Genomic DNA, 91,911 nt, shown 5'->3' with positions numbered 1-91,911 from the left:
CGGTGCTGGCCCTGGCCGGGGTCACCATGTTCTTCTTCCGGATCCCCTTCGCCGACTTCGTGGTGCTGTCGCCCGACCTGGCCTTCCTCGTGACCGTGCTGTGGGTGGTCGGGATGGCCAACGCCGTGAACCTCATCGACGGCCTCGACGGCCTGGCCGCCGGCGTGGTGGGCATCGCCGCCTTCGCCCTGTTCATCTACGCCAACCGGCTCTCGGGAGCGGGGCTGCTCGAGCCCGAGAACATGGCCTCGCTGATCATGGTCATCACCTGTGGGGTGTGCGTGGGCTTCCTCCCCCACAACTTCTCGCCCGCCAAGGTGTTCATGGGCGATGGCGGCGCCCTGCTGCTGGGCCTGCTCATGGCGGCGGCCACCATCTCGGTCGGGGGACGCACCGCCGACCAGTTCAGCGGGCAGACCTACTTCTTCTTCGCCCCCTTGTTCATCCCGTTCTTCATCCTGGGCGTGCCCATCGCCGACACCGGGTTCGCCATCCTGCGCCGGGCGGTCAGCCGGGCATCGGTCGCCGAGGCCGACAAGGCCCACCTCCACCACCGCCTCATGGAGATGGGTCACGGACCCCGCCGGTCGGTACTGATCCTGTGGGCCTGGACGGCCGTGTTGTCCGGGGTCGTGCTCGTCCCCACCTTCACCAACCAGGGCAACGCCATCGTGCCCTTCCTCGTGGCCGGCCTGGGCGTGCTCCTCTACACGTTCTTCCATCCCATGGTGCGCCAGTCCCCTCGGGCGGGCGTGTTCGACCAGGAGGCACCGTGGGTTCCGCCGCCTGCCGACCGCCCCCATCGCCGGCCCGTGGTGGGCCGCCACCCCGCCACTCCGGCGTCGCCGAACGGGACGTCGGAAGCCCGACACTTGCGGCCCCCGCGTGCTGTCCCGTAAGTTGCGCCCAGATTCACACCGCCGACGGCGGATGGCGTCTTGCGACGGCATCGACGCGGGCAGGCTCAAGGGGCACAGGTTGGAGCAGTGCGAGAACGAAGGTAAGCGCAGACAGGGCTCCGACGCGTCCCGCTGGAGGCGCGCCCTCAACCCCGCTGAGCTGGCCGAGCGCCAGGATCTCTACAACGGTTTCGGCAACGGGCTGGCCCTGGGCTTCGAGCTGGCCGTCACCCCCGCCGTCTTCGGGGCCATCGGCTACGGCCTCGACCGCTGGCTGGGGCTGCTCCCCGTGCTGACCATAGTGTTCGTGCTCCTCGCCGTGGCCGGGCTCTCGGTGCGCCAGTTCGCGGCCTACACGGTTCGGATGAAGCTGCACGAGACCGAAGGGCCTTGGTCGCCCGACTGGGCCGGACGGCCCGCCGCCGCTCCCACAGCCGCTCCCACCGCCTTCGGCCGCACCGCCTCGGCCCCCCCGGTCGTCGGCATCGGCGGCCCCGCCGGCCGTCAACGCCGGCGACACGCCCGTCAGCAGGTGGCGTCGTGACGGCCCCCAGCCCGCTCGAGCCCCAGGTGCGCACCTCGCTGGCCGCTCCTCCGGGTACGCCCGACGTGGAGCGCCGGGTGGCCAACGACATGATCCGCCGGTCCCTGCCCGCGGTGCCCGTCATGGTGGCCATCGCCGCCGTGTTCTGGGGTCTCGGCGGCGCTTTGTCGGCCGGCTACGCCATCGCCCTCGTCCTCGGGAACTTCGCCCTGTCCGCCGCCCTGCTCGGGTGGTCGGCCCGCATCGGCATCGGCATGCTCGTCACCGTGGCTATGGCCGGTTTCGTGGTCCGCCTGGCGCTGATCACCGCCGCCGTGCTGCTTGTGAAGGGCCAGTGGTGGGTCGAGCTCGTGCCCCTCGGCTTCACCATCGTGATCACCCATCTGGGGCTGCTCGTCTGGGAGGCTCGCCACGTGTCCATGTCCCTCGCCTTTCCGGGGCTCAAGCCGGTGAAAGGATGATCGTGCCCTTCCTCGGCACCCTCGCGTTCCCGCCCATCGAGGAGCTGGTCGACTGGAAGGCGGTGGCCTTCAAGGGCACGCCTCTTGCCATCAACAAGCCCGTCCTTTTGATGATCCTGGCGGTGATCATCGTCTTCGCCCTGTTCACCGTGGCCGGGCGGCGGGCCAAGACCGAGGCGGGACTGGTGCCGGCGGGCAGCCAGAACATCGTGGAGATGGGCGTCGAGTTCGTGCGCAACGACATCATCCTGCAGACCATGGGGCCCGAGGGGCTGGGCTGGACGTCGTTCCTGGTCACCATGTTCTTCTTCATCTTTGTGACCAACATCTTCGAGGTCATCCCGTTCATCCAGTTCCCGGTGAACGCCCGGATGGCCCTGCCTCTGGTGATGGCCCTCATGGTGTGGGCCATGTTCAACTGGGTCGGCATCAAGAGCCAGGGCCTGGGCGGCTACTTCAAGTCGATGCTCATCCCGCCCGGGGTGCCCGCCGGCCTGCTGATCCTGGTCGTTCCCATCGAGTTCATCTCCACCATCATCGTGCGGCCGTTCTCACTGGCCGTCCGGCTCTTCGCCAACATGCTGGCCGGCCACCTGCTCCTGGTGACCTTCGCGGTGCTGTCCGCCGCCCTGTTCACCAAGACCTTCCTCGCGGTGATCCTGCCGCTGCCCTTCGTGATGCTGATCCTGCTCACCGCCTTCGAGATCCTCGTGGCCGGTCTGCAGGCCTTCATCTTCACCATCCTCACCGCCGTCTACGTCGGCGGTGCCATGCACCCCGAACACTGATGTCCAGTCCGTTCGAACACCGGAAATGCGCACGGGCCACCGGCTCGCGCGAAAGCTAGGAGGAGTAGTGCTCGGAATTCTTGCCCAGGCAGCACAGGGACCGGCCGCTGACGAGGTCCTCAAAGGACTCGGCGCTGTCGGCGCCGGTATCGGCTACGGCGCCGCCGCCATCGGCCCCGGAATCGGCATCGGCATCGTGGTGGGCAACGCCCTCACCGCCATGGCCCGTCAACCCGAAGCCGCCGGCATGGTGCGCACCACCATGTTCCTCGGCATCGCCTTCACCGAAGCCTTGGCCCTGATCGGGTTCGTGGTCTTCATCCTGTTGAAGTTCACCTAGGAGGCGGCCGTGAACTTCGCCTTCATCCTCGCCCAGGCGGCCGAGAAGAAGAAGACCACCAACCCCATCCTGCCGTCGGGCAACGAGATGGTCTGGGCCGTGCTGTCGTTCCTCGTCCTCTTCGTCCTGATCGCCAAGTTCGGCTATCCGGCCATCAAGAAGGGCATGGATGCCAGGGCGGCCAAGATCAAGTCCAGCCTCGACGAGGCCGAGAGCACCCGCTCGGAGGCCCAGGAGATCCTCGACGACTACCGCCGCCAGCTGGCCGACGCCAAGAGCGAGGGGGCCCGCATCATCGAGGAGGCCCGTCAGGCCGCCGACAAGCTCCGACAGGACCTCAAGCGCCAGGCCGAGGCCGAGGTCGCCGACATCAAGTCCCGGGCCCAGGAGGACATCTCCGCCCAGGTCGAGCGGGCCAAGGCCGACCTGCAGTCGCGGGTCGCGACCCTGTCGGTCGACCTGGCCGAGAAGGTCGTCGAGCGCAGCCTCGACCGCCAGACCAACCTGGCCCTGATCGAGAACTTCATCCGCCAGACCGAGGCGGCGAATTGACCGACGCTCTCGTTGACGGCTACGCCACGGCCATCTTCGAGGTGGCCCGGGCCGAGGGCGTCCTCGACGAGGTCGAGGACCAGCTCTTCCGCTTCGCGCGCGTGCTCGACAGTTCCAACGAGCTGCGCACGACCATCACCGACGATGCCCTGCCGCCCGAGCGGCGCCAGGGCATTGTCGAAGACCTCCTCGGGGGCCGGGCCCTGCCCCTCACGTCCACACTCGGGGCTTTCGTGGTCGGCGCCGGCCGGGCCCGCGAGCTGCCCGCCATCATCGACCTGGTGGTCGAGCGGGCCGCCGCCGCCCGCCGCCAGGTCGTGGCCGAAGTGCGCTCCTCCATTCCCCTCGACGACGACCAGCGCCGCAGGCTGGCCCACGCCCTGTCCTCCAACCTGGGCAAGCAGGTGGAGGTCAAGGTGGTCGTCGACCCGGCCGTCCTCGGTGGCCTGTCCGCCAAGGTGGGCGACACCGTGATCGACGGCACCGTCCGCCACCGCCTCGAACTGCTGCGCGAGAGCCTGTAGCCCCCGCCAGGGAGACCCATGACCGACCAGATGACCATTTCGTCCGACGACATCGCCGCGGTCCTCCGCAAGCGCCTTGAGGGCTTCTCCCCCAGCCTCGAGAAGCAGCAGGTCGGTCGCATCACCGAGGTCGGTGACGGCATCGCCCGCATCTCGGGCCTGCCCAACACCGCCGTCAACGAACTGCTCGAGTTCGAGGGTGGCACGTTGGGCCTGGCCCTCAACCTCGACGAGGGCTCCATCGGCGCCGTGGTCCTCGGCAGCGTCGAGCACATCGCGGAGGGCCAGTCGGCCACCGCCACCGGACGCATCCTGTCGGTGCCCGTGGGCGACGCCCTGCTCGGCCGGGTCGTCGACTCCCTCGGCCAGCCCATCGACGGCAGGGGCCCCATCAACACCTCCGAGAGCCGTCGCCTCGAGGTGCAGGCCCCCGGCATCATCCAGCGCCAGCCGGTGAAACAGCCCCTCCAGACGGGCATCAAGTCGATCGACGCCATGACGCCCATCGGCCGTGGCCAGCGCGAGCTGATCATCGGCGACCGCAAGACGGGCAAGACGGCGGTGGCCGTCGACACCATCATCAACCAGAAGGGCCAGGGGGTGAAGTGCATCTACGTCGCCATCGGCCAGAAGGGCTCCACCGTGGCCGAGGTGGTGGCCACCCTCGAAGAGGCCGGGGCCATGGACTACACCGTCGTGGTCAGCGCTCCCGCCGCCGACCCCGCCCCCTTCAAGTACCTGGCGCCCTACTCGGGCTCGGCCATGGGCACCCACTGGATGGAGAACGGCGAGCACGCCCTCATCGTCTACGACGACCTGTCAAAGCAGGCCGAGGCCTACCGCCAGCTCTCCCTGCTCCTTCGCCGGCCCCCGGGCCGTGAGGCCTACCCGGGCGACGTGTTCTACCTCCACAGCCGCCTGCTCGAGCGGGCGGCCAAGCTCAGCGACGACCGTGGCGCAGGCTCCCTCACCGCCCTGCCGGTGATCGAGACCAAGGCGGGCGACGTGTCGGCCTACATCCCCACCAACGTGATCTCCATCACCGACGGCCAGATCTATCTGGAGGCGGATCTTTTCAACTCGGGCCAGCGGCCCGCAATCTCCGTCGGCCTCTCAGTCTCCCGGGTGGGCGGGGACGCGCAGATCCGGTCCATGAACAAGGTGGCAGGTCAGATGAAGTCGGACCTGGCGCAGTTCCGCGAGCTGGCCGCTTTCTCCCAGTTCGCCTCTGACCTGGACGCCAACACGCGGCGCCAGCTGGACCGAGGCCAGCGGCTCACGCAGCTGCTGGTCCAGAAGCAGTTTGAGCCGGTTCATACGGGCGTTCAGGTGTGCATCATCTACGCGGGCACCCGGGGCTTCCTGGACAAGGTGCCAGTGGACAAGGTTCGCGAGTGGAAGAACGGTTTCAGCCGCTTCCTCCTCGCAGAGCGAAAGACGTTTGTCGACAGCATCGAGACCGATAGGAAGTGGGATGAGGACGTCGAGGCCAAGGTCAAGGAAACCATCGATGCCTTCAACCGTCAGTCAGGTGTGGAAGCCTAGTTGTCTAAAGCAGTGACGACTCCCTAATGGCCTCGCTACGCGACATCCGACGTCGCATCAAGAGCCGTCAGAACATGCAGAAGATCACCAAGGCACTGCAGGTGGTCTCGGCAACCAAGCTGCGGCGCGCCCAGCAAGCTGTCGAGCGGACGCGCCCCTACGCGGCCAAGATGCTGGAGGTCCTGCAGACGACTACAGAGCACGCAAGCGAGTACCGCCATCCGTTCTTGGACCGGCGCGAAGGCGACAACCGGCTTTACATAGTCATCACTTCAGACCGGGGCCTGGCAGGCGGGCTCAATTCCAACGTAATGCGCGCCGTCAACCGACACCTGCGCGAGAACACCGCCGGCGATGCCAGCTTCGTCACCATCGGGCGCAAGGGCCGCGACCTTCTGCTCCGGATGCGCCGGCACGTGGTGGCGGAGGTGAGCGGGCTACCGGATCGAGCGCCTATCGGGGAGGTGCTGCCGGCCGTCAGCGCCGCACTGGACGAGTACCGGCAGGGCAACGTCGATCAGATCTATCTCGTCTATTCGCGCTTCGCCTCCACCATGCGGCAGGAGCCGACCGTGCGCCGCCTTGTCACCGTCGAGCTGCCGGAGCGCGAGGCGCGAGAGGGGGAACAGCACCGACTGAGCGGGGACTACATCTATGAGCCCGATCCGGAGTCGGTCCTGGACGCACTCCTGCCCCGATATGTGGAAACCCAGGTTTACCAAGCTCTCCTGGAGAACCAGGCGAGCGAGCACGCGGCTCGCATGGTAGCCATGCAGAGCGCCACCAATGCAGCAGGCGATCTGATCAAATCCCTGACTCTCACCGCCAACAAGGTGCGTCAGGCGACCATCACCGCCGAGCTGATGGACATCGTGGGCGGTGCGGAAGCGCTACGCGCCGCGACCGCGTAACTAAGAGGAGGCATACATTGGCGCAGACGGTAGAACAGCACCAGGAGGCGACTCACTCGCAGGCGACCGGCAAGGTCAGCCAGGTCATCGGCGCTGTGGTGGACGCCGAGTTCCCGGCCGGCGAGCTGCCTCAGCTGCTGGATGCGGTCATTGTGGAGCGCGAGGACGGCGGCCAGGTGGTGATGGAGGTGCAGCAGGAGCTGGGTGACAACGCTGTGCGCTGTATTGCCATGGACTCCTCCGACGGCATCCGCCGGGGCGATAAGGTCAGGGCCACAGGCAGTGCCATCTCAGTACCCGTCGGCGTCGAGACGCTCGGTCGAATGTTCAACGTGATCGGCGAACCGATCGACGGCAAGCCCACGCCGGAGGGCATGGCGCTCTGGCCGATCCACCGAGCAGCGCCCTCGCTCGCGGAGCAGCGGACCGAGGTCGACATCCTGGAGACGGGGATCAAGGTCATCGATCTCATGTGCACCTTCACCAAGGGCTCCAAGATCGGCCTCTTCGGCGGTGCCGGCGTGGGCAAGACGGTGATTGTGCAGGAGCTGATCCGCAACATCGCTCACGAGCACCAGGGTCGCTCAGTTTTTGCCGGCGTGGGCGAGCGCACGCGCGAGGGCGCCGACATGTACGAAGAGATGCGCGAGGCCGAGGTGCTGGACAAGACCACGCTGGTCTTCGGTCAGATGAACGAGCCTCCAGGCGCTCGGGCCCGCATAGCGCTGACCGGCCTGACCATGGCCGAGTTCTTCCGTGACGAGGAGGGCGCCGACGTCCTCATGTTCATCGACAACATCTTCCGCTACATGCTGGCGGGCTCGGAGGTTTCAGCGCTCCTGGGCAGGATGCCCTCCGCCGTCGGTTACCAGCCCACGCTGGCGACAGAGATGGGCGCCCTACAGGAGCGCATCACCAGCACCGACAAGGGCTCGATCACCTCGGTGCAGGCGATTTACGTGCCGGCCGACGACATGACCGACCCCGCCATCCAGACCACCTTTGCTCACCTCGGTGCGGTGGTCAGCCTGGATCGCGCCTTGACGGAGATCGGGATCTATCCTGCCGTGTCGCCGCTCGACTCGACCAGCCGTTTCCTTGACCCGCTGGTGGTGGGTCAGGAACACTACGACGCGGCTCAGGGCGTGAAGCGCACTATGCAGCGCTACAAGGAGCTGCAGGACATCATCGCAATTCTGGGCATGGAGGAACTCTCCGAGGACGACAAGCTGACAGTGGCCCGCGCCCGCAAGACCCAGCGCTTCCTCTCCCAGCCTTTCTTCGTCGCGCAGCGCTTCACAGGTCGGGAGGGCCGCTTCGTGCCTGTCAAGGAGACTGTGCGTGGCTTCAACGAGATCTTGGAGGGGAAGCATGACGACCTCCCCGAACAGGCCTTCTATCTCGTCGGCACCATCGACGAGGCACGCGAGCAGGCCGAGCGCCTGAGCCAGGCAAGCTAGTGTCCCGCGCCAGGACCGTAGTGTCCGGGACTCTGGCGTGCCAGTAGAGCTGCGAGTCGTCAGCATCGAGCGCTCCCTCTTCGAGGGCGAGGTGGACGGCGAGGGCCGGCCGTTCCTCGTCTGCCAGGGAGCCGAGGGTGAACTTGGCATCATGCCTCGGCACTCGCCGTTGCTGACCTCACTGCGCCCCGGCGAGCTTCGGATCCGCAACGGGGGGGAGGAGACCTCGCTGTTCGTCGGAGGCGGCTTTCTCGAGGTGCTGCCCGACCGCGTGACGGTTCTCGCCGATGAGGCTGAGCGGACCGACGAGATCGACGAGCAGAAGGCTGAAGAAGCCCGGCGCCGGGCGCAGGAGCGTTTGCAGACCCAGGGTCAGCTCAGCCCGGAAGAGGAGTCGAACATCGCTCTGATCCTGGAGGTGGCCGAAGCCCGCCTGCGTTTGGCCAGGTCTCGCAGCCAGCGGGGCTGAGGCGGGCCGATCCCTGGTGTGATGGGATGGTGGCTGCCCAGCTTCTGATCACCGGCGGTCGCCGCCTGCGCGGGCGCGTGCAGGTGGCCGGCTCCAAGAACGCAGCCCTCGCCATCATGGCGGCGGCGCTGCTCACTCCTGAGCCACTCCACCTGCGCAATGTGCCGCGGATTCTCGACACGGCGCTGATGGCGGAGATCGTGCAGGCAGTGGGTGGCCGTTCGACGCTTGACGGTGAGGGACGCATCACCCTCCAGGCCACGCAGGTCACCGATCGAGTCCCCGCCCAGATGGCGCAGCGGATGCGCGCGTCCATAGTGCTGCTGGGCCCCCTGCTGGCGCGAACGGGCGAGGCACACCTCACGCGGCCGGGAGGAGACCAGATCGGCGCCCGCCGCGTGGAGCAGCACCTGCGCGGATTCCGGGCGATGGGAGCCCGGGTCGAGGAAACTGAGCACGAGATAATCGCCCGCAGCGAGGGCCGGCTCAAGGGAGCGCGGGTCGTGTTGGACCTGCCCACAGTCACGGGCACCGAGAGCCTGGTGATGGCTGCAACTCTCGCCGAAGGTCGCACGGAGATTTTCAACGCGGCTCGCGAACCCCACGTCCAAGACCTCTGCCGCCTGCTCAACAAGATGGGCGCCGACGTGCGGGGCGCCGGCACCGACCAGATAGTGATCTACGGCGGCCGGCGGATGCGAGGGACTGAGCATCAGGTAGTCCCGGACTACCTGGAGGCGGGTACGTATGCCATCGCCGCCGCCGCCGCAGGCGGGGATGTGACCATCGATGAATGCCCGAACGAGGATCTGGAGCAGACGCTGCTCAAGCTGGAGGAGGTGGGCGTTCAGCTCGAGCAGCGCAATCGGACGCTGCGGGTTCGGCGCGACCCGGCCCAGGCGCTGCGGGCCGTCGACATGGGCACGTGGGTCCATCCCGGCTTTCCAACCGACCTCCAGGCTCAGTACATGGCGCTCATGACGCAGGCGCAGGGAAGCTGTGTCATCTCCGAGTACATCTTTGAAAACCGCTTTCAACACGCCACCGAGTTGAACCGCATGGGCGCCAGCATCGAGATCCACGGCCGGGATGCGCTCGTGACGGGGCCGCGCCAACTGCAGGGGGCGACGGTGGGGGTCTCCGACATCCGCTCGGGGGCGGCGCTGGTCATCGCCGCCCTGTGCGCTCAGGGTGTCAGCGCCATCGAGCAGGCCTGGCACCTGGACAGGGGCTATGAGGACCTGGTGGAGAAGTTCGTAGCGCTGGGCGCCGACTTGGAGCGGCGGCCGGCAGCGGTCCCAGCCGCCAGTCAAGGCGTCGAGCCAGTATGAGTCCCGGTTAGGATGCTTGGCCGCCGCCTGGGCTTGCAGGTCAGCCCGGACCGGGTGCGGGTCTGGCTGGACGGTACAGGCCTGGTGCTCGATCAACCGGGCGTCGCGCTCTTCGAGCGCCGGACAGGGGCGCTGTTGGGCTTGGGCGAGGAGCCCGCCGAGGGCTCAATCGAGGCGCAGGTTCTGGGCGGCGGCTGGACCCAGCCGGAGCTGATCACGCTCAGCCTCGTGGTCGAACACGTGCTGGATCGCTTCGTCGGTCTCCGCTGGCCCTTCCGCCCGGCCTTGGGCATCTGCCTGCAGGGTCAGCTACCTGCAGCCGCCGCTGTGCGGATAAGTGGAGCTGCGGTGGCAGCCGGCGCTGGCCAGTGCTGGCTGGTCGATGGCCCCTTAGCGGCGGCCGTTGGGGTCGGTCTGCAGCTGGGCAGAGGCGATCTGGAGACGGTGATCCACGTGCACGGGAGGGGCGCCGAGGTAGCTGTACTGGACGGCGCCGCGCAGTTGGGGGCTGCTGCCTGGCAGACCGGCAGGCCGGTGGGAAAGAGCCCGACCCGGCAGCTGGCGACCATGCTCCAGGAAGTCCACTCCGGCCTGACTGACAGGCAGACCCAGCAGGCCCGCGAGCGGGGATTTCATCTGGCTGGCGACCTGTGGCGGTGGCCGCACCTCGCAGCCGAGTTGTCCGGCTGGACGGCACTGCCCGTGCGCGTTCCGCCAGAGCCGCTCACCTGCGCCGTCCGAGGGGCAGCCGGGCTGCCCGACGCCCTGCCCCCCCTGATGCGCTCCCGGTCATTCATTTGAGTAGGCTGCAGGTGGTGCGCTCAGCCGTTCTCACAAGGCGACACTAGCCATGCTTCCCCAAGTCTGGCGGCTGCGGGCGGCCGCAGCGCTGGCGCTGGTCCTCGTCCTGGCCGTCGTGGCTTCCGGCCGAATGAGTCTTTTCGCACGCTGGCAGGGTGGGCAAACCAACCGGGTCGCCGCCCAGCACCCCAGCACTTCGGTGAGCTTGCCTGCGACTTTGCCCAGCGCGCCGCCGGGCGGTAAGCCAGCCGCCTCTGAGATCGTCGAGCCAGGCCGTTCCCAGCTGCATGTGCCCGTCCTCATGTACCACTACATCCGCGTGCCCAGGGAACCGCCCCGGACGGTGGGCTACGACCTCTCAGTTACGCCTGATGACTTTCGGGCCCAGATGGACTGGCTGGCGCAGAACGGCTATCGCCCCGTGACATTGAGGGATGTCAGCGCCTATCTTGCCAACCTCGGCACCCTGCCCGCCCGGTCCGTCGTGCTCACGTTCGATGACGGCTACGCCGACTTCTATTCGACAGCGTGGCCGGTGTTACGGGAACACCACTTCACCGCTGTCGCCTATCTTGTGAGCGGCTTCTTGGGCAGGCCTGGCTACGTCACCGCAGAGCAGGTGGCTGAGCTCGACCGCGCAGGCGTCGAGGTCGGGGCCCACACGGTGACCCATGTGGACTTGACAATCGTCGCGGCTGCCGACCTCGTTCATGAGCTGGTGGACGGCAAGGCCTCGTTGGAGCACATAGTCAACCACCCGGTGCTGGACTTCAGCTACCCCTCGGGTCGTCACAATCCCGCAGTGGAAAAGGCTGTCCAGGCAGCCGGCTTCGACACCGCCACGACCACCGAGCAAGGGGCAGCCGAGAGCGCGGCCAGCCGCTTTGCCTGGCCCAGGGTAAGGGTCGAGGGGCAAGAGCCGCTGACCCGCTTCGCGCAGAATCTGGGGCCGCTCGACCCCACAGTGCAGGCGTCCTCGCCCACTGGCTAGCTTTCGAGTAAAGCGATTGGCCGGACGGGCGAGCCAGTGGCTCCCACCAGCTTCAGCGGCAGGCAGACGAACGTGAAGCTCCTGACGCCGGCAGCGGCCAGCTCCTCCAGGTAGAGGTTCTCCAAGATGTGAATGCCGTGCTGCACCAGCAGGATCGTGTGGCCCGGCAGCGTGCCGTACGCCGGATCGGGTTCGAGCCAGTCCCAAGCCAGGTTGTCGGCGCCGACTGCTCGCGGTCGAAGCTCGGCCAGCCAGCTGGACACGGCCGGCGCCATCCCGGGACCGCGAAGGTAGCGCTGAGGCTCCTGCCAATTCGCTCCGTTGGCAGTGCGGATCAGCACCACGTCGCCAGGCGCAGGCTCGACAGTTTGCTCTGAGGCCGCCCGGCGCACCCTCTCGAGCGAGATCCAGCCGGGCTCGGCCACCAAACCCAGGTCGATGAGCCAGCCCCGAGTCAGGATCGGGGCCATCGCTTCCGCGCCAAGCAGCGAGAAGCCAAAGCTGCCCTGCGCGGCGACCGCATCCGCGCCGCCATGCAGGCGTCCGTCCCAGGCCTGGTGGCAGAGGGCGTCGATATGCGTTCCCGAGTGCTCGCTCGCGGTCATCACCCCTGACGCGGAGGTGCGCCGCTCGGGGCCCGGCGCGTGGCGCCGATGAAGCAGGTAGGAGTAGCCGGGTGGCTGGTGGGAGGGGTGGATGGGAGCCTCCTTTCGCCGGGGCTGCTCTAGATCGAACAGGCGCCGATTGGCCTGAGTCCCGATCCACCGACCCACCGCGGAGCCTTGGCGCCCAGGCGCACCAGCTGGCGCCCCGGACTTCTGCGGTCCTCGCTCACGCACCTTTGGGTGCGCTCCCTCCGGTCCTCGGCGCCGAATCACCACCTGGCGCGCCTGGACCCCAATTCTCTCGCGGCGGACCGGTGAATCGGGACTCAGGCGAGCTCACAGTTCTGGTCGATGCTACGGCCGACTGCTCATGCATCAGTGGAAAGCTTCCATTGCGCAGGCGCCGCCAGCGGCTTGGATGCCGGCGCCCGCGTGCATCCGCTGGCGATGATATAGCTGTGGAATCCAAGCGCGTACTCGGAATCCGAGTCGACTGCGTGGACATGGCTGAAGCGCTGGCAGTCGTCGAGCGCCTGATCGAGGCTCGGGGGCCCGTGGGGCTCGTGGCGACAGCCAACCCCGAGTTCATCATGCGCGCCCGCCGCGATCCGGCATTCCGCCAGGTGCTGGAGCGCTCAGCCCTGTGCGTGCCAGACGGCATAGGGCTGGTCTGGGCTCTGCGCCGCCAGGGCGCCGACAAGCAGGAGCGCGTGGCAGGCAGCGACCTGGTGCCGGCGCTGGCTGAGCTTTGTGCGCGGCGCGGCTGGCGGCCTTTCTTGCTGGGCGCGCTGCCCGGCGTCGGGGCAGAGGCAGCGAGACGGCTGCAGCAGCGCTATCCGAGGCTGCAGGTGGCAGGCGTGCACGCCGGCTCGCCGCTCCCGGCGGACGACTTGGAAAGCCTGCGGCGCATCGAGATGGCGCAGCCAGACGTCCTGCTGGTCGGCTACGGGCATCCTCGCCAGGAGCTTTGGGTGGAGCGCAATCGAGAAAGGCTGCGAGTGCCGGTGGCCATCGGCGTGGGCGGCACTTTCGACTTTCTCGCCGGCCGCGTTAGGCGGGCGCCCGAACCTGTACGCAGGGTGCACCTGGAGTGGTTCTGGCGACTGCTGCTCCAGCCCTGGCGCATCCGCCGTATGTGGGTTCTACCGGTGTTTGCGCTGGCGGTGGCGCGGAGGCAGCAAGCCTGAGCGGTCAGGCCCCGGATCTCAGCGTGGTGGTCCCCTGCTTCAATGAGATGCGACGGCTGCCCGCTTCGGTGGCAGGGGTCTCTCGGTGGCTTCTGGAGCGCGGCCGGCCTTTCGAGGTCATCCTCGTCGACGATGGCAGCTCCGACGGTACCGGCGCATTGCTGCGACGCTTGGCTGGCGACTATCCGCAGGTCCGAGTCAAGACCCTGCCGCGCAATCGGGGCAAAGGTCGGGCGTCGGCCGAGGGCGTTCATTTCAGCCGAGGCACTCTGGTGCTGCTCTTCGATGCCGATGCCTCGATGCCCATCGAGGAGCTGTCGAAGTTAGAACGAGCGATCGCCGATGGCGCCGATATCGCTATCGCTTCCCGCGCTGTGCCGGGCGCCCGGGAGATCGACCAGCCCTTCCACCGCCGGCTGCTGGGGAAAGCGTTCAACCGCCTGGTGCGGGTGACGCTTCTGCCCGGCCTGCGTGACACGCAGTGCGGTTTCAAGCTCTTCCGGGGCGAGACCGCCCGGCAACTCTTCAGTCAGCTGGAGATCGATCGCTTTGCTTTCGATATCGAGATCCTGCTCCGCGCTCGGCGCTCCCGCTACCGCGTGACCGAGGTAGGGGTGCGCTGGCTGAACTCCGACGCCAGCAGCGTTTCCCCCCTGCGCGACGGCGGCCGGATGCTCTGGGACCTGGCGCGGCTGAGACTGGGCAGCGTCGGCCGGAGCTGAGCCAGCGCCCGGCCAGGCGGGAAGAGGCCGACTGCCTCTGCCGGTGGCTTCAGTAGGCTTGCCAAGCGTGAGTCAGGAGCCGAAGCCCAAGCTGGTCGACTACTGGCTGCTGGCGCTTCTCACTCTGCTTGCCCTGGCGCTCATCTGGTACACGCTGGGCGGCCAGATCGTCCAGACGCTTCGCGGCACCGCCGAAGCGCTCCAGCTCTAGCTGAGAAACGCCAGCGCGGCCTCCTTGAAGGCCCGGGCAGGTACTGAGCTCATGTGGTCGCGGCCCTGCAGCTCGACATAGCTGGCATTGGGTATCAGGGCAGCGATTGACTCGGCCTCAGCCGCTAGGGGATCGCGATCACCTGCGACGAGCAGAGCCTTTACGGCTATGCGGCGCAGAGCGACCTCCTGGAGCGGTGGCTGGTCGCCCAGGATGCAGCAGGCCAGAGCCTCGAGATCATTCACCGGCCGGGCCGAAGCGAATGAGAAGAAGGAGACTGCCACCGGGTCGGTGACCGCGCCATCCCCCCGAAAGCGGCGGGCGATCAGCCGAGCGCGCTCAAAGTCGTCCGAGCTATTCAACCCCCCGAGAACCGCCCGGCGGACGCGCTCGGGAAAGCGCTGCAGCAGCTCCAACCCGATGCGCGCGCCCATCGAGTAGCCGAGGTAGTCGGCCGCCTGGAGGCCGAGCTCGTCCAGCAGACGCGTCACATCCGCCGCCATCTCCGGGCGACTGTACGCGGCCGGGTCATGCGGTTTCGCCGAAGCGCCATGACCGCGGCTGTCAAGGCCTATCACGTGGAAGCCGGCGCCGGTCAGTGTCTCCTGCCAGCGAGTGCCTCTCCAGTTGAGCGAGTAGTCGCTGCAGAAGCCATGGCCCAGCACTATGGGTCTGCCGTCGGCTGGTCCTGCGAGCGCGTAGTGAAGCCGGACTCCGGCGGAGATAAATTCAGGCACTGAGGTCGCAGTAGCTTAGGCGAGATGGCGCGAACTGAGCAGATTCTCCGGCTTCGGCACGTGCCGTCCGGGCGCGTCCTGGCGGAGCGCCTGCTGGTGCCGCGCACGTTTGTGGGGCGCGGCCTGGGCCTGATGTTCAGGCCCGCTCTCCCCGCCGGGCAGGGGATGTGGATCCAGCCCTGCAATGGCATCCACATGTTCGGCGTCCGCTTTCCGCTCGATGCCATCTTCCTCGATCGAGCCCAGCGCTTGGTGTCGGCCCGTGGCGGCCTTAGGCCCTGGCGCGTCGTGCCCTTCGTGGCGGGCAGCCGCAGCGTGGTCGAGCTGCCTGCCGGCTCACTTTCCGGCTTGCCCCTGGAGCGAGGCGAGCAATTCAGCATCGAACCCGTCTGAGGCGAGGTCTGCCGCCCAGTCAGCAAGACCTGCGCGTCGCTGAGCTGTCGATCGCTCTGAGTGGGCGCCCTGCCTCCGCTCGAGTGCGGCCGATCTTCACCGCCTCGGCTGACAAGGCGGGCTCGGACGTGGCAGCGTCGTCGACATGGCAGGTTGGAGTCGCCTGCTCGACTGGCTGCTGCCGCCCCGCTGTGGCGGCTGCGGCGCGGTGGGTGCCTGGCTGTGCGCCGGCTGCAGGGACCGCGTGCGCCGACTGGAGGAGCCCCTCTGCCGTCGCTGCGGCCGGGAGCTGGAGCATGCAGGCATCAGCTGCGGCTGCCGGGCGCGCCTGCGCTGCCTGTCGCGCCTGCGCTCTGTCGCCGCCTACGAGGGGCCGTTGGAGCGGGCCATTCACCGTTTCAAGTACGCCGGCTGGCAGGCGCTGTCACCCGCGCTGGCCGGGTTGCTGGCCGAAGCGGTTGGCCGCGAGGTTGGGGTACGCCCCGAGACGCAGCTTGTACCGGTGCCGCTGCATCCGCGTCGGCTCCGCCAGCGCGGCTACAACCAGGCGGAATTGCTGGTCGGCGAGCTTCGGCACCGGCTGCGGCTGCCGCGGCCTGCCGGCCGGCTGATCCGGGTGCGGGATACGCCGCCGCAGGTCGGTCTGGACAGGCTGCGCCGGCGCGGCAACGTCGATGGCGCATTCCAATGGCAGGGACCGCGCCTGGCCGGGGCTGCGATTCTGCTCGTGGATGATGTGGCCACCACCGGGGCGACACTGGAGAGCTGTGCAGCCGCGCTGAAGGCGGGCGGCGCCGGTCAGGTGACGGCCGTCACGTTGGCGCGGGTGGATGTCTGAAGTTCAGTTCGGCTTGGGCCACGAGGGCCATGGGTATCATCCCTTCAGTGAAGGTCGCGGTCCCCGGCCGGACCAGGGCCTCGAGCGCGGTCCGGAGCCAGCCCCCAGCAGCTCAGCTCCGCCTGCCTAGATGCCTGCCGAGCCCGAGGTGGGCAGCCTGATGAGGCTCTTCGGTGGTGTCTTCAACCCGAATGAGCGGGAAATCCGCCACCACCTGCGCACAGCTGAGCGGATTGGTGAGATCGAAGACGAGCTGAAGCCGCTCAGCGACGCCGAGCTCAAGGCCCGGGCCGAGCTGCTGCGGAGCCGCGCTCAGGATGAGTCCCTGGAAGATCTTCTGGAGGAGTCCTTCGCCCTGACCAGGGTGCTCGCTCAGCGCACCATCGGCATGCGACACTTCGACGTCCAGATCGTGGGCGGCATCGTTCTCCACCACGGCAAGATCGCGGAGATGAAGACAGGTGAAGGCAAGACGCTGGTGGCCACGCTGCCGCTGGCTCTGAACGCCCTTTCCGGGGAAGGCGTTCATCTGGTCACCGCCAACGACTACCTGGCCCGGCGCGACGCGGGCTGGATGGCGCCTGTCTATCACGGCATGGGTCTCAGCACAGGCGTCATCGTCGGCGACCCGCACCAGCCCAACGGGTCCTTCGTGTACGACCCTGACTACGCGGATCCGGACCACTCGGATCCGCGACTGCGCCACCTCCGGCCTTCCGGCCGGCAGGAGGCCTACCGCTGCGACATCACATACGGCACCAACAACCAGTTCGGGTTCGATTATCTCCGCGACAACATGGCTACCGATCTGAGCCAGCGGGTTCAGCGCAAGCTCCACTACGGCATAGTGGACGAGGTCGACTCAATCCTGATCGACGAGGCTCGGACGCCTCTCATCATCTCGGCCCCCGCCGCCGAATCGACCGACAAGTATTACCAGTACGCGCGCTATGCGGCCAAGCTGGAAAAAGACGTCGACTACATAGTCGAGCTCAAGTACAAGTCAGCCTCGCTGACCGAAGAGGGCATCGCCAAAATTCAGCGCCTGACCGGAATCAAGAACATTTACGACCTGGAGCAGGCAGTCGAAGCCCACCAGCTCAACCAGGCGTTGAAAGCGAAGGCTCTCTATCACCGGGAGGACCACTACCTCGTTTTGAACGGGGAGGTGGTGATAGTGGACGAGTTCACCGGCCGGACGATGCCAGGGCGGCGTTGGTCAGACGGGCTGCACCAGGCGGTGGAGGCCAAGGAGGGCCTCAAAGTCCAGCAGGAGATGCGCACGCTCGCGACGATCACTTTGCAGAATTACTTCCGGCTCTACGACAAGCTTGCCGGGATGACGGGCACCGCAATCACTGAGGCGGAGGAATTCGACAAGATCTACCGGCTCACAGTCGTGGAGATCCCCACCAACCGGCCCCTCATCAGGCTTGACGAGGCGGACGTCATCTATCGCGACGAGGACTCCAAGTTCGCCGCAGTCATCGATGAGATTGTGGAGATGAATGAATTGGGCCGGCCGGTGCTGGTGGGCACGGTCTCCGTCGACAAATCAGAGCGGCTCGCCCGCCTGCTGCAGAAGAAGGGCGTCAAGCACAACGTCCTCAACGCCAAGCAGCACGAGCGTGAGGCGAGCATCGTGGCCGAGGCCGGCCAGCAGAGGGCTGTCACGATCGCCACCAACATGGCGGGTCGCGGCACCGACATAGTGCTCGGCGACGGCGTGCAAGCGTTGGGCGGACTGCATATCGTCGGCACCGAGCGGCATGAGAGCCGGCGCATCGACAACCAGCTGCGCGGCCGAGCCGGACGGCAGGGCGACCCGGGCTCGACGCGCTTCTTTATCTCCCTGGACGACCAGCTGATGCAGGTCTTCGGGCCGGCGGCCGACCGCATAGGCAGGTTGATGGACAGGCTCGAGGGAGACCGCATCGAACACGGCTGGGTGACCAGCTCCATCGAGCGCGCTCAACGGCGCGTGGAGGGCATGAACTTCGACGCTCGCAAGCACGTCGTCGAATACGACGACGTGATGAACACGCAGCGGGAGCTGATCTACGCCGAGCGCGAGAAGGTACTGAGCGGCATCGATACCCGGGCCAACATCCTCGACTACCTGCGCGAGGTCATCGACAGGGGCGTGGAGGCGAACTGCACGGGGCGGCATCCCGACCGTTGGGATCTGGAGGAGCTGCTGCGCTACCTGTCTCACTACATGCCGATCGCACCTGAAACGGAGCTTCCCGACGAGGCTCTGAACTCGGGCAAGGACGGTCTCGCCAACTACCTCTACGACGCGGCGCTGGCTGTTTACGAGCAGAAGGAAGCAGAACTGGGCGATCCGGAAGTAGTGCGGCAGGTGGAGCGCTTCGTAATGCTGCGAACCATCGACACCAAGTGGGTTGACTTCCTGACCACCATGGAGCATTTCCGGGAGGGGATCAGCCTCCAGGCCTACGCCCAGAAGGACCCCCTCGTCGAGTTCAAGAACGAAGCGCTGAAGATGTTCAACGAGCTGACCCTTTCGATTCAGGGCGACGTCGTCGCCAGCATGTTTCGCGTGCAGTTGGAGCCCGAGAGGCCGCCACCACAGGTCGCGGCGCCGGAACGGCGATCAACCAGCAACGGCTCCGAACGAAAGGTTCCCGTCGGCGCCGCGGTCGGTGCCGTCGCCGACGACGGCGTCACAACCGGTGGCACACCCGCCGGCAACGTCAAAGTCGGCCGCAACGAGCCCTGCTGGTGCGGCTCGGGCAAGAAGTACAAACGCTGTCATGGCCGCTGATCGCACGCCCGCGGAGCAACTTCGGCGCATCCTCGAGCTCAAGGAGCATCTTTGACCTGCCGGAAAAGCGGCGCCGATCTGAGGAGCTCGAGGCCAAGCTGACCGAGCCCGGCATCTGGGAGGATTCCCAGGCTGCCGGGGGGATTGCCCGAGAAGCTCGCGAGCTGCGCGACGAAGTCACGGTCTGGGAACAGCTGCAGCGACGAGCCGAGGACTTGGAGGAGCTGGCGCAGCTCGCCGGTCAGGACGAAGAGCTGGCGGAGCAGGTGAAAGTCGACAGCCTGGCTGTCGATCAGGAGCTGCAGCAGTTGGAGTTGGAGGTGCTCTTCGCCGATCCCTACGCCAGGCACAACGCCGTGCTCAGCATCTCGGCCGGCCAGGGCGGCGTTGACGCTCAGGACTGGGTTGAGATCTTAATGCGCATGTACATGAAGTGGGCGCAGCCGCCGGCCCAGGAGCGGTCAACCCTGCGGCCGGGATGCGAGGTGGAGGTGATCGACACGGCGGCTGGGGAAGAGGCAGGGCTGAAGGGGGCCACCCTGGTTCTCCGCGGCCGCCGAGCGTACGGCCTGCTGCGCGCCGAGCACGGTGTACATCGCCTGGTCCGCATCTCGCCTTTCGACCAGAATCACCGCCGACACACCTCGTTCGCCCTGGTGGAGGTCATGCCCGAGCTGGCCGAGGGGGAAGAGGCGCAGGTGGAGATCAATCCCGAGGACCTTCGGGTCGACACCTATCGCTCGACCGGGGCCGGTGGCCAGCACGTCAACAAGACCGACTCGGCAGTGCGGCTGACGCATCTCCCGACTGGGATAGTGGTCTCCTGCCAGAACGAGCGCTCCCAGCTGAAGAATCGTGAGCTGGCCATGAAGGTCCTCCGGGCGCGGATCTTCCAGCGTCAGCAGGAGGAGGCTGCCAAGAAGCGGGACGAACTGCGCGGGGACGTGATGCCTGCCGAGTTCGGCAGCCAGATTCGCAATTACGTGCTGCAGCCGTACACAATGGTCAAGGACGTGCGGACGGGCGTTGAGGTCGGCAACGCCCAGGCTGTTCTGGACGGTCAACTCGAGCCCTTCCTGGAGGGCTGGCTTCGCTGGCGGCTAGCCGAAGGCTAGCGCGGTACGCCGTCGCGGAGGCGGCCGGGGCACTTTCGCGGGTGGGCTGCAATTTGACCGGGCCTCTTTTCCGGGTCTATACTGCTCAAAGTCGGTAGCACCGCTTAGCGGCTGGCAGTTCCTTCACAGTCACACCATTTGTCGCAGCACCCATGATCCTAGCTCCACGCTTCAATTCCAGGCCGGTCATCAGCTTGCAGCACGTCTGGAAGCGATATCCCAACGGCACGCTGGCGCTGCGCGACATCTCGCTGGAAGTCCCCGCGGGCGAGTTTCTGTTTCTAGTCGGTCCCTCCGGCGCCGGCAAGTCCACACTCGTTCGCCTGCTGATCCGAGAGGAGAAGCCCAGCAAGGGCAAGATCTTCATCAACGGTTTGGAGTTGGGTCGCATGAAGCGCTGGCGCCTGCCCCACTTTCGGCGCCAGGTGGGCCTGGTCTTCCAGGATTACAAGCTGCTGCCGCGGCTCACTGTCTACGAAAACGTGGCCTTTGCACTTCGTGTTCTGGGCGAGTCGAGTCGCGTGGTCTCCGCTCGGGTCAGCGAGGCCCTGGCGACCGTGGGCCTCGAAGATAAGCGGCGCAAGTATCCCAGCGAACTCTCCGGTGGCGAACAGCAGCGGGTCGCCATCGCCCGCGCTCTGGTGCATGCGCCGCGGCTCATCCTGGCGGACGAGCCGACCGGAAACCTGGATCCCGCCACCGCCTGGGAGATCATGCAATTGTTCCTGCGCATCAACGCTGGCGGGGCGACAGTGGTGATGGCCACTCACAATCGGGAGATAGTTGACATGCTCCGGCGGCGGGTGATCGCCATCGACGGCGGCCAGGTCGTCAGAGACGACCGATCAGGGAGGTACCATGAGGTTCTTCCGGCAGCTGCTGTTCACCTCTAACAGCGGCTGGCAGAGCTTCTGGCGCAACGGCGGCGTCACTGTTGCCGCTGTGCTTTCGATAATGCTCATCCTGCTGCTGGGTGGGACGAGCCTGCTGCTCGGCCATGCGCTGAGCCAGGTGCTGGAAGGCTACAAGCAGCGCGTGAGCGTCATCAGCGTAAGTGTCGCGGACGGAACTCCCCTGGCGTCAGTCAGCGATTTCATGGCGGAACTGCGGGAGCGCCCGGAAGTGACCAACGTCCGCTTCGTCAGCAAGGACGAGGAGCTGCGCCGGTTTGCCAGCGATCCTCGCAACCAGCAGCTGCTGCAGCAGCTGGATAGCAATCCCGTGCCGGCCAAGATCGAGGTTTCGGTCCGGCACCTTTCTGACGTGAGCACTATCGACGGCCTGGCCCGAAGCTGGCGCGGCGCCGATCGGACCAACCCCACCGATTATCAGGGCGACTTCATAGCCAACATGGTGAGGCTCTCCAACTATTTGACAATCGCCGGCCTCGGACTTTTCGCAGTGCTCCTGCTGATTTCCGTGGTGATAGTGATGAACACCATTCGCACGGCTGTCTATCATCGCCGGCGGGAGATCGAGGTGATGAAGCTGGTCGGAGCCACCGAGTGGTTCGTCCGCCGGCCTTTCCTGATCGAGGGCTGGCTGACGGGAATGATCGCCGCGGCGCTGGCGGTGGCGGTTCTCCTCGCCATCTACAGGCCCTTTGTCGCGCGCTTCCAGCAGGATTTGTTTTTCCTGCCGCTCGCCTACGACCCCAGCTTCGTGGTCCCGCTGGGGTTGGAGATGCTGGCGTTGGGCAGCGGGTTGGGACTGGTCGGGAGCTTCATCAGCGTCCGCCGCTTCGTGAGACTCTGAGCAGCTGGTGCGCGCTCTCCTGCTGCTGCTTCTGCTGGTCCCCTTGCTGCCCACAGCCTTGGTGCCAAAAACCGTGCTGGCGGATTGCGACCCCAACGATCCGATCTGCCAGCAGATCAAACAGAACGATCAGCACAAGAAGGATGTCGAGGCACTGCTCCAACAGCTCCAGCAGAGCGTGGCTGACGCTCAGGAGAAGGAGCGCGTGGCGCAGGAGCTGATCAAGCAGCTCTCGGGGCAGATCGAGCAGCAGAAGAAGGCGATCGCCGACACCAGCCTCAAGCTGGCCAGGACCGAACGGGATTTGCGCTACACGGGGGCTGACATCACCCGCCGCGACCAGCAGATAACGCTGAAGCAGCAGCTGCTGGATCAGCGGGCCCGGGAGCTCACGAAGCACGGGGAGCTCAACTACGTGGAGGTGCTGGTGACCTCGCGGAGTTTCACCGACATGGTCGATAGGGTGGCCATCATGCAGCAGATCATCGATTCCGACCAGAGACAGGTGAAGAGCCTCAAGGCGGACAAGGAGCAGGTGCGACAGCTGGAAAGCCAGCAGCAGGGCCGCCGCCAGGAGCAGGCTGCGCTCCTGAATCAGCAGAAGGACCAGAAGGCCGCGCTTGACAAGTCCCTGGCCGATCAGCAGTCGGTGCTGACGTATGAGCAATCACTGGAGGCCCAGTACCAGCAGCAGGCGGCAGTCCAGAGCGCCGAGAACGAGCGCACGGCTCAGAAGGCGATAGAACTGCAAGCTCAATACGCCGCCGAACTCGAGCGGCTACGCCAGGAGGCCGCCCAGCGGGCCGCGGCCGGTGGCGGTGGTGGCAACACCGGCGGGGGTGGGGCGGGCCGGCTGGGCTGGCCGGAACAGGGTTACATCACCCAGGGCTTCGGCTGCAGCGACCTGCTCGGCGAGCCCTACGATCCCAACTGCCCCAGCCGCCACTTCCACCAGGGAATCGACATCGGAGCGGCCTGGGGAACGCCCGTCGGCGCTGCGGACATGGGCATAGTGAGCGATGTGGTGACTGGGTGCAGCGAAGGCTTCTGGAGCTGCGGCGGCGGCTATGGCAACCACGTGATCATCACGCACGCCGGTGGCTTCACCACGTACTACGCGCACCTCTCAGCGGTCAACGTCAGTGTCGGCCAGCACGTCAACCGGGGCGACATCATAGGCAACGAGGGCTCGACCGGCTACTCGACTGGCGCTCACCTCCACTTTGGCGTGCTGTACAACGGGAGCTGGGTGAACCCGCAGGCATATCTCGCGTGACGCACAGGAAGTAGGGCAGAACGCTCAGAATCCTTCGACGGCTCAGCTTCGGCTGGTGGCGCCAGGCTATGGCCGGGCTGGTCCTGATACTACTGTCGTTCACGGGCGGCGTCTGGGCGGATCAGAACTTCCCCGACATAGTTCCGGTCCTCCCCGGCCAGTCGGGTTCGGGGCAGTTCGACCAGGCCAGCGTCAACCAGGCACAGCGGCTCCTGCGCACCCAGTACTACAACGACAAGCTTGACTCGGGCAGTTTGAGCCAGGGCAGCATCAGAGGCATGGTGCAGGCCCTGGGCGATCCCTACAGCGCCTATCTGGACCCTGCCCAGTACCGCCAGCAGCAGGACAGCTACTCAGGCCGCCACGCGGGGCTCATCGGCATCTACGTTGACTACCAGGGTGGCTATCCGGTCATCACTGGGCTGCTGCCGGCTTCGCCGGCGCTGAAAGCCGGCCTCAAGACAGGAGACGTGATCCTGGCCATCGACGGCAAACCGGCTTTGAACTTGAAGCCGGAGGAGTCCTCCGCCCTCATCAGAGGCCAGGTGGGGACCCAGGTGGTCCTTCACCTCCGGCGGGGCAGCGGCGAACTGGATGTGACTGTGGAGCGGCAGGACTTCCAGAGTCCGAGCGTTGAGGCAGCTTCGCTGCCGGGCTCGGTGCTGTATCTGCGGGTATATCAGTTCGGAGATCGCACTCGGGACGAATTCGACAGCCAACTGGCAGCAGGCCTGCCGGCGGCTCACAGCGTGGTGCTTGATCTACGAGAGAACGGGGGCGGACTGGTCAGCGCCGCGGTGGCGATGGTGAGCCGTTTCGTCGATCGGGGAGAGGTATTCGAAGAGCGCGGAAGGAACGGCAGCGTCCAGCGGACCGACGTCGACGGTAACCACCCGGCAGCCGGGGTTCGCCTCTTCGTGCTGGTCAATGAGGACAGCGCGTCCGCCTCGGAGATAGTGTCGGGTTCCCTCCAGGCTCACCACCGCGGCGCCCTGGTCGGAGCCAAGACCTTCGGTAAGGGTTCGGTTCAAGTCGACTACAGGCTCCAGAACGGCGGGGACCTCCACCTGACAATAGCGCGCTGGTATCTGCCTGACGGCCGATCCATCGACAAGAGTGGACTGCAGCCTGACGTCGCAGTGCCGCTGGCCAAGAAGTCGGCCATGTTCGACGTATTGCAGCCAGAGCGAGGTCACGCCGACGACGCGCAGCTGAACCAAGCTCTGCAGCTGGCGGCCTCTCCGTAGACTCTGCGGTCAGGCCTCGGGGCGGTTAGCTCAGCTGGTCAGAGCGCCTCGTTTACACCGAGGAGGTCGGGAGTTCGAACCTCTCACCGCCCACGCCCGGAGCTGGATGATCCGGGTGATCAGGTCCACCGCCGGCGTCCTGGACACGACTTCCTGGAACCGAAGTTCCTTGCCTCACTCCTCCTTTTGCACCACCTTTTCCTTCCGCCCACGAAGTCATCGACCTCGTGGTCAGTTCCAGGACACTAGAATGGTCCGCCGTGCCGAGATAGCTCAGCTTGGTAGAGCACTTGACTGAAAATCAAGGTGTCCCCAGTTCAAATCTGGGTCTCGGCACCATCCCCCGTCCTCGTGCCTCAGGCCGGTGCGGTCGGGCTCGGTTGACCGCCGCGTAGAGTCGGACGCACATGGCTGATCAGCGCAGGTGGGACGAGGAGGACGAGGCATGATCGAGGTGCAGGGAGTTGACGTCAGGGGCCCCATTGAAGGGCGCCACGCCGAGATCCTGACGCCGGAGGCGCTGGAGTTCTTGGCAGGGCTGCACAGGCGCTTCGATGGCCGGCGGCACGAGCTCCTGGCCTCGCGGCGGGAGCGGGAGAGCCAGCTGGCGGGCGGCGTCCGGCCGGATTTCTTGCCGGAGACAAGGCATATCCGCGACGGCGACTGGAAGACTGCGCCGCCACCTCGCGACCTGCAGGACCGGCGCGTCGAGATCACAGGGCCCGTTGAGCGGAAGATGCTGATCAACGCTCTCAACTCCGGCGCCCGGGTTTTCATGGCCGACTTTGAGGACGCCAACTCACCGACGTGGCAGAACAACCTCGACGGCCAGGTGAACCTGATCGAGGCCATCGAGGGCAGCATCGAGCTGCGGACGCCAGAGGGCAAGGAATACAAGCTGAAGCCGAACCCTGCCTACCTCTTGGTACGCGCGCGGGGCTGGCATTTACCCGAGAAGCATCTCTTGGTCGACGGCGGCCAGATCGCCGGCGGTCTGATGGACTTCGGGCTGTACACGTTTCACAACGCCGAGAGGCGGCGCCGCAAGGGCCTCAGCACCTGCTTCTACCTGCCCAAGCTGGAAAGCCACCGGGAGGCCCGGCTCTGGAACGACGTCTTCACGCATGCCGAGGAAACGCTGGGCCTTGAGCGAGGCACCATCCGGGCCACAGTCCTGATCGAGACGATCCTCGCCGCCTACGAGATGGATGAGATCCTTTACGAACTCCGGGAGCACTCCATCGGGCTGAACGCGGGCCGTTGGGACTACATCTTCAGCGTCATCAAGAAGTTCCGGGACCGCTCCGACATGGTGCTGCCAGACCGGGCCCAGGTCACCATGACGGTTCCCTTCATGCGTGCCTACACCGAGCTCCTGGTGAGCACTTGCCACCGACGCGGCACCTTTGCCATGGGCGGCATGGCGGCTTTCATCCCCAGCCGCAAGGACGCCGAGGTAAACCGCGTGGCCTTGGAGAAGGTGCGCGAAGACAAGGTGCGGGAGGCAGAGGCCGGCTTCGATGGGACCTGGGTGGCCCACCCGGACCTCGTTCAGGCCGCCACGGAGTGCTTCGACGAGGTGTTGGGCAAACGGCCCAACCAGATCGACAAGTTGCGCGATGACGTTCAGGTGAAACCGGCTGAACTGCTCAATCTCGCGATCGGCGGTGGGGCCATCACCGAGGCGGGACTCCGCCTCAATGTCAGCGTCGGCATCCAGTACATCGAGTCCTGGCTGCGCGGCAACGGAGCGGCAGCCATCAACAATCTGATGGAGGACGCGGCCACCGCCGAGATTTCACGCTCTCAGGTCTGGCAGTGGGTGCGGCACGGCGTCCGCCTGGAAGATGGGCGGCCGGTGACCAAGGAACTGGTAGGTGAGATCGCCGACCAGGAACTGGAGAAGCTGCGGCAGAGCTACGGCGAGAGCTACTCGTCAGGCCGCTTCAACGACGCTCGCAGAGTTTTCGACCAGGTCGCCCTGGCCGACGACTTCGTCGACTTCCTGACGCTGCCCGCCTACGAACTTCTGGACTGAGCGCCGGCGGCGTCCGCAAGGCGCTTACCCGACAGCAAGGAGGCTGCCTCTAGCGGGGCGGTTTACCGGGCAGCCGGCGCCATTGCCGGGGCCCGACCCCTCCGTTCGGGTTGCCGGGAATGAAGGGCACTGAGCCTTCCTTGACCAGGCACAGATCCTTGCGCACGACTGTGCGTTCCCCGCTCGAATGCTCCACCACAACCGTTCGTTCCAGCACTGCCCGAACATGCACGCTCTCCTCGTTGACGACGGCGTTAAAGCCGGGGCCGACTTCAAAATTCTCCGGCGGAACGACGTTCAAGAGCGGAATCAGTTCAACGGTGCTGCTCATGCGGGACCTCCGGCTACCCAAAAAAGAACGCCGGTCCGTCCGGACCGGCGCTGGCTGAGTGTACCAAAAGCCCTCTGCAACTCAGTTCTACACTTCGCCTTTCAGGCTGCGCTTTTCCCCGCGGCACGATTCCGCCGTGCGGCTTCGCGGCCCCGCTTCGCAGCGTGACGAGCCGCCAGGACGCCAAAGCGCAAGCGCTTGGGATCAACCAGGCAGCGATGCCGGTTGACCAGCAACTTCGGCTCTCCGGGGGCGGGCTCGATAACGGCTGTCCGCTCCAGAACAGCGGTGACCCAGACCTCTCGTCCGTCCACCTGGGCGGGAAAGTCCGGCAGGATCTCGATATCGGTCTCGGTGGCTACTGAATCGAGCGGTACAAGCTCCATCTTCTCTGACTTCGACATGACATGGATGATATCACATTTGGCCTCTACCCAAACTATGAATAGGCAGATTCAAAGCAGGGTTGGGATCAGCTCCAGCGTCTCGCGGCGCGCCGCAACAGACCGCGCTCGTGCGCAGTGTAAGTGACCGCGACCAGCACTATCAGCAGCAATGCGAGTGGCACCAGCTGCGCCGGAAGGAGGCGAAAGAGCAGCACGACCCGGCGCCCTAGCAGCCTACCGAGCAGGAGAAAGATAGTCGCCCAGGCCAGGGACGACACCAGGACTGACAGCACGAAGGTCACCGGCGGGACTTCCACGATGCCGGCAAACGCCGAGAGCACTATGCGCAGGCCGGGAATGTGCCGGCCCAAGATGATCGCCCATGGGCCCCAGCGTGAGAAGGCCTTCTCCGCCCGATCCAGCCGGTCAGCATCCATTCCCAGGAGCTTGAACACCCGCAGGATGAAAGGCCGACCGAAGCGTCGGCTCAGCTGATAGAGGCAGAAGCTGCCGGTCACGGCGCCGGTGACCACCGCCAGAAAGGCAAGCGGGAAGGCCATGTTTCCTGTCGTCGTCAAATAGCCGCCCCAGGCTATGGCGACGTCGCCTGGCACCGGCAGCGGGATGCCCAGTTCCTCCGCGAAGACCACTAGGTAGAGGCCGACCGCCGTGTGCTCGTTGATGAAGTGGAGAACCGCTCGCTGGAGGGGCCGGAAGGTGCCGGGCATCTGCAGCCAGCGAGGCAAGTTCCACGCCATCACGAGCAGCGCCGCAGACAGCGACGCTAGAGGTTGGCTGAGCATGTTGCCGCGATCATAAAAGTGGGGCGCCTGTGCGCCAACGGTGTGAAGACGCTGTGTAAACAGGCTACCGGTCTCTAAGCACCGCCAGCGGTTCTGGAGATGACGTCAGCTGCCCTGCGACCGGCTCGGGCAGTGTGTCGGGGGCTGACCAGTGGAGTGAAACCCCGAACTCCGCTGCAAAGAACGGCGCGTAGCCGCAGGCGGCTTCCTGAACGGAAAGTCGGGGGCCGCGAAGCTCGAGCACCGAGGTGGCGCGCTTGCCGCTCAAGCCACAGGGCACTATGCCTGCGTTGAACGTATTGAGATCGCTGGTCAGATTGAGGGCGAAGCCATGGCTGATCACCCGCTGATTCAGCTTCACGCCGATGGCTGCGACCTTGCCCGGGCTCGGCAGCGCCGACCCCCGCGACCAAACGCCTGTGAGACCCCTGCCGCCGGGTTCTGACGCAATGCCGAGGCTCGCCAAATACGCCATCAGGCTCCGCTCCAGCCCACGGATGTGGCGCAGAATGTCGCTTCCCAGACCCGGCAGGTTCAGGATGGGATAGCCGACCAGTTGGCCGGGCCCATGGTAGGTGGCGTCGCCGCCACGGTCGCTCCAGACCACCTCGACTCCGCGCCTGGCGCACTCCTCTGCGGTCCAGAGCAAGGTTGAGCCGTCGCCCCGCCGGCCGATCGTGAAGACAGCCGGATGCTCGAGCAGCAGCAGGGTGTCAGGCTCCCGGCCGGCCTTGACTCCCTCGACTAGGGCGCGCTGGAGGTTCCAGGCGCCCCGGTAGGGGACGCTACCCAGCCAGCAGGCTCTTACGACGGGCTGGGATCTGCTCATCAGCGTGATAGGAAGATCGCACGAGGGCTCCTGATTCCACGTGCTCGAAGCCCAGGGCAAGTGCCTCCTCTTTCAGCTCCAGGAACTCTCTCGGCTCGTAGTAGCGGACCACCGCTGCGTGCTTGGGAGTTGGTCGCAGATACTGTCCGACTGTCAGCACGTCGATGTCGTGGGCCCGCATATCGCGGAAAACCTGGAGCAGCTCCTCCTTCTCCTCACCCAAGCCCACCATGACGCCCGACTTGGTGACCAGGTCGGGCTGGAGCCGCTTCACAGTCTGGAGGAGCTGGAGGCTGCGTTCGTAGACGGCCTTGGGACGAATCCTGGCGTAGAGGCGCGGCACGGTCTCGGTGTTGTGGTTGAAGATCTCAGGCCGCGCCTGCGCGACGACTCGGATCGCCTCAGGCTCGCCCTGAAAGTCGGGGGTCAGGACCTCGATCGACGTCTGTGGACTGAGGCGGCGGACCGCCCGGATGGTTCGTGCGAACGTATCCGCACCGCCGTCGCGCAGATCATCCCGATCGACAGAGGTGATGACCGCGTGGCGCAGCCCCAGCTGAGCTATCGATTCGGCCACGCGCACGGGCTCGCCAAGATCGAACTCGGCGGGCCGGCCGGAGGTGACTGCGCAGAAGCGACACGCTCGGGTACACGTGTCCCCCAGGATCATGAAGGTGGCGCTGCGCCGGTTCCAGCAGTCGAAGATGTTCGGGCAGCGGGCCTCCTCGCAGACAGTGTGCAATCGCTTGTCCTTGACCAGCTGCTTCAGCTGCTTGTAGTTCTCACCCTCATGGACGCGCACGCGCAGCCAGTCGGGGAGTCGCCGCGCCGGTTGAATGGTCTCCGTCATTGGTCCTCAGTCAACTAGATACGGATTGCCGCGGGCGTCCAGCCCTCCAGCCTGGACTTGATCAGGCCCAGGAAATCGCCGGCGAGCTTGCCGTCGATGACCCGGTGATCGAACGAGAGGCACATGTTCATCATGTGCCGCACGGCGATGCCCTCGCCGATGATCACCGGCCGCTTCACTATCGACTCGGTGGTCAGGATGGCCGCCTGCGGTTGATTCAGGATTGGCTGGCTCGCCACCGAGCCGGTCGGGCCTGTGTTGTTCAAGGTGAAAGTGCCGCCCTGCACGTCCTCGGGCCGGAGCTGCCGGCTGCGCGCCCGCTGGACGAGATCGCCCGCAGCCCGAGCGAGATCGCTGAACCCCAGGCGGTCGGCGTTGTGGATGACGGGGACGATCAGGCCGTCAGGGATGGCGACCGCCAGCCCGACGTTGATGTACCGCTTGAGGAGAATCCCGTCATCGGTCCAGCTGGAGTTGAGGAGCGGAAATTCGTGAAGAGCGTCGCCCAGCACCTGGATCACGAAGGGGAGGTAGGTGAGAGGGGTCCCGTTGCGCTGGGCGAAGCCCGACTTCTCCGCCTCGCGGTAGCGGACCAGCTCAGTCATGTCGATCTCCTGCAAGGTCCAGGCGTGGGGACTGGTGGCGAGGCTGCGGGTCATATGCTCAGCGATCGAGCGGCGCATGGCGCTGATTCGGACCAGCTCCTCGGGGGCCTCGCCCGCGGCTGCCGGAGTGCCGGCCTCTGGCGGCGCGGGCTGGAGAGGCTCGGTTCGGGCGGCTGGAGCCTGGGGCTCGGCCGCCGTGGGTCCGGTTGAGGTGGGCTCCCCTGCCTGCTTCGCGACGTGGGCGAGCACATCGTCCCGAGTTACCCGGCCGCCCAGGCCGCTGCCTTGGATAAAGCTCGGATCGAGCCGATGCTCCTCCGCCAGGCGGCGCACCGCTGGGCTGAATCGGGCCCGAGCGACGCCGTCACTGTCCGCGGGGGCCGCTGTGGGCGTGGCGGCGGCGGCTGCGCCAGACGGGCCGCCTGCGCTTTCGACCACTGTCGCCTCCGCTGTGGCTTGGGCGGCAGCCGTGCTGAGGTCAGCATCCCGCGGCTGCTGTGGCTGCGCTTGTTCGGCGGCGACCTGTGCTTCGGGCGCGGCGCCGGCGACTTCCATCTGGGCCAGCACAGTGCCTATGGGGACAGTCGTGCCCTCTCTCACAGCTATCTGAACGAGGCGGCCCTCGAAGGGGGAGGGGATCTCGGCGTTGACCTTGTCAGTGACCACTTCCACCAGCGGCTCATCCCGCTTGATGTAGTCGCCCTCCTGTTTGAGCCACTTGTCGACTGTGCCCTCGGTCACAGACTCGCCGAGCTGCGGCATCTTGATCGGCGTGTCGGCCAACTGAAATTCCTCCAAAAGCTGTCCAGAGTGGAGGCGACGACCAGAATCGAACTGGTGATGGAGGTTTTGCAGACCTCTGCCTTACCACTTGGCTACGTCGCCGGCCAGCAGGGGATTCTACCGTCCGCTATATCCGCCAGGGAGGCAGGCGGCCGCTCGTGTGAACTCGCCTGGACCCGCGCAGATCGTCGGCTCTGATCTCCCTCAGTGAGGCAGCTCCTGCTCTCCCATTTGGAAGTGATGCCCGATCTCGTGCTCCAGCGTGCGCCGGACCTGCGTCTCCAGCTCCTGCCAGCTCTCGGCGAAGTGCTCGTGCGTGTCCTTGAACAGTGTGATGCGCGGGGGCAGGTTAGTCTCGGCCAGCACTCCGGCGCCCTCGTACAGCCCGAAGAGGCGCAGGCCGGAATCGTCAGCCACCAGGAAGTGGATATCCTCCAGGTACGGCTGAAATTCGGCCGGGATCGCTTCGATCGCCTGCATCACCGCCGCTTCGAAGCGCTCCCTGCTGACCGGGAACATCTGAGGAGAAGAATGGGGCAAAGCCTGACTGCTGAGACCGCGGGCGCACAGCGGGTGGTGATCGTGGGGGCCGGCACGATGGGCTCGCAGATAGCGCTGCAGACCGCCTACAGCGGTCGCTACGCGGTGACCCTGGTGGACAGCGTGCCCGAACAGCTCGAGCGGGCCCGAGCTCAATCTCAGAAGCTCTCCGCTCGTTCCGTGGACAAGGGCAGGCTCAGTCAGGAGGGGGCCGACCGGGCGCTGGCCGCTCTCGAGTTCTCAGCGGATCTGGGGCCGGTGGAGCAGGCGCAGTTCGTGATCGAGGCAATCATCGAGGACCTCGGCGCCAAGCAAGACCTCTGGCGTCAGCTGGGCGAGCGAGCAGCCCGAGACGCGCTCCTGGCAACCAATTCCAGCACCATCGCGATCTCGCGCTTGGCCTCGGAGGTCGCCACTCCCGAGCGGTGCTGCAACCTCCACTTTTTTCACCCCGTCACTGTCATGCAGCTGTGCGAGGTCGTCAAGGGACCTGTCACCAGCGATGAGACCATCCGGCGCGCCATGGAATTCGTGCGCTCGATCGACCGGGTGCCAGTGCTGATCAACAAGGAGGTGCACGGCTTCATAGTCAATCGCATCCTCTTCGCCGCCGCCGAGGAAGCCATGAATCTTCTCGAGGGCGGCTATGCGAGCGTGGAGGACATCGACACGGCCGTCAAGAAGGGCTTGAACTGGCCGATGGGTCCTTTCGAGCTGCTCGACTTCAGTGGCCTGGACGTCTTCTATGGCGGGCTGGAGGACCGGGCGCGGCTGGAGGGCGGCCCGGGCGCGCCGAAGATCCTGAAGGACAAGGTGGAGCGGCGAGAATTGGGCCGCAAGACGGGCCGTGGCTTCTACGATTACGACCAGTAGTGGACTGTTTACGGTCCACCGGCACACGCGGGTGTGGCGGAACCGGTAGACGCGCAGCTCTTAAAAAGCCGTGCCTGAAAAGGCGTGTGGGTTCGATCCCCACCACCCGCACAATGGGCAGCGCCCGGCGTTGGCGTGACCGCCCTAACATCTACAAAGGATGCGCGAGCGATACGAGGAAGAGCCCGAGCCGGACCAGGAGCCTGACGCCGCCGGACCCGCCCTCAGCCTGCCAGTGCCCACGGTTACGGACGGGGAGGGCGGCCGGAACTGGCATTACAGGACCGATCTGCTGACGCCGGCTGAGATGATCGACGGCGAGACCCTGGTGGCGAAGCTCGCTGCGGCAGCCGAGGACAGCTGGGAGCTGGCAGGTGTCTATCCGGCAGGCGAGCGGCACGTCCTGCTCCTGCGCAAGCCCAGGAAGGTGGAGCGAGAAGCGCGGCGCGTGGGCTTCGCCCCGCCCGGGCGCTGAGGCAGGCTATCTCGGCCGATCGCGCCCGAGGTGGGCGGCCGGCTGCCGGAGACAGCCGTCCGATCGGAGTCTTCGACTCAGGCGTGGGTGGTCTCACGGTGCTGCGGGCCATCCAGGAGCGGCTGCCGCTGGAGAGCACCATCTACGTGGGCGACCTGCAGCACTTTCCCTATGGGCCGCGCTACCAGGAAGAGGTGAAGCAGTTCGCCTTCGAGATCATCCGCCACCTGCAGCAGGCCCAGGTCAAGCTGATTGTGATCGCCTGCAACACAGCCACAGCGGCGGCGCTGAACCAGGCCCGGGAGGTGTTCGATGTGCCGCTGGTGGGCGTGATCAGCCCTGGCGCGCAGGCTGCGGTTCAGGCCACCCGCAAGGGGCTGGTGGGCGTGATCTCGACCGAGGGCACACGACTGTCGCAGGAGTACCTGCACGCCATCAAGGAGCTGGACCCGATGGTCGGCGTCTATCAGAAGGCGTGCCCGGAGCTGGTTCAGATAGTCGAGGAGGGCGACGCTGAAAGCGGGCGCGCAGAAGAGGCGTTGCGGCGCGATCTGGCCCCGTTTGTGGATCTCGGCGCCGACGTGCTCGTGCTCGGTTGTACTCACTACCCCCTCCTGCGCCCAGCCATCCAGGCTGTCTATCCCGGCGCCTTCGCGCTCGTCGACTCGGCCGAGACGACCGCCGCCATGGTCGAGCGGCGCCTGGACCACGCCCGCATGCGAGCGCTGCCTGGCACCGGTCAGCCGGTGCACGAGCTGCGGGTTACGGCTGTGCCTCGACGCTTCCACGAGGTGGGGGAGATACTTTTCGGGCGGCCGGTGCCGCCGGTGAAGGAGATTCGCCTCGACCAGTCGTCCCGGGCTCGGGACCCCACGCCTGGCATCATTGGAGGCCGTGACAAAGCAACGCCGCACCCCGGCGCCTGAGGCGGCGCCCGAGGAGCCGCCCCTGCCCATGCGGGCGCCCGCTGCCCTGGCGATCGCGCTGGTGGTCATCGCCCTCACGGTCGCGGCCGGTGTCGGGCTCAACTGGGCAGCGCAGGTGAAGCCGCCGGCCGAATTCGCCAGCTGCCATCTGGCCACGCAGCTGGCGCCGGGCCGGTTTGCGGGGCCGCCCGCCATGTGCATTGACGCCAGGAAGGACTATTCGGCAGTCATCTCGACCAGCAAGGGCGACATCCAGCTGACCTTCAGCAAGTCGGCGCCGATCACCGTCAACAACTTCATAATTCTGGCCGTCAACGGCTACTTCAACGGGCAGCACTTCTTTGCTGTCCAGGACTGGATAGTCCAGGCGGGAGATCCCCAGGCCAACGGTTCTGGCGGCCCTGGCTACACGCTGCCGCCCGAACCCCTGGGCAAGGATGAGCACCTGACGCCGGGCGCCATGGGCATGGCTCGCTTTCCCGATGGGAGTCTGAGCGGCTCCCAATTCTTCATTCTCCGCGGACCCTGGCCGGGCAGCGAGCCGACGACCGTCTACAACCGATTCGCCACTGTGTCCGGTGCGGGCCTTTCAGTCGTATCACAGCTGGATGCGTCCGACCGAATCACCCAGATCAAGATCCAATCCTCACAGCCGAAGAAGGCCTGAGGCACTCGTATAATCGCATGGAGGTTACTTAGATGCCCTTTGGGATCCACCCTGGCTTTCTCCTCGTCCTGCTCATCATCGTGCTGGTCGTCTTTGGCCCCGGGAAGCTGGGCGACATAGGTGGTGCCGTCGGCCGCGGCATGCGCGAGTTCCGCAAGGAATCCGAGAAGATGATGAACGACGTCAAGACGGAGCCTGCCGCCGAGACACCACCAGTCGCTCCGGCTGCCCCCGTTCAAGCGGTGGCTTCGACGCCCGCCGCCCCGACCACCGTGACCCCGCCGGTCACACCAGAGCCCGCCAAGACCGAAACCGAGAAGTCGGCTTAGTCAGCGTCTGATGGCGCTACTGTCGCGTAGCGCTTCGTCGCGCCCGAAGACTGCGGATGAAACCCGCATGTCGATCATCTCCCACCTGGAGGACCTGCGCCGGGCGCTGATCATCTCGATCATCGGCTGGGTCGCGCTGACTCTGGTGGCCTTCTTCTTCTCGGGCCAGGCCTTCCAGTTCCTCGTCCAGCGCTCGGGCGTGCATCAGGTCTACTTCACGGCGCCCACGGATCCCTTCACGCTGAAGCTCAAGATCTCCCTCTACATGGGCATAGTCGTCGCCTCACCGCTGATCTTCCAGCAGCTGTGGTGGTTTGTCAGCCCGGGGCTTCATCTGAAGGAGAAGCGGCTGATTCTGCCGCTGATCATCGCGACCACCTTCTTCTTCCTGCTCGGAGTTGGCTTCGCCCTCTTCGCGCTGCCGCTAATCATTCACGTGCTGTTTGGCTTCTCTTTCGTGGGCCTGGCGCCGCTCATCACAGCCAGTGAACTGCTCAGCTTCATCCTCGGCATCGTGATCGCCTTCGGCGTCGTTTTCGAGCTGCCCGTAGTCCTCTACACGCTGGGCCTCCTGCGCATCATCAGCTCCCGCTGGCTGTGGAAGCACAGGGCCTACTGGCTCGTCGCGCTGGGGTTGATCGCCAATGTCATGACGCCCGGCGCTGACCCCTTCACCCCGCTGATCGTGTTCGTGCCCCTGGCGATCTTCTGGCTGGGCACCACGCTGCTGCTGCGGCTGACCGGGAGGTAGGAAACATGGCCCGACCTGACGGACGTGAGCGCGCCGATCAGCTGCGGCCCTTCAAGATCGAGCTGGGCGTCAACGCGCACGCTGAAGGCTCGGCCCTGGTCGAGACCGGCAGGACGCGTGTCTGGGTGACGGCCAGCGTGGAGGAGCGGGTGCCGTTCCACCGCCGGGGCACCGGCAGGGGCTGGGTCACCGCGGAGTACTCGATGCTGCCCCGAGCTACGCACGACCGGGGCCAGCGGGAGGCCAGCCAGGGCCGGATCGGCGGCCGCACTCACGAGATCCAGCGGCTGATCGGGCGCTCCCTCCGCACTGTGGTGGACATGAAGGCGCTGGGCGAGCGGACCATCACGCTTGACTGCGACGTGCTGCAGGCTGATGGCGGCACCAGGACGGCGGCCATCACAGGCGCGTTCTGCGCGCTGTATCAGGCCATCAAGCGCATGCAGGCAGCCAAGCTGCTCAGTCACAACCCGATCCGCAACTACGTCGCGGCCGTCAGCGTCGGCATCATCGATGGTGAGCCCCGTCTGGATCTTGACTACGCCGAGGACTTCCTGGCCCACACCGACATGAACGTGGTCATGCTCGACGACGGGCGGTTCATCGAGCTCCAGGCCACCGCCGAGAAGGAGCCGCTGGCCAAGACCGAGCTCGACGCGCTGGTGGCACTCGCGCAGAGCGGGATCCGCGAGCTGATAGTGCAACAAAAGCGGGCGATCGCGACCCTGGGCTAGACCGGGCTGACGGTTCTCTTCCTGGCCACTGGGAACGCGGGCAAGCTGGGCGAGTTCCAGGAGCTGCTGCTCGGCACCGGGCTGACGCTTGAGGCGGTCGACACCAGAGTGCCCGAGACTGGCGACAGCTACGGGGCCAACGCCGCGCTCAAAGCTGAAGCGGCCACCAGGTCCCGGGCCGGCCCGGCCCTGGGCGACGACAGCGGTCTGGAGGTCGCGGCGCTGGGCGGTTATCCCGGCCTGCTCTCGGCGCGGATCGCGCCGACTCAAGCTGAACGCGAGGCGCTGTTATTGGAGCGCCTGCGCCACCACCCGCGGCCCTGGCGGGCGCGCTTCGTGTGCCTGCTCGCCCTGTCGGTGCCCGGCCGCCAGACACTCTCGTTCAGCGGCGAGGCGGCCGGCGAGATCCGGGAGCCGGCCGGCAGAGGCCACGGCTTCGGTTACGACCCGGTTTTCTGGCCTTCCGGCAGCCGGCTCTCCTTGGCTGAGTTGCCGCCGATCGAGAAGCACAGACTCAGCCACCGCGGCGCAGCGGTGCGGGCGCTGCTTGCCAGCGGCGCGCTGGCGACCCTGGGTCGGCCCTCAGAGCGCGGCGAGAGCCGCCGCTAGGTCGGGCCGCTCACCGGCGTGCTGGTTGGGCCTCCGGTAGACCACCTCGCCGCCGCGCGCCACAACTATCACGCCTCCCTGCTGCCAGGGGTCCCCCTGGACTGAGGTCTGACGATGACCGCGCAAGGTCGAGCGGGCGCCGGCGAGCAGGCTCCCGAGCGAGAGTGTGGCTCCGATGCCGCGCTTCAGGCCGGCGGCGCTGAAGGTGCTGAGCGAAGGATCGGTGTAGACGGGGATCCCCGGCACCTTGTCCTCCTGGAATCTGGCTGCGAACTTGACAGACCCGTTCCCGACAAAGATGAGCTGAGCGCCCTTGGCCTCGATTTGAGGCAGCTTGCCGCGCAACTGCGCGGCTGTCTCGAGACAGTGGGTTCAACCGAAGTGGCGGAGGAAGACGACCAGCAGCGGTCTCTCGGCGGCCAGCGTCAGCAGGTCGACTGACTGTCCCTCGGTGTCGAGCACGTTCAGGGCAGTCGCTTGGGCCATTGCGGTTGAGACTAGGCAAAGAGCAGCAACGCCCGGCAGGTTCGAATTGGCCTAGGACCCTGGAAGTGAATCAGCTTTTGCGCTTGAGCCTGCGCCAGCCGCCGGCGCGGTTGTTGGCAATGATGTGCTTGAGGATGGCGGTCAGCGCGGGTGCGTTGATCGCTTCGCCTTGGCGGACAGCCACTGTTCGGGCGGTCTGGTTGTCGTGACCGGCTGTGATGATTCCTTCGGGATCAGGGACCATCGCCCCGTCGTAAAGGAACACGTTCACATGGTCTTTCGCCGCCAGCAGCGCGCAGATGTTGCCCTGCAGGACGAAGTAGGGACGGTTGGTGCGCTTGATCGTCTCAGTGACCTCTCGGTCGGCGGTGTGGGCTAAAGTGCGCACCTCGCGGCAGATCGCCTGCTGCCAATCGGGTAGGCCGTCGATGTAGGCATCCACGCCGGGGTGAAAGGACTGTGTCAACAGGAGGCCCCCAGCTCGGTGACCTTGCGCGCTGCCACTGGTTTCGGCCCGACGCCGGGCGCTTCCTCTAGCGGCCTCGTCCGCGATACCAGAAGCCGCCCCCGCCGAGAACTAAGACGATGACGACGATGACGATGATCAGGGTGGTCGTATCCATGGCTGGGACTATAACGCGCGTCGCCGGCTCGCCGGGTATCGGTCGGTATGACGAAGGCACGCCCAGAGTCCTGCCCTGCGTCGGCTGCCACACCAGCCGCTCCAGGACTCCAAGCTTCCCCGCCTCCTCTTGCTGCCCGTCCCCTCTGTATCGTTCGCTATCGTCCACTTCGCCGTGTCCTGCTCAGCCAGCGATGCCGGGCAGGCAACGCTTCGCAGCGCGGTTTCGGGAGCAGGCATGGCAGCTGGGCTCAAAGACACGGGCGGTAGCGCAGTCTGGCAGCGCGCCTGCTTTGGGAGCAGGAGATCGCGAGTTCGAATCTCGCCCGCCCGACCACCTCACCCAGTTGCCAGCCGTTAGAGTCGGATGCATGTCGGCGCGGCTCCTGAATGACCTCGACAGCTACCTCAAGGCCCACCTAGACGGTTGGGTAGAGGAGCTGGTCGAGCTCTGCCGGCTGCCCAGCGTCTCCGCCCGGCACGAGGGCATAGAAGAGTGCGCCGCGCACGTCTGCCGGTTGCTCCAAAGGCGCGGGCTGGCTGCCGAGGTGCTGCCAACAGACGGTCATCCCGTGGTGGTCGGCGAGCTGGCGGCGGGCCGAGGCAAGACCATGCTCTTCTACAACCACTACGACGTCCAGCCGCCTGAACCGCTTGACCTCTGGCAAAGCCCTCCATTTGAGCCGGACCTGAGAGACGGCCGTCTCTACGCGCGTGGCGCCAAGGACGACAAGGGCGAGCTGATGGCCCGGCTGGCGGCGGTCGACGCCCTGCAGGCGGTCACCGGCGGCCTTCCCTGCAACGTTCGCTGGCTGGCCGAGGGCGAGGAGGAGGTGGGCAGTCCCCATCTGCCGCCGTTTGTCGAGCGGCATTGGGAGAGGCTGCGCTGCGACGGCGCCATCTGGGAAGAGGGTGGCGTCGATCCCGAGGGCCGGCCGCTCGTGACCCTCGGCACTCGCGGCCTGCTCTACGTGGAGCTGAGCGTCAGGGCCAGCGGCCGGGACGGCCACTCTGGAGAGGCAAACCTCATCCCCAATGCGGCCTGGCGTCTGACCTGGGCGCTCAGCACCTTGAAGGGCCAGGACGAGCGCATCAAGATCCCGGGCTTCTACGATGGCGTCCCAGAACCAACTCCTCGCCAGCTGGCGATGCTGGCCGAATTACCCAGCCCTGAGCGCGGACTGCTGGCCACCTACGAGCTGGACTCGCTGCTGCTCGGCCGGACGGGAGCTGAAGTGCTGGCGGCCCGATTCCAACCGACCTGCAACATCGCCGGCGTAACAGCCGGCTTCCAGGGGGAAGGAGCCAAGACAGTCATCCCGGCGCTGGCAAGCGCCAAGCTCGACTTCCGGCTCGTACCCAGCCAGGACCCCGCTGCCGTCGCGGGCCAGCTGCGTGCCCACCTGGACGCGGAGGGCTTCCCCGACGTCAACCTGCGAGTGATCGGCTGCGAGCCGGGCGCCTTCATCGACCCTGACGACCCGCTGGTCAGGCTGGCGGCAGAGACCGGCGCCGAGGTCTACGGTCGGCCGGCCCAGCTGGTGCCCCTGTCCGGCGGCACCACCCCCATGTTTCTCTTCGCGGGCCGCGGAGTGCCGATTGTGGCGCCGGGCGTCGGCTACGGCGCCAGCAACCTCGCCCACAGTCCCAATGAGAGCGTGCGGCTGGAGGACATCCGGCAGGCCGCCCGGCACGTCGCCCGGCTGCTTCTCCGTTTCGGCGAGGTTTAGAGGTCAAGCAAAGCGAGCTCGCTGAAGCGGCCCGGGCTGTCCTGCGCGGGAACGACGCGGGCGCCTGGACGCGACCGTCGCCGGATCAGTACCCCCATCAGTGGAACTGGGACTCCGCGTTCATCAGCCTGGGTTGGGCCACGTTCGACTGGCCGCGCGCCTGCCAGGAGCTGGAAAGCATGCTGGCCGCCCAATGGTGGGACGGCATGGTGCCCCACGTTCACTACGATCCCCGCCACCTGGCCGAGTACTTTCCCGGCCCTGACCGCTGGCCTCGGGCGCAGCAGCACGTCCGCAACCCCGGCCAGCTGACCAGCGGCATCAGCAACCCGCCAGTTCTGATCACTTCCGCTTGGCTGATCGGTCTGCGCCAATCCGATCAGCGCCTCCGCCACGCGTTCTGGCGGCGGGTGCGGCCGGCCCTGGCCAAGTACGTCGAGTACTGGGGCTCCGCCCGACGTCGGCCAGGCCATCTTCTGCCTGTCATGGTCCACCCCTGGGAGAGCGGCTGGGACAACTCACCCCGTTGGGACGCGCTCAGGCTGTCAGGCCTGAAACCGCGGCAGCCCTACTTTCGACTGGACAACCGTTTCGTCAGGGCCAGCGAGCGACCGACTGACAGCGATTACGACGCGTATCTGGCCCTGGTCGAGAAGCTGGAAGACGCTGACTTCGAGCTTGAGCGCTACAGGTCGGACTCACCCTTCTGCGTCCACGACGTCCTGCTGGACGCCGCTTGGTACGGAGCGGCAAATGACCTGAACTCCATCTGCGCGTCACTCGCCGACCCGCCCGCTGTGAGCGGTGAACGCCTGGCCGAATTTGCCGCGGCGTTTGAGGCGAGCCACTGGGACGAGGCGGCCCAGCTGTACTTCGACTGGGACTGCCGCCGCGAGGAGCGGATCAGGACGCCCTCAGCTGCCGGGGTGGCCGCTCTGGCGGGTGGCGTCGCCAAGCCCCAGCGTGGGCGGGCCGCCTGGCGCCGCTACGCGGAACTCTGCCGAGGCGCCCTCGCGGTCTGTACAGTGCCGCCGGCAGACCCCAACTTCGAGCCAGAGCGCTACTGGCGGGGGCCGGTCTGGCTCAATGTGAACTGGCTCGCCGCTCGTGGGCTCGCTCAGGTAGGTCTGGCGGGTGAGGCGCGCGCACTGGTGAGCCAGAGCCTGGCCCTGGTCCAGGAGCACGGCTTGGCCGAGTGCTTCGACCCCTTCGACGGCAGCCCGCTGGGAGCGGGCGGTTTCTCCTGGAGCGCCGCCCTCGCCTTGGATTGGCTGGAAGGTTAGGCCAATAAAAAGGGGAAGCCCGCCTTTTGGGGGGACGGGCTTCCCGGCTGGGGTGGGGAAGATGTCGCTTTTGGGGTCCTCGCTTAGAGGATGCTACAAATGGTAGCACAACCCGCAGCAGAACACAACATGTGACGGCCTGCCCCATTCAGTGGCCAAGGATCCGGGCCAGGTCATAGCTCACAGGCTCCTCCAGCTGGTCATATCCGCAGGTGCGAGGATCCCTGTCGGGGCGCCAGCGCCGGAACTGAGCCGTGTGGCGGAAGCGCGTGCCCTCCATGTGGTCGTAGGCGACTTCGCAGACCAACTCCGGCCGCAGCGCCACCCAGGAGAGATCCTTCTTCGCGTTCCAACGCGACTGAGCTCCCGGGAGCCGGCCGCCCTGGTGCGCTTCGGCACGTGCCCATTCCGCCCAGGGGTGACCGTCCAGGTCCTCCTGCCGGTAAGGCTCGAGCTCCCTGACCAGCTCCCGCCGGCGGTGGAGGGGAAAGGAGGCGGAAACCCCCACGTGCTGCAACTGGTTCGCCGCGTTGTACAGTCCGAGCAGCAGCGAGCCGACCACGCCGTCGTTCTTGTGCCAGCGGAAGCCCGCCACCACGCAATCTGCAGTGCGATCGTGCTTGGTCTTGAACATCGCACGCTGGTCGGGTCGGTAGGGCAGATCCAGCGGCTTGGCGACTATGCCGTCCAGTCCGGCGCCCTCGAACTGCTCGAACCAGTCTCTGGCGACATCCAGGTCCAGCGTTGCTGGAGTAACGTGCACCATCGATTCTCTCGTCAGTGCTTGCTCCAACAATAGCCGCCTCTGGCGGAACGGCTCGGCCATGAGAGATCTCTGATCCAACGCCAGTAGATCGAAGGCGACGAGCGAGGCGGGGGTTTCGGCGGCGAGCAGACGCACGCGCGAGTCAGCCGGGTGGATGCGGTTCAAGAGGGCGTCGAAGTCCAGCTTTTCCCCCCGCACTATGACTATCTCCCCGTCGACGACGCACCGGGGGGGCACGCTGTCTTTCAGCGCTGCCACCAGCTCGGGGAAGTAGCGGGTGATGGGGCGCTCGTTGCGGCTGCCCAGCTCTACCTCGTCCCCGTCCCGAAAGACAATGCAGCGGAAGCCGTCCCACTTGGGCTCGTAATGAAGGCCGGGCGGTATCTCAGGCACCGATTTGGCCAGCATCGGCTTCAGAGGCGGCATTACAGGCAGTTTCATGGGTGCTTCCATGATGCCGCCACGCGTGCTCGTCCTGAGGGCGGCGGATGGCCCATAGTCGAGAGCATGGTTGAAAGCGACATTCCGCTGAACGAGGCGGACCTGGGCCAGGACCCGCTTCCGGCCTTCAACCGCTGGTACGCCGAGGCCGAGGCCGCCGGTGAGCTCCAGCCCAACGCCATGGCGCTGGCCACAGCCGGCGAGAGCGGCGCGCCCGCGGTTCGATTCGTGCTGCTGCACACGGCTGACAGCCGCGGCTTTAGCTTTTTCAGCAACTACGAGAGCGCGAAGGCGTCTGATCTGGCCATCAACGCCCGGGCGGCGCTGGCGTTGTGGTGGCCGCGACTCCACCGGCAGGTGCGCGTCACCGGTTCCGTCGAGCGGACGAGCCGGGCGGAGTCGGAGGAATACTGGGTCGGGCGACCGTATGGGAGCCGCATCTCAGCCGCCATCTCGCGACAGAGTCAGGTGATCGGCGGCCGAGTCGAGCTGGAGGAGGAAATGCGGCGGCTGGAGGCGCTTCAGCCCGATGCGCCTCCCCTGCCGGATCGATGGGGTGGTTACTGGCTGCGGCCTGAGAGCATCGAATTCTGGCAGGGGCGGCGCAATCGCCTTCACGACCGCCTGCTGTATCGCCGCCGGCAAGCCGGCTGGCAGATCGAACGGTTGGCGCCGTAGGGCGCCCCGGCCATCGAGCCCTAAGTCCCTTTGGACACCAACCGATCGGGGGGCTGGGCGCCGGCCGGTGGCCACGACCCCGCCAGCGGCACATGTGGACTTGGCGCCACCCCGGGTGGTACCCTTAACAGGTTCATCGCCGCGCAGCCACGCGCGCATCCGCTCCCACTCGAGCCAGAGCGCGTGAAGGGAACAGTCTAGCGACTAACGCGGTTGAAACAGGAAGTCAAAGAATATGGCACAGATCAACCCGGAGACCGCAGCCGCAGAGCTTTCCCGCGAACAGTTGGAAGGTTTGACGACCAGTCTGGACCGCGCGAAGCAGGAACCGCCTGAGGAGGTCGAGAGCGCAGCCCTGGACGACGCGGTCCGCGCCTACTTCCAGGAGATCGGTCGGGTCAAGCTGCTCACCGCCAGCGACGAGGTGGAGCTGGCGAAGGGCATCGAGGCTGGCAGCAGCGAATGCCGCCAGAAGATGATTCAGGCGAACCTGCGCCTCGTCGTCTCAGTGGCCAAGAAGTACGTGGGGCGGGGGTTGCCTCTGCTCGATCTCATCCAGGAGGGAAATCTGGGGCTGATGCGCGCAGTCGAAAAGTTCGACTACCGCCGGGGCTTCAAGTTCTCCACCTATGCCACCTGGTGGATCCGCCAGGCGATCCAGCGGGCTGTCTTCGACGATGCCAGGACGATTCGGATCCCAACTCATAACGCCGAGCTGATCGGCAAGCTCGTGCGTGTTCAGGACAGGCTTCGTCAGGAGCTCGGCCGCCAGCCCACCTCAGCTGAACTTGGTCTCGAGATGGGCCTGGATCCGGGCAAGGTGGAGTGGCTGTTCGAGATCGCGCAGGAGCCCGTGTCGCTGGAGACGCCGCTGGGCGAGGAGGGCGAAACCGAATTGGGCGACCTGCTCGCCGACCACCGGGCCGAGTCCCCGGCCGCGGCGGCCGCGGCCAGCGCCCGCAAGGGCGACATCGAGGCGGCGCTGGAGTCGTTGATGCCTCGACAGCGCAGGGTTCTGCAATTGCGCTTCGGGCTGGGTGACGATCAGCCGCGCACCATCGAGGAGGTGGCCAAGCGGATGGGGGTCAGCCGGGAAGAGGTGCGCCGGCTGGAGCGCGGCGCTCTCGAGTGCCTGCGCGAGAGCGGCCGAGCCGAGCTTCTCCGCGACCATCTGGCGCCGCCGGCGGCCTAGCCACAGCCGGGAATCTGGTCGGCGGTTCATCCGACCGTGCCCCAGGGTCGACCCAGGGACGGCCGTGGCGGCCGCCCCTCGTGTTCACTGAGCTGAGATCAGCTGCATCCGGTCGTCGAGCCGCAGTTCAGGCACTTGTAGCAGCTTCCGCTGCGCACAGTGATGGAGCCACAGTCGGCGCAGGAGGGAGCGTCTGCATTCACTACAAAGGTGACGTTGCTGGTGCTGCCCCCGTTTGTCTTCGCCACGAGCTTCAGCTCAGCGTTGGCCGGCGTCTCGATCTCGAGTGAGACGGGCTGCCGGCGCACTATGCCAACCGCGTCCTGATCCTCGGCGTTGAGAAAGCGGGTCGCCAGCCAGCGGAAGATGTAGTCGATGATCGACTTGGCGATCGGGATCTCCGGGTTCTTGGTGAACCCGTTAGGTTCGAAGCGCATGTGCGAGAACTTGTTGATCATGACAGGCATCGGCACGCCGTACTGAAGCGCCACGGACGTCTGCGTGGCAAAGGCGTCCATCATGCCGGAGATCGTTGAGCCCTCCTTGGCCATCGTGATGAACACCTCGCCCGGCGCCCCGTCCTCGTATATGCCGACTGTGATGTAGCCCTCGTGGCCGGCGACGTCAAACTTGTGAGTCAGGGACTGGCGCTCATCGGGAAGCCGGCGTCGAATCGGCCGGGCCTCCGCCGGAACCTTGGCCTTGCCGTCCTGGTTCTGGCTCGACGTCGACAGTGGTTGGGAGCGCTTGCAGCCGTCGCGATAGATGGCTATGCACTTGAGACCGAGCTTCCACGACTGGAGGTAGACATCGGCGATGTCCTCTGCGCTCGCAGAATGGGGCAGGTTGACGGTTTTGGATTGCGAACCGGAGATGAAGGGCTGGACCGCCGCCATCATCCTGACGTGACCCATGGGCTTGATCGACCGCTGGCCATTCAGCGGCTTGAAGGCGCAGTCGAACACCTTGAGGTGCTGGTCGGCTAGTTCCGGCGCGCCCTCGATGGTGTCGTGCTCGTCGATGTACTCCACTATGGCCTTGGTCTGAGCCGCGTCGTAGCCAAGCTTGCGCAGGGCCTCCGGCACAGTACCGTTGACGATCTTCAGCATCCCGCCGCCGACCAAGCGCTTGTACTTGACGAGAGCCAGATCGGGCTCGATGCCTGTGGTGTCGCAGTCCATCATCAGCCCGATCGTCCCGGTCGGGGCCAGCACTGTGGCCTGGGCGTTGCGATAGCCGTGCCTCTCACCCAGCTTCACCGCCTCATCCCAGGCCGCTCGGGCAGCCTCAACGGGGACGCCGGCCGCGCCTGCGGCGTTGAGCGAGTACGCGGCTCCCCGATGCTGGTTCATGACGCGCAGCATCTCGTTTCGGTTGTCTTGGAAGTCAGCAAAGGGTCCCTTCACCTCGGCCATGCGCGCTGACTGCGCGTAGGCGCGGCCTGTCATGATGCCCGTGATGGCGCTGGCGTAGCGGCGGCCTTCGTCGGAGTCGTAGGCGAGACCCATCGACATCAGCAGCGCGCCGAGGTTGGCGTAGCCCAGGCCGAGCGGCCGCAGGCGCTCCGAGTTGGCAGCGATCGCCGGAGTGGGGTAGCTGGCGTAGGAAACGATGATCTCCTGGGCCAGAAAGCAGATGTCGATGGCCTTCTCGAACCGTTGGGAATTGAAAGTCCCATCCTCGCTCTGGAACTTCATGAGGTTGAGCGAGAGCAGGTTGCAGGCCGTGTCGTCCAGGAAAACGAACTCTGAGCAGGGGTTGGTGGCGTTGATCCGGCCGCTGTTGGGCACGCAGTTCCACTGCTGGATGGTGGTGTCAAACTGCAGCCCCGGATCTCCGCAGATCCACGCGGCTTCAGCCGTTTCCCGCCAGAGGTCGCGGGCCCTGTGCTTCTCGAGCGGACGGCCGTCGGTGACTGCCTTGGTCTCCCACTCGGTGTCGTTCTCGACGGCCTCCATGAACTCGTCAGTGAGCCTGAGCGAGTGGTTGGCGTTCTGAAACTGCACCGAGTCATAGGCGCCGCCCGGAACGTTGAAACCGGCCTCGTAGCCGGCGTCGATCAAGGCCCAGGCCTTCTTCTCCTCGTCTGCCTTGCAGGCGATGAACTCTCTGACATCAGGATGGTCACCGTTGAGGATGACCATCTTGGCCGCCCGGCGGGTGGTGCCGCCCGACTTGATCGAGCCGGCAAAGCTGTCATACCCGCGCATGAACGAGACGGGACCCGAGGCAGTGCCACCCCCAGCCAGCCGCTCCTTGGAGGAGCGCAGAACTGACAGGTTGGTCCCGGTGCCCGAGCCGAACTTGAACAGCATGCCCTCGGTTTTGACCAGTTCGAGGATCGACTCCATGGTGTCCTGGACGGAGTTTATGAAGCAGGCGGAGCCCTGCTGTGAGCGGTTGGGCACGCCCAGGTTGAACCAGACGGGGCTGTTGAATGAGGCGTGCTGAGTTGCGAGGAGCCAGCGCAGCTCCTCCTCCCAGTTTGTGGCATCCTGCTCGCTTCTGAAGTACTCTCCCCGCCGGCCCCACTCGCCGAGCGTGTTGACCACCCGGTCGATGAGCTGCCTCACACTGGTCTCGCGCTCGGGGCTGCCCTGATGACCCCTGAAGTACTTCTGAGCCACAACGTTGAGCGCCAGCTGCGACCAGGAGCGGGGGACCTCGACCTCCTCCTGCTCGAAGATCGTCACTCCCTTCTCACTGGTGATCGCGGCGGTCCGCCGCTCCCACTCGATCAGGTCGTACGCATGGGTTTCGGCGGGCGTGAAGTATCTGCCAAACTTGAGGCCTCCGGGAGCTACGTGCGGTTCTTGGTGAGATGCTGCGACGTCGGCTGCGTTCTTCGCCATTCCTACTTCAGGAGCCTCCAAACACCCTCGCCGGGTTCACCGGCCGGGGAGAAAAGGCCCCGGAGCATGCCCGCCAAGAAATGCCCCAGGGCCACCGAAACAGAACTCCTCCTAGGATACGGCTGTCACTGCCAAATGTCAACATCTTGCGGTCACCTGTGCGGTCAGCCCCAAGATCATGGCGTGGACAACCTGTGGAAGGGGTGTGGCTAGACCTGTGGACGAGTGCCTTGAGTTGGGCAAAAGCGTCCAGGTTTTCGCGCCTCGTTCAGAGGCGCCGGGAGGAGCCTGCCTGCCGCCAGAGTCCCACGGCGTCGGAGATGTCGGCTGTCAACTCGTAGATCCTGGCGGCGCTGCGGTCGGCGCCCAGGCTGGGTATCGGGAAGGCTACTTCGGCTTGCTCCCGGAGGCCACCCCAACCCACCTCGGCAGCTTCGCAGATGGCGTCCAGCAAGCAGGCGGCCAGGTCCACCTGATTCAACGGCTCGACCAGGGATGAGGGCCTCTGGAAGGCGAAGCCGAGCTGGCTGCGCAGGGTTTGGATTCCCCAAAGCTGATCTGCGTAAGTCAGACTGCTCAGTTCGGACAGGAGGCTGCGAAGCTCTTTCAGTGCGCGAAGAAAGTGGAGTGGCGGGAGGGGAGTTTGGGGATGAGAGCGCGCAGCCTCCATGACCACCGATGCTGGCAGTTCGCCGCGGACAGTCAACGGACGATTGGGCCCGACTGGGCAGGCACGGCTTGAGCCAGCGACGGCGAGCTGTCTGCAGCGCACGCAAAGATAAAGGGCCCACAACAGTCAAAAGAATCCGGCGTCAAAGCCGCAGCAATTGGGCCCTTCGGCGAAAGTACTCCTCCCGAAGAGCCGCGCGCTGCCGCCTAACCAGTCGCTGGCCGCCCACTGCTTCCCGGCCAGAAGGCGCGCTGCCGGAGCCGGCCGTGTCACGATGAGAGCGATGAGCGAACCCCCTCGATTTGGACTCAAGTTGGCCCCCATGAACTGCAGCGTCCAAGAGCAGCGCGAAGTGTGGCGCGTCGCCGATCAGGGCGGCTTTGACCATCTCTGGACCTTCGATCACCTAAACCCCATCACCGGTGAGCTGGCCGGAGTGGCCTGGGACGGGTGGACTCTGCTCCCGGCCATGGCAGAGTTCACCAGTCGGGTGCGGATTGGCTGCATGGTGACCGGCAACACTTACCGTCATCCCGGCCAGCTGGCGAAGATGGCGACCACCGTCGACCACCTCTCCGGCGGCCGCCTCGAATTCGGCTTGGGCGCCGCGTGGGCGGAGGTCGAGCACACGATGTTGGGCCTGGAGTTTCCCCCGGTGGGAGAGCGCATTCGTCGGCTGGGCGAGGCCTGCACAGTCGTAAAGCAGCTGTGGAGCGGGAGTCCCGTCAGCCATGACGGGCCTGCCTATCACCTGCGCGAGGCGGTGCAGAACCCGCCCCCGCTGCAGCGCCCGCACCCCCCGATCTGGATCGGCGGAAGCGGCGAGAAGAAGACGCTGCGGGTGGTGGCCGAGCACGCCGACTGCTGGAACGCAGTTGGCCCCGATGTCGACGAATGCAGGCGGAAGTCCGAAGTCCTTGATCGGCACTGCGAGAGCATCGGTCGGGATCCTGACGCCATCCGGCGAACAGTGCAGATCCGCACTGAAGGGAACGACCTCAATGACACAATCCGGCTCTGCGAGAGTTTTGGGGCCGCCGGCTTTGTGGACGTCATCCTCTATGTCTCGCCGCCCGATCCAGTCCGCCAGGCCGAGCAGCTGGCCAACGAGCTGCTTCCCCGCTTCCACTGACGCCCCGAGCGTTTTGTGCAGCCAGTACAGACTCCGCGACATCCGTCAACCCAGTTTTCTGCCGAGCTCGGCCAAGGTCAGCGGGGGAGCGCTTCCAGGTGAAGCTGCGGCTCATCGGGCAGGGCCGCCACCGCGCGCAGCGAGATCGTTTCGGGGTTGGCCTCCACGCTGACCGACCCCTCCGCTGAGGAAGCTTGGAGCGCTGGGTCGACGTCGAGGTGCTCGGTGGCCTGGATCGACTGCACTGAGGCCCTAATCCGAGAGGAGATCTGTCTGCCCTCGGCGAACGTGTTGCTGAGCAGGGTGACAGCGCGCTGGAGCCGGTTCTCCAGCTCGCCGTCCAGCAGGTCGAGCTGGCGTTCGACGTTAATGAGGCACGCCTGCAGGTTGTCCATGTCAACCGTCCTCGAGAACTGCAGGTGCATCTGGTACAGCGCCAGGAGATAGGGAAGGGCCATGGAGTACCCGACCACCAGCACATGCATCTGATGAGCTTCGGCGAACGCCCCCCGGCAGACGCTGTACGCGCCGTCGGGCACCGCGGCGAGCGCAAACGGGGTGGTGCCGGAGGGGTCGATGTACTGACCGATTTCCCGCACGCGCCTCACCACGTCCTTCTCGATCCGGTCGCAGAGCTCGCTGCGTCGGGCCGGCAAGAGATCCGGCTGGGAGAGCTCCTCCAACGAGGAGCGGGAAGTCCACTTGGAGTCGATCGGCATCAGCTTGCCGCCGGGCATGCGAAACCCGAACTCGCAGACTTTGCCCTTGATCCGGAAGTTGCGGACGATCATCTCCGGCGGCAGGTGCTCAAAGGCCGCCTCCAGGATGTTCTCACCCGCGGCCCCGCGCGAGGAGCCACCCGCGATCACCGCCTCCAACCGGCGCAGGCTCTGGCGCGCTTCGTCCTGCATCTGGTGACGGGCCACCACCGCCGACCTCATCCCCTCCAGGAGTTGAGCGGCTTCGCCCAGCCGGGCGCGAAGCTCGTCGCTGGCTCGATCCTGAGTCTGGCTGCCGAGCTGAAGCTGGCTGCGGAGCTCGCTCAGCTCGGCCGTCTGAGCTTCGCTCCGCCGGGCCAGATCGGCGGCCTCGGATTCACTGCGCCGGTTCAGACTGCTGAGCACGAGATAGACCATGGTCACGCCCACCACGAGGGACACCAGCAGCAGTGCGAACAACAGTTCGGAGAACGACATGTGGCCAGTCTAGCTCAGCGGTGAGGCAAACGCAACCATTAACATGGCCCTCCGTGGGTGAGCCGAAGCCTGAGCGGATACCTCTGGAGGAGGTCTACATGCGGATGGCCGAGGAGCTCGCCAAGCGTTCCACCTGTGCCCGCCTGCAGGTCGGATCAGTCGTCACCACGCGCGATCTCACGCAGGTGCTCGGCATCGGTTACAACGGCAATGCGCGCGGACTGCCCAACTCCTGCGACGGGCCCGATCCAGGCCGCTGCGGCTGCCTCCACTCGGAGACGAACGCTCTCATCAAGGCCGGCGCGCAGGAGCCAAATAAGACGATGTTCATCACAGCTTCGCCCTGCGTGATGTGCGCCAAGATGATCATCAACTGCAACGTCGGCCGCGTCTACTACCGCGCCGCTTACCGTGACGTGAGCGGTCTCAGGACGCTGGCCGCCGGCGGGGTAGAGACCATCCTGTATGACCGCTGGGGCTCGCTCTGGCGGTAGTGGGCTCAGCTGAAGACCGGCTGCGCATCGTCGAGGACGTCATAGCCGGGGCCATCGGGGCGAGGCCGGAGCACCGGTCTGATCGGCGCCGGCTCTGACAGGTGTCTCAGTCGTGCGATCAGCGCAGTCGCATCGCTCGCGCCCTCGATCGCCTCCAGGATCCGCCGCGTGGCGTGGACCAGTGTCGGTCCGCCTTCGTCAAGCGCCTCGCTCACGCTGAGCCAGACGCAGTCGACCACCTCACCAGCGGCCGGCAGGACCTGCTGGCGGCCAGGCCGCCTGGCCAGGTAGAAGCGGGTGTCGAAGCGGCGGCGCATCGGCTCGGGCGTGATCCAGCGAGTGAGCAGCGTGAGCCGATCGAAGGCTGGTCGCAGACCCATCTCAGCCAGCGCCGCGAAGAACTCGAGGCCGCGGCCTAGTGCCTCGCCAACCGCCCGGCTCTCGCGGTCGGACGCCAAACGGCCGCCGTGCCCGCGCGCGAATAGGATGCCCACCTCTTCAAAAGTCTCCCGGATGGCTGCTGCCCGGTACGGATCGCTCCACCGCTCATCCTCCCGCTGGACGCTGCCGCCGGGAAAGACGTAGGCGTCCGGCGCGAATTCGGCGCCGCCGGGCCGCTGCATCATGAGCACCCGCCACGGGCGTCGGCGGCCGTCGATCACAAGCAGCGAAGCCGACGGCCGCGGCACCACCGGCGGCCCCTCCTGCAGCAGCCCGGCCAGGCCAGCCCTATCGCTGCCTGTCACGCGTGGCTGGACGTGTGCTGCACACTGGCGCTGGACGTCAGCACCGTGCACGGCGGGAAAGCCGGATTCATCAGGCCGAGTCTAGGTTCAGGTGACCGGATCTCGCTCCGCCCGCTGATGGGCTCTAGACTCGGGCAACGGCCTCGCCCTTACCGGCGGATGTGGGTTGACCGTTACAGGCAACTAGCATGTTCCAGTGGATCTGGGCTTGGCGGGACGGACCGCCCTCGTCACCGCAGCCACTCGGGGCATCGGCCTTGCCATCGCCCGCAGCCTGGCCGCGGAGGGGGCGCGGGTTGTCATCGCTGCGCGCACCAAAGAGGATGTCCAGCGGATCGCAGCTGAGCTTCACGGCCGCGGGGCGGCCGCCGACCTGACCGGCGAGGAGGGCTGTCGCGCCGCCGTGGAGGCTTGCCGGGGCCGAATCGACATCCTGGTCAACAACCTGGGCCTCCGCGCCGGCTCCAGCTGGGCGGACACCGGCGTGGCCCAGTTCGAACAGGGGATGGCCGGCAACCTCTACCCGGCGGCCCGGCTCTCGCTGCTCGCCCTCCCCTTGATGCGGCAACGGGGCTGGGGCCGGATAGTGGTCATCTCCTCAGTCTTCGGCCGCGAGTCTGGTGGGGCGCCAGCCTACAACGCCACCAAGGCGGCGGAGATCAGCTTGACGACCTCGCTCGCCCGCCAGGTCGGACGTCATGGCATCACTGTGAATGCTGTCGCGCCCGGCTCCATCCTCTTCCAGGGCGGCTCCTGGTGGCGCCGACGGGAGGCAGACCCGGCCGCGGTCGCGGCCTTCGTCGAGCGTGAGCTGCCTCTCGGCCGCTTCGGTACGGCGGAGGAGGTCGCTGATGCCGTGACGTTTCTCTGTTCGGAGCGAGCCGCGCTGATCAACGGCGCCTGCCTGCCTGTCGACGGCGGTCAGTCGCGCAGCAACATCTAGCCGCCACTAGAGTCTGGTTTGTGGCACACCCCACCCGACCCGAGCTGAAGGGCACCTTCGGCATGGTGGCGTCGACGCACTGGCTGGCGAGCGCCAGCGGGATGGCCGTCCTGGAGCGGGGCGGCAACGCATTCGACGCCGCAGTGGCCGCAGGCTTCGTTCTGCAGGTGGTCGAGCCGCACCTGAACGGGCCGGGCGGCGACATGCCGGCGCTCGTCTACGAAGCCTCACGGCACCAGGTGAGCGTCCTCTCCGGCCAGGGGCCGGCTCCCAGGCTCGCCACGGTTGAGCGTTTTCGCAGCCTGGGCCTGGATCAGATCCCGGGCACGGGCCTGCTCGCCCCCTGCGTGCCGGGAGCTGTCGGCGCCTGGCTGACGCTGCTCCGAGACCTGGGTACCTGGCGGCTGCGTGACGTGCTGGAGTTCGCCGCCGGCTACGCCCAGGCCGGACATCCGCTCCTGCCTCGCGTCGCCGCCACCATCGAGAACGTGGGGCAGCTGTTTCAGACCGAGTGGCCGACGTCAGCGGAGATCTGGCTGAAGCAGGGCCGGGCGCCCGGAGCCGGCGAGCTCTTCAGCAACCGCGCGCTGGCTGCGGCGTTCGGACGCCTGCTGACCGAGGCCGAGGCGCGGACCGGACGGGAGAACGAGATCGAGGGAGCGCTGGCCACCTGGTACGAAGGCTTCGTCGCCGAAGCGATCGACGACTTCCTGCGCCAGAGTCAGGTGCAGGACTCCAGCGGCCGGCGCCACGGCGGACTGCTTTCAGCTGACGATCTGGCGACCTGGCGGCCCACCTGGGAACGCTCATGCAGCGCCAGCTACGGCGGCTGGCGTGTGCACAAGCCGGGACCCTGGAGCCAGGCTCCGGTGTTCCTGCAGCAGCTGGCGCTGCTCCAAGCTGCGGGTTTGCAGGACCTTGAACCCGGCACGGCTGAGTTCGTGCACGTGGTCGTCGAGGCTGCCAAGCTCGCCTTCGCCGACCGGGAAGCGTGGTACGGAGACCCTGCCTGTGTGCCTGATGTGACGTCCGAGCTCATGGCCCCGGGTTACGTGCGCGAGCGATCGGGCCTGATCGCCGAACACTGCTCGCTCGACCTGCGACCTGGCTCGGTAGGCGGCCGCCCGCCGCTCCTGCCGGACTATGGAGCAGGGGCCCAGGCCGACTCCCCACCCGGTCTCGGTGATCCCACGTTCACGCCGGCCGCCCCGCAAACGGGAGACACCTGCCATCTGGATGTGGTCGACCGCTGGGGCAACCTCGTCTCAGCCACTCCGAGCGGCGGCTGGCTGCAGAGCTCGCCCGCCATCCCCGGGCTGGGCTTCTGCCTCGGGACGCGGGCGCAGATCTTCAACCTGACGCCCGGCCATCCCAATGTGCTTGCTCCCGTCAAGAGGCCGCGGACGACCCTCAGCCCGTCTTTGGCGGAGCACCAGGGCGCAGGCCGCCTGGCCTTCGGCACTCCGGGGGCCGACCAGCAGGATCAGTGGGCGCTCAACTTCTTCGTGCGCCTGGCCCAGAGCGGTGAGAGTCTGCAGGCCGCCATTGATGCGCCCATGTTTCACACCGACCACTTCCCGCGTTCCTTCCTGCCGCACGACTCCCGACCGGGCAGCCTCTACATCGAGGAGCGCGCCGGCCCGGCGGTGATCGGGGAGCTGCGGCGGCGCGGCCACCAGGTTGTGGTCCAGCCTGGCTGGTCGCTGGGCAGACTCTCGGCAGCTGCCTGGGACACTCGCTCGAGACTGCTGAAGGCGGCCGCCAACGCGCGCGGGGACCAGGGTTATGCGGTTGGCCGCTGAACGGCTTTACGAGAGACGGCAGCAACGGCCGCTGGCGCTGCAGCCGTTGGTGGGTCTGGGCCGATCAGTGCCCGGCGGCCAGCGCGTCAGCGGCTCCGGTCAGGCCGAGGGCGAAGACCAGCGCTGGATAGAGGCTGATCGCCAGCGCCATCACAGCGGTCACTGTGACGACGCCGACGGCGGCCGGCGAGCGCCAGAGCCGACGCTCAGAGGTGACTGGCGACCAGACGTGATAGACCACGCGCACGTAATACGCCACCGAGATGACGCTGGCGAGCACCGCCACAACTACTACAGCCGTCCAGCCGCTCTGCACACCCGCTGTGAAGAGGAACAGCTTGCCGAAAAAGCCCAGGCTGGGCGGGAAGCCGGCGAGGGAGAGCATGAAGGCGGTGAGCAGGACTCCCAGCAGCGGATGTCTGTAGCCCAGCCCGTCAAGGTCACTGATGCGGTCGTGCTCCCCCTCGGGTGTGACCAGCACAGTCAGCACGGCGAAGGCGCCGAAGTTCATGAACAGGTAGGCGCCCAGGTAGAACAGGGTGGCGCCGAAGCCCGACTTGCCACCGGCTATCACACCCACCAGCATGTAGCCGCCCTGCGCGACCGAGGAGTAGGCCATCAGCCGCTTGAAGCTGGTCTGGACGACTGCCGCCAGGTTGCCGATCAGCATGCTGGCCACCGCGATGAAGGCCAGGATCAGGGCCCACTCCGCCTGCAGGTGGGCCAGGCCCGTACCGAAGACGCGGATGATCATGGCGAACGCTGCAGCCTTTGTGCCCACCGACATGAAGGCGGTAACCGGCAGCGGCGCGCCCTGGTACACGTCAGGCGTCCACTGATGAAATGGGGCCCCGGAGATCTTGTAGCCAAAGCCGACTGCCATCAGGATCACGCTCAGGATCAGCAGCGGATTGTGAGCGTCCTGCTCGGTGACGCGCTTGCCGATCTCACTCAGCACAGTCGTGCCGGTGGCGCCGTAAGCAAGTGCCATGCCGTAGAGCAGAAAGGCGCTGGCGAAGCCGCCCACCAGCAGATACTTGACCGCCGACTCCTGCGAAGCGGTGTCCCGGCGGGAGTAGCCGCACGCCACGTAGAGCGCCACCGAGAGGGTCTCCAGCGAGATGAAAACGGTGACCAGCGAGGTTGCCGATGCCAGCGCCATCATGCCGGCGACGGCGGCCAGAAGCAGCACGTGCAGCTCGGCTTCCAGCAGGTTGCGGCGGCGCACGTAAACGCGGGAGATGACGACGCTCAAGAGTCCCAGCGCGGCCAGCAGCATCTCGAAGAAGAGGGCGAAGGTGTCGCCGCTGGCGAAGCCTGAGTAGGCGCTGCCGCCACCACCTGTCGCGAAGCGCAACGCCGCCACCAGCAGCGCGAGGGCCAAACCGGCGGCCGCGGTAAGGGCCGCTGCTGTTCCGCGCAAAGGCTGGGGCAGGCTGAAGTCGAGCACTATGGCCACCAGCAGCGCCACCGCCACCAACGCGATGGGCAGGATCTGGCTCAGATCAGACCAGGCCTGACCGACGCCGTAGTTGATCTGGGGCACTGTGCTCAGCAAAGTCATCGCCACGGCACCGGCAGCGGGAAGGCGAGCGCGTTCATCGCTTGTGTGATGAGGTAGGGATAGAGCCCCAGCACGAACATGAGCAGCACCAACGGCAGCAGGATCCCCAACTCGGCCCGAGCGAGGTCCAGACGCGCCGGGCGCGCTGCCACTGCGGTCACCGACTGGATTACGCCACCGTCGGCTGCTGTCCGCACTTCGCTTCCGTGCGCTCCTTCAGCGATCGCGGCGCTGGGCGCGCCGAGCTGCTCTCCCCGCGCCGCATACATGACGCCCTGAAAGAGCCGCAGCATGTAGACAGGCGCCAGCAGCAGCCCTATGCAGCCGGCCACCGCCAGCCAGGGCGCGAACTGCCAGGCTCCCAAAAGCGTCATGAACTCGCCTACGAAGCTGTTCAGCCCCGGCAGCCCCAGCGCGGCCAGCGTGACGATGAGAAAGATGCCCGCCAGCACAGGCATCCGGGGAGCCAGGTCCTTCAACACTGCGCGGTCGCGCGAGCCCGTCCGAGCGCCGATCCAGGCGACGAGCAGGAAGAGGGCGGGGACTATCACCCCGTGGTTGATCATCTGGATCAGGGCGCCCTGCTGACCTGGCTGGTTGAAGGAGAAGATGCCCAGCACAATGAAGCCCATGTGGCTGACGCTGGAGTAGGCGATGACCATCTTCATGTCGCGCTGAGTGAGGGCCAAGAGCGCTCCCCAGGCGATCCCGATCACCGCGAGAATGGGCATCACGCCGTTCCAGTCCCACCAGAAGACTGGATGAGGCAGCAGAGGGATGAGAATCCGCAGCATGGCGTAGGCGCCCGTCTTGCCCATCACGCCGGCGAACGTGACCAGGAACGCGGCAGGAGCCGCCCGGTAGGCGTCAGGCAGCCAGCCGTGGAAGGGGAAGAGGGGCACCTTGATGGCGAAGGCAAGTCCGAGCAGCAGGAACAGACCGAACTGGATGGCAGGCGTCGGTGGGTGTGCCGCCAGATCTGCGAGCTGGAACGTGTTGCCGGCATAGATGTACTCGCCGATCACGCCGACCAGCGCCAGCAAAGAGCCCACGAGCGTGTAGAGGATGAACTTGAGCGCCGCCCGGCCGGAGCGGCCCTCGCCCCACTGCCAGAGCAGGAAGTAGGCGGGGATCAGCTGGACCTCCCAGAAAACGTAGAAGAGCAGCAGGTCGGCGGCCAGAAAGATGCCGGCCATGCAGCCCGCCAGGAAGAGCAGCATGGCTATGAAGCCGCGGAGCCGCCGCAGCCGGGGGCCGGTGGCCAGGATGGCGATCACAGTCAGTAGGGCGTTCAGCACCAGCAGCCAGAGGCTGATGCCGTCGACGCCGAGGTGATAGGCGACCTTGTACTGATCGACCCAGGGCAGGTTCTCCTCCAACTGGTAGCCGCGGTGGCCAGGGTCGAAGGTGACCGCCAGCAGCAGCGTGAGCAGCAGGGTCAGCCCGGCAACGCCCAGGCCGGCCGGCTTGGCCAGATGGCGGGGCAGCAGCGCCACCGCCAGCGCCCCGGCCACCGGGAGGAGCCAGATCGCTGTGAGCATCAGGTCGCCAGCCTGATCAGAAGCAGCCCGCCGGCGACCACAACGCCCGCCACGAAGACGAAAGCATAGTTCCGGAAGAAGCCCGTCTGGGTGAGCGACAGCCCACCGGCGGCAGCCTCGGCTCCGGTGCCGACGCCATCGACGCTGCCGTCGAAGACCGGGTTTTCCAGCAGCCGCTCCCCGCCCCTGGCCAGCGCGTCCAGGCCCCGCACGAAGACTGCGTTGTAGGCCTCATCGAAGTAGTACTTGTGCTCCAGAACCCGCTGAGCACCCGGCAAGCGCTGCGACCAGGGAGCGAAGCGCTTCTCCACATAGAAATATCTGGCGAGCCAGAATGCGCCCGCCCCCAAAAAAAGCGTCGCCGCGGTGGCAAGCAGCTCCAGCGGATTGGCCTCCCAGCCGAGCCTGCCGACCGCCGGCGAAAGGAACTCCTCGATCAGCTTGGGGCCCTGCGAGCTGAGCGCGCTGGTCTGGAGCAGGCCGCCCAAGACTGTGCAGCCGGCCAGGATCAGCACCGGCCACAGCATCACCCGCGGGGCCTCGTGCGGTTCGGCGACCGCGCGGTCGGGGGAAGGCGGACCCCAGAAGGCAAGCCACCACATACGACCCGTGTAGAAGCCCGTCAGGATCGCGGTCGCGAAACCGACCAGCCACATCAGCTGGGGGAAGCCGCTGCCCCCTGGCTTGCTGAAGGCGTCGCCGAGGATCAGCTCCTTGGAGAAGAATCCGACCAGCGGGATGATCCCGACCAGCGAGAGGGAGCCGATCAGAAAGGCGATGGAGGTGGGCCGCAGCTGGCGCCAGAGGCCGCCGAATCGGCGCATGTCCTGCTCGTCGTGCATGGCATGAATCACGTTGCCGGCGCTCATGAAGAGGAGGGCCTTGAAGAAGGCGTGGGACAGCAGGTGGAAGAAGGCGGCCGCGTAGGCGCCGACGCCGACGCCTAAAAACATGTAACCGATCTGGCTCATGGTCGAATAGGCGAGCACTCGCTTGATGTCCGTCTGGACCAGAGCCACTGTCGCCGCAAACAGCGCCGAGGCGGCGCCGATCACCGCCACAGTCCCATGGGCGTAGAGGGCGACATCGTAGATCGGGTGCATCCGGCCGACCAGGTAGACGCCGGCGGTCACCATGGTCGCCGCGTGGATGAGCGCCGAGACGGGGGTCGGGCCCTCCATCGCATCAGGCAGCCAGGTGTGAAGCGGAAGCTGGGCGGACTTGGCGATGCCACCTACCAGGAGCAGGAAGGCGATCAGCTCCAGAGTAAAGCTGTCGCTGCCGCCCAGCCGCTGGAAGACGCCGACAAAGGTGACAGCATGGTAGGTAAGAAAGATTGCGAAGGCCGCCAGGATGAGGCCGATGTCGCCTATCACGTTCATGATGAAAGCCTTGCGCGCCGCCACGACCGCCGAGTTGCGCCAGTAGTAGAAGCCGATCAGGAGATACGAGCTGAGGCCCACGCCCGCCCAGCCGACGATCAGGAACAGGAAGTTGCCGGCCAGGACCAGGAGGAGCATCGAGAGCACGAACAGGTCCATGTAGGCAAAGAAGCGAGCGTAGCTGCCGTCAGTCTCATGCTCCATGTAGCCGACGGCGTACGTGACTATCAGACCGCCCACTCCGGTGATGACGAGGCACATGAAGATGGAGAGCCGATCGACCAGGAGGTCGAACGGCAGCTGGAAGTCGCCGCTTCGGATCCAGGTCCAGTAGCTGAAGTCGTGGGGCTGGGAGTGAGCCAGCGAGTCGAGCAAGAGGTTCACCACGCAGATGAACGCCGCCCAGACCGCTCCCGGACCGATCACCCGGATGGCCCCGCGCGGGATCCGCAGGGCGCCGATCGCCAGCGCCAGCGCGCCCAGCGCCGGCAGCGCCAGGACTGCCAGCGCCACCAACTGAAGAGTGCTCAACCCTTCAGCTCGCTCAGCTCATCAACGTCGTCGACGTCGCGGGTACGGAAGACGTCGACAAGCACCGCCAGGCCGACCACCGCCTCCGCCGCGGCCACCACCATGGTCAGAAGCGCGAACAGCTGTCCCTCGGTGTTGTGCAGCTGTCGGGCGAAGGTGATGAGCGTCAGGTTGACGGCGTTGAGCATGAGCTCGATCGAGACCAGAATCACCAACGGATTGCGGCGGATGATGACGCCGATGGCTCCAATGACGAACAGCACTGCGCCCAAGAGCAGGAACTGGACGGCGTCCACGCTGCCGGCGTTGCCGATCTGCAGCTGGCCGTAGTCAGACACTGCGACCCTCCACGCCTTCTCGTTCCTCCTCGGCGCTGCGACCGCCGCGGCTCAGGTAGATGGCGCCCACGGCAGCGATGAGGAGCAGGATTGAGGTCAGCTCGAAGGGATAGAGGTAGGTGGTGAAGAGGCCGTAGCCGATCTGCTCGACGGTGCCGAAGAACGTGATGTCGAGGCCGTCAGGCTTGCGAAACTGGATCTGGTTCAGGAGCGCCCAGAGCCCGATCGTGAGCGGCGCCAGGACTACCACCAGATACGCCCAGTGCAGCTTCAGCGGGCCGCTCGGGCCCTCCCGGATGGGGCCCAGCAGGGCGACCACGAAGAGGAACAGCACCATCACGGCGCCCGCGTAGACAATGATCTGGACCGCAAAGACGAACTGGGCCGAGAGCATCAGGAACAGGCCGGCCAGGGCCAGCATCACGCCCACCAAGCTCAGGACCGAGCGCACGGGCTCCTTCGAGATCACCACCCCGACGCCGCCCAGCACGGCTATGAGGGCAAGCACATAGAAGAGAACGCCCGCCAGGCTCACAAAAGCCTAGCCCCCGACCCGGATCGGTTCTTGCTGGTCAGGATGAGGTCCGGGATCCGGCTCCAGCAGCATCGGCTTCGTATAGATCGAGCGCTCGCGGCTCACTTCTGACAGCTCGTACTCGGGACCCAGCACGATCGCCTGCACGGGGCAGGCCTCCTCGCAGTAGCCACAGAAGATGCAGCGCAGCATGTTGATTTCGTAGACCTTCGCATAGCGCTCTCCCGGGCTGACCCTGTGCTCCTCCGAGTTCTCGGCGGCGATGACCAGGATGCAGCCGACGGGGCAGTTGGCGGCGCACAGCTCACAGCCTATGCAGCGCTCGAGACCGTTGTCGTAGCGGCGCAGATAGTGACGGCCTCGGTAGCGCGCTGAGCGAGGCTTCTTCTCCTCCGGGTAGCTCAGCGTGACCTGGGGCTGGAACATCTCCCTGAGCGTGGTCCTGAGGCCGACGCCCAGCGCCGCTACATCCCTGAGAACGTTCTGCTCGCCCGTCTTCTCATTCATCGCGCTAGGAAACCGCCACCACTATCACCGCTGTGACCACCACGTTGGCGATGGCCAGCGGTAGGAGGAACTTCCAGCCCAAACGCATCAGCATGTCGTAGCGCAGCCGGGGAAGCGTGGCCCGGAGCCAGATGTAGATGAAGAGGACTAGCACCACCTTGACGGCGAAGGTCAGAATGGCCGGCAGGAAGCCGAAGGTGGGATGCCAGCCGGCGAAGAAGATGAGCACCGCCAGCGCTGAGGTTGTGATCATGTTTATGTACTCGCCCAGATAGAAGCAGAGGAACTTCAAGCCCGAGTACTCGGTCAGATAGCCGCCGATCAGCTCCTGTTCGGCTTCGGGCAGGTCGAAGGGCGTGCGGTTGGTCTCGGCCACCGCCGAGATGAAGTAGATGACGAAGCTGACCGGGGCCACGACGATGAGCGGCAGGGGGCCGTGGTAGGGACCCAGCTGAACGCTGTAGCTCGCGATGTCCTGCAGGCGCAGCGAGCCGGTGATCATGAAGATCGGCACCAGCGAGAGACCCAACGCCATCTCGTAGCTGATCAACTGTGCCGCCGCTCTGAGCCCGCCCAGCAGGGAGTACTTGTTGTTCGAAGACCAGCCGCCCAGCAGTGTGGCGTAGGCGCTCATCGAGCCCACCGCAAAGACAAATAGAATGCCGATGTTCAGGTTGGCGATCCAGTAGGTGAAGCTGTCGCTGAGTCCGATCGGAATCACGGCCCAGGAGAGAAAAGCCGCCACTACGATGATCCCCGGCGCCAGCACATAGAGCAGGGGGTCGACGCCGACGGGCGCGAAGCTCTCCTTGAAAGCGATCTTCAAGCCGTCCGCCGCCAGCTGCAGGAGGCCCAGCGGTCCCACGCGGTTGGGACCCGGCCGGTTCTGGATGAAGCCGAGCACCCGGCGTTCGTAGTAGACGGTGTAGGCAGTGGCGGTGAGCAGCACAAAAACCAGCATCACCATCGCAATCACGACCACCAACCAGTGGCCGATCGGGTTGCTATAGACGCCGAACGGGTCGGGTGGCACCAGGAACACAGTCGACCTCACGGCCGCGAGGCTCCGAGGAGCACCGGCCGAGGCGGCGCTTCGGGTGCTGGCGGGTCGGCCAGCGCCGCGAGGTCGGGGAAGGTTGCGGCGGCCGCCCTCTGGATCTGAAAGATGCCGGCATAGCGGCTGAATTCGGCCAGACCCAGACGTACGCCCAAATCACAGAGCACGTCCCAGCTCTCCCGCAGTGGTTGGCGCACCTCCAGGGGCGGCCGCAGGAACTGGACCCGACCCTCCAGATTGGTGTAGCTGCCCTGCGTTTCCGCAAAGCTGAGCGCCGGCAGAATCACGTCAGGCCTGCCCTGCGCCGGGCGCAGCACAGTATCCCAGACGACCACGAACCCGGCCGAGGAGGGCAGGGGGACTGCAGGCGGTCCGAAGCAGAGGACTGCGTCGCAGCCGACCAGGTCATCGGGTTTCCCGACCACCCCTGTGATCAGTGCCCCGCGCTCATTGGTCGCCTGGTAGAGCGGCATGACCTTGGCGCCGCAGCTACCGGCGAGCTCCTGGGCGGCCGCTACCAGTTCCGCGGTCGCGGCCTCGTCGGCGGGGTAGTGGCCGTGGACTATGCCGACGGGGCCTGACTGGAGCAGCTCATGGCCAATCAGCTGCCTGGCGGTCGCGGCCAGGCCGGCATCGCCGGGCCGAATGTGCACTGCGTCGCCCCATCGGTCGAGGTCGAGGTCGGCGGCGTTGACCAGCAGCAGCTTGGCGCCGAGCTTCTTGACAGCCTTCTTGATCCGAAGGTCGACGATGGGCGTCTCCTTCTCCGGGTCGGCGCCGAGCACGACTATGGCTTTGCAGGTGTCGAGCTCCTCGATGCGCAGTGTCTCGCCCTGGGGTGGGGGCAGACAGGTCCGATTCTCCATCGCCACCCGGGCGCCCTGCAGAGGACCGGCCAGCAGCCGGCTCAGCAGGTAGAGCTCCTCGTTGGTCACATCGCGGCGAAGCGACATGCCGAGCCGCCGACCTTTCAAGCCCTCCGCCACCGCCTGCAGCGAGGCCTCCCAGGTGGCGGGCTGGCCCCCCACCTGGGGCTGGCGCAGCCGCTCCGGGGCATTGACCTCTGTGTACTCGAAGCGGCCTCTGTCACAGATCCAGCCATCATCGATTGCGTCGTTCTCGTGGGAGGTCACCCTGACCAGTTGGTGGCGCCGCTCCCAGAGCGTCACGTTGCAGCCGACCGAGCAGCGCGAGCAGACCGAGAAGGTGTGGTTCATGTCCCAGGGGCGCGACTCGAAGCGCCAGACGCGGCTGGTCAGAGCCCCGACCGGACAGAGGTCGATGATGTTGCCGCTGAAGACCGACTGGAGGGGTTCTCCGAACTGGCTGGTGATGAAGGCGTGCGCGCCGCGCTGGTCGGTCGTCAGCTCCTGCTCCCAGGCGATCTCGTCGTAGTAGCGCGTGCAGCGGTAGCAGAGCACGCAGCGCTCGCGGTCTAGGGCGATCCGGGGCGAGAGGGGAATCGGTTTCTGGAAATGCAGCCGCGGAGCGTCGATCCGGCTGGTTGGATAGCCATGGCGAAAGGTGTAATCCTGCAGCGGGCACTCGCCACCCTTGTCGCAGACAGGACAGTCCAGCGGATGGTTGACCAGCTCGTACTCGAGGATGTCAGCGCGAGCGCTCACCGCCAGCTGGGTGTTGGTCTGTACCTTCATGCCCTGCGCGACAGGCGTCGTGCAGGCGGTCTGCGGTTTGGGCGGACCGGGACTGATCTCACAGAGGCAGAGCCGGCAGGCGCCCACCGGATCCAGTTTGTGGTGGTAGCAGAAGACAGGGATCTCGATTCCCAGCCGCCGCGCCGCCTCCACAATCAGCGTGCCCTTGGCGACGGAGATCTCCTGGCCGTCGATGCTGAGGCTCACCAGCTCCGGAGCGGGCGGGAGGACGGCTCCCTCGGGTTGAGAGCGCCGATCGGGGGAGCGGTCGCCGGGGGACGCTGCCTGCGCTGGGCTCGCCGGCTGGGGCGACTGGCGGGTCTCCTTGGCCTCGGGGTCAGGCAACCGCTGGGGCCTCCACTCGGGCGAACTCGCATTCGCCTGTCGGGCACACTCGGGACAGGCAGTGGGCCTCGTACTCGGCGCGGAAGTGCTTCACGGTCGAGTCGATGACCCAGCCGGCCGAGTCGCCCAGACCGCACAGGCAGCGGCCGCCCTGGAGGCTCGCCTGGATTCGGTCCAGGATCTGCATGTCCACGGCGCTGCCCCGGCCGGCCTGGATTCGATCGAAGGTGCGCACCGCCCAGTTGCTGCCAACGCGGCAGGGGGTGCACTTGCCGCAGGACTCGTGGGCGTAGAACTGCAGCAGCCGGGCCGCCGCTTTCACTATGCAGTGGGAGTCGTCCATGACTATGACCCCGCCGGAGCCGCCCATGGAACCGATTCTGGCCAGCTCGTCAAGGTCGGTAGAGGTGTCCAGCATGGATCCCGTCAGGACCGGTGCGGAGGAGCCGCCGGGCCAGAACACCTTCACCTCGCGCCCCTCCGGTGGGCCACCGGCGAGCTCCATGATCACAGTCCTGAAAGAGGTGCCCAGCTCCACCTCGTAAACGCCTGGCTTCTGCACGTTGCCGCTCACCGAGAGCATCCGAGTCCCCTTCGACTTCTCGGTCCCAAACTGCGCGTAGGCCTCGCCACCGTGGCGCACGATCCAGGGCAGAGTCGCGAGTGTTTCCACATTGTTGATCAGCGTCGGCCGGCCCCAGGCCCCCTTCACCGCCGGGAAGGGCGGCCGCGAGCGTGGCTGCGCCCGCTTACCCTCGAGCGACTCGAGCAGTGCCGTCTCCTCACCGCAGATGTAGGCGCCGTGGCCGCGGTAGAGCTGGATGTCGAGAGCGAAGTCGGAGTCAAAGGGTCGATCGCCCAGGATGCCCGCACCTCGGAGCTCGGCGATGGCGGCTCGGAGCATGCCGTAGGGACCGTCATACTCCCCGCGGATGTAGATCCAGGCTTGGTGGGAGCCGATGGCTCGGCACGCGATGCCTATCCCCTCCAGCAGGAGGTGGGGCGAGTTCTCGACCAGGTAGCGGTCCTTGCTCGTGCCCGGCTCCGCCTCGTCGAAGTTGACCACCACGTAGCGCGGGCCGGGGATGTCCTTGGGGATGAAGCTCCACTTGGTGCCTGTCGGAAAGCCCGCGCCGCCGCGGCCGCGCAGGCCCGAAGCCTTCACCTCGGCCTGGATCTGCTCGGGCTCCAACTCCCGCAGTGCGCGCGCCAGCGTCTCATAGCCGCCGTGTCGTCGATAGACATCGAGAGTGTGCAATCCATAGGTGCCGAAGAGCCCCGTCAACAGGTGCTCCCGGGCTTGCGCGTGAGAGCCGCGCAGCTCAACCATCGGTCTTCTCCTGACGGGTCGCGGCCGAACGCCTGCGGCGTGGCGGGGCGACCTGGGGTGGGGCGGGAGTGCCCTGCTCCGAAGGGCCTACCATCGGCACGGGAGCCGTACCGGAAGGCGGCGGGGCGACTGCCGCCGGCTGCGCGCCCTCGCGGCGGGCTGCCTGGACCAGAGCGTCGATCTTCGCCGGCGTCAGGTCGTAGTGATAAGCGTGCTGATAGCGCAGCATGGGCGCGTACTCGCAGGCGCCCAGGCACTCCACCTCCTCCACGCTGAAGAGACCGTCCTGGCTCACTTCACCGAACCTGCTCACACCTGTCTGGGCGAGCAAATGCGAGCAGATCTGGTAGGCGCCGCGCAGCGCACAGGAGAGGTTGGTGCAGACGTAGAAGTGATGCCTGCCGACGGGCTGCAGGTGGAACAGTGTGTAGAAGGTGGCCACCCCCTCCACGTAGCCGGGGTCGATGTCCAACACGCCGGCCACCTGGGCCATGGCGGCGGGCGTCAGGTAGCCGAGCTCCTCCTGGGCCAAATCCAGCGCCGGCATCACCGCGCTACGGATCTCGGGGAAGCGTGCCGGCAGAGCTCGGATTTCCGCCAGCGCCTCCTCTGAGAGTGCCCCGTCGGCCGACCGCATTGTGTCCGTCACCTGTCGACGTCGCCGAGCACCGCGTCAGCAGTGCCGATGACGGCTATCAGGTCGGCCACCATCGAGCCGAGGGCGAGCTGCTCCAGAGCCTGGATGTTGACGAAGGAGGCCGAGCGGAACTTAGCTCGGCGCGGCTTGTGAGTGCCGTCGGAAACTATGTAGCAGCCGTTCTCGCCCCGGCCCGACTCAACTGCCACGTAGACATCACCCGGCGGCAGCGAATAGCCCTCGGTGGCCAGCTTGAAGTGATGGATGACGGCTTCCATCGATGTCTCCAGCTCCTCTCGGGGTGGAGGCAGGATCTTGCGGTCGTCGATGTTCACAGGACCGGGCGGCAGGCTGTCCAGCGCCTGGCGAAGAATCTTCACAGACTCCCGCATCTCCCTGATCCGCACCAGGTAACGCGCGTAGCAGTCGCAGCCGTTTTCGACAGCGACTTCCCAGTCGTACTTCTCGTAACCGGAATAGGGGCGGTCCTTGCGCAGATCCCAATTGATCCCGGAGCCCCGCAGCATGGGACCGCTGGCCGCCAGCCGGATCGCGTCCTCCGGCGTCAGGTGACCTATGTCCTTCGTGCGCGCGATCCAAATCGGGTTGCGCGTGAGCAGGTTCTCGTACTCGTCGACATTCCGGGGCATCTCCCGGATGAAGGCGTCAAGCATCTCCAGGAAGCGCGGTGTCGCGTCGGCAAAAACACCGCCCGGCCGGATGTAGGAGGTGTGCATCCGGAAGCCAGAGATCTCCTCATTGAGATCCATCACCTTCTCCCGCTCGCGGAAGCCGTACATGAACGCGGACATGGCGCCCAGCTCCAGGGAGCTGGTGCCCAGCCACACCACGTGAGACGACAGCCGCGTCAGCTCGGACATGATGACGCGGAGGACCTGGGCCCGGGGCGGCGCCTCAACGCCGAGCAGCTTCTCGACCGCCAGGGCGTAGGCAAGATTGTTGATCGGCGGGCTCAGATAGTCGTGGCGGTCGGTCAGCACCACAGCCTGCTGCCAGCGCAGCGCCTCCATCTGCTTCTCGATGCCTGTGTGGAGGTAGCCGATGACGGGTTTCAGACCCCTGATGACCTCGCCCTCCAAATCGACTATGAGGCGGAGGACGCCGTGGGTGCTGGGATGCTGGGGCCCGAAGTTGACTGTCAGCAGATCGCCGTCCCGGCCCTGAAGCCGGCTGCGCTGGATGGTCATGCCCTGCACGTGCTCGGTCATCGGCCCCGCCGGAGCGCTCATGCCTGCGGGGGTGCTGTCTGCCACGTCTCGTGGTCCTCGGAAAAGTCGACAGGCTCACCGCCGACGGGAAAGTCTCGGCGCAGGGGATGGCCTATCCAGTCCTCCGGCATCAGAATGCGCTCCAGGTTGGGATGGCCCTCGAACTCGATGCCGAACATGTCCCAGGTCTCGCGCTCGTCCCAGTTGGCGGCGGCGAAGATGTCCTGCACGCTGGCGATCTCGGGCCGCTCCTCCGGCAGGAACACGCGAACTCGGATCTCGCGACGCTGCTTCAGGTCCCGGAGCTGGTAGACGAGCTCGAAACGCTGGGGCGGTTGCTGCAGCAGGGGCGTGGCGAGGTGATCGACGCAGGTGAGGAAGAGGAAGTAGGTGAATCCCTCGGCCTGCAACCGGCTCAAGGTGGCGCGAATCTGTTCGGGCTGCACCTGGATCCAGTGGTCCCCCGCGATCATCCCCTCGGCCAGCACGGCGGCGGGGGGTATCTGCTGGCTCATACTCGCGACCTGATTCCTTGCGCCTTGATCTTCTCCTGCAGGATCATGAGGCCGTTGATCAGGTCCTCCGGTCGGGGCGGGCAGCCGGGCACGTAGACGTCGACGGGGACTATCTTGTCCACGCCCTGGAGGATCGCGTAGTTGTTGAAAACCCCGCCGGTTGAGGCACAGGCGCCCATGGAGATGACCCATTTCGGTTCAGGCATCTGGTCATAGATCTGGCGCAAAACGGGGGCCATTTTCTGCGACACACGGCCCGCGACGATCATCAGATCCGATTGCCGCGGCGAGGCTCGCATGGCCTCGGAACCGAACCGCCCCAGGTCATAGGCGGGGCCGGCGGCCGCCATCATCTCGATGGCGCAGCACGCCAGGCCGAACTGGGCCGGCCAGACGGAGTTGGCCCGACCCCAGCCGACCAGCTTGCCGACAGTGGTGGTAAGCACGTTCTCCCCCAGCGGCTCGAGGAGCTGTTCTACTCCCAATCGAAGCCTCCCTTGCGCCAGATGTGGCCCAGCGCCACGAGCAAAATCGCAATGAAAACGAACATCTCGATCACACCGAACCATTTGAGCTGGCGCAGGATGACCGCCCAGGGGTAGAAGAAGACCGCTTCGACGTCGAAGATGATGAAGAGCATCGCCGTCAGGTAGAAGCGGACGGACATGCGCTGCCGGGCGGGGGTAGTGGGCACCATGCCCGACTCATAGGGAAGGCGCTTGGCCGTGTATGCCTTGGCCGGGCCCAAGACGTAGGAGAGGGTGAGGAGCAGTCCCACGACGAGCACGACGATCACCGTGTAGATGACGAGTGGCGCGTAGTCGCTTAGCAAAAGATCTCCAGGTGGCAATGGCCGGAGGGGACTATGGCGCCAATTCTAGGCAGAGCCCGGCGGACTGCGTCAGTGCCCAGGCTGCCGCCTACGGCTGCTCGCGGCCGGCTGAAGAGCTGTGGCTGTGGGAGATCCGGGTGCCGGTGGTGAGAGTGGCGTCGACCGGACAGTAGCGGTTGCAGGCCATGTCCAGCGCTTTCTCCACCTTGACCGCATCCGGGGTGAAGCCGTCTTCCCAGCCGATCTCGAAGTTGATCCGAATCGAGCTGAAGGCGCGGGGCCACTCAGCCTCCTGATCGCCCTCCACCTGGACCGCCAAGCTCCGGAAGGGCTGCTGGAACTTCTTCAAGAGCAGCGCGGCGTTTACCCCGGTGCAGCCGCCGAGAGCCCCCAGTAGCATCTCGGTCGGCCGCATGCCTTCGTCGTCACTAAAGGGCGCCGCCTCGTCGACCTGGGCCTGGTGGCCGGAGCCGGCCTCGATAGTGAACTTCGTCTTGCTGCCCGACCAGCGAGCGGTTGCCTTCGCCATGACGCTTTGCCTCAGTAGATTGACCGACGTGGACGAGCGAGCGCGCGACCGCCGGTCGGCGCCGGGCGGCGCGGCGGGGATTCGGGCCACTTTCGGCCCGGCGGCGGCGAACTACTCCCGCTCATTCTTCCATGCCGACCCAGCCCGCCTGGACGAGGTGGTTGAGCTGGCCCGACCCGAGAAGGATGAGCTGGCTCTCGACGTGGCCACCGGCACCGGCAACACGGCGCTCGCACTTGTCCCCCACGTTGCCCACGTGATCGGGCTCGACCTGACGCCTGCCATGCTGGCCGAGTGCCGGCGCAACGCTCAGCGATTCGGCGCCGCCAATGTCAGCTGGGCGCAGGGCGACGCCTGCCAGCTGCCCTTCGCCTCGGGTGTCATCGACCTCTACACAGTGCGCGCTGCACCGCATCATTTCTCTGACCTGGGCGCGGCCCTGAGCGAGGCGGCGCGGGTGCTGAAGAGGGGCGGCCGCGCCTGTTTCATCGACTGCTCACCGCCCGAAGCGGCGCGCGAGCACCTGCACCAGATCGAGATCGGCCGGGATCCCAGCCACGTGCTGAGCCGGACGCTGGCGGAGTGGACACAGCTCCTGGGTCAGGCGGGCCTGCAGGTCGAGAGCGCGCGGCGGCGGGAGCTGGACTGGGACTTCGAGGGCTGGATGGCAAACCTTGCCATCGAGCCCGACAGGGTCGTAGCCCTGGCGAGCAAGCTGGAGGCGGCGAAGGGCCAGGCGGCCCTGGAGCTGCGGCCGCAGCGGCGCGACGGCCGGCTCCGCCACGCCTACTGGCACGCGTTGATCCGCACAGTCAAGCCGTGAGCGCTGAGCTGCAGGCGGGCGACCTTGTGCTGCTGCACGATCGCGCCGGGCGCCGCTATCAGGCCAGTCTGAAGCCGGGTGCCACACTCACCCTCCACTCGGGCACCTTGAGTCACGACGATCTGATCGGTCGGCCCGACGGCGCTGTGGTCAGGACCAGCCGGGGGGTCCGGCTGCTCGCCCTGCGGCCCACTTTCGCCGAGCGGGTGACAGGTCGCAGGCGCGAAGCGCAGCCCATCTACCCCAAAGACCTGGGCGCCATCCTGCTCCACGCCGACCTCTATCCCGGCGCGGCGGTCGTGGAGGCAGGCACTGGTACGGGAGCCCTGACCATGGCAGCTATGAGAGCCGTGGGACCGCGGGGTCGGGTGGTCTCCTATGAGCAGAGGGAGGAGTTCCAGATTGCCGCCCGCAGCGCCATCCAGGAAGTGCTGGGCTGCCTACCCGACAACCTGGAGCTGAAGCTTGGCGACGCTTACGAAGGTTTTGCCGAGCGTGACATGGATCGAGTTCTCCTCGACCTGCCTGAGCCCTGGCGGGCTGCACAGCATGTGGCCCAATCCCTTCGACCCGGGGGCGTGGTGTTCGCTCACTGCCCCAACGTGAGCCAGGTTCAACGCTTTAGCGACGAGCTGCGTCAGGTCGGTGGCTTCGGTCTCATCAAGACGGTGGAGGTGCTGGAGAGAGACTGGACTGTGCGCGGGCGGAGCCTCCGGCCGGCGCACCGTATGGTTGCCCACACCGGATTCTTGACCTTCGCGCGGCGGCTGGCCGGGGCAGAAGTCTTCGACGTCGAAAGCGAGAGGTTCTAGGTGACAGCGGTTCGTCGGGAGATCAAGTTCGGAGGAGCTGAGGAATGCCGCGTTACAAGGTGACGGTGGTTGGGGCGGGAATGGTGGGAGGAACGCTGGCCCAACGGCTCGCCGAGCGTGACTACGCCGACGTGGTCCTGATCGACATCGTGGAGGGCATGCCCCAGGGCAAGGCGCTGGACATCCAGGAGGCGGGGCCGGTCTATGGCTACGACTCTCGGGTGGTCGGCAGCAACGGCTACGAGGAGAGCCGCGGTTCGGAGATAGTCGTCATCACGTCCGGGATCGCGCGCAAGCCCGGGATGAGCCGTGACGACCTGCTGAAGACCAACGCCGGGATCGTCCGCCAGGTCACGCAGCAGGTGGTGGCAGCCTCGCCGGATTCGATCCTGCTGGTGGTGGCCAATCCGCTGGACGCGATGGTCACCCTCACCCACCAGGTGAGCGGTTTCCCCAAACAGCGCGTGGTGGGCATGGCGGGCGTGCTGGATTCCGCCCGCTACCGCTCCTTCTTAGCCGAGGAGTTGGGCGTCTCGGCTGAGGACGTCCACGGCTTCGTCCTGGGCGGTCACGGGGACTCCATGGTGCCGCTGCCCCGCTACACCACCATCGCCGGCATCCCCTTGCCGGCACTTCTCAGCCAGGACCGCATCGACGCGATAGTCGACCGCGCCCGCAACGGCGGGGCCGAGATCGTCAGCCTGCTGAAGACCGGCAGCGCCTACTACGCTCCCTCGGCTTCAGTTGTCGAGATGGTGGACTCGATCCTCCTCGACAAGAAGCGCGTGCTGCCCTGCGCTGCCTACCTGGAGGGTGAGTACGGCATCAACGGGATCTTCATGGGCGTCCCCTGCGTGCTCGGGGCGGGTGGCGTCGAGCGGATTCTGGAGATCGAGCTCGACGCGGGCGAACAGGCGCTGCTCAACAAATCAGCGGATTCGGTCAGGGAACTCTGGGCCGCCACTGAGAGGGCTATGCAGGCCTAGCCTGCAGGAGAGGCACGGCTGCCCGACAAGGACAGACCCTCCCTTCTCTTCACCCTTCACCCGACCGGGTGAACGCGTAGGCAGGGTGCGGGCAGCAGCCGGATCGCTCGCTAGAGTCAGTTTGTGACCGACCTGCGCAACACCTATCCCTTCAGTGCGCTGGTCGGCCAGGCGGGCATGCGGCTGGCGCTTTGCCTCAATGCAGTGAATCCCGCCATCGGCGGAGTTCTGATCCGAGGCGAGCGGGGGACTGCCAAGTCGACGGCTGTACGCGCCCTGGCCCGGCTCCTGCCCGACCAGCAGGTGGTGATCGGCTGCCGCTACGGCTGCGACCCGGCGATCCCGGCACACCTCTGCGCCGACTGCCGCTGGCGGCTCGCGGCGGGGGAGGATTCGCTGCCTCACAGCAACCGGCGGATGCGGGTGGTGGAGCTGCCCATCAACGCCTCCGAGGACAGGGTCGTCGGCACTATCGACCTGGAGGTCGCGCTGCAAAAGGGCGCCAAGCGCTTTCAGCCGGGCGTGCTGGCGGATGCCAACCGCAATCTTCTCTATGTCGACGAGGTGAACCTGCTTGACGATCACATAGTGGACGTCCTGCTGGACGCCGCCGCGATGGGCGTCAACGTGGTCGAGCGGGAGGGCGTTTCGGTCAGCCATCCGTCTCGCTTCATCCTGGTCGGCACCATGAACCCGGAGGAGGGTGATCTCCGGCCCCAGCTCCTCGATCGTTTCGGGCTCTGCGTCGATGTGAAGGGCATCCGAGATCCTGAGCTGCGGGTGGAGATCGCCGAGCGAGAGGCGGCCTTCAAGGCCGGCGACAGAGAATTCCAGGCTCGATTTCGCACCGCGGATGAGGACCTGGCCGAGGCGCTCGGCGCAGCGATGAAAGCGCTCCCCAAGGTGCGCCTTCCGTCCAACCGGCGCCGCCTCATCTCCTCCATCTGCCTGCAGGCCGGCGTGCAGGGACATCGGGCTGACGTGGTGATCGAGCGAACCGCCCGGGCGCTGGCCGCGCTTCGGGGCCACCGCGAGGCAACTGCCGACGATGTCTACGACGCCGCGGATCTGGCCCTGGCCCACCGCGCCCGCTACGCGGTCAGGCGGGAGCAGGAGGAGCTGGCGCCGCAGGAGGGCCGCCAGTCCGAGGAGGCGAACGCCGAGGCGGGGGAGCGGGCCGAGCCAGGTGACTCGGACGAGTCGGCCAGCGGCGCCGAGGAGAGCGAAGGGCAGGGCGAGGAGAGCGCCCAGGCGGAGGCGGGCGAGCAGGCGGCCGGCGCCGACCAGGGCAGGACCACCGGCAGCGAGGGCAGGAGTGAGAGCCCGATCGAGGCCGAGGACATCTTCTCGGTTCGGAAGATCGAGCTGGCCCGGCAGCAGAAGACGCGCAAGACCGGCGGCAAGCGCCAGGCGAGCAAGGCCAGCGACCGCCGCGGCAGATACGTGCGCGCGGAGGGCAAGGAGAAGGTGACAGACCTCGCCGTTGACGCCACGGTCCGGGCGGCGGCTCCCCACCAGGCAAAGCGGGGCCGGGCCCGGGGCGAGCGCCTGCGCCTGGAGCGGCAGGACCTGCAGCAGAAGGTGCGCGAGCGGAAGGTCGGAAACCTGATCGTGTTCGTGGTCGATGCCTCCGCCTCGATGGATGCGGAGCAGAGAATGGCTGCCACCAAGGGGGCCATCCTGTCCCTGCTGCAGGACGCCTACGTGCGCCGTGACAAGGTGGCTCTGATCGTGTTCAAGAACCGCACAGCCGAGGTGGTGCTGCGGCCGACGGCCAGCGTCTCGCTCGCCCAGCGCCGGCTGGAGCGCCTGTCGGTAGGCGGCACCACGCCGCTGACGCACGGTCTCATGGCCGGCTACAAGGTGATCAAGTCAGAGCTGAGCCGCGATCCCACCATCCGGCCCCTGCTGGTTCTGATCTCCGACGGCCGCGGCAACATCAGCATGTTCAAGGAGGAGCCTCTGGTCGAGGCGCAGAAGATGGCGGCGCTGATCAAGTCGGAGAAGATCGAGGCGCTGATCATCGACTCCGCCCGCGACTACTCGACGCTGGCATCCGTTCAGCACTTGGCCCGGGTCGCCCCGATGTATCAGAGCTACGCCCTCAATGCCTGCTCGGATCTGGCCGAGCGCATGGACGGGCGCTATTACGGCATCTACGATCTCTCCCGGGAGGAGATCGCCGCGGCCGTGGCCGGTCAACTCAACCGCCGCCGGTAGCCTGGGAGCCGCCAATGGCAGTGGAGCGCTTGACCTATCCCTTCTCGGCCATCGTGGGCCAGGATCGGATGAAGCTCGCGCTGGTGTTGAACGCGATCAACCCGAGCATCGGGGGCGTGCTGATCCGGGGCGAGAAGGGCACCGCCAAGTCAACCGCCGTCCGTGCACTGACCAGTCTCCTGCCCGAGCACCAGGTGGTGAAAGCCTGTCGGTTCGGCTGCGAGCCCTCAGATCTGGACCACCTCTGCAGCGAGTGCCGGGACCGCCGGGCCGCAGGTGAGGAGCCGCTGCCGGCCATCACCCGTCGGATGCGGGTGGTGGAGCTGCCCATCAACGCCTCGGAGGATCGGGTGGTGGGGACCATCGACCTGGAGGCGGCGTTGAAGGAGGGGTCGAAGCGCTTCGAGCCAGGCGTCCTGGCGGAGGCCAACCGGAACATCCTGTACGTCGACGAGGTGAATCTGCTCGACGACCACATAGTCGATGTGCTGCTGGACTCGGCCGCCATGGGCATGAACGTGGTCGAAAGAGAAGGCGTCTCCGTGATCCACCCCTCACGCTTCATCCTGGTCGGCACCATGAATCCTGAGGAGGGGGAACTCCGGCCCCAGCTGCTGGATCGGTTCGGCCTCTGCGTCGACGTGGAGGGCATCCGGGACCTCGACCGTCGGGTGCACATCGTCGAGCGCCGGGCGGCCTGGGAGGAGGATCCCGCCGCCTTCCAGGCCGAGCACGCGAGCGCCGAAGGCGAGACGCGAGCTCGGATCGCCGAAGCGATCCAGACCTACCCGGAGCTGCAGGTGGAGCGTCCCATCCTCCGGCTGATCGCCCAGCTGAGCATCGCTCTGGAGGTGGACGGGCACCGCGCCGACCTGGTCTGCGCCCGCGCGGCCCAGGCGCAGGCGGCCTTCGATCGCTCGTCGGAAGTCTCGGTCCAGCACGTCAGCCACGTCGCGCCAATGGTTTATAGCCACCGCCTGCGCTCAGTCCCATTTGGCAAGGCAGGGCCCAATCTGGCCGAGGTGATCAACCGGATAGTCGCCCAATAAACCATGGGCTCCGGGTAGCGGGCGTTTGGAGAAACAGGTTCAACGGAGCAAAAAAAGAGCCGCCCCTCAGGGGCGGCTCTGTCGTTTGACCGGTTAGAGGGCGTGCCGGCTGCGGCCGCCCATCAGAGCGCGGACGATGAGCAGCACGACGACCGCGCCGACGAAGGCGACGATGATCTCACCGATGATGCCGGCGGTGGCGATGCCGAGCAGGCTGAACAGCCAGCCGCCGAGCAGAGCGCCGACCAAGCCGGCGATGATGTCGACGACCACGCCGCTGCCGCCGCCTTTGACGACTACGCTGGCTAGAAAGCCAGCCACGAGACCGATCACAAGCCAGACGAGAAGATGTTCGAGCATGACGTTTACCTATCCCTCCAGGGAAGTAAAGACTGACAGCATGACTATCACTATAGCTACAGTCGCCGGGCTTGTCAAGGTGTGACCGGCTACGCTTGAAGAACGATGACAGAAACCGTTGCAGCCGAGAGTGGGGCCGAACGGGTTCGCTGGCATCTGGACGAGCTGTACGACAGTCCCGAAGCTTCTGCCCTGAGCCGGACGCTGGCCGAAGCGCTCGAGTGGGCCCAGGCCTTCGAGACGCGTTACAAGGGCCGCATCAGCGGACTGGCTGCTGACGAGTTCGCCGAGATGATGGCTTCGCTGGAGACGCATTACGTGGCGGCGAGCAAGCCGGGGCTCTACGCTCATCTGCTGCACACGCTCGATACGCGAGATCACGCCGCCGGAAGGCTCCTCGCCAGGGTGCGGGAGGCGGGGGCTGAGCAGGGCCGACACATGGTCTTCTTCGGTCTCGAAGTGGCTCAGCTCAGCGACGAGAAGGCGGAAGAACTCTACTCCCATCCTTCCACCTCCAAGTACCGGCACACCATCGAGCAGGAGCGTCGCTACCGCAAACATCAGCTGACCGAGCCAGAAGAGCGGGTGCTGACCGAGTTCAGCCCTGTCGCATCTCCAGCCTGGTCCCGGCTTTTCGAAGAGCTGTGCGCAGCCGTCAGGGTCGAACTGGACGGGGGCAGCGTTCCCCTCTCGATAGCACTTTCCCGGCTCCGCGACGGCGACCGCGCGGTCCGGGAGCGCGCCAGCCACACCACCAGCGAGGCTTTGCGGGCGGACTTGCGCACGCGCGCGTACATCTTCAACGTGCTGCTGCAGGAGAAGTCGATCAGTGACCGCGTGCGCGGCTACCAGAGCTGGATCAGCGCTCGCAACCTGGCCAACGAGATCTCGGACAGCGCTGTGCAGGCGCTGGTGGAGGCCGTCACGGGCCGCTACGGCATAGTGCCTCGCTATTACCGCGTCAAGCGCCGGCTCCTGGGCCTGACCGAACTGCATGAGTGGGATCGATACGCGCCTCTGGAGGCGACCACCCGGCAGGTGGACTGGGATTCCGCCAAGGACATCGTGCTGAGCTCCTATCACCGCTTCTCACCCCGCGCCGGTCGGATGGTCGAAGACTTCTTCAGCCAGGGTTGGATCGACGCCCCCGTGATGGAAGGCAAGGAGGGTGGCGCTTACTGCGCTTTCGCCACGCCTGACCTGCATCCGTTCATAATGCTCAACTTCACAGGCCGTCTCAACGACGCCCTCACCCTGGCGCACGAGCTGGGCCACGGGCTGCACGACCGACTGGCCGGCGAGCGCAACCACCTCTTCGACTACCACCCGCCCCTGACCCTGGCCGAGACGGCATCGGTCTTTGGCGAAACGCTCACCTTCGACGCCATCATGAGCCAGGAGAAGGACGCTCGCGTGAGGCTTTCGCTCCTCTGCCAGCAGGTCGAGGACTCCTTCGCCACAGTCTTCCGCCAGATCTCGATGAACCGCTTTGAGGACGCCGTGCACACCGCTCGGCGGAGCGAGGGTGAGCTGGCGCCGGAGCAGATCGGAAGCATCTGGCAGACGAAGCTACAAGCCATGTTCGGCGACTCGGTCGAGCTCACCGAAGAACACCGCGATTGGTGGAGCTACGTCGAGCATTTCGTTCACACTCCCGGCTACGTCTACGCCTACGCCTTCGGCAACCTGCTGGCGCTTTCGATCTACCGCCGCTATCGCGAGCTGGAAGATCCAGCTTTCGTCGAGGAATACCTCGGGTTCCTCGGCACCGGTGGCTCGCTTTCTCCCGAAGAGGCTGTGCGCCGGGTGGGTCTCGACATCTCGGATCCGGCGTTCTGGGGAAGAGGGCTGGACATCGTGGAGGGGATGGTGAGCGAGGTGGAGCGTCTGGCCGGACAGGCCGACGCCGACGGCAGCGCCAAGACAGGTGACTGACGCGCCGGCCGCCTCCGGCCTGCTAGACGTACGACCGTTACAGGCAACTCGGGGCTGGGCCCTGACGGCAGCCAGCAGCTCCGGCAGCGAAGCGACGTTCGCCCGCGTCCGGCGGTACGAGCGACATGCCTTGGAGCCGTGGCTCAACCGTCTGCTGCCTCGCCTGCATACGCTCACCTGGGCGCTCACCGGCAGCCCCGAGCGCTCGCTGCTTATCACCCGCCAGGTGCTGCTGTCAGCGCTGGCCGACCTGCAGGACTTTGCAGGCACCGAGGAAGCCTTTGAGGTGCATCTACTGCAGCAGGGGGCGGTGGCAGCGCGAGCTGACGGTGTCACGAGCGGCGATGACTGGCGCCGGCGGATGGCAGCCCTGAGCCAACCAGCTCATGAGCTTCTCGCACTTCGGGCGCTCGGCAGAATCCCGACCGATTCCCTGGTGGCGTCAGGCTGGGGCGGCGCGGCGCGCCTGCAGGCGCGCCTGCTCTCAGCGCTGCGACAGATGAGTGGCGCCAGCGGTCAGACGGGGCCGGCCTGGGGCATGGCGCTCGACAGCTTCGATCGCGCAGTGGACGCCGTGGTCAGGGACGGGGACCCCGGCCGGGCTGAGGCCAATTTGGCCGTTCCCCCGGACTCGGCTGCCCTGCTGGATACAGTGGTCGCCATTCGCCGGCTGGCGGAAGCAGCCAACGGAGCGGAGTTGGGGGGCCTCCGGCGAGAGCTGCTGGCGGAGGCGATGAACCGGCGGGTGCAGTGGGTGCAGCGGAATCAAGTCGCGCCGCAGGTGCCCGGTGCGCCGACTCGGCGCCCTCGCCGCCTCCGCGCGGGGAACTTGGCGCTCCTCAGCGTTGTGCTCATGATCACGCTCGGCGGTGCGCTCTTCCTGGCCCTGGTCTCGGCCTTCGCGGACCCTGACTCGAGCCTCTACCCGTTCAAACGACTCGGCGAATCGATGCTGCTGGTGGTCCCGGCTGGCCAGGCGTCCCACATCGATCTGGAGCTGAAACTGGCCCAGCTCCGGGAGCGGGAGGCCGAGGACATGGCCGCCAGCAAGCACGGCGATCTGGCCCTCAAAGCGGAGAGGGATCGCTTGGACCTGCTCCGGGCCGCCGCCCGCGACTTGGCGAACTCTCCTCAGCGAGACGCTCGCTGGCGCGCCGAACGAGATCAGCTGCTCCAGAGCGGCACTCCCGGCTCTGGCGGGTTGGAGCGCCAGTTGCAATCAAGCGGCCTTGACAAGTCGGCGGCGGATGCCAGGGCGCTCGACGACGCCTGGCTCCAGGAGCTGGTCGGTTGGCGGCGGACGCTCGGCGGCCCAAGTCAGCCATCGCCTTCCCCCAGCCCAGCGGCGGCTGGCTAGCGGCCACCAAAAGAGATGGCCGCCGGCTCCGGGCGCAACCTCTTCGTCCTCAGCCTTGACGTGGGCACTTCGTCAGTGCGCGCAATGGGATTCGACGGCAGAGGTCGCGAGCTGCCTGGACTGGAGACCAAGTTGGAGTACACCCCCCGGGCGGGCGCTGACGGCACGGCGGAGGTGGATGCCGATCGCGTGGCTGCGCTCGTGGAGTCCGCCCTTGACCAGACCCTGGAGCGCGCGGGGAAGCAGGCAGCGCCGGCGGCGCTGGGGATCTCCACTTTCTGGCATGGCCTCCAGGGGCTGGACCGGGAGCGGCGGCCGACCACGCCCATCGTCCTCTGGTCGGATACCCGCAGCTGGCGGCAGGCTGAGCGCCTGCGCCGCGACCTCGACGGGGAGGCAGTGCGCCGCCGGACGGGCTGCCCCCTACACCCCAGCTACTGGCCCGCCAAGCTGGCCTGGCTCCGCCAGGCGGGAGGCGGGGCTTGGGGCCGGACCCGGCACTGGGTCTCCATCGGTGACTACCTCTTTCTCCGCTGGTTCGGCGAGCTGACCACCAGCGCCTCGATGGCCTCGGGAACCGGGCTGCGCAAGCTCGCGGGCGGCCTGGATGAGGAGCTGCTCCAAAAGCTGCGACTCTCGCCCGAGCGGGTGCCGGAGGAAGCCGAAGTCCTGAGTGGACTTAAACCCGACTACAGGCGGCGCTGGCCCCAACTTGCCGAGGTGCCTTTCCTCACCGCCCGCGGCGATGGCGCGCTGGCGAACCTCGGCAGCGGTTGCACCGAGCCGAGCGTGCGGGCTCTGACCATCGGTACCTCGGGCGCGCTCCGGGTGATGACCGATAGACGCCCCCGGCATCTGGCCAAGGGTCTCTGGTGCTATCTGCTTGACGAGCGGCGTTTTGTGGTTGGCGGCGCACTCAGCAACGGGGGCAACCTCTGGGCCTGGATGGAGAGCAACCTGCGCCTGGAGCAGGAGGGCCTGGAGGACCACCTGGCCCGGCTGGAGCCGGCTTCAGGCCCCGACTTCCTGACACTTTTGGCGGGCGAACGCAGCCCTGGCTTCGCGCTCCATGCCACTGGCTCGCTCGCCCGCCTGACCCAGGCCACCACCGCCTACCACATCGCCCGCAGCGGGCTCGAGGCTGTGGCGCTGCAGTTCGCGCAGGTCGACAGGGCGCTGGATCGGACAGTGCCCGGGGCCAAGACGCTGGTGGCCAGCGGCGGCGCGCTGCACGCCTCGCCGCTCTGGTCACAGATCATGGCTGACGCGGTCGGCAAGCCGGTGTCGGTCTCGGAGTCTTTCGAAGCCTCCAGCCACGGCGCCGCCCTGCTCGCGCTGCAGCACCTGGGCCAGAAACCGGCTCTGGACACCCGCCGCGGCAAGCTGTATGAGCCGGACGCCAAGATCCACGACGTTTACCGTCAGGCGGCTCGCCGTCAGGCACGTCTCTACAAGCTGCTGGTCGAGAGCGCTCCGCCGGCTGCTGCGGCACCGGCCCACGCTTGAGCGAGGGAGCGGCGCCCCTCAGCCAACGGCAAACCTGAGTGCAGCGTGGCGTAACTTGTGATATGGAAACTCTTCGAAACGAACCCGCTCGAACAGGCGCGGGCATGAAGCAACAGGGAGCAAGCGCATGGCCACTGCAACCACCAGTCTGACCGGCAAGGACCTGGGCGCGCTGCGCGATCTGGCGGCGCAGCTGCGGATCGACTCGATTCGCTGCAGCACTGAGGCGGGCTCGGGCCATCCCACCTCCTCGATGTCCGCGGCCGACCTCCTGGCTGTGCTCCTGAGTCGGCATCTCAACTACGACTGGAATCAGCCTGACAACCCGGCCAACGATCACCTGATCTTCTCCAAGGGGCACGCCTCACCGCTCGTCTACGCAGTCTTCAAAGCTGCCGGCGCCATCGACGACAAAGAACTGATGACATTCCGCAAGCTTGGTTCCCGGCTTCAGGGGCACCCCACCCCGGTCCTGCCCTGGGTGGATGTGGCGACTGGTTCGCTGGGCCAGGGCCTGCCGATAGCCGTAGGCGTGGCCCTGGCGGGCAAGTACCTGGACCGGCTGCCCTACCACGTTTGGACGCTGTGCGGCGATTCAGAAGTCGCCGAGGGCTCCATCTGGGAAGGTCTCGACAAGGCAGGCCACTACGGACTCAACAACTTCACTGCGATTTTCGACGTGAACCGCCTAGGCCAGCGCGGGGAGACCGAGTTCGGCTGGAACCTCGACGTTTACAGGGATCGGGTCAAGGCCTTCGGCGCGCGTGCCATCGAGATCGACGGCCATGACTTGGCGGAGATCGACGAGGCCTTGGCTGACGCGCGCGGGGCCGACGGTCCCACTGTGATCATCGCTCGCACGGTGAAGGGTAAGGGCTTCAGTGAGATCGAGAATAAGGACGGCTGGCACGGCAAGCCGCTGCCGCCCGACATGGCGGAGCGGGCGATCAAGGAGCTCGGCGGAGAACGCGACATCACGGTCAAAACGCTGAAACCGAGGGCTGGCCAGCCACATCGAGCCAAAGCCGGCAAGCTCGAGCTGCCCAAGTACAACAAGGGCGACAAGGTCCCGACGCGCAAGGCCTATGGCGATGCGCTGCTGGCCTTGGGCTCGCTGCCGGATGTGGTGGCGCTGGACGGAGAGGTCAGCAACTCCACCCACTCGGACGAGTTCGCCAAGAAATACCCCGAGCGCTTCTTCGAGATGTACATCGCTGAGCAGATGCTGGTGGGGGCTTCTGTCGGCATGAGTGTTCGCGGCTACCGGCCGTTCGCCAGCACGTTCGCTGCTTTCTTCAGCCGGGCCTACGACTTTGTCCGCATGGCGTCCATCTCGCAGGTGAACATCCGGCTGGCCGGCTCGCACGCCGGCGTGGAGATCGGGCAGGACGGGCCTTCGCAGATGGCGCTCGAGGATCTGGCCTCGATGCGCGCCGTCGGCGGCTCAACCGTCCTCTATCCCTCCGACGCCACCTCGGCGGCCAAGCTGACGGCGGCGATGGCGGAGACCGAGGGAGTGGTGTTCATGCGCACCACCCGAGGCGGCTACCCGGTGCTCTACGGCGCTGACGAGGAGTTTCCAGTCGGGGGCGCCAAGGTCCTGCGGAAGTCGAACCATGATCAGGTGGCGCTGATAGGTGCCGGCGTCACCCTCCACGAGTGCCTGGCGGCGGCCGACGACCTGGCCCGGGCGGGGATCGAGGCTCGAGTCATCGACCTTTACAGCCTGAAGCCTGTGGATGGAAAGACGCTCCGCGCGGCGGTCAAGGCCACGGGTGGGCGATTGGTGGTGGCCGAAGATCACTATCCCGAAGGCGGCTTGGGCGCCGCTGTCATGGAGGCCCTGGCGCTGGAGCCGCAGCCGCCGCGGGTGGCCCACTGCGCGGTGCGCGGCCTGCCGACCTCCGGCACCCCGGCGGAGCTGCTGGACGTGGCGGGGATCTCGGCCAAGCACATAGCCGCCGCCGCCAAGAAGCTGGTCAAGGAGGGCTAGAAACAATGGCGAGCCCGATCAAGCAGGTTCACAAGCAGGGCCAGAGCCTCTGGCTGGACAACATCCGACGCCAGCTGATCACTTCCGGCGAGCTCGCTCGCCTGCGGGATGAGGGGGTCACAGGCGTGACCTCCAACCCGACCATCTTCGAGAAGGCCGTCTCCGGCTCGACCGATTATGACGAGGCCCTGGTCCGGATGGTCAAGGCTGGCCAGAAGCCTGACGACATCCTCTGGGCGCTGATGCTCGACGACATCCGGGACGCGGCTGATGTTTTCCGCCCGGTCTACGACCAGACCCGGGGTGCCGACGGCTACGTCAGCATCGAGGTCTCGCCGGTGGCTGCGCAAGACACCAAGAAGACGGTCGGCATCGCGCGCGACCTGTGGCGGCGGGCTGATCGCCCGAACGTGATGGTCAAGATTCCTGCCACGAAGCCAGGACTGCCGGCGATCCGGCAGATGATCGGCGAGGGCGTGAACATCAACGTCACGCTCATCTTCTCCATCGATCGCTACGACCAGGTGGTGAACGCCTATCTCTCCGGGTTGGAGGATCTGCAGAAGAAGGGTGGTGATCTGAGCCAGGTCGCCAGCGTCGCGAGCTTCTTCGTGAGCCGGGTCGATTCCAAAGTTGACAAGCTGCTTACCGAGCGAATCCAGGCGACCAACGATCCCGCCGAGCGGCGGCGCCTGACAGCCCTGCTGGGCAAGGCCGCCATCGCCAATTCGAAGACCGCCTACCAGCACTTCCAGCAACTGCACGCAGGTCCGCGCTGGAAGGCGTTGGCGAAGGCGGGCGCCCAGCGCCAACGCTGTCTCTGGGCGAGCACGTCGACCAAGGATCCGCGCTATCACGACACCATGTACGTGGAGGAGCTGATCGGACCTGCCACTGTCGATACGGTGCCACCCGCAACACTGGCCGCCTTCCGCGAGCACGGCGAGGTTCGCCGGAGCCTGGACGACAACCTTGATCTGGCCATGCGGCAGCTGGCGGAGCTGGCCTCGCTCGGCATCGAGCTCACGGAGGTCACCAGGCAGCTCGAGGTCGAGGGTGTGGACGCCTTCGAGAAGTCCTTTGAGAGCCTGCTTGGCGCCCTGAAGGAGGCTGCCAAGGAGATCAAGAGCGGCCGAGGCCCGCGCATGTGGCACTCGCTGGGGACGCTCCAGCCGGCAGTGGATGAGACGGTGGCCAAGCTCCAGAAGCGCGAAGCGCCGAAGAAGCTCTGGTCGAAGGATGCGTCTCTCTTCGTCGCGGGCACCGAACCGCAGAAGTGGATGGGCTGGCTCAGTGTGGCTGAGAAGATGCAGGAGCAGGCACCCGGGCTGCTCAGCAAGGCGCGCGACGCGCGGACCTACGAGGACGTGGTCTTGCTCGGTATGGGCGGTTCCAGCCTGGCACCAGATGTTTTTCGGGCAACGTTTGGCGACCGCAAGGGCCTGCCGCGATTCCACGTCCTCGACACCACGGATCCCGGCTCGCTGCTGGCCCTGCGCCGCCGCATCGACCCCGCTGACACCCTCTTCATCGCGGCCAGCAAGTCGGGCGGGACTCTGGAGACGCTCTCCCACCTCGCATATTTCTGGGAGGCGGTGAAGGAGTCAGGCAGCAAGAAGCCTGAGCGCAATTTCGCGGTCATCACAGATCCCGGCAGCTCCCTGGAGAAGCTGGCCGCCGAGCGGGATTTCCGCTGGATCTTCCTCAACCCGCCTGACATCGGCGGACGCTATTCCGCGCTGTCGTATTTCGGTCTGGTCCCAGCGGCGCTGCTGGGTGTCGATCTGGCCGCCTTCCTGGAAAGGGCCCAGGAGATGGCGCACGCTTGCGATGCGGGCCTGCCGGTGGAGAAGAATCCGGGCGCCTGGCTCGGTGCCACCCTGGGCACGCTGGCCGCTGGCGGCAGGGACAAGCTTACGCTGGTGATGTCCCCCAAGGTGGCGACCTTCGGCTACTGGTTGGAGCAGCTGGTCGCCGAGAGCACAGGCAAGCAGGGCAAAGGCATCATCCCCATCGAGGGGGAGAGTCTCGGCCCCCCTGCCGTTTACGGTCAGGACCGAGTCTTCGTCTACACCCGGATGGCTAGGGACCCGGAAATCGCTCCTGTTGCAGCATTGGAGAAAGCCGGCCTGCCTGTGATCACCCTGACCCTGCGCGACGAGCTGGACCTGGCCGGCGAGATGCTGCTCTGGGAGATCGCCACGGCGCTGGCAGGCTCGGTGTTGGGCATCAATCCGTTCGACCAGCCCAACGTCCAGGAGAGCAAGGACAACACCAAGAAAGCGCTGGCCGCCTGGCAGAAGGCAGGCGCCTTTCCGACCGTCGATCAGGTCAGCCCCAGCGAAGCCACCGCTGCCGTAGCCAAGCTGCTCAAGCGCGCTAAGTCCGGCTCCTATTTCGCGATCATGGCGTACACAGCTCGCAGTCGTGAATCGGAGGCGGCGCTGAGCCGGATCCGCAGACATGTTCGGGACCGGACGAAGCTCGCCACCACCGCCGGCTACGGTCCCCGCTTCCTCCACTCCACGGGTCAGCTTCACAAGGGCGGACCGGCCACCGGGTTGTTCCTGCAGATCGTGCAGGAGGACGCCAGGGACGCCGCCATCCCGGGGGAGCCTTACAGCTTCTCGACTCTGAAGCAGGCGCAGGCGTTGGGGGATCTGCAGTCCCTTCAGTCTCGTCACCTGCCTGTGCTGCGCGTGAATTTGGGCAGCTCGCCAAGGACCGCCTGGGCCGGGCTGGCCGCCGCCATCGAAAGGGTGAGCAACTGACCTCGAACTCACTACGCAAAGGAGCGCAGCAATGCAGATAGGCATGATCGGCCTCGGCCGGATGGGCGGCAATATGGTCACGCGGCTTCTCCGCCACGGCCATCAGGTGGTTGCCTTCGACCATTCCCAAGAGGCTGTGCAGAAGGCGGTTGAAGGCGGGGCCGAAGGGGCCGGCAGCCTGGACGAGATGGTCGACAAGCTTCGAGAGAGGCCGCGGATCTTCTGGGTGATGGTGCCGGCCGGCGACCCGACCTCTCAGACCATCAAGAAGCTCTCCGAACTGGGGCAGCGGGGCGACGTGGTCATCGACGGGGGCAATACCAACTGGAAGCTGGCGATGCAGGATGCCGAGGTGCTGAAGCAGCGCGGCCTGAGCTACCTCGACGCGGGCACCTCGGGTGGCATCTGGGGCCTGCAGAACGGCTACAGCCTGATGATTGGTGGCCCCGACGACGCCTACCAGCACTGCGAGCCGATCTTCAAGGCTCTGGCGCCGGAGGGCGGCGGCCTGGTTCATACAGGCCCGGAGGGCTCGGGCCACTTCGTCAAGATGGTGCACAACGGCATCGAGTACGCGCTGATGCAGGCGTACGCGGAGGGCTTTCACATCATGCAGGCCGCCGAGCACTTTCCCGGCATGGACATGGGAGCGATCGCCGAAGCCTGGCGGGAGGGCAGCGTCGTGCGCTCGTGGCTGCTGGACCTGATCGCCGACGGGCTGACCAAGGACCCCGGCCTGGAGAGCATCAAGGGCTATGTCGAGGACACTGGTGAAGGCCGCTGGACTGTGCTGGCCGCTGTCGAGCAGGCGGTTCCCTCGCCGACCATCACGATGGCGCTCTACGAGAGATTCCGCAGCCGGCTGGAGGACACTTTCTCCGACCGCATGCTGGCCATGATGCGAAATCAATTCGGAGGCCACGCGGTGAAGTCGACCCGGCCATGAAGGGGAAGACCCGACCGCGGACCAAGAAGGTCGCGGCGGGAGCCGAGCCGGATGGCGGTCGGGGCGACGGCCAGCTGATCGCGCCGGTCAGCCGGCCGGAGGAGTTGCCTGAGAACCGGCTGGCGGCAGGGCTGAGCGAGTACCGGTCCGCGGCTCCCGCGCTGATGGTCATCTTTGGCGCCACCGGCGATCTGAGTCATCGCAAGCTCCTGCCGGCGCTGTACAACCTGCACCGCAACCGGCTCCTGCCGGCCGGCTTTACGCTCGTCGGCGCCGCCATCGACAAGCTGGACAGCAACGCCTTTCGCAAGCTGGCGATCGACACCATCGCCGAGCATTCCCGGACTCAGCCGGCCGACAAGGAGGCGATCAAGGATTTCGCCAAGGACCTGGAGTATTTGCCTGTGGACTTCGCCAAGGCTGACGACTTCAAGGCCCTGGCGAAGCGGTTGGCAGAGCTCGACAAGGCGCGCCACACGGGGGGCAACGTCGTGTTCTACTGCGCCACGCCGCCGCCGACATACGGCATGATCGCCAATCAGCTCAAGTCGCAGGGTCTGAACCGAGGCGCCGGCTACCGCCGGATCATCGTCGAGAAGCCTTTCGGAACCGACCTTCGGTCAGCCCGCGAGCTGGGCCAGACTCTGCGCAGCGTCTTTCCCGAGGAGAGCCTCTACCGCATTGATCACTACCTCGGCAAGGAGACAGTCCAGAACATCCTCGCCTTTCGCTTCGCCAACGCCATCTTCGAGCCTGTCTGGAACTGCCAGCTGGTGGACCATGTGCAGATCACTGTCGCTGAGCCGCTCGGGGTGGAGAACCGCGGCGCCTACTACGATCGCGCCGGCGCGCTCCGCGACATCGTGCAGAACCACGCTCTGCAGCTGCTCACGCTGGTGGCGATGGAGCCTCCCGTGGCCTTCGAGTCGATGGCCGTGAGGGATGAGAAGGTGAAGGTGCTGCGGGCGGTCCGACCGCTCAGCTCAGAGGACGTGCGCACACAAACCGTCAGGGCGCAGTACGAGAAGGGCTGGGTGCTGGGCGAGGAGGTGGCGGGCTACCGGGACGAAAACAACGTTGCCAGGGATTCGGAGACCGAGACCTACGCTGCCATCAGGCTCCAGGTCGACAACTGGCGCTGGGCGGGAGTGCCGTTTTACCTGCGCGCAGGCAAGCGGCTGCCGAAGCAGGTGACTGAGATCCGCGTCCAGTTCAAGCGGCCGCCGCACCTCACCTTCGGCCGCGAGGCAAGCCGGGAGCTGGAGCCCAATGCCATAGTGCTCAGGATCCAGCCGGAAGAGGGGATCTCGCTGCGCTTTGGGGCCAAGGTGCCCACCGCCGGGCTCGTCATTCGCAGCGTCAACATGGACTTCCTCTACACCACCTCGTTCCTGGATGACGCGCCCGATGCCTACGAGCGCCTCCTGGTCGACTGCATGCTGGGCGATCCCACGCTCTTCACTCGCTCCGACGAGGTGGAGACCGCCTGGAGCTTGATCGACCCGATCGAGGAGAGCTGGCGAGCGCACGAGCCGCCGCTGCAGACCTACGCTGCCGGCAGCTGGGGGCCCTTGGCCTCGGATCTGCTGCTCGCAAACGACGGGTGCGAATGGCATCGTCCGTAGCCAGACTCCACAGCGACCGGGTGCGGGAGCGCCGCTGGACCGGCAAGGGGGTCACGCTCGGCGAGGTGCTGAGCCATCTGGCCGAGCTCCATCACGACATCTCGCACACGGAAGCGGAGGACCAGGGCCACCCCCACCCCCGCAACAGCGTCATGAACCTGGTTGTCTGCGTAGGCTCCCAAGCGCGGGCGGAAGAGACGCAGGAGGTGGTGGAGAGAATGGCGGCCAGTCACCCTCTGCGCGCAGTCGTCATCCGTCGGGCGGGGGAGAAGGAACGCCCGACTCTGGATGCGGAGATCGTCACCGAAGCCCATCAGTTGGTCCGCGGCGAGACCATCCAGCGGGAACAGATCTACCTGTCGGTGAGCGGCGCGGCGGCCGACCATCTGGCGAGCTTTGTCGAGCCATTGCTGGTCGCCGACGTGCCGACGTACCTCTGGTGGGCGGGCACTCCCCCGCTGGGCGAGCGCGGCCTGCGCGACGCTCTCGCCATCTGCGACGTGCTGATTGTGGATTCAGCAGGTTTTGAGAAGCCTGTCACCGCCTTCCTGGAGTTCGCCGGCCTGGCCGATCGGCTCGGCGGCCGGATAGGCTTCGCTGACCTCCATTGGTCGCGGCAGCGGCCCTGGCGGGAAAGCCTCAGCCAGTTCTTCTCGCCGTCCGAGCGACGGGGTCTGCTGCGTGGAATTGAGCGGTTCGACATCGACTGCGCAGGGGAGGGGCAGGCGGCTTGGGTCGGAGGCTCGCTGCTCACCGGCTGGATCGCCGGCGCCCTGGGCTGGCGCCTGCTGCGGGCAGCGGCGGTGACCGACGAGCACGCTGACGCCATCTACCAAGCGCCCGGCGGAGCTTTGATCCCGGTGGCTCTGCGCTCCTCGGGCAGGACGACGCTGCCCAGGGGAACGGCGACGAGGCTTCGTCTGGAGGCGGAAAGCGGCGGCCTTCGCTGTCTCGACACCATCGAGCTGCACCCGGAGCGGGACGACCACGCTCACATGACCATCGAGCTGGCCGGCCAGCCGGCCATACGGCAGCGGCTGGCCCTGCCGCCGCAGGATGAGTCCGAACTCCTGGTTCAGGCTCTGGCAGTAGCCCGCCGAGACCGTGTCTTCATGCGCTCGCTGTCGGCGGCGGCAGAGCTGCAGGACGCGCTCGGATGAACCTCCAGGTCCAAGACGACGCAGAGGCAGTCGCCCGCGCGGGCGCCAGGTTGGTGGCGGCGGCGATCCAAGGCGGCGCCCGGACGCTGGTGTTGGCAGGAGGTTCGACGCCCGCCCGCTGCTACCAGATCCTGGCCGAGGCGCCGGTCAGCTGGGGTCGGGTCACCATCCTCTTCGGCGACGAGCGCTGCGTGCCGCCCGAACACCCCGAGAGCAACTACCTCATGGCCCGCCGTTCGCTGCTGGATCGAGTGCAGCCGGCCACTGTGCACCGCATGGCTGCCGAGTTGGGCGCGGAGGAGGCTGCCGCCGCTTACGCCCAGGTGGTCGAGGGTCTGGCGCCGCTCGACCTGGTCCTGCTCGGCATGGGCCCCGACGGCCACACGGCCTCGCTCTTCCCGGGCAGCCCCGCGCTCCACAGCGAAGCCAGCGTCGTAGCCGTGCACGGCGCGCCCAAACCACCGCCCGACCGCGTCAGCCTGGGCCTGGAGACGCTGCGCCGAGCAGGGCGCACGGTGTTCCTAATCACCGGTGGCGACAAGAGCGAGGCGCTGTCGCGGGCAGATAGGGGGGAGGTGCCGGCCGGCCTCATCCCGAGCGCCGAGTACCTGGTGGATCGGGCCGCCGCCGGCGAGCTGGGCAGCGTTTGATCCAGATCGTCCCCTCCATCCTGGCCGCTGACCTGACGCGGCTGGGGGAGCAGGTGCGAGAGGTGCAGGCCACCGGCTGCGAGCGGGTGCAGGTCGACGTGATGGACGGCCACTTCGTGCCCAACCTGACCTTCGGCCCGGATGTGGTGAGAGCTGTCAAGCGAGCGGCGCCAGAACTGACGGTGGAGGCGCACCTGATGGTGGAGCGGCCCGAGCAGTACGTGAGCTCCTTCGCCTCGGCGGGAGCCGACTTCATACTGGTTCAGGTCGAGTCCACCACCTCGCTCTACAGGACCCTCACAGCCATCCGGGAAGCGGGTTCACAGCCCGGCCTGGTCCTCAATCCCGGCACCCCGGTGGGAATGTTGCGGGAGCTGGTGGACCTGGTGCCCATGGTTCTCGTCATGACTGTGGAGCCCGGCTTTGGCGGCCAGCGCTTCATCGCCTCCAGCCCTGCCAAGATCGGCCGGGTACGGGATCTGGCGCCCACAGTCGAGATCGAGGTGGACGGCGGCATTGACGCCGCCAGCGCCCCTCTCTGCGCCGCGGCGGGCGCCACGTTGCTGGTGGCGGGCACCTCGGTGTTCGGCCATCCCGACGGGCTGACAGGGGGCATACGCGAGCTGCGCAGGGCCTGTGGAGGCTGAGTCCGAGCGCTGGAAGCGTGCTGCCGCCGAGCGTGCCCTGGCGCTGGTGCGAGACGGAATGCTGCTGGGCCTCGGCACCGGTTCGACAGCCCACCACTTCATCACAGGCTTGCGGGATCTCACTGCCCGAGGCTTGCGCCTGCGGGGTCTGGCCACCTCTCTGACCAGCGCTGAGCTGGGTCGTGAGGCGGGAGTGGAGATGCTGCCTGTCGAGGCGGCCTTGCCCCGGTCGCTGGACCTGGCAGTCGACGGCGCCGACGAGATCGCGCCCGACCTGAGCCTGGTCAAGGGCCGGGGCGGAGCCATGTTCCGCGAGAAGCTGGTGGCGCTCAACGCGGAGCGCTTCGTGGTCATCGCCGATGCCAGCAAGCTGGTGGATCGACTCGGGCGGGGAGTGGTACCTGTCGAGGTGGCGCCCTTCCTCTGGCCGCAGACCGCACGCCGGCTGGAGGCGCTGGGAGCGAGCTGGCTGCTGCGCGGGGGCACCGAACAGCCATATCTGACTGACAATGGGAACCTCATCCTTGACCTGAGTTTTGCCGGGGGGTTGGAGCGGCCCGAGCAGACGGCAGCCGGCCTCAAGTCGGTGCCCGGGGTCATCGAGCACGGCCTTTTCTGCGGCCTCACCCAAGCGGTGATAGTGGCTGGGCCCGGTGGCCTACAGATTCTGGGGTCCTTGGCGTGAGCGCCCGCAGGGCAGAGGCGCAGTTCGGGGTGTTCGGCCTGGCGGTGATGGGGCAGAACCTGGCCCGCAACATCGCGAGCCGTGGCGTCGCAGTGGCCGTCTACAACCGCACTCGAGCCCGGACCGACCGGCTCCTGGCTGAGCACGGCGACGAGGGCACGTTCCTTCCGGCCGGCGGCGTTGCGGATTTCGTGGCCAGCATCGAGCCGCCGCGACCCATCCTGCTCATGGTCAAGGCGGGCCAGCCGGTGGACGCCGCGATCACCGAGCTGCTGCCGCATCTCACCCAGGGCGACATTCTGATCGACGGTGGCAACTCGTTCTTCCAGGACACGCGGCGTCGAGCGCGGGAGCTTGAGGGGGCGGGTTTCAGCTTTCTCGGCAGCGGCGTCTCCGGTGGGGAGGAGGGCGCTCTCCACGGGCCCAGCCTCATGCCCGGCGGTACCCGGGAGGCCTACCTGCGGGTCGAGCCCGTCTTCAAGCAGATTGCGGCTCAGGTCGAGGGCGTGCCCTGCTGCGCCTACATCGGTGCGGATGGCGCCGGTCACTACGTGAAGATGGTGCACAACGGGATCGAGTACGCCGACATCCAGCTCATCGCCGAGGCCTACGACCTCATGCGCTCAGGTCTCGGCCTGAGCGCTGCCGAGGAGTCCCGAATCTTCCAGCAGTGGAACGAAGGCGACCTGGACTCGTACCTGATCCAGATCACCGCCGCCGTGCTGGCCAAAGTCGACGACACCAGCGGTAAGCCGCTGGTCGACGTGATGGTGGACGAGGCGGAGCAGAAGGGCACGGGCCGCTGGACCTCGCAGTCAGCTCTGGAGCTGGGGGTGCCGGTCACGGCCATCACCGAGGCGGTGTTCGCCCGCGCCCTGTCGGCCCAGAAGAAGCAGCGGCTGGCCGCTGCGCGAGTGCTGCGGGGTCCCGCCGGCAGGGCGACCGAGGGGCTGGTGGAGGACATCCGAACGGCGCTCTACGCCTCCAAGGTGGTGGCCTATGCGCAGGGCTTCGAGCAGCTGACTGCGGCCGGCCGAGAGTACGGCTGGGAGTTGGATTTGGGTCAGATAGCCACCATCTGGCGCGGCGGCTGCATCATCCGCGCTCGCTTCCTGGACCGTATCAAAGCCGCCTACGATGAGGACCGCGAGCTCCCTCAGTTGCTGCTGGCCCCTTACTTCCGAGACGCAGTGAACCACGCGCAGGAAGCCTGGCGGCGGGTGGTGGGCGCCGCAGTTGGGTTGGGCGTGCCTGTGCCCGCCTTCAGCTCGGCCCTTGCCTACTACGACGGCTACCGCCGGGAGCGGAGCCCCGCGAACCTGATCCAGGGCTTGCGAGATTACTTCGGCGCCCACGGCTATCGCCGGCTGGACAGGCCTGGGGCCTTCCACACGCGCTGGTCCCAGGATGGCAGCGAGGAGGCGGCTGACTAAACTGACACGTCGCCAACGTGAAGGAGAGGTCGCCTAGTCCGGTCGAGGGCGCGGCACTGGAAATGCCGTAGGCGGGCAACCGCCTCGAGGGTTCGAATCCCTCCCTCTCCGCCAGTTCTCAGAAACCACCCCGTCGACCACCGTGAAGGGCTCGGTCTGGGCCAGCTCGGCCGCCTGGACCGCCGTTTCTGAGATCAAATCGAAGGGCTTGCGGTAAGTAGCGGTGAGCCGGCCCTCTCGCCAGGAAGAGTTCGAAAGTACGAAATTGAGGAGCTTTCGTTTTTCGGCCGGTTCCTGACTTTGGAACAGCTCGCGGGCACGTGAAGCCAGCTCGAGCAGGTCGACGCCTTCTTTGAAGTAGGCGCTCTCCGCCC

General features: G+C 66.5%; 90 protein-coding genes, 6 tRNA genes and 1 pseudogene. 64 read left to right on the top strand and 33 right to left on the bottom strand.

Annotated elements, in window-relative coordinates:
• The 14 genes from ACR2MZ_RS10005 to ACR2MZ_RS09940 all read left to right on the top strand — a co-directional run.
• Positions 1 to 899, top strand: an 899-nt coding sequence (locus tag ACR2MZ_RS10005; protein WP_434004897.1) for an MraY family glycosyltransferase, incomplete at its 5' end; no start/stop codon positions are given.
• 31 nt (positions 900 to 930) lie between these two features.
• Positions 931 to 1,443 (top strand): AtpZ/AtpI family protein, encoded by a 513-nt coding sequence (locus ACR2MZ_RS10000; RefSeq protein ID WP_434004896.1) that lies wholly within the window; start codon positions 931 to 933, stop codon positions 1,441 to 1,443.
• Positions 1,440 to 1,904 (top strand): ATP synthase subunit I, encoded by a 465-nt coding sequence (locus tag ACR2MZ_RS09995; RefSeq protein ID WP_434004895.1) that lies wholly within the window; start codon positions 1,440 to 1,442, stop codon positions 1,902 to 1,904. The genes ACR2MZ_RS10000 and ACR2MZ_RS09995 overlap by 4 nt, the downstream gene beginning before the upstream one ends.
• Positions 1,901 to 2,692 carry a F0F1 ATP synthase subunit A gene (gene atpB, locus ACR2MZ_RS09990; protein ID WP_434004894.1) on the top strand — a complete coding sequence of 264 codons (792 nt, stop codon included), beginning with the start codon at positions 1,901 to 1,903 and terminating at the stop codon, positions 2,690 to 2,692. The genes ACR2MZ_RS09995 and atpB overlap by 4 nt, the downstream gene beginning before the upstream one ends.
• 25 nt (positions 2,693 to 2,717) lie before the next feature.
• On the top strand, positions 2,718 to 3,032 hold the full coding sequence (gene atpE / locus ACR2MZ_RS09985; RefSeq protein WP_434004893.1) for an ATP synthase F0 subunit C: 315 nt from the start codon (positions 2,718 to 2,720) through the stop codon (positions 3,030 to 3,032).
• A gap of 9 nt (positions 3,033 to 3,041) precedes the next feature.
• Entirely contained in the window at positions 3,042 to 3,584 is a 543-nt protein-coding gene (gene atpF / locus ACR2MZ_RS09980) for a F0F1 ATP synthase subunit B (RefSeq protein ID WP_434004892.1), read from the top strand.
• Positions 3,581 to 4,108 (top strand): ATP synthase F1 subunit delta, encoded by a 528-nt coding sequence (gene atpH / locus ACR2MZ_RS09975; protein WP_434004891.1) that lies wholly within the window; start codon positions 3,581 to 3,583, stop codon positions 4,106 to 4,108. Before atpF ends, atpH begins: the two co-directional genes overlap by 4 nt.
• Positions 4,109 to 4,138: 30 nt before the next feature.
• Positions 4,139 to 5,653 carry a F0F1 ATP synthase subunit alpha gene (gene atpA / locus ACR2MZ_RS09970; RefSeq protein WP_434004890.1) on the top strand — a complete coding sequence of 505 codons (1,515 nt, stop codon included), beginning with the start codon at positions 4,139 to 4,141 and terminating at the stop codon, positions 5,651 to 5,653.
• Positions 5,654 to 5,679: 26 nt separating this feature from the next.
• Positions 5,680 to 6,564, top strand: coding sequence for an ATP synthase F1 subunit gamma (gene atpG, locus ACR2MZ_RS09965; RefSeq protein WP_434004889.1), 885 nt, complete (start codon positions 5,680 to 5,682; stop codon positions 6,562 to 6,564).
• A 17-nt stretch (positions 6,565 to 6,581) separates the two neighbouring features.
• A complete protein-coding gene (gene atpD, locus ACR2MZ_RS09960; protein ID WP_434004888.1) occupies positions 6,582 to 8,024 on the top strand; it encodes a F0F1 ATP synthase subunit beta in 1,443 nt (480 codons plus the stop codon).
• A gap of 37 nt (positions 8,025 to 8,061) precedes the next feature.
• Positions 8,062 to 8,493: an ATP synthase F1 subunit epsilon gene (gene atpC, locus ACR2MZ_RS09955; protein WP_434004887.1), complete on the top strand. Its 432-nt coding sequence runs from the start codon at positions 8,062 to 8,064 to the stop codon at positions 8,491 to 8,493.
• Between the two features lie 29 nt (positions 8,494 to 8,522).
• A complete protein-coding gene (gene murA, locus ACR2MZ_RS09950) occupies positions 8,523 to 9,824 on the top strand; it encodes a UDP-N-acetylglucosamine 1-carboxyvinyltransferase (RefSeq protein ID WP_434004886.1) in 1,302 nt (433 codons plus the stop codon).
• A 12-nt stretch (positions 9,825 to 9,836) separates the two neighbouring features.
• The gene (locus ACR2MZ_RS09945; RefSeq protein WP_434004885.1) at positions 9,837 to 10,625 is read left to right on the top strand and encodes a rod shape-determining protein; all 789 of its coding nucleotides are present in this window, start codon (positions 9,837 to 9,839) and stop codon (positions 10,623 to 10,625) included.
• A 49-nt stretch (positions 10,626 to 10,674) separates the two neighbouring features.
• Entirely contained in the window at positions 10,675 to 11,616 is a 942-nt protein-coding gene (locus tag ACR2MZ_RS09940; protein WP_434004884.1) for a polysaccharide deacetylase family protein, read from the top strand.
• On the opposite strand, the gene ACR2MZ_RS09935 is transcribed toward ACR2MZ_RS09940, so the two are convergent.
• The gene (locus ACR2MZ_RS09935) at positions 11,613 to 12,389 is read right to left on the bottom strand and encodes a cyclase family protein (RefSeq protein ID WP_434004883.1); all 777 of its coding nucleotides are present in this window, start codon (positions 12,387 to 12,389) and stop codon (positions 11,613 to 11,615) included. The two genes, ACR2MZ_RS09940 and ACR2MZ_RS09935, sit on opposite strands and share 4 nt — an antisense overlap.
• Positions 12,390 to 12,724: 335 nt before the next feature.
• On the opposite strand from ACR2MZ_RS09935, the gene ACR2MZ_RS09930 reads away from it, so the two are divergent.
• The 3 genes from ACR2MZ_RS09930 (at position 12,725) to ACR2MZ_RS09920 (ending at position 14,341) form a co-directional block, all read left to right on the top strand.
• Complete coding sequence (locus tag ACR2MZ_RS09930; RefSeq protein ID WP_434004882.1) at positions 12,725 to 13,408, top strand: WecB/TagA/CpsF family glycosyltransferase; 684 nt, start codon at positions 12,725 to 12,727, stop codon at positions 13,406 to 13,408.
• The gene (locus ACR2MZ_RS09925; RefSeq protein ID WP_434004881.1) at positions 13,312 to 14,130 is read left to right on the top strand and encodes a dolichyl-phosphate beta-glucosyltransferase; all 819 of its coding nucleotides are present in this window, start codon (positions 13,312 to 13,314) and stop codon (positions 14,128 to 14,130) included. Before ACR2MZ_RS09930 ends, ACR2MZ_RS09925 begins: the two co-directional genes overlap by 97 nt.
• Before the next feature lie 67 nt (positions 14,131 to 14,197).
• Entirely contained in the window at positions 14,198 to 14,341 is a 144-nt protein-coding gene (locus ACR2MZ_RS09920) for a hypothetical protein (RefSeq protein ID WP_338181712.1), read from the top strand.
• On the opposite strand, the gene ACR2MZ_RS09915 is transcribed toward ACR2MZ_RS09920, so the two are convergent.
• Positions 14,338 to 15,078, bottom strand: a complete 741-nt coding sequence (locus ACR2MZ_RS09915) for an alpha/beta fold hydrolase (protein WP_434004880.1) — start codon at positions 15,076 to 15,078, stop codon at positions 14,338 to 14,340. The two genes, ACR2MZ_RS09920 and ACR2MZ_RS09915, sit on opposite strands and share 4 nt — an antisense overlap.
• A gap of 24 nt (positions 15,079 to 15,102) precedes the next feature.
• Between ACR2MZ_RS09915 and ACR2MZ_RS09910 the strand changes: the two genes are divergently transcribed.
• From ACR2MZ_RS09910 to aceB, 11 genes are all read left to right on the top strand, one after another.
• Positions 15,103 to 15,471, top strand: coding sequence for a DUF192 domain-containing protein (locus ACR2MZ_RS09910; RefSeq protein ID WP_434004879.1), 369 nt, complete (start codon positions 15,103 to 15,105; stop codon positions 15,469 to 15,471).
• A 145-nt stretch (positions 15,472 to 15,616) separates the two neighbouring features.
• The gene (locus tag ACR2MZ_RS09905) at positions 15,617 to 16,309 is read left to right on the top strand and encodes a ComF family protein (RefSeq protein WP_434004878.1); all 693 of its coding nucleotides are present in this window, start codon (positions 15,617 to 15,619) and stop codon (positions 16,307 to 16,309) included.
• Positions 16,310 to 16,439: 130 nt separating this feature from the next.
• A complete protein-coding gene (secA, locus tag ACR2MZ_RS09900; RefSeq protein ID WP_434004877.1) occupies positions 16,440 to 19,097 on the top strand; it encodes a preprotein translocase subunit SecA in 2,658 nt (885 codons plus the stop codon).
• Positions 19,094 to 20,212, top strand: a complete 1,119-nt coding sequence (gene prfB / locus ACR2MZ_RS09895; RefSeq protein WP_434004905.1) for a peptide chain release factor 2 — start codon at positions 19,094 to 19,096, stop codon at positions 20,210 to 20,212. Before secA ends, prfB begins: the two co-directional genes overlap by 4 nt.
• 152 nt (positions 20,213 to 20,364) lie before the next feature.
• Entirely contained in the window at positions 20,365 to 21,105 is a 741-nt protein-coding gene (ftsE, locus tag ACR2MZ_RS09890; RefSeq protein ID WP_434004876.1) for a cell division ATP-binding protein FtsE, read from the top strand.
• Complete coding sequence (locus tag ACR2MZ_RS09885; protein WP_434004875.1) at positions 21,071 to 21,967, top strand: cell division protein FtsX; 897 nt, start codon at positions 21,071 to 21,073, stop codon at positions 21,965 to 21,967. The genes ftsE and ACR2MZ_RS09885 overlap by 35 nt, the downstream gene beginning before the upstream one ends.
• 7 nt (positions 21,968 to 21,974) lie before the next feature.
• Positions 21,975 to 23,243 (top strand): murein hydrolase activator EnvC family protein, encoded by a 1,269-nt coding sequence (locus tag ACR2MZ_RS09880; RefSeq protein ID WP_434004874.1) that lies wholly within the window; start codon positions 21,975 to 21,977, stop codon positions 23,241 to 23,243.
• 68 nt (positions 23,244 to 23,311) lie between these two features.
• Positions 23,312 to 24,490, top strand: a complete 1,179-nt coding sequence (locus ACR2MZ_RS09875; RefSeq protein WP_434004873.1) for a S41 family peptidase — start codon at positions 23,312 to 23,314, stop codon at positions 24,488 to 24,490.
• Positions 24,491 to 24,509: 19 nt separating this feature from the next.
• Positions 24,510 to 24,583 (top strand) — tRNA-Val (locus ACR2MZ_RS09870).
• A 169-nt stretch (positions 24,584 to 24,752) separates the two neighbouring features.
• Positions 24,753 to 24,829, top strand: a tRNA-Phe gene (locus tag ACR2MZ_RS09865).
• A gap of 106 nt (positions 24,830 to 24,935) precedes the next feature.
• A complete protein-coding gene (gene aceB, locus ACR2MZ_RS09860) occupies positions 24,936 to 26,528 on the top strand; it encodes a malate synthase A (protein WP_434004872.1) in 1,593 nt (530 codons plus the stop codon).
• 49 nt (positions 26,529 to 26,577) lie between these two features.
• Here the strand turns inward: aceB and ACR2MZ_RS09855 are convergent, their stop codons facing one another.
• From ACR2MZ_RS09855 to ACR2MZ_RS09820, 8 genes are all read right to left on the bottom strand, one after another.
• Positions 26,578 to 26,859 carry a hypothetical protein gene (locus tag ACR2MZ_RS09855; protein WP_338181692.1) on the bottom strand — a complete coding sequence of 94 codons (282 nt, stop codon included), beginning with the start codon at positions 26,857 to 26,859 and terminating at the stop codon, positions 26,578 to 26,580.
• A 101-nt stretch (positions 26,860 to 26,960) separates the two neighbouring features.
• Positions 26,961 to 27,263: a hypothetical protein gene (locus ACR2MZ_RS09850; RefSeq protein ID WP_434004871.1), complete on the bottom strand. Its 303-nt coding sequence runs from the start codon at positions 27,261 to 27,263 to the stop codon at positions 26,961 to 26,963.
• Positions 27,264 to 27,331: 68 nt separating this feature from the next.
• Complete coding sequence (locus tag ACR2MZ_RS09845; RefSeq protein WP_434004870.1) at positions 27,332 to 28,048, bottom strand: DedA family protein; 717 nt, start codon at positions 28,046 to 28,048, stop codon at positions 27,332 to 27,334.
• A 64-nt stretch (positions 28,049 to 28,112) separates the two neighbouring features.
• Entirely contained in the window at positions 28,113 to 28,877 is a 765-nt protein-coding gene (gene lipB, locus ACR2MZ_RS09840) for a lipoyl(octanoyl) transferase LipB (RefSeq protein WP_434004869.1), read from the bottom strand.
• Positions 28,834 to 29,727, bottom strand: coding sequence for a lipoyl synthase (gene lipA, locus ACR2MZ_RS09835; protein ID WP_434004868.1), 894 nt, complete (start codon positions 29,725 to 29,727; stop codon positions 28,834 to 28,836). Before lipA ends, lipB begins: the two co-directional genes overlap by 44 nt.
• A 14-nt stretch (positions 29,728 to 29,741) precedes the next feature.
• Positions 29,742 to 31,115, bottom strand: a complete 1,374-nt coding sequence (locus ACR2MZ_RS09830) for a dihydrolipoamide acetyltransferase family protein (RefSeq protein WP_434004867.1) — start codon at positions 31,113 to 31,115, stop codon at positions 29,742 to 29,744.
• Between the two features lie 28 nt (positions 31,116 to 31,143).
• A tRNA-Cys gene (locus ACR2MZ_RS09825) sits at positions 31,144 to 31,217 on the bottom strand.
• Between the two features lie 102 nt (positions 31,218 to 31,319).
• On the bottom strand, positions 31,320 to 31,634 hold the full coding sequence (locus tag ACR2MZ_RS09820) for a metallopeptidase family protein (protein ID WP_434004866.1): 315 nt from the start codon (positions 31,632 to 31,634) through the stop codon (positions 31,320 to 31,322).
• Positions 31,635 to 31,646: 12 nt separating this feature from the next.
• Between ACR2MZ_RS09820 and ACR2MZ_RS09815 the strand changes: the two genes are divergently transcribed.
• The 9 genes from ACR2MZ_RS09815 (at position 31,647) to ACR2MZ_RS09775 (ending at position 37,019) form a co-directional block, all read left to right on the top strand.
• On the top strand, positions 31,647 to 32,528 hold the full coding sequence (locus tag ACR2MZ_RS09815; RefSeq protein WP_434004865.1) for a 3-hydroxyacyl-CoA dehydrogenase family protein: 882 nt from the start codon (positions 31,647 to 31,649) through the stop codon (positions 32,526 to 32,528).
• Positions 32,529 to 32,555: 27 nt separating this feature from the next.
• Positions 32,556 to 32,639: transfer RNA gene (locus ACR2MZ_RS09810), tRNA-Leu, on the top strand.
• A 49-nt stretch (positions 32,640 to 32,688) separates the two neighbouring features.
• On the top strand, positions 32,689 to 33,003 hold the full coding sequence (locus tag ACR2MZ_RS09805) for a hypothetical protein (protein ID WP_434004864.1): 315 nt from the start codon (positions 32,689 to 32,691) through the stop codon (positions 33,001 to 33,003).
• The gene (murI, locus tag ACR2MZ_RS09800) at positions 32,889 to 33,929 is read left to right on the top strand and encodes a glutamate racemase (RefSeq protein WP_434004904.1); all 1,041 of its coding nucleotides are present in this window, start codon (positions 32,889 to 32,891) and stop codon (positions 33,927 to 33,929) included. The genes ACR2MZ_RS09805 and murI overlap by 115 nt, the downstream gene beginning before the upstream one ends.
• Positions 33,898 to 34,596: a peptidylprolyl isomerase gene (locus ACR2MZ_RS09795; protein ID WP_434004863.1), complete on the top strand. Its 699-nt coding sequence runs from the start codon at positions 33,898 to 33,900 to the stop codon at positions 34,594 to 34,596. Before murI ends, ACR2MZ_RS09795 begins: the two co-directional genes overlap by 32 nt.
• Before the next feature lie 32 nt (positions 34,597 to 34,628).
• The gene (locus tag ACR2MZ_RS09790) at positions 34,629 to 34,925 is read left to right on the top strand and encodes a Sec-independent protein translocase subunit TatA/TatB (protein WP_434004862.1); all 297 of its coding nucleotides are present in this window, start codon (positions 34,629 to 34,631) and stop codon (positions 34,923 to 34,925) included.
• Positions 34,926 to 34,992: 67 nt separating this feature from the next.
• A complete protein-coding gene (gene tatC / locus ACR2MZ_RS09785; RefSeq protein WP_434004861.1) occupies positions 34,993 to 35,676 on the top strand; it encodes a twin-arginine translocase subunit TatC in 684 nt (227 codons plus the stop codon).
• Positions 35,677 to 35,681: 5 nt separating this feature from the next.
• Entirely contained in the window at positions 35,682 to 36,410 is a 729-nt protein-coding gene (gene rph, locus ACR2MZ_RS09780) for a ribonuclease PH (protein WP_434004860.1), read from the top strand.
• Between the two features lie 6 nt (positions 36,411 to 36,416).
• The gene (locus ACR2MZ_RS09775; protein ID WP_434004903.1) at positions 36,417 to 37,019 is read left to right on the top strand and encodes a non-canonical purine NTP pyrophosphatase; all 603 of its coding nucleotides are present in this window, start codon (positions 36,417 to 36,419) and stop codon (positions 37,017 to 37,019) included.
• Here ACR2MZ_RS09775 and ACR2MZ_RS09770 read toward each other — a convergent pair.
• Both ACR2MZ_RS09770 and ACR2MZ_RS09765 read right to left on the bottom strand, forming a co-directional pair.
• Positions 36,993 to 37,364, bottom strand: a complete 372-nt coding sequence (locus tag ACR2MZ_RS09770; protein WP_434004859.1) for a peroxiredoxin-like family protein — start codon at positions 37,362 to 37,364, stop codon at positions 36,993 to 36,995. The genes ACR2MZ_RS09775 and ACR2MZ_RS09770 overlap by 27 nt on opposite strands.
• 211 nt (positions 37,365 to 37,575) lie before the next feature.
• Positions 37,576 to 37,971 (bottom strand): DUF1801 domain-containing protein, encoded by a 396-nt coding sequence (locus tag ACR2MZ_RS09765; RefSeq protein ID WP_434004858.1) that lies wholly within the window; start codon positions 37,969 to 37,971, stop codon positions 37,576 to 37,578.
• Between the two features lie 416 nt (positions 37,972 to 38,387).
• On the opposite strand from ACR2MZ_RS09765, the gene ACR2MZ_RS09760 reads away from it, so the two are divergent.
• The 3 genes from ACR2MZ_RS09760 (at position 38,388) to ACR2MZ_RS09750 (ending at position 41,140) form a co-directional block, all read left to right on the top strand.
• Positions 38,388 to 38,464 (top strand) — tRNA-Pro (locus tag ACR2MZ_RS09760).
• A gap of 34 nt (positions 38,465 to 38,498) precedes the next feature.
• Complete coding sequence (locus tag ACR2MZ_RS09755; RefSeq protein WP_434004857.1) at positions 38,499 to 39,857, top strand: M20/M25/M40 family metallo-hydrolase; 1,359 nt, start codon at positions 38,499 to 38,501, stop codon at positions 39,855 to 39,857.
• A gap of 41 nt (positions 39,858 to 39,898) precedes the next feature.
• Positions 39,899 to 41,140, top strand: coding sequence for an MGH1-like glycoside hydrolase domain-containing protein (locus ACR2MZ_RS09750; RefSeq protein WP_434004902.1), 1,242 nt, complete (start codon positions 39,899 to 39,901; stop codon positions 41,138 to 41,140).
• 148 nt (positions 41,141 to 41,288) lie between these two features.
• Here the strand turns inward: ACR2MZ_RS09750 and ACR2MZ_RS09745 are convergent, their stop codons facing one another.
• Entirely contained in the window at positions 41,289 to 42,347 is a 1,059-nt protein-coding gene (locus ACR2MZ_RS09745) for an ATP-dependent DNA ligase (protein ID WP_434004856.1), read from the bottom strand.
• Positions 42,348 to 42,413: 66 nt separating this feature from the next.
• On the opposite strand from ACR2MZ_RS09745, the gene pdxH reads away from it, so the two are divergent.
• Positions 42,414 to 43,025, top strand: coding sequence for a pyridoxamine 5'-phosphate oxidase (gene pdxH, locus ACR2MZ_RS09740; protein ID WP_434004855.1), 612 nt, complete (start codon positions 42,414 to 42,416; stop codon positions 43,023 to 43,025).
• A gap of 235 nt (positions 43,026 to 43,260) precedes the next feature.
• On the top strand, positions 43,261 to 44,217 hold the full coding sequence (locus ACR2MZ_RS09735; protein ID WP_338181641.1) for a sigma-70 family RNA polymerase sigma factor: 957 nt from the start codon (positions 43,261 to 43,263) through the stop codon (positions 44,215 to 44,217).
• A gap of 98 nt (positions 44,218 to 44,315) precedes the next feature.
• Here the strand turns inward: ACR2MZ_RS09735 and ACR2MZ_RS09730 are convergent, their stop codons facing one another.
• Entirely contained in the window at positions 44,316 to 47,069 is a 2,754-nt protein-coding gene (locus ACR2MZ_RS09730) for a vitamin B12-dependent ribonucleotide reductase (RefSeq protein WP_434004854.1), read from the bottom strand.
• A gap of 268 nt (positions 47,070 to 47,337) precedes the next feature.
• Entirely contained in the window at positions 47,338 to 47,739 is a 402-nt protein-coding gene (locus ACR2MZ_RS09725; protein ID WP_434004853.1) for a hypothetical protein, read from the bottom strand.
• Between the two features lie 283 nt (positions 47,740 to 48,022).
• On the opposite strand from ACR2MZ_RS09725, the gene ACR2MZ_RS09720 reads away from it, so the two are divergent.
• Positions 48,023 to 48,871, top strand: a complete 849-nt coding sequence (locus ACR2MZ_RS09720; protein WP_434004852.1) for a TIGR03560 family F420-dependent LLM class oxidoreductase — start codon at positions 48,023 to 48,025, stop codon at positions 48,869 to 48,871.
• 77 nt (positions 48,872 to 48,948) lie between these two features.
• On the opposite strand, the gene rmuC is transcribed toward ACR2MZ_RS09720, so the two are convergent.
• Positions 48,949 to 50,067: a DNA recombination protein RmuC gene (rmuC, locus tag ACR2MZ_RS09715; RefSeq protein WP_434004851.1), complete on the bottom strand. Its 1,119-nt coding sequence runs from the start codon at positions 50,065 to 50,067 to the stop codon at positions 48,949 to 48,951.
• Positions 50,068 to 50,120: 53 nt separating this feature from the next.
• On the opposite strand from rmuC, the gene ACR2MZ_RS09710 reads away from it, so the two are divergent.
• Positions 50,121 to 50,561 carry a deoxycytidylate deaminase gene (locus ACR2MZ_RS09710; RefSeq protein ID WP_434004850.1) on the top strand — a complete coding sequence of 147 codons (441 nt, stop codon included), beginning with the start codon at positions 50,121 to 50,123 and terminating at the stop codon, positions 50,559 to 50,561.
• A 5-nt stretch (positions 50,562 to 50,566) separates the two neighbouring features.
• Here the strand turns inward: ACR2MZ_RS09710 and ACR2MZ_RS09705 are convergent, their stop codons facing one another.
• Entirely contained in the window at positions 50,567 to 51,358 is a 792-nt protein-coding gene (locus tag ACR2MZ_RS09705) for an NUDIX hydrolase (protein WP_434004849.1), read from the bottom strand.
• A gap of 145 nt (positions 51,359 to 51,503) precedes the next feature.
• Here ACR2MZ_RS09705 and ACR2MZ_RS09700 point away from each other — a divergent pair, with 145 nt between their 5' ends.
• Both ACR2MZ_RS09700 and ACR2MZ_RS09695 read left to right on the top strand, forming a co-directional pair.
• Positions 51,504 to 52,250, top strand: coding sequence for an SDR family NAD(P)-dependent oxidoreductase (locus tag ACR2MZ_RS09700; RefSeq protein ID WP_434004848.1), 747 nt, complete (start codon positions 51,504 to 51,506; stop codon positions 52,248 to 52,250).
• A 62-nt stretch (positions 52,251 to 52,312) separates the two neighbouring features.
• Entirely contained in the window at positions 52,313 to 54,052 is a 1,740-nt protein-coding gene (locus ACR2MZ_RS09695; protein ID WP_434004901.1) for a gamma-glutamyltransferase family protein, read from the top strand.
• Between the two features lie 64 nt (positions 54,053 to 54,116).
• Here ACR2MZ_RS09695 and ACR2MZ_RS09690 read toward each other — a convergent pair whose 3' ends face one another.
• From ACR2MZ_RS09690 to ACR2MZ_RS09620, 15 genes and pseudogenes are all read right to left on the bottom strand, one after another.
• On the bottom strand, positions 54,117 to 55,616 hold the full coding sequence (locus tag ACR2MZ_RS09690) for an NADH-quinone oxidoreductase subunit N (RefSeq protein ID WP_434004900.1): 1,500 nt from the start codon (positions 55,614 to 55,616) through the stop codon (positions 54,117 to 54,119).
• Positions 55,613 to 57,157, bottom strand: coding sequence for a complex I subunit 4 family protein (locus ACR2MZ_RS09685; RefSeq protein ID WP_434004847.1), 1,545 nt, complete (start codon positions 57,155 to 57,157; stop codon positions 55,613 to 55,615). Before ACR2MZ_RS09685 ends, ACR2MZ_RS09690 begins: the two co-directional genes overlap by 4 nt.
• A complete protein-coding gene (gene nuoL, locus ACR2MZ_RS09680; protein WP_434004846.1) occupies positions 57,157 to 59,070 on the bottom strand; it encodes an NADH-quinone oxidoreductase subunit L in 1,914 nt (637 codons plus the stop codon). The genes ACR2MZ_RS09685 and nuoL overlap by 1 nt, the downstream gene beginning before the upstream one ends.
• Positions 59,067 to 59,366: an NADH-quinone oxidoreductase subunit NuoK gene (nuoK, locus tag ACR2MZ_RS09675; protein ID WP_434004899.1), complete on the bottom strand. Its 300-nt coding sequence runs from the start codon at positions 59,364 to 59,366 to the stop codon at positions 59,067 to 59,069. Before nuoK ends, nuoL begins: the two co-directional genes overlap by 4 nt.
• Positions 59,367 to 59,400: 34 nt before the next feature.
• On the bottom strand, positions 59,401 to 59,943 hold the full coding sequence (locus ACR2MZ_RS09670; RefSeq protein WP_434004845.1) for an NADH-quinone oxidoreductase subunit J family protein: 543 nt from the start codon (positions 59,941 to 59,943) through the stop codon (positions 59,401 to 59,403).
• Between the two features lie 6 nt (positions 59,944 to 59,949).
• A complete protein-coding gene (nuoI, locus tag ACR2MZ_RS09665) occupies positions 59,950 to 60,450 on the bottom strand; it encodes an NADH-quinone oxidoreductase subunit NuoI (RefSeq protein WP_434004844.1) in 501 nt (166 codons plus the stop codon).
• Between the two features lie 4 nt (positions 60,451 to 60,454).
• On the bottom strand, positions 60,455 to 61,504 hold the full coding sequence (gene nuoH, locus ACR2MZ_RS09660; RefSeq protein ID WP_434004843.1) for an NADH-quinone oxidoreductase subunit NuoH: 1,050 nt from the start codon (positions 61,502 to 61,504) through the stop codon (positions 60,455 to 60,457).
• Positions 61,501 to 63,507 (bottom strand): NADH-quinone oxidoreductase subunit G, encoded by a 2,007-nt coding sequence (locus ACR2MZ_RS09655; protein ID WP_434004842.1) that lies wholly within the window; start codon positions 63,505 to 63,507, stop codon positions 61,501 to 61,503. Before ACR2MZ_RS09655 ends, nuoH begins: the two co-directional genes overlap by 4 nt.
• On the bottom strand, positions 63,500 to 64,837 hold the full coding sequence (gene nuoF / locus ACR2MZ_RS09650) for an NADH-quinone oxidoreductase subunit NuoF (RefSeq protein WP_434004841.1): 1,338 nt from the start codon (positions 64,835 to 64,837) through the stop codon (positions 63,500 to 63,502). Before nuoF ends, ACR2MZ_RS09655 begins: the two co-directional genes overlap by 8 nt.
• Entirely contained in the window at positions 64,830 to 65,486 is a 657-nt protein-coding gene (locus ACR2MZ_RS09645; RefSeq protein WP_434004840.1) for an NADH-quinone oxidoreductase subunit NuoE family protein, read from the bottom strand. The genes nuoF and ACR2MZ_RS09645 overlap by 8 nt, the downstream gene beginning before the upstream one ends.
• Complete coding sequence (gene nuoD / locus ACR2MZ_RS09640) at positions 65,483 to 66,703, bottom strand: NADH dehydrogenase (quinone) subunit D (protein ID WP_434004898.1); 1,221 nt, start codon at positions 66,701 to 66,703, stop codon at positions 65,483 to 65,485. The genes ACR2MZ_RS09645 and nuoD overlap by 4 nt, the downstream gene beginning before the upstream one ends.
• A 17-nt stretch (positions 66,704 to 66,720) precedes the next feature.
• The gene (locus ACR2MZ_RS09635; protein ID WP_434004839.1) at positions 66,721 to 67,218 is read right to left on the bottom strand and encodes an NADH-quinone oxidoreductase subunit C; all 498 of its coding nucleotides are present in this window, start codon (positions 67,216 to 67,218) and stop codon (positions 66,721 to 66,723) included.
• Positions 67,218 to 67,703 (bottom strand): annotated as a pseudogene (locus tag ACR2MZ_RS09630) (NADH-quinone oxidoreductase subunit B); the annotation flags it as partial. The gene ACR2MZ_RS09635 and the pseudogene ACR2MZ_RS09630, both read right to left, overlap by 1 nt.
• Positions 67,694 to 68,050, bottom strand: coding sequence for an NADH-quinone oxidoreductase subunit A (locus ACR2MZ_RS09625; protein WP_434004838.1), 357 nt, complete (start codon positions 68,048 to 68,050; stop codon positions 67,694 to 67,696). The pseudogene ACR2MZ_RS09630 and the gene ACR2MZ_RS09625, both read right to left, overlap by 10 nt.
• 88 nt (positions 68,051 to 68,138) lie before the next feature.
• On the bottom strand, positions 68,139 to 68,579 hold the full coding sequence (locus ACR2MZ_RS09620) for an OsmC family protein (protein ID WP_434004837.1): 441 nt from the start codon (positions 68,577 to 68,579) through the stop codon (positions 68,139 to 68,141).
• Between the two features lie 28 nt (positions 68,580 to 68,607).
• Between ACR2MZ_RS09620 and ACR2MZ_RS09615 the strand changes: the two genes are divergently transcribed.
• The 5 genes from ACR2MZ_RS09615 (at position 68,608) to ACR2MZ_RS09595 (ending at position 74,469) form a co-directional block, all read left to right on the top strand.
• Complete coding sequence (locus tag ACR2MZ_RS09615) at positions 68,608 to 69,402, top strand: class I SAM-dependent methyltransferase (RefSeq protein WP_434004836.1); 795 nt, start codon at positions 68,608 to 68,610, stop codon at positions 69,400 to 69,402.
• Positions 69,399 to 70,214 carry a tRNA (adenine-N1)-methyltransferase gene (locus ACR2MZ_RS09610; RefSeq protein WP_434004835.1) on the top strand — a complete coding sequence of 272 codons (816 nt, stop codon included), beginning with the start codon at positions 69,399 to 69,401 and terminating at the stop codon, positions 70,212 to 70,214. The genes ACR2MZ_RS09615 and ACR2MZ_RS09610 overlap by 4 nt, the downstream gene beginning before the upstream one ends.
• A 44-nt stretch (positions 70,215 to 70,258) precedes the next feature.
• Positions 70,259 to 71,200, top strand: a complete 942-nt coding sequence (gene mdh, locus ACR2MZ_RS09605) for a malate dehydrogenase (RefSeq protein ID WP_434004834.1) — start codon at positions 70,259 to 70,261, stop codon at positions 71,198 to 71,200.
• Between the two features lie 123 nt (positions 71,201 to 71,323).
• A complete protein-coding gene (locus ACR2MZ_RS09600) occupies positions 71,324 to 73,420 on the top strand; it encodes a magnesium chelatase subunit D family protein (protein ID WP_434004833.1) in 2,097 nt (698 codons plus the stop codon).
• Positions 73,421 to 73,434: 14 nt separating this feature from the next.
• Entirely contained in the window at positions 73,435 to 74,469 is a 1,035-nt protein-coding gene (locus tag ACR2MZ_RS09595) for a magnesium chelatase ATPase subunit I (protein WP_434004832.1), read from the top strand.
• A 93-nt stretch (positions 74,470 to 74,562) separates the two neighbouring features.
• Here the strand turns inward: ACR2MZ_RS09595 and ACR2MZ_RS09590 are convergent, their stop codons facing one another.
• On the bottom strand, positions 74,563 to 74,829 hold the full coding sequence (locus tag ACR2MZ_RS09590; RefSeq protein ID WP_434004831.1) for a GlsB/YeaQ/YmgE family stress response membrane protein: 267 nt from the start codon (positions 74,827 to 74,829) through the stop codon (positions 74,563 to 74,565).
• A 105-nt stretch (positions 74,830 to 74,934) separates the two neighbouring features.
• Between ACR2MZ_RS09590 and ACR2MZ_RS09585 the strand changes: the two genes are divergently transcribed.
• From ACR2MZ_RS09585 to ACR2MZ_RS09525, 13 genes are all read left to right on the top strand, one after another.
• Positions 74,935 to 76,764, top strand: a complete 1,830-nt coding sequence (locus ACR2MZ_RS09585) for a M3 family oligoendopeptidase (RefSeq protein ID WP_434004830.1) — start codon at positions 74,935 to 74,937, stop codon at positions 76,762 to 76,764.
• Entirely contained in the window at positions 76,757 to 78,121 is a 1,365-nt protein-coding gene (locus tag ACR2MZ_RS09580; protein WP_434004829.1) for a DUF5667 domain-containing protein, read from the top strand. The genes ACR2MZ_RS09585 and ACR2MZ_RS09580 overlap by 8 nt, the downstream gene beginning before the upstream one ends.
• Positions 78,122 to 78,136: 15 nt before the next feature.
• On the top strand, positions 78,137 to 79,627 hold the full coding sequence (locus tag ACR2MZ_RS09575; RefSeq protein ID WP_434004828.1) for a gluconokinase: 1,491 nt from the start codon (positions 78,137 to 78,139) through the stop codon (positions 79,625 to 79,627).
• Positions 79,628 to 79,754: 127 nt separating this feature from the next.
• Entirely contained in the window at positions 79,755 to 81,620 is a 1,866-nt protein-coding gene (locus ACR2MZ_RS09570) for a transketolase (RefSeq protein WP_434004827.1), read from the top strand.
• A 5-nt stretch (positions 81,621 to 81,625) separates the two neighbouring features.
• Positions 81,626 to 84,391 (top strand): bifunctional transaldolase/phosoglucose isomerase, encoded by a 2,766-nt coding sequence (locus tag ACR2MZ_RS09565; protein ID WP_434004826.1) that lies wholly within the window; start codon positions 81,626 to 81,628, stop codon positions 84,389 to 84,391.
• A gap of 31 nt (positions 84,392 to 84,422) precedes the next feature.
• A complete protein-coding gene (gnd, locus tag ACR2MZ_RS09560) occupies positions 84,423 to 85,337 on the top strand; it encodes a phosphogluconate dehydrogenase (NAD(+)-dependent, decarboxylating) (RefSeq protein WP_434004825.1) in 915 nt (304 codons plus the stop codon).
• Positions 85,334 to 86,962: a glucose-6-phosphate dehydrogenase gene (zwf, locus tag ACR2MZ_RS09555; RefSeq protein ID WP_434004824.1), complete on the top strand. Its 1,629-nt coding sequence runs from the start codon at positions 85,334 to 85,336 to the stop codon at positions 86,960 to 86,962. The genes gnd and zwf overlap by 4 nt, the downstream gene beginning before the upstream one ends.
• Positions 86,947 to 88,122 (top strand): glucose-6-phosphate dehydrogenase assembly protein OpcA, encoded by a 1,176-nt coding sequence (locus ACR2MZ_RS09550; RefSeq protein WP_434004823.1) that lies wholly within the window; start codon positions 86,947 to 86,949, stop codon positions 88,120 to 88,122. Before zwf ends, ACR2MZ_RS09550 begins: the two co-directional genes overlap by 16 nt.
• Positions 88,119 to 88,772, top strand: a complete 654-nt coding sequence (pgl, locus tag ACR2MZ_RS09545; RefSeq protein WP_434004822.1) for a 6-phosphogluconolactonase — start codon at positions 88,119 to 88,121, stop codon at positions 88,770 to 88,772. The genes ACR2MZ_RS09550 and pgl overlap by 4 nt, the downstream gene beginning before the upstream one ends.
• Complete coding sequence (gene rpe / locus ACR2MZ_RS09540) at positions 88,769 to 89,419, top strand: ribulose-phosphate 3-epimerase (protein WP_434004821.1); 651 nt, start codon at positions 88,769 to 88,771, stop codon at positions 89,417 to 89,419. Before pgl ends, rpe begins: the two co-directional genes overlap by 4 nt.
• Complete coding sequence (gene rpiA, locus ACR2MZ_RS09535; RefSeq protein WP_434004820.1) at positions 89,409 to 90,104, top strand: ribose-5-phosphate isomerase RpiA; 696 nt, start codon at positions 89,409 to 89,411, stop codon at positions 90,102 to 90,104. The genes rpe and rpiA overlap by 11 nt, the downstream gene beginning before the upstream one ends.
• Positions 90,101 to 91,537, top strand: coding sequence for an NADP-dependent phosphogluconate dehydrogenase (gene gndA, locus ACR2MZ_RS09530; RefSeq protein ID WP_434004819.1), 1,437 nt, complete (start codon positions 90,101 to 90,103; stop codon positions 91,535 to 91,537). Before rpiA ends, gndA begins: the two co-directional genes overlap by 4 nt.
• A 22-nt stretch (positions 91,538 to 91,559) precedes the next feature.
• Positions 91,560 to 91,651: transfer RNA gene (locus tag ACR2MZ_RS09525), tRNA-Ser, on the top strand.
• Positions 91,652 to 91,911: the final 260 nt, after the last annotated feature.

Source organism: Candidatus Dormiibacter sp. (assembly GCF_050999135.1).
Lineage (GTDB): Bacteria > Chloroflexota > Dormibacteria > Dormibacterales > Dormibacteraceae > Dormiibacter > Dormiibacter spiritus.
Note: the sequence above shows the minus strand (reverse complement) of the source record. Positions and strands in the feature narration are given on the sequence as shown.

Excerpts from the sequence above, each read along its gene's own strand:
- ACR2MZ_RS09695 (WP_434004901.1), top strand. The coding sequence starts at position 52,313 with ATGGTGGCGTCGACGCACTGGCTGGCGAGCGCCAGCGGGATGGCCGTC.
- nuoI (WP_434004844.1), bottom strand. The coding sequence starts at position 60,450 with ATGAATGAGAAGACGGGCGAGCAGAACGTTCTCAGGGATGTAGCGGCG.
- ACR2MZ_RS09910 (WP_434004879.1), top strand. The coding sequence starts at position 15,103 with ATGGCGCGAACTGAGCAGATTCTCCGGCTTCGGCACGTGCCGTCCGGG.
- ACR2MZ_RS09570 (WP_434004827.1), top strand. The coding sequence starts at position 79,755 with ATGGCCACTGCAACCACCAGTCTGACCGGCAAGGACCTGGGCGCGCTG.
- ACR2MZ_RS09685 (WP_434004847.1), bottom strand. The coding sequence starts at position 57,157 with ATGCTCACAGCGATCTGGCTCCTCCCGGTGGCCGGGGCGCTGGCGGTG.
- ACR2MZ_RS09590 (WP_434004831.1), bottom strand. The coding sequence starts at position 74,829 with ATGCTCGAACATCTTCTCGTCTGGCTTGTGATCGGTCTCGTGGCTGGC.
- ACR2MZ_RS09820 (WP_434004866.1), bottom strand. The coding sequence starts at position 31,634 with ATGTTCCCGGTCAGCAGGGAGCGCTTCGAAGCGGCGGTGATGCAGGCG.
- zwf (WP_434004824.1), top strand. The coding sequence starts at position 85,334 with ATGAAGGGGAAGACCCGACCGCGGACCAAGAAGGTCGCGGCGGGAGCC.
- tatC (WP_434004861.1), top strand. The coding sequence starts at position 34,993 with ATGTCGATCATCTCCCACCTGGAGGACCTGCGCCGGGCGCTGATCATC.
- gnd (WP_434004825.1), top strand. The coding sequence starts at position 84,423 with ATGCAGATAGGCATGATCGGCCTCGGCCGGATGGGCGGCAATATGGTC.
- ACR2MZ_RS09850 (WP_434004871.1), bottom strand. The coding sequence starts at position 27,263 with ATGTCGAAGTCAGAGAAGATGGAGCTTGTACCGCTCGATTCAGTAGCC.
- nuoF (WP_434004841.1), bottom strand. The coding sequence starts at position 64,837 with ATGGTTGAGCTGCGCGGCTCTCACGCGCAAGCCCGGGAGCACCTGTTG.
- ACR2MZ_RS09940 (WP_434004884.1), top strand. The coding sequence starts at position 10,675 with ATGCTTCCCCAAGTCTGGCGGCTGCGGGCGGCCGCAGCGCTGGCGCTG.
- ACR2MZ_RS09585 (WP_434004830.1), top strand. The coding sequence starts at position 74,935 with ATGACAGAAACCGTTGCAGCCGAGAGTGGGGCCGAACGGGTTCGCTGG.
- aceB (WP_434004872.1), top strand. The coding sequence starts at position 24,936 with ATGATCGAGGTGCAGGGAGTTGACGTCAGGGGCCCCATTGAAGGGCGC.
- ACR2MZ_RS09745 (WP_434004856.1), bottom strand. The coding sequence starts at position 42,347 with ATGAAACTGCCTGTAATGCCGCCTCTGAAGCCGATGCTGGCCAAATCG.
- ACR2MZ_RS09845 (WP_434004870.1), bottom strand. The coding sequence starts at position 28,048 with ATGCTCAGCCAACCTCTAGCGTCGCTGTCTGCGGCGCTGCTCGTGATG.
- ACR2MZ_RS09595 (WP_434004832.1), top strand. The coding sequence starts at position 73,435 with ATGGCAGTGGAGCGCTTGACCTATCCCTTCTCGGCCATCGTGGGCCAG.
- atpG (WP_434004889.1), top strand. The coding sequence starts at position 5,680 with ATGGCCTCGCTACGCGACATCCGACGTCGCATCAAGAGCCGTCAGAAC.
- ACR2MZ_RS09575 (WP_434004828.1), top strand. The coding sequence starts at position 78,137 with ATGGCCGCCGGCTCCGGGCGCAACCTCTTCGTCCTCAGCCTTGACGTG.
- ACR2MZ_RS09945 (WP_434004885.1), top strand. The coding sequence starts at position 9,837 with ATGCTTGGCCGCCGCCTGGGCTTGCAGGTCAGCCCGGACCGGGTGCGG.
- ACR2MZ_RS09565 (WP_434004826.1), top strand. The coding sequence starts at position 81,626 with ATGGCGAGCCCGATCAAGCAGGTTCACAAGCAGGGCCAGAGCCTCTGG.
- ACR2MZ_RS09805 (WP_434004864.1), top strand. The coding sequence starts at position 32,689 with ATGCGCGAGCGATACGAGGAAGAGCCCGAGCCGGACCAGGAGCCTGAC.
- ACR2MZ_RS10000 (WP_434004896.1), top strand. The coding sequence starts at position 931 with ATGGCGTCTTGCGACGGCATCGACGCGGGCAGGCTCAAGGGGCACAGG.
- ACR2MZ_RS09730 (WP_434004854.1), bottom strand. The coding sequence starts at position 47,069 with ATGGCGAAGAACGCAGCCGACGTCGCAGCATCTCACCAAGAACCGCAC.
- mdh (WP_434004834.1), top strand. The coding sequence starts at position 70,259 with ATGCCGCGTTACAAGGTGACGGTGGTTGGGGCGGGAATGGTGGGAGGA.
- pdxH (WP_434004855.1), top strand. The coding sequence starts at position 42,414 with ATGGTTGAAAGCGACATTCCGCTGAACGAGGCGGACCTGGGCCAGGAC.
- ACR2MZ_RS09755 (WP_434004857.1), top strand. The coding sequence starts at position 38,499 with ATGTCGGCGCGGCTCCTGAATGACCTCGACAGCTACCTCAAGGCCCAC.
- ACR2MZ_RS09855 (WP_338181692.1), bottom strand. The coding sequence starts at position 26,859 with ATGAGCAGCACCGTTGAACTGATTCCGCTCTTGAACGTCGTTCCGCCG.
- ACR2MZ_RS09550 (WP_434004823.1), top strand. The coding sequence starts at position 86,947 with ATGGCATCGTCCGTAGCCAGACTCCACAGCGACCGGGTGCGGGAGCGC.
- ACR2MZ_RS09735 (WP_338181641.1), top strand. The coding sequence starts at position 43,261 with ATGGCACAGATCAACCCGGAGACCGCAGCCGCAGAGCTTTCCCGCGAA.
- ACR2MZ_RS09885 (WP_434004875.1), top strand. The coding sequence starts at position 21,071 with ATGAGGTTCTTCCGGCAGCTGCTGTTCACCTCTAACAGCGGCTGGCAG.
- rmuC (WP_434004851.1), bottom strand. The coding sequence starts at position 50,067 with ATGTCGTTCTCCGAACTGTTGTTCGCACTGCTGCTGGTGTCCCTCGTG.
- rph (WP_434004860.1), top strand. The coding sequence starts at position 35,682 with ATGGCCCGACCTGACGGACGTGAGCGCGCCGATCAGCTGCGGCCCTTC.
- nuoD (WP_434004898.1), bottom strand. The coding sequence starts at position 66,703 with ATGACCGAGCACGTGCAGGGCATGACCATCCAGCGCAGCCGGCTTCAG.
- atpE (WP_434004893.1), top strand. The coding sequence starts at position 2,718 with ATGCGCACGGGCCACCGGCTCGCGCGAAAGCTAGGAGGAGTAGTGCTC.
- pgl (WP_434004822.1), top strand. The coding sequence starts at position 88,119 with ATGAACCTCCAGGTCCAAGACGACGCAGAGGCAGTCGCCCGCGCGGGC.
- ftsE (WP_434004876.1), top strand. The coding sequence starts at position 20,365 with ATGATCCTAGCTCCACGCTTCAATTCCAGGCCGGTCATCAGCTTGCAG.
- lipB (WP_434004869.1), bottom strand. The coding sequence starts at position 28,877 with ATGAGCAGATCCCAGCCCGTCGTAAGAGCCTGCTGGCTGGGTAGCGTC.
- lipA (WP_434004868.1), bottom strand. The coding sequence starts at position 29,727 with ATGACGGAGACCATTCAACCGGCGCGGCGACTCCCCGACTGGCTGCGC.
- ACR2MZ_RS09815 (WP_434004865.1), top strand. The coding sequence starts at position 31,647 with ATGGGGCAAAGCCTGACTGCTGAGACCGCGGGCGCACAGCGGGTGGTG.
- secA (WP_434004877.1), top strand. The coding sequence starts at position 16,440 with ATGCCTGCCGAGCCCGAGGTGGGCAGCCTGATGAGGCTCTTCGGTGGT.
- ACR2MZ_RS09635 (WP_434004839.1), bottom strand. The coding sequence starts at position 67,218 with ATGAGCCAGCAGATACCCCCCGCCGCCGTGCTGGCCGAGGGGATGATC.
- ACR2MZ_RS09720 (WP_434004852.1), top strand. The coding sequence starts at position 48,023 with ATGAGCGAACCCCCTCGATTTGGACTCAAGTTGGCCCCCATGAACTGC.
- atpB (WP_434004894.1), top strand. The coding sequence starts at position 1,901 with ATGATCGTGCCCTTCCTCGGCACCCTCGCGTTCCCGCCCATCGAGGAG.
- ACR2MZ_RS09875 (WP_434004873.1), top strand. The coding sequence starts at position 23,312 with ATGGCCGGGCTGGTCCTGATACTACTGTCGTTCACGGGCGGCGTCTGG.
- ACR2MZ_RS09905 (WP_434004878.1), top strand. The coding sequence starts at position 15,617 with ATGGCAGGTTGGAGTCGCCTGCTCGACTGGCTGCTGCCGCCCCGCTGT.
- ACR2MZ_RS09620 (WP_434004837.1), bottom strand. The coding sequence starts at position 68,579 with ATGGCGAAGGCAACCGCTCGCTGGTCGGGCAGCAAGACGAAGTTCACT.
- ACR2MZ_RS09790 (WP_434004862.1), top strand. The coding sequence starts at position 34,629 with ATGCCCTTTGGGATCCACCCTGGCTTTCTCCTCGTCCTGCTCATCATC.
- ACR2MZ_RS09930 (WP_434004882.1), top strand. The coding sequence starts at position 12,725 with ATGGCTGAAGCGCTGGCAGTCGTCGAGCGCCTGATCGAGGCTCGGGGG.
- ACR2MZ_RS09690 (WP_434004900.1), bottom strand. The coding sequence starts at position 55,616 with ATGACTTTGCTGAGCACAGTGCCCCAGATCAACTACGGCGTCGGTCAG.
- atpA (WP_434004890.1), top strand. The coding sequence starts at position 4,139 with ATGACCATTTCGTCCGACGACATCGCCGCGGTCCTCCGCAAGCGCCTT.
- ACR2MZ_RS09725 (WP_434004853.1), bottom strand. The coding sequence starts at position 47,739 with ATGGAGGCTGCGCGCTCTCATCCCCAAACTCCCCTCCCGCCACTCCAC.